The following is a 115,343-nucleotide window of genomic DNA, read 5'->3' as shown; positions in this document are numbered from 1 at the left end:
CACCATATCTTGCTTTAGCGTTTCCGGAAACTGCAGCAACACAAGGGATTATTGAATCGCCAGTTGTTGAAATTGCCAATATGAAAAAAGCAATGGAAGAGCGTTATAAAACCAATTTTGCCGGTCAGCTATTTTTAAAGAAAGACAGCCATTTACCTATTTCGGGGTCGATTAAAGCACGAGGGGGCATTTATGAAGTGTTAACCCATGCTGAAAAATTGGCAATTGAAAATGGTTTACTCACTAAAAACGATGACTATAGCAAGTTGTTCTCTGATGATTTCAAACAGTTTTTTAGTCAATACAGTATTGCAGTCGGTTCAACCGGTAATCTTGGCTTATCTATTGGTATTATGAGTGCCAAATTAGGGTTTAAAGTCAGTGTTCATATGTCAGCCGATGCCCGTGAATGGAAAAAACAGAAATTACGTTCACACGGGGTTAACGTTGTCGAATATGAACAAGATTATGGCGTAGCTGTTGAACAAGGGCGAAAAGCGGCACAATCCGATCCTAAATGTTTCTTTATTGATGATGAAAATTCAACAACACTATTTTTAGGCTATTCGGTTGCCGGAGAACGATTAAAACAACAGTTCGATCATATGGGTATTAAAGTCGATAAACAGCATCCGTTATTTGTCTATCTGCCTTGTGGCGTTGGGGGTGGACCGGGCGGTGTTGCTTTTGGGCTAAAAATGGCATTTGGTGATAATGTTCATTGTATTTTTGCCGAACCAACCCACTCGCCTTGTATGCTATTAGGTGTCTATACCGGTCTGCACGATGAAATCGCGGTACAAGATATCGGCATTGATAATCTTACAGCAGCGGACGGCTTAGCAGTTGGACGAGCTTCAGGATTTGTCGGTAGAGCGATGGAACGTCTGTTAGACGGCTATTATACGCTGTCAGATCAGGACATGTATGATCTATTGGCATTACTTGATAAAACTGAACATATTCAACTTGAACCTTCAGCACTGGCCGGAATGTTAGGGCCAATTGTGGTAACAAGCGATGCGCCATACTTAGAGCGTATGCAATTTACCGCTGAACAGTTGCAAAATGCAACCCACCTTGTTTGGGCAACCGGCGGTGGAATGGTACCAAGTGAAGAGATGCAAAAATATTTGCAAGCGGGAAGAAGTTAAAACTTCCCTTACTGACAAATATCACCTTGATATTTGTCAGTAAATCACAAATCTAAAACAAAAAATTAAAGTGCGCCGACAATTGGATGCGCTACATAAAGCTCTTCAAGATAGGTTATCTCGTCATCGGATAATGATACCGACAAAGCTCCGACAGCATCATCAAGATATTGTGTTTTTGTGGCACCAACAATTGGTGACGTCACTCCTTTGGCAAATTGCCATGCTAAAGCAATTTGCGTCATAGTGACATGATGTTTTTCGGCAAGTTCCTGCACTCTTTGCACAATTTTTATATCGGCGCTCTCCATTCCGTCATATTTGGCGATAGCGGTTTGATCTGTTTGGCTACGTAACGTATCGGTATGCCATTGCGAGCGTGCCAACCTACCCGCAGCTAAAGGACTATACGGCGTTAATGAAACATTAAATTGTTTACAAATCGGAATCAATTCACGCTCGTCTTCACGATATAATAAATTATAGTGATTTTGCATCGACACAAACTTGGTCCAGCCGTTTTTTTCAGCGGCAAGTTGCAGATTAAAAAATTGATAGCCATACATAGCGGATGCGCCTAAAGCTCTTACTTTCCCGGCTTTAACCAGCTTGTGCAATGCTTCCATGGTCTCTTCAATTGGCGTACTATAGTCAAAACGGTGAATAATATACAAATCAATATAATCGGTACCTAGTCTTTTTAACGAGCCTTCAATCTCTTTTTCAATCGCGCCCTTAGATAAATGACCTTCATTAAAATAGACTTTAGTGGCTAAAACCACCTTATCTCGCTGAATATTTCTCTTAATTGCTCGACCTACATATTCTTCACTGGTGCCGGCCGAGTAGGTATTTGCGGTATCAAAAAAATTAATGCCTAAATCAAGTGCATGCTTAATAATTGTTTCACTCTCATCCGGATTGAGCGTCCAAGCGTGCATTTTACTGGCTGGATCGCCAAAACTCATGCAACCCAAACAAAAACGTGAAACTTTAATATCGGTATTGCCTAGTTTTACATAATCCATAATATCCTCTCTTTAACTGCGACTTGATGATCTAAAGACCTATTTTGCGATCGGCACATAGCCCTTAGCTGATAAAATCATTGTAATCACAATATTGATTGAGATAAATAAGTGATTGATTTATAGTATCATGAATAATATTCATCAATATACTGCATATGTATAACTTTAATGAGTTAAATTACTTTATCACAATCGCCAAAGCCGGGAGCTTTGTCAAAGCGGCAAAATCCCTAGGCGTCTCTTCCTCCGCCCTCTCCCATAGTATGCAGAGTCTTGAAAGTCGTTTAAATCTTCGTTTATTTAATCGAACAACAAGAAGCATGTCGTTAACCGAAGCAGGTGATCAACTCTATAAGCAAATCGCCCCATTATTTCATTCCATTAATAACGAAGTTAACGCCTTATCTGACTTTCTAAGTACACCTTCGGGAACAATTAAAATTAATGCGTCCAGTCTGGCAACGCAAACAATTCTTTACCCCAAACTGCGCCATATATTAAAACGTTATCCACAAGTTAAAATTGAAATTCAATCTGATAATAATTGGGCGGATATTGTTAAACAAGGATATGATATGGGGTGTCGGATCGGCAATGATCTGCCTAAAGAGATGATAGCAGTAAAAATCTCTGATCCATTAAAAATGGCACTGGTAGCAAGCCCGAGTTACCTCAAAAATAAAACATTACCGGAAAAAATAAGCGATTTAGATCAACACCAGCTAATCGGATTAAGAATCTCAGCCCAGCATGCCAGCGAATTAACCTGGGAATTTATCTAAAATGGTAAAATCGTCAATTATCAGCCAACCTCTCAATTCACCACCAATAATCATATACGCAAACAAGCAGCCTTAGATGCGCTAGGCATCACGTGGATCGGCCGCCTTGAAGTTGAAGAAGAACTCGCTAATGGAACCTTAATCGAACTTTTACCCAAATTTGCCATAACCTATGAACCTTTTTATATTTACTACCCAAGCCGTAAAGGTCACTCAAACGTTTTCAAATTGGTGGTAGAGGCATTAAAATCTTCCTGACAGGTAACCAATTTCAATCATTCTTCCAGTCTTTATTTTGGATAAAATTTTATTAAATCTAAAGAATATTTAACAATTACTCCCTATTCGCTTTTGAGATAAGTACTTAAGATTGGGGTGTAAAAACTGAGTATTTGCTATTAGGTTTAATTATTAAGAAGTACGTTGTTTGGCGGTTCGATAAAAGAGAGATAATTTATTACATCGGTTTATTTGATGTTTAAGTGGTGATTAGGGCGATCCCACTCCCCCTGCCTCAACAATGCATTAAACATCCCGCTAAGATAAGAACGGTCAATCTGTTTTTTATGGGGGCTTAATCGTGATTTTTGTCAATTACGTGATACAATCTTAACCGTTAAATATTAGGAAGACGATAACCCACCCAGTTTTTTGAAATACGCTCACTAGCAGAGTGATCATACCAAGAACAGGGAGTTAATACACAATTATTGCTGGGACACAAATATCGTAGCACGACTAAATTATACAATGATGTGAGAGTAGAGAATGGCAGCACCTGAGAATTTAAAAACATATAGAGTTTATGTGTTAAAACAACGCCGTGGCGGAAGTGAGGTATTACTCGACACACGAACAAATACAACTAATTTTGAAATTGCCAAAATCGCATTTTGGCAATTATATAATGAAAATTTTGATAATAAACATTTGTTATTAATGACATGTAACAGTAAAAAAATTAATGTGTACCGCTTTCAATCAAAAGTCGGTGACGATTGCTATATCGATAAAAATTCCGAGTTAAATTATGAATAGAGAAAGACAACGCAAAAATGAACAAGCATACAGAGCAAGAAATGCCGGACGTCCTCGCTTTCCGGGCGCGTATTTAACAGAAGATGAGAGCGCTTTACTAAAGGAAATGGGTGCAATTTGCGGCACTCAGAGAGAAGCAATATTTGCAGGGCTAAAACTTTTAAAAGAAAAATTAAAAAAAGAAGAATAATTGCTACTAATAACGCAAAAATTCGTGGCACTGATATTGTTGAATTAATAGCAAATGAATACGAAGACTTGCCAACTAATCCGTACAACTCTACTACAAGATTTTTTATATATCGCTTCGATGTGGAATATTAAATCTCATTGAACAAAAAACTCGATTACGAGCTTTTTTGCATACAATAAATAAAATCAACCGCCATTAATTTTTTTTGATGATTTTATAAAAATGAAATTATTAGGAAAATTATTGTTTTTATTGGTGCCAGTGGTCGGACTCGAACCGACACGCTTTTAAGGGCGGCGGATTTTGAATCCGCTGCGTCTACCAATTTCGCCACACTGGCATTAAGAAGTGTAAATAAGTAAACGTTGGCATTATACTAAGCTTTGCGATATCTGCAACAGATATTATCGTTAAGCCTTCTGGTTGCCTAAAATTTCAGCTACCATTTGCGTTTCCATGCCGGTAATTTTTTAAGAATGACATAAGCGGTCTGTTTTGCCACCGGATAAATAATATTGTGCTCTTTTGCATAACGTAATGTGACTTCCTGCCATTTTTCATCAAACGTTTTCATCGTCCCGTCTTGATGAGCGCAATGTTTACAATAATTTTTGGAGATATCGTGTAAAGGATAATCGCCGATTGATGTCATTGGCATACCGCAGGCAATACACATTTTCATAATTTAATCCCAATTCACCAAGTGAAAAAACACATACGGATAACAAAATCCTACTCCGAGTTTAATAGGATTACAAGATGAGTTTAGCAGGATGATAACAGTTTAAAAGTTCAGCTCCATTTGTGGCGTCGTAGATGTGGATTGTTGCTGGCGTTGTTGCTGTATCAGCAAATAGCGACGCCTTAATGCTCGCTGTTTGCATAAACGTAACACGTCTTGTTTTTGACTATTAGATAGCTTTAACCAGTTAAAACGCTCTGCTCTTGATCGATAGCAGGTTAAACAATAGCCTTGCTTATCGGTCTCACAAACACGCTTACAAGGGCTTTGAATATCAAAAAACTCAATCTGATCCAATTTTTACCATATCCTTTTAGGGTGCTGTATAGATGCTTAATGCGCCTTTAACCCTAAAGCTTTACTGAGTACTTTAAAACAATCATCACAATCATGCGCAGCTGCGTGTAATAACGTTTGAGTTGGCGCATGAATCAGTTTATTGGTTAATCGATGCGAAAATTCGGCAAATACCTCATCGATATTCGCACCCTGTTTGATAGCGTTACGAGCCTTGAGTTCTAACTCTCGCTTAATATTTTCGGCATTACGTCGATACTGTACGATATAATCAACCGCTTCTCTGGCTTTTAACCATTCAAGAAAAACCTCCGCTTGCTGTTGAATAATAGCGTGGGCTTCTTGAGCGGCAATTGCACGTTGTTCAAGATTATTCTCAACCGTTTGTTGCAAATCATCAATAGTATAAAGATGGATAGGTTTGAGTTGATTGACTGTCGCTTCTATATCACGAGGCACCGCCAAATCGATAAATAGCATCTGCCGATAATCTCGAGCCTGTAATGCTTGTTTAACCATTGTTTGACTAATAATAGGTGATAAGCTCGCTGTCGAACTAATAACAATATCAACCTCGCTTAGCCGAGCTGCAATATCCGATAAAGCAATCATCTCAGCATCAACAATTGTGGTGAGTTTTAATGCATTTTCAACCGTGCGATTAGCAACAATGATATGATTGAAGTTATGAGGTTTTAAATAACGGGCAATAAGCTCAATAGTTTCCCCTGCTCCAACCAGCATAATATTTAAGCTTGAGGTATCAGTAAATAACTGGCGAGCAACTAAACAGGCAGCATAAGCAACCGATGCGGTATTGGCTCCAATATTGGTTTGACTACGCACAATTTTGGCAACATGAAATATCGATTGAAACAGTTTAGTTAATTTGACCGATAAGCAATTTTGTTGCTGCGAATAGTGATAAGCTTGCTTAACCTGACCTAAAATCTGCGGCTCACCAATAATCATCGAATCGATACCACAGGCAACTGACATTAAATGTTCAACGGCTTGTTGCCCTTCATGCCAATAAAATGAATCTCGATAATGGCTGATATCAAAATGATGAAATTGCGCTAACCAGTTTTCAACAGACTGTTTAAGCCGTAAATAGTCAGTTTGATGCGCATAACTTAAGTAGATTTCAGTTCGGTTACAAGTCGATAAAATAACACAGCCTTCCACTAAAGGATGTTGGTAAAGACTAGATAACGCTTGTTCGACTAATTCATTAGGAAAAGCCAATTTTTCCCTTAAAGCTAGTGGCGCTGTTTTATGATTAACACCTAATATTGTAATTGACATTGCAATGCTTCTTATTTTAAATTTTTTATTAGAAATAATTATTTTATTAAGCGTTCTTTGGGTTGGTATTATACATAAAAAAAATATAAAGGTTAATTTACAGTTAGATTTTCTTATTCGCTCATTTATCAGTTATAATCATCCTACCCTAGCCTAAACTAACTAAAGAGCTGACTTATGTTTAATAAAATAAAATATGTGCTTGTTATAAGCTTGCCATTGCTAATTACAGCTTGTCAAACGACCAAATATCAAACTACGGCATCATCACAGCAACAATGGCAGATGCATCAACAAGAACTTAAACAAATTACCGCTTTTCAAGTTAAAGGTAGCATAGCCCATATCGGCGAAAAAAACCGCAGCTATGGACGTTTCTTAATCACACAACAATCACCTAATCGTTACGAAATTAGATTAACCACACCGATTGGTACCAATATTTTAACGCTCAGAGCCGAGCCTGATTATGCTCAACTGACTGATAGTGACGGTGGACGTTATGATGATAGAAACGTTGAAAGTTTAATGAGAAGAGTGACCAACGTGAACATTCCGCTTGAGTCATTACACAATTGGTTGAAAGGTTATTCTGATGATCCAAATGCCGATAAATTAGATAATTTGGGTAGATTAGCCGCCACTTCATTTATGCAAAACAATAATAAATGGGCGCTTAAAATTACCAATTATGATACCTATACCTATCACAACAAAAAGATTGATTTACCGGCAACAATTGAACTTACCCATAAAGATGATCTTGTTCGCCTAAAAATCAGCAACTGGACTTTACAATAACGGATAAACCTAATGAAACACTGGTTGTCACCTGCTAAATTGAATTTATTTTTATATATCACTGGTCGTCGTGCTGATAATTACCATAATTTACAAACGCTGTTTCAATTTATTGATTATTGCGACAGCTTAACATTTAACGTTACGGCATGTGATGAGATCAAATTATTAACACCATTTGATCACGTCCCTGCCGATAAAAATTTAATTACCATTGCCGCACAGCGATTAAAAAATTATAGCAATCGGCAGGAATTAGGTGTCGAGATAAGTATTGATAAAAAAATACCAATGGGTGGCGGCCTTGGCGGTGCATCATCCAATGCAGCCACCGTGCTAGTTGCATTAAATCATTTATGGCAACTTAATCTATCAACACAAACATTAATGGAAATCGGGGGTCAAATTGGCGCTGATGTACCGATTTTTATTTATGGACATGCCGCTTTTGCCGAAGGAATTGGCGATCAGTTCCAACGTGTTGATATTGCCGAACATTGGTATTTAGTCAGTTACCCAAATATTGAAGTGTCAACGATAGAGGTATTCAACGATCCTAAGCTGACTCGTGATACACCTTGTCGAACGATTGATGAGCTTCTTTCAATACCCTTTGATAAACTCAGTAATGATTGTGAAAAAGTGGTACGTCAACGTTATCCCAACATTGATGAGTTAATCCATTACCTTTCACAATTTGCCCCTACCCGACTAACCGGCACAGGCGCATGTGTTTTTAGTCAATGCCAATCAAAAGATCATGCTTTGGCATTACAGGCTAAACTTAATAACACTATGTCGGTGAGTAGTTTTATTGCAAGGTCATTAAATCATTCGCCTTTGTACCAATCATGAAATCTAACCTTAAGGTGCTCAGTTAAAGCGACTTAAGGTTTATCAAAATTTTTTGCAATTACTATGATTGATTAATTAACCGCATCGCTAGGAATTATAAATAGATGCCCATTATAGTATTCAACACAGTATAGCCCTTCATAACTGTGATAACCTTGCTCAGCTAATTTTGCTTTTAGCCAATCTTCATCTTTTCCTAAATCTTTAAGTACATCATCTAACGGCTCTTCGTTTTCCAGCACGATTGATGCTATCCCTTTATCGCCTTTTTTAATGACCGACAGTTGCCCATTAGGCTCTAAAATCGCCTTTTCAACTTCGTGTATGGTAAATATGTTTTTCATCCTTAATAAAACGGCAAAACTCGACATGTCTAAATTGACCGCCGCAAATTCATTTAATTTAATTTTGCCTTTATCCATTAATACTATGGGATTACCGACAATAAAGGCTTTGGCATTTTGACTTTTCTTTTTTAAATAGTTGGAAACATACATAATCGTTGTCCACATCAGTAGCACAACCAAAAAATCAAATATGGTTAATTTAGGGTTGTAGATGATGCCGCCAGCAATACCACCCAAAATCATATTACCGATAAAATCAATGCTGGACATTTGAGATAACGATGTTTTACCGGTGATTTTAAGAAATAAAATGATACAGATAAACACGACAAATAATTTCACTGCAATAATTAAAAAATCGTAATAATTCATTTTAGTCTTACTCCAATAGTATTGATAAAACATCAAACAAGTTATAGGGTTATAAAAACAAATGAATAGAACTAAAAACAGCACAGCAGCGAAAGTGACGCTTTTAAGAAAAAATTGACACGATTAATGGTTTAAATGTATTTCGCCCATTTGCGAAATGCCAATCTTGAACACATCTAAAATACCAGATAAACTATTTAATCAATACCACCCGTATTCGGCTGGATCTATTACAGATGATAGTTTAAAGCCAGCAGACTACAGTAACGAACAGCAACGAACCGCAACGCTTAAAAAGCGTGACAAATCTAATCCGATCAAAACCGTTATCGCCTAGTATCGATAACCCAGTCCATGTGCGGTTTTGATTAAAGTTGGATTGAGTGGATCGATTTCTATTTGCTTACGTAACTTAGAAATATGTTGATCTAACGTTCGGCTATTGGGTGAATAATCATAGCCCCATACATAATCAAACAACATATCGCGAGTGACAACCTGATTTTTATGTTGATATAAGCACTCTAAGATTTTTACTTCACGCAATGAAAGCTCAATAACTTGATCATTTCGTTTGGCACAAAGTTCGGTTGGGTAAACCCATAAATCACCAAAAATAAAAAATGGGCTGGATGTTTGATTAGAAGAGAGTTGAGATTTAAGATAGCGTTTGGCAATGGCTTTGATTCTTGCTCTGAGTTCGTGGATACCAAAAGGCTTACTCATGTAATCATCGGCACCCAATTCTAGACCAATCACCCGATCAATCTCTTCATCTTTGGCCGATAAAAATAAAATGGGGACATCATCATTAGCTTTGCGAATCTCACGGCAAACAGAGTAACCGTCTAAGTCCGGCATCATAATATCTAAAATAACAAAATCGGGCGGGTTTTTACTAAATAGCTCAAGAGCGATTGTACCATTGGAAGCCTCAATAACGGTGTAGCCTTCCTGCTCTAAAAGATCGGTCATCCCCTTTCGGATATATTGATCATCTTCGACAATTAAAATTTTCATTTTGACTCCATTAAGATTAATGAAAACGCAACGCCTGGTTTCTCATTAGTCACTTTGATACTACCATTGAGCTGTTGGGCTAATTGATTTGCAATAGTTAAACCAATACCAGTGCCCGAAACGCCTTCGGTAATTGAAGAGTTAATTCGATAAAAAGGCTTAAAAATCTTTTTTAATTGATTATTAGCAATACCATTACCATAATCTCGAACGGTAATAATGGCTTTGTGATTTTGTTCAGTCAGAATTAAATCAACTTTTTGGCCATTTGAAGCATATTTCTCAGCGTTACTTAAAAAGTTGCTGATGATCTGTATCACGCTGTCTTGATCCGTATTCATCATAAAATCATAATGAACATCACAAATTAAATTCAGTTCTAAAGACTTGGTTTCCAAAACCGGCCTAAAGGTGAAATAAATTTGCTTTACAAGTTGAGTGATATTGACGGGTTTAATATTGAGTTTAGCTGGCTTATTAAAATTGAGCACATTTTGTACTAATCTTGTCAGCCGATTACTTTCACTGGTGATCACATCCAAATAATCCGGTACCGGTTGGGCTTCATCAATTAATCGCTCTTTGAGCATTTCAGAATAGAGAGAGATATTGGTTAATGGTGTTTTAAATTCGTGAGACACTTGCCCGACAAAGCTAACTTGTTGTTTTGCCAAACGTAATGTTTGGGTATATTCGCGATAACAATAGAGAGCAAGTCCTAAAATTATCAGAATAAATAAAACAATAACACTGACACCAAAAATATAGATATTGGTTAAATTTGCTGATTGATAATAATAAGTTAATTGCCAATTTTGTAACGGATAATCTAATGAGATCACAATTTCATTAGGGTACTTTTCCCCGTTATTATAAATCTGCTTTTCATCATTAGATAAATTAAAGCTATCGTTCATTGCCTTTTCATCTAACAGATTGATCACATCTAATGATAATTTAATATTAGAAAGTTCAAAACCGATAATGGTATCTGACTGGATTGACCAATAAACTAGGTAATTATAGGCTTGATACCAACCTGTGCTCGAACGGTGCTGTTCATTTTGAGTATTATGGTTAAATAAAATCGAGTTATCATATCCAATAGATTCAACTAATTGAGACCATTGTTTATCTGTATCATTGCTTAAATATTTAATAACACCATGGTCAATCACAAAAATATTTTTTACATCAGTTTGGATTTGTAACAATTTATCTATATTTGATTCATCATATAATAATATATCAGACAGACTATTAAAATAGGTCGATCGCTGGGTTAACAGCGATCCAATTAAAGACTTTATATTTTCTGCACGGCTTTGTGCTAACAACTTCTCCTGATTTTCGCGTTTTATTACTTCGTGTTCTAGCGTGCGCCAACCAAGATAGCTAAAAGCCATAATAAATATACAAAGAGATAGGATCGCTGTTAATTTTTTCATAAGTTATTTTTCGATTTTATTTTGTCTCGATTGAAATTGTTTTTCGACCATTTTCTTACGAGCAACTTTTGCATCATCCTTTTCGATTGCATCAGCTAAAGCCTGATTAATACCCATTTGTGCTTTCATCTTTTCGCTAGCTTCGGGAGCGATACCCATGTATCGCATTGATTCTTCTGAAAGCTTCTCTGCAGAAACAGTTAATAGTGATTTAGCTTCTTCCGCTTTTCCTTGATTATACAGTGCCACCGCTTCGTCATTTGCCAGAATAACTTTTTGTATTTCACTTTCAGCAATAATATTTGGATCAACCGCTTTATCTACCACATCTTGCTTATTGGTATAAGCAATATTGACGGTCTGATTTTCTTTTTCTACTTTCTTATTAAGTAAGTCATTATACGAAAATTCGATATTTGCTAAAGTTTTATTTTCGCCAGCTTTTCCTTTTGGTGGAATAACTTCTAATAATACATACCTTTCTTGATTTGCATATAGCTGGTTCATTTTAATAATCACTTTATTACCTTTAATGATACCATCTCGACCCATTAAACGAACAGGTTTTGTGCCATCTTTAAGATTAATGGTAATAACAATATCTTGCGCTACAGTGGACATGACATCTTTAAATTCCCGAACAAATACATTTTCAAGTTTGGAAGTATCATCAACAAATACATGATTACCGTCGCTGTAACTGGCAATTGAAGACATCAGTTGTTCATTATAGTCATCGCCAATACCAAAAGTACTAATGGCAATATTCTTTTTAGCCGCCACAATCGCCAATTCGGATAATTCCGATACAGAAGATGGCCCTATATTAGCTTGTCCGTCCGAAAGGAGGATGATACGGTTAACATTATCCCGTGAAAGTTGTTTAGAAACCTGATTTATCCCTTTACTTACACCAGCAAATAAGGCTGTACCGCCATTTGCAACCAGATTTTTTTCAATTAAACTTATTATTTTTTGTTTATTTTTGACTTTGGTCGAAGACAGAATAACTTCAGCATTAGTATTATAAGCAATAATTGATAAAGTATCGTCCTCATTTAACATATTGACAGCTAAAATAGCGGCTTCTTTCGCTTTTTTGATACGTTCGCCTGACATCGAGCCTGAACGATCAATAACAATTGCCAAATTGATAGGTACACGTCCAGTCGGTTCATTTTTTTCACCAATTAACGATATTCTCAGATAATTCTTTTCTTCACCATTTTCCAGAATAATTGGCTGAGCAAGTTCAGACTGAACTTGAATTCGAGGTTTAACCAAATCGGTAGCCTGACTCATAAAGCTCAATAGGGTAAATCCTACAGCAGTTATTAGTTTAATCATTTTCATTGTTTCATCCCTTTGTGAAAAGTTTATTTAATTATCCAACTTTTGCCAATCAAAATGTCTAATGCATGTATTTATATGTAAAAGTATGTAAAAACAATTACGAGTTTGAAAATAGACCTTTAAACAGGATTGAGGAATAGAATTCCTTTAAAATTTACAGGTTAATATAACAGCAATTGCCTTATTTAACCAACATGTCATTTTTTGTTTATTGCCAGCTTAAAGAGCAAAGGTATATAATAAAAAATTAGCAACTCTTATAGAGAACATATAGAGAATCTTGAATATGACTCAGTTACAAGAAAAACTTGAACTTATCAGAAACAGCATCATCACTATTCCCGATTATCCTAAACCAGGGATTTTATTTCGTGATATTACCAGCTTACTTGAAGACCCTATTGCATTTAAAACCGCTGTTGAATTACTGATTGACCACTATCGAGATAAAAAAATCGATAAAGTTGTCGGCACCGAAGCCCGTGGATTTATCTTTGCCGCCCCTATCGCCTTAGCATTAGGCGTAGGATTTGTACCAGTTAGAAAACCGCATAAGTTACCGCGTCACGTATTTAGCGAAGCGTACCAACTGGAATACGGCACTGATACCCTCGAAATGCATTGCGATGCTATCAAACCTAACGAACGAGTATTAATCATTGATGATCTGCTAGCAACCGGTGGTACTGTTGCCGCAACCGCCAAACTGATTGAAAAAGCAGGTGGCATTGCTCAGGATGCGGCTTTTGTGATTAATTTACCGGATCTGCATGGTAAAACAAAATTAACCGATTTAGGTATTAACTGTTTTACTCTCATCGACTTTCATGGTGAATAACCGACTAAACGGGGGTGAAGCTATCGCCCTCGCACCACCAAAATCAGCATAAAAGCCATGGATAAGGCTTTACTCATAACTAACGAAATTACTACCATTTTTTAACAGTTCATTAACATATTGCCCTTTCCTTTTCTTTTTTCAAAAGATATTCATCACTTTATCGCTGACTCCAAATCATACATACGCAATCCCCGCATCACAATATAAATGCATAAAAAAGCATATTAATGCTTGATTAAGCCAATAAACTGAATTATTATGCAAAATCTAAGCATAATTATTTATACAGAAAGGAATGTAAATAGATGAAAAAATTTAGTCATATTATTGCCCGAACACCTGCTAAATCATTGGTTGACGGATTAACTTCAGCAAATTTAGGTAAGCCCGATTATCAAAAAGCCTTAGATCAACATAACAACTATATTCGAGCCTTACAGCAATGTGATGTTGATATTACCATTTTACCCGCCGATGAGCGCTTCCCCGATTCAGTGTTTGTCGAAGATGTCACGCTGTGCACACCGCATTGCGCAATTATCACTCGCCCCGGCGCACCTAGCCGCCGTGAAGAGACTGAAATTATGATCGACACGATTGAACGATTCTACCCAAATAAAGTAGAACGCATTACCGCACCGGGAACGGTTGAAGCTGGTGATATTATGATGGTTGGTGATCATTACTACATTGGTTTATCTGCCCGCACTAATCAAGAAGGTGCAGATCAAATGATCGCAATTTTGCAAAAATATGGCTTAAGTGGTTCGGTTGTCACTTTAGAAAAAGTGCTACATCTAAAAACCGGCCTTGCTTACCTTGAAAACAATAACTTACTTGCTGCCGGCGAGTTTATTACTAAACCGGAATTTCAACATCTTAATATTATTACCATACCGGAACAAGAAAGTTATGCCGCCAACTGTATATGGGTTAATGGGCGGGTCATTATGCCTTCAGGTTACCCGATAACTAAAGCAAAAATTGAAGCATTAGGTTATATCGTTCTTGAAGTCGATACATCGGAATACCGTAAAATTGACGGTGGTGTAAGTTGTATGTCATTACGATTCTAAACCATAGTTAAACGAAAAATAATAGTTAGACGAGAAACAATAATTATACGAGCCTATTTCAATTTAATTGACCAAAAAGAAAACACAATGAATACACCAGTAAGAAAAAAACTCGGCATCCTACCGCTTACCCTTTTGGTGGTAGGTAGTATTGTTGGCAGCGGGATTTTTAGTTTACCGCAAAATATGGCTGAAGGCGCTGGCGCCGGCGCTATTTTAATTGCATGGGTCATTACCCTATTTGGCATGTTAATGCTAACGAGAATATTTCAATATCTCTCAATCCGTTTTTATAAAATTAACGACGGTTTATACGGCTATGTACGTGAAGGCTTTGGCGATTACATCGGCTTTAATGCTGCATGGGGATACTGGATATCAGCATGGATGGCCTGTGCCAGCTATTTAGTGATTCTTTTTAGTGCGATAGGCTCGTTTGATTGTTTTAATTATTTTGGCGACGGAACGACCTTGCCGTCAGTAATTGCCGGACTGATTTTTTTATGGATAGTCCATTTTTTTGTCTTAAAAGGCATCTATCGGGCATTTTTACTTAACTGTTTAGTCACTCTGGCTAAAATCATCCCCATTGGGCTATTTATTATTTGTGTCATTTTGGCATTTAAGGTAAATACCTTTAAGATCGATTTTTGGGGCTCACCACAGCTTGGCACAATCATCGAGCAGATCGAGCACACCATGCTTTACACGGTTTGGGTCTATTTAGGTATTGAAAGTGCGACCGTCTATGCTGCTCGAGCCAAAAATATGATCAGCATTAGTCGAGCAACATTTTTTGGCTTTGCCATCACCAGTCTGTTATTGGTTTGTGTTTCGGTCTTATCGTTGGGCGTTGTGCCACAAAATGAACTTGCCGAAATGAAAAACCCGTCTATGGCGTTAGTGATTGAGCGAGTCGTCGGCAGTTGGGGCGCGACCTTTATTAATCTGGGTTTGATTGTTTCAGTCAGTGGCGGCTTATTATCATGGCTGATGTTAGCGGCTGAAATGCTCTTTCTCACCGGACAAGGTGAAAAGCATACCGTACCAAAATGCTTTGGTAAACTTAATAAAAACGGCACCCCGGCCAATGCGTTATGGTTAACCACATGTTTGGTTACCATTTTAATTATTCTGGCGCACTTTCATCAATCCGGTTACAACACCTTGATTCAGTTATCGACATCAATGGTACTTATCCCCTATTTATTAGCGGCGCTGTTTGTGTTTAAACTCGCTTTAAATCGTGGTAAAGCTTATCTGATATTGATTGGCTCAGCCGGATCTATCTACGGATTTTGGCTGATTTATGCAGGTGGCATGTCCTATTTACTGTTATCGATGATTTTATATAGTGTGGGGCTGGTTTTTTATCTTTATGCCCGCAAACAGCGAAACTTACCTGCATTTAGCTATCTGCATGATAAACTTTATGCGATAGCAATCATTACACTGGCAATCATTGCTATCATCTATTTTTATATCCTGCCAAGTTAATATCAGTAAATGGCGTTATTTTCTGAACAGATAAAAGTCAGTTAATAGCGCTCTGAACGCTTTTGAGTAACACCCGTCAACATCACGCATACAAAGTTGCTGGGTTAAGACATTGTGCGTTGGCTCAAAAGCAAACGCCATTAGTGACAACGAATAGTCTTTATCTGCACTATAGTTAACATTCATCTGCTGGTGTAAATAGAGCTGATTTGACTCACATAACATCTTAAACTGATCGGCTAAGTGATAAGGCAGGACTAAACAAAAAAGCCCGTTTAACGACAACAGTCGTTTAACTGAGGCAATAAGCTCTGTAAAGCTTAACGTTTCAGTATAACGCGCAAACTGCCGCCTTGTAGTTCGGCAGGCAACGGCTGAGGCAAAATAAGGCGGATTGGTCACAATCAGATCATAACAATGGGCTTGATTTAATTGAAACTGATTAAGATCGGCAATCATCGCATTAATCGATTGAAAATCGGCTTGCAAACTATTTTGCTGGCACTGTTTAACCGCTTGCTCATCAATATCAATCGCATCGATTTGACAATCGGTACCTGCTAAACGTTGTGCTAGCATTAACGCAATAACACCACAACCGCAACCAATATCCAACACCTTTTTGGGCATCGGTTCCAGTGGCGTCCAAGCACCTAATAAGCAGCTATCGGTCGTCACTTTCATTGGGCTGTTATCGTGGGCGACAAAAAAGCGCTTAAAGGTAAATCCGCCTTTTTTTAATGCTGTTTGATCAGTTGTCATGGCAAAATTTCTTAAATAAAGGTTTATTGGACGCAACCGCATCCGCCCAGCGTGTCGGCTCCGGTAAGCGATATCCCCGTAAACATAAGTTCACCCATTTGAGTGCACTATCGAAACTAACACGATGACCGGGTGAGATAAATAACGGATTACAGTTATTTTTGCTTTGTAGAACCCAACCAATTTGCGCCTGTTTATCAATTAACGCAGTGACATTACCGGCGACTTTGGCAATCGGCTGAAATTGACCGCAAAGACGCTTTTTAGCTACACCGATAGTTGGCATATCCAATAACAACCCAAGATGGCTGGCGATACCTAAGCGGCGAGGATGGGCAATGCCTTGACCGTCGACAAAAAGCAAATCCGGTTTATGTTCAACTTGTTGCCAGGCGGCAAGTAAAGCCGGATACTCACGGAAAGAGAGATAGCCGGGAATATAGGGAAAGGTCGTCTCTATACGAGCGATATGATGCTCAACCAGCACCAATTGCGGGTAAGTTAAAATCACAATGGCTGCTCGGGTAATTCGACCGTCATCTTCAAAACCCACATCGGTACCACCAATTAATTTCACCGATGAGCTAAACTCATCAGTTAGTTTAACCTGCCCGGCTAATTGTTGTTGTGATTGTTTTAATTGTTCTAAATTGATAGACATTTTTATTTCGCTGAGTATGATCTATGGCAATAAATCGATTTTACCAGAATTAGTATGCCATATACATTAGCAAAACCGACCCAATTCATCGAAGAGATCAAAAAAAGCCGCTTTATTGTTAATGCGGCGCCGGTGGTAAATCCCCAGCAAGCCGGAGAGTTTATTGACCAAATCAGTGATCCAAATGCCACCCACAACTGCTGGGCGTGGAAGATTGGGCAACAGTATCGCTTTAATGATGACGGTGAACCGACCAGCACCGCCGGGCGCCCTATTTTATCGGCCATTGAAGGGCAAGATTGTGATCAAGTCGTGGTGGTGGTTACCCGTTATTTTGGTGGTATAAAACTGGGTACCGGTGGCTTGATACGAGCCTATGGCGGTAGTGCCAGCCACTGTTTACAACAAGCCGAACTGATTGAGCTTATCACACGCATACCGGTCGAATTTCACTGCTATTACAGTGAATGGCCTATCATTGAAAATCGACTTAAAGAGCTTGATGCGATTATTGAAAATCAAGATTTTGATGCACAAGGCGTCAATGTTAGGTTGGCAATCACTGAAGATAAAACCGCAATACTACAAAAAAACATCAGCGACATAACCCGTGGGCGAGTGATTATCCAATTACCCTAACAACGTGAGTAAGACAATAATACCGTTACTCAACAAGCTGTATAACAAATCAAAACGAAATTGACTTAAATGACTTGACAAGAAGTTTCAGAAAACACCTATGTTTTAGTAAAAAACGTTTTTAAAAAGATGAATCAATGATGTGCTTAAAACCATTTCTGCCAGATTTAATACCCTACCCCTAACGTTAGTTTGAAACAGATACAAACAATTAGATAAATCAGATTAACATTTAATCTCCCCAAAATAGTTTGTCAAAAACTTTCAGAAAATACCCATGTTTCAGTATAAAAGCTTATATAAAAAAATAAATCAATGATGTGCTTAAAACCATTTCTGCCAGATTAAATACCCTATCCTTAGCGTTACTTTGAAACAGATACAAACAATTAGATAAATCAGATTAACATTTAATCTCCCCAAAATAGTTTGTCAAAAACTTTCAGAAAATACCTATATTTCAGTATAAATGCTTATATAAAAAAATAAATCAACGTTGTGCTTAAAACCATTTCTGCCAGATTAAATACCCTATCCTTAGCGTTACTTTGAAACAGATACAGGCATTTAGAAAATCAGATTAATACTTAATCGTATCAAAATAGCTTGTCAAAAACTTTCAGAAAATACCTATGTTTTAGTAAAAAACGTTTTTAAAAAGATGAATCAATGATGTGCCTAAAACCATTTCTGCCAGATTAAATACCCTATCCTTAGCGTTACTTTGAAACAGATATAGGCATTTAGAAAATCAGATTAACACTTAATTTCCCCAAAATTGCTTGTCAAAAACTTTCAGAAAATACCTATGTTTTAGTAAAAACGTTTTTTAAAAGATGAATCAATGATGTGCTTAAAACCATTTCTGTCGGATTAAATACCCTATCCTTAGCGTTACTTTGAAACAGATACAGGCATTTAGAAAATCAGATTAACACTTAATCTCCCCAAAATAGCTTGTAAAGAACTTTCAGAAAATACCCATGTTTCAGTATAAAACCGTTTTTAAAATAACAATTGATATTTCAATGCAAGTTTATGGCTTTGGGTCGAGTAACGAGATTTGTCCCGGGCGTTTAATACACTCAATATCACTTACCTAAAGTTGTTAAAGCCAATCAGACAAATTCGGCAAGTAGATTGCTTTATATTCTCGGTTGCTTGCCTGTGATAATCAAATTACAATAAATCACACTGTCCAAATTTTAGATTCATTATGATTACATACTGTGATGCCACTTTAGATGATTTAGCCTTTATTGTTGATGTGTATAATTCAACCATTGCCAGTCGTTCGGTAACGGCTGATATCAATCCGGTTACTGTTGAAAGTCGGCTCGATTGGTTTAACCAGCACAATCCTCAACATCGCCCCCTTTGGCTAATCAAATATCACAACCAACCTTGTGGCTGGGTGAGTTTGTCATCATTTTATGGTCGGCCGGCTTATGATAAAACTGTTGAGATCAGCCTCTATCTTCATCAGGATTTTAGAGGTAAAAAAATCGGACAAATAATGGTGGCAAAGATTGAAGCATTTGCTCAGCAAGCAGGCATAAACACTATTCTTAGCTTTGTTTTTGGACACAACACCGCCAGTGTCAATTTATTTAAAAAAATGCACTATCAACAATGGGGATTATTGCCAAATGTTGCCGAACTTGACGGTGTTTCACGTGATTTAGTCATTTTTGGTAAACCGCTAAATTAACCGTTTATTGACTGACAATGATATCGCTTTATTCTACTGATTTATCTGAAAGGATTATTTCGTTATGAGTTTATTAAAACAGACACTTTTTTTAGCCAAACAAACCAAAATTACTAGCTCACTTGTGGTAATAAATGTTGCCTATTTTATTATCTCCCGAATGCTTGATAGTCGAGGACTTACCACTCATGATAACGCGTTTTTGATTGATTGGGGGGCGGATGTTGCGCAATTGACTTTCTCCGGTCAATATTGGCGCATGTTTACCAACCTTTTTGTACATATTAGCGTTACCCACTTAGCGATGAATATGCTTGCCTTATGGAGTGTCGGCAGCATTTTAGAAAGAGTCATCCCACCTTTTGCTTTTTTAGGTATCTATTTTCTGTCCGGACTTTATGGCAGTTTAGCCAGTGATATTACCACAATAAATGTGGTTGTGATTAGCTGTGGGGCATCGGGAGCGATTTTAGGTATTATTACGGCTTTCCTGGCGTTTTCACTTGTTAATCACGTTGATATGGAGCAGCTGCCAATAAAATCAATTATTGTCAGTTTAGTGCTTACCGCCGCAATCGGCTTGCTACCGTCTATCGATAATATGGCGCATATTGGCGGTGCCGTAACCGGATTTATTCTCGGTGGGATAGTTTCGGCATGTCTACGAAAGTTTAAATACTCTAGCAGTTTATTAAATATCATTATTGGGATAATTTTTATAATAGCGGCCGTAGGTTTATATCTAGCTTATCTAGATTATCAATTTCCTGCTAACTATCGCTACTATTATTAAACTAAAAAAAGGCGTTATATACATCAATAATAACGCCTTTTTTTAAAATCAATCAGACGATTAAAAGCTATTTAAAATACGTGCCGGATCGATTTTACACGCTCGTCGGGCTGGATAATAACTGGCAATCAAACTTAACAGCATCGCGGTGATAAAGACAATTAACACATCAAGAAAATGAATTTCGGACGGTAAAAAATCGATAAAGTAGATATTACTGTTCAAAATTTTATGCCCCATTAATGACTCAACCCCTTTCATTATGTTTGAAAGTTGCCATGACATTAGCACCCCTAAAATCACCCCAATGATACTGCCGATCAAGCCTGAGATAACCCCATACCAAATAAAGATATGTCTAATTAGGCGGTTGGTTGCACCGAGGGTTTTTAAAATCGCAATATCTCGTTGTTTATCTTTTACCGCAATAACTAAGGTTGAGACAATATTAAAACAGGCAACGCCAATCACGACAATCATTGCCAGATACATAATTTGCCTGATCATTTGGATATCACGATACATAAAACCGAAACTGTTTTCCCAACTGTTGAAGGTCATATTTTCGTTAAGATTTAATGCCGCCAGGCCGATGATCTGATTGGCTTGATAAAGATTATTCACATTGATCATTAAACCCGTGACACTGTCACCCATATCCAGCAGATTTTGCGCATCACTCAACGGCACTAAAGCGATATTATTACTTAAACTACCACTTAATTCTAAAATACCTTGCACTTGTAAACGTACCCTTCTCGGGGATTTAAGCTGATTCGGTTCGCTTGATACCGGAATTAATAACGATACCCAATCTCCTTCGCTCACCGCTAAACTTTTGGCTAACCCAGATCCAAGGATAATTTGTTGCTGGTCTGCCTTAAACGATGACCATTTATCATTTAAAACATAATTAGGTAAAGCGCTGATTTGTTGCTCTTGCACCGGATCAACCCCTTGCACCTCGACCGCCCCCAGCTTACTCCCGTTTTCAACCAAACCGGTAAAACTGACAAAAGGAGCGCTTGAAACTATGTTTGGGCTATTATCTTTTAGCTCTTGTTGGATATCTCGCCAATTATCTAAGTTACCGATTTCCGGATATAATTGACCGTGCGGCACGACCGATAAAACCCGATTATGCAGTTCACGCTCAAAGCCATTCATGGCACTCAAACCAATAATTAGCGCCGCTATACCTATAGCAATACTGAAGGTTGAAACAATTGAAATTAACGACACCATGCCACTTTTACGGCGCCCTCGGCGAAATCTAATGGCGGTAAAGAGAGATAAAATCATATTAATTACCCATTAAACTTGTGTTGGCTGCACTGCTTTCAGTTAATCGCCCGTCACTCATAATTAACTGTTTATCAAGTTTGTTTGCTAATGCTAAATCATGGGTGACCACTAAAAAGGCGGTACCATGTTCACGGTTTAACTTGATAAGCAGATCAAAAATCGCATCGGCTGTTGATTTATCGAGATTACCGGTTGGCTCATCAGCCATAACTAAAGCCGGATTATTAATTAACGCGCGCCCAATTGCCACTCGCTGACGCTCACCGCCAGAGAGCTCAGACGGGCGATGATTGGCTCGTTTAACTAAATTAACCGATTCAAGCATCGCCATAGCCCGTTGTTTGGCTTCGTTTGGTTTTACTCCGCCAATTAGAAGCGGCATAGCGACATTTTCCAGCGCCGTAAAATCAGGTAAAAGGTGATGAAATTGATAAACAAATCCAATTTGTTGATTACGCAGTTGCGCCTTTTCCTGCTCGGATAACCGATTAAGTTGTTGCGACTTAAACAAAATTTCACCCGATGTCGGTTGATCTAATCCGCCAAGCAGATGCAACAAGGTACTTTTACCTGAGCCGGAACTACCAATAATTGCCATTAATGATTTTGGATAGATATCAAACGTGACATCTTTTAACACCTCTGTCACCATTTTGCCTTCTTGATAGGTTTTACACAGATTTTTAGCTGACAGTAGTTTTTCTGAATTATTCATAACGTAAAGCCTCGGCAGGTTGAATATTAGCGGCACGGTAGGCAGGATAAATAGTTGAAATTAACGATAACATAAGCAATCCAAAAATAATTAATATAATTTGTGTCGGTTCAATCAAAGACGGCAACAAAATACCGGCGAACGATAAGCCTAAAACTTGCATGATTTCATTGAGATAAAGCGCAATCAACAATCCTATCGTACTGCCTAACAAGGTACCAATGATGCCCGATGTCGCACCTTGAATAATAAAAATGAGCATGATTTTTAATCGTGACAGCCCTTGCGTTTTCAAAATGGCAACTTCGCCTTGTTTTTCCATAACTAACAAGCTCAGCGAGGTGATAATATTAAATGCCGCCACAATAACAATTAAGCTAATGAGTAACCCCATAACATTTTTTTCCATTTTAACCGCTTGAAATAGCTCGCCTCGCTTAGCTCGCCAATCATTAAAGACTAATCCGTCCGGTAATGGTGCGCTGACCACTGAAGCAATATCTAATGGTTTATCTAAAAACAGCCGCCAACTGGTAATGTCGTTGCCACGATAACGTAATAAATTTTTGGCATCGGTTTGATTAACATAAATTAATGCTTGATTGATATCATGATTGACGGCAAACAGCCCAACAACATTAAATAACCGCTGTGAAGGAATACGACCGATTGGCGTAATTTGGCTGGCGTCAGTCACCATTAAGCGAATTTTATCACCCAATCCCACGCCTAGTTGATTAGCTAAGCTCTGTCCTAAAATCACATTATATTGTCCGGCTTTAAGTGCGGAAATCTCGCCCATGTAAATATAGTGAGTAATCGGATCGTTATCTTCAGCATTAATCCCCATTAAGGTACTAACCGTGATGCTATGCTCACTTTGTAAAATCACATCACCGGTGACTAAGGGCGTAATGCGGTTAACGCCGGGAATTTTTTCAAATTGTGATGAAGGAAAGGCAACCGGATCGAGTCGACCTTGTTGTGTGGTAATTTGCGCTTGCGGAAAAAACTTTAAAATACTGTTTTGCATCTGTTCTTCAAGGCCATTCATAACCGATAATACAACAATCAGACCGATAGAACCTAGCATAATGCCGATCATCGACAGCCATGATACAAACCTGCCAAAGCCGTCGGTCTTTTGACCGTAGACATAACGCAAGCCAATAAAAAACACTAATGGGCGAAATATTTTTGACATAAACGTATACAATACCTGAAACTTTGTGATAAAGCTTAACGAGTTGAATGTAAAGTGCTTATCATACAGGATTAAACAGATATAGAAAACAACCACGTAATTACGTTATAATCCTGCGATAACTATCGCAACGATATCAATTAACCTTATCATGCCTAATATAATGAATATTTCGACAATCATTCCTAAAAAATCCGGTGATATCAAGCAAGTGGGTGAACTTGTTGGCTCATCATTATCTCAACTGTGTGCGCAAGTAATTGAAGCGCATAATGGCTTAGTTGTGATTATTACCGATGATATGCAACAAACTACCCGAATTAATGAGGAGCTGAAACAGTTTTCTCGCTTTCCGTCAATATTCTTTCCCGATTGGGAAACCTTACCTTATGACAGTTTTTCACCGCATCAAGATATTGTATCGGAACGTTTATCGTGTCTTTATCATTTAGGACATTTGACTAAAGGTGCACTCATCTTACCGATTAATACCTTAATGCAAAAAGTCTGCCCACAAAGCTATTTAGGCGGGCATGTCTTTATGATGAAAAAAGGCTTAAGTATTAGCCGTGAAAATCTACGTTTACAGCTGGAAAATGCCGGTTATCGATCTGTCAGCCAGGTTATGGAACACGGCGAATATGCAACCCGTGGCGCCCTGTTTGATATTTTCCCTATGGGGAGTGATAATCCGTATCGGATTGACTTTTTTGATGATGAAATTGATAGCATTCGAACCTTTGATGTCGAAACACAGCGCACGCAAGATGAAATAACCGAAATACAATTACTTCCGGCTCACGAGTTTCCTTTTGATAAATCGGCTATTGAGCTATTTCGCAGCCAGTGGCGTGAACAATTTGAAGTCAGACTTGAGCCAGAAAGCATCTATCAGCAAGTGAGTAAAAATATTTTGCCCACCGGCATTGAGTATTGGCAAGCACTGTTTTTTAGTGAGCCGTTAACACCACTATTTTCCTATTTTTTAGATAATACGTTGATTATCAATACGGCAAACATTGAACAATTCGCCAATAAGTATTGGCAAGATATTTTGCAACGATATGAAAGCCGCCGTGTCGATCCTATGCGGCCGTTATTAGCGCCAACGACGATTTGGTCTAAAACCGACGAAATATTTGCTTATTTAAAAAATTATCCCCGCATTGTGGTTTCTCATACCGCCTTTAAACAATCGGCGAAAAGTATCAATCTGCCTTATCGCACTTTGCCCGATATTGCCATTGCGATGCAACAGAAAGATCCTTATTTACACTTTCAACAATTTATTGACGATTTTAACGGTAAAATTGTCTTTTCGGTCGAGTCGCAAGGCCGCAAAGAGGCGTTGCAAGAAGTGCTTGGTCGTATTCGGATTCACCCAACAACAATCGATCAACTCACTGAATTAAACCAGACTGAAAACCGATTTTGTTTGATGATTGGCGCCAGCGAGCAAGGCTTTATTGATGAACAACAAAACTATGCCTTTATTACCGAAAACGAGTTATTAGGTCGGCGGATTATCCGTCGTAAAAAAGAGCATAAACAAGCGATTAATACTGATAGCTTGATTCGAAGTTTAGCCGAATTAACGCCCGGTAAACCGGTTGTGCATATTGAGCATGGGGTTGGACGATATGCCGGACTCACCACGTTAGAAACCGGTGGCATTAGTGCCGAATACCTTATCTTACTTTATGCAAATGACACTAAGCTTTATGTTCCGGTATCTTCATTAAATTTAATTAGCCGCTACTCAGGTGGTGATGAAGAAAATGCCCCACTAAACAAACTGGGCACCGATGCATGGAGTAAAGCCAGACAAAAAGCCGCCGAAAAAGTTCGGGATGTTGCCGCCGAATTGCTGGATATTTATGCTGAGCGGGAGAGCAAACCCGGATTTGAATTTAAACAAGACCGTGAACAGTATGAACTATTTTGCAGTGCATTTCCCTATCAAGAAACGGAAGATCAGCAAAATGCCATTGGTGCCGTTATTGGCGATATGTGTTCACCATATGCCATGGATCGCTTAGTGTGTGGCGATGTTGGCTTTGGTAAAACCGAAGTGGCTATTCGAGCCGCATTTTTAGCGGTGATAAACCAAAAACAAGCAGCAGTACTAGTCCCAACTACCCTACTTGCTGAGCAACATTATGAGAGTTTTTGTGACCGTTTTGCTAATTGGCCAATTCGAATTGAAAGCTTATCTCGCTTCAAAACCGCCAAACAACAACAAGCAATTATTAAAGCGTTAGGCGAAGGTAAAGTCGATATTGTTATTGGCACTCATAAATTACTGCAAGAAGATGTGAAATGGAAAGATCTTGGATTACTTATTGTCGATGAAGAGCACCGTTTTGGTGTTCGGCAAAAAGAACGAATTAAAGCCATGCGTGCCAATATCGATATTTTAACGCTAACGGCCACCCCTATTCCACGTACGCTTAATATGGCAATGAGTGGTATGCGTGATTTGTCAATCATCGCAACGCCACCAGCACGTCGACTCGCTGTGAAAACATTTGTTCGGGAATACGATGATTTAGTGATTCGTGAAGCGATATTACGTGAAATTTTACGTGGTGGTCAGATCTACTATTTACATAATGATATATCAGACATTGAAAGCGTAAGTGAAAAACTGGCACAACTGGTACCGGAAGCTCGAATTACCATTGGTCATGGCCAAATGCATGAACGGGATTTAGAGCGGGTGATGAATGATTTTCATCATCAACGTTTTAACATACTGGTTTGTACAACCATTGTCGAAACCGGTATTGATATTCCCAATGCCAATACAATAATTATTGACCGTGCCGATAAATTTGGTTTAGCACAATTGCATCAATTACGAGGTCGTGTTGGGCGCTCTTATCATCAAGCTTACGCTTATTTATTAACGCCTCACCCTAAATTACTGACTAAAGATGCAAAAAAACGCCTTGATGCTATTGCCACCTTAGAAGATTTAGGCGCCGGTTTTGCACTTGCCACCCATGATCTTGAAATTCGTGGCGCTGGTGAACTACTGGGTAGCGATCAAAGCGGGCAAATCGAAACTATCGGTTTTAACCTTTACATTGAATTGCTTGAAGATGCGGTCAAATCCCTAAAAGAAGGCAAAGAGCCGACGCTTGAATCCTTGCTTAATAGCCAACAGACTGAAGTAGAGTTAAGATTGCCAACCTTAATTCCTGATGATTTCATCCCCGATGTCAATACCCGTTTGTCACTCTACAAGCGAATTGCGAGTATTGAAAATCTTGATGAGTTAACCGACATTCAAGTTGAAATGCGTGATCGCTTTGGTCAATTACCCGATGCAACAGTGTTTTTATTAGCCACAACCAAAATCCGTTATTATGCCAACCAATTAGGTATCACAAAAATTGAATTTAGCGATAAAGGTGGTTATATAGAATTTGGTAATAATAACCAAGTTTCGGTCGATTATTTAATTGAACTAATTCAAAAAGAGCCTAAAAACTATCGTCTCGAAGGAACAAATCGATTAAAATTACAACAAAAAGAGTTACAACAAAATCAACGTATTGATTATATTAATAATTTACTAAGTGATTTTGCAAAGCACCGTGAAAATTCATAATGAAATTTAACAACAAATAAGGAATTATGATAATGAAGAAGGCATCAGTCGCGATTGGGATAGTTGCTGTATTAGGCATAGCTTATGTTGGCTCAACTTGGTACTCGGGAAACCTTATTGAAGATAATATCGATGAGCAGATAACCGCTATTACAAAGCATCTTAACAGCAATAAACGTTCGGTTAGATTTAACCTGATTAAGAGTGATTACGAAAAAAATCTGTTTTCGAGCAAATTTCACTTAAAAGTGACGCTATCTCAAAAACCTAAATACCAATCGGAGGCTAGCGATGATGATCAACTTACCCTATTTGAAGATGATATAACTATTCACCACGGACCTTTTCCACTTGCCGCCTTAGCTAAAGGTAATTTTACCCCTCAACTCGCTTTGATTGAATATCAAATGTCCGAAAAAAAGAACCCTGATCTTTGGAAGAAAGCGGGTAATCAGCCTCCACTTACTGGTTATATAACTATCGACTATAACAGCAATAACCAGATTAATTTAATCACCAAAGGGGGAGAACTAACACATAATGAAATCCCGTCACTTAGCCCTGATGTAACAATAGAATATGGTGAAAGTAGCATCAATTTATTTAGCAAAAATCATGGTCATGATATGGGTGGTAACATAAAAAGTGATAATTTCAGCATTTATGCCAACAATGAAAACAAACTATCAATTTCTCAGTTTGAAGCTTCTCTCTCCTCGCCTAATGGTCTGGGTTTACAGGATTTTGAGATAAATATTGGCAAGCTATTTCAACGTGATCTTACTGAATTTCCTCTAGATGCATTATCCGTAGATGTTGAGCTTTATGATATTTTGAAATTAGAAAATTTTAAAGCCAAAGGCCGTGTTAATGGCATAACTAAGGATATAGAGATACATAACACTTTGGATAAATTAGTCTCGTTATCTGAGGAGGAGCCGGATTTAGTGTTATCTAATATCGACCTGAAGCAAATTTACCGCGCAGCTAACGATAATCAACTGCCAAATGGTTCCCTGCAAATGAAAATTGAGTCAATCAATTATGGACAACAACACCTCGGTAAATTGATATTCGATATCGATTTTTCAGATTCGAATGATTTGTTTGTCAGGAAACTTGTTTCATTAGGACTTGGAGCTATTGAATCTAATCATGCTAGTGTCCCTAACAATCCGAACATTGCATTGAATATATTCAATTTTCATTCCGATGCAGGGGATTTAAATTTTTCTTTCAAAATTAAACAATTAAGTCTGGGGAGCATCAAGACGTTTTTAAACGATACTGTTCTAACAAAAATCAAACTTGAAGCACCATTTGCCGTTTTAGATCGCTTTGTTGCTCAAGTGTCAAATCCTGATTCGAGTGATGTCACTGATGAACAATTATTTGAGACAAACAAAATAATAGACTCACTGTTACATGAGCTTGAAGATAGTCCGATTGTCGATATCAAACAAGGAAGTAACCCGGGCATTTATAGCGATATTGAAATTCATGGCAATAAAGATAAAATAAGGCTAAATAATCATTTCATATCAAAAGAAGAGTTTTTACAATTTTTCGAATCAAATGTGTATGATTAAAAAAACAGTCATCCTTAACCTATTGCGCCAATATTATTGGCGTAATATCGCTGAAAATCAGCAAAAATGGTAAAAAATACCCCTATACAGCCAATAATCTCCCCCCTACTCAATTATTTTCCGATCGCACTATTCACCTCTCTATAACGATAAAAATGTAAAAGTAATAGGGCTAACCCATTGTCAAAGGTTTAAAAAGTTATCGCTTCATAGGCTTAAATCGTTTAGAATTGCCAACGATCAGCTTTAACAAATTGAATGCGTTATAAATTTGTTCGTTGATTTTGGATTTTGCTAAGAAACAAGAACAATAATTTACAATTTTATAAATGAAAGAGATTTGACATGAAAAAAAGTACACTAGCTATTGGTATTATTGCAGTATTAGGCATTGGATATGTCGGCACATCATGGTATACAGGAAATGTAATTGAAAATAACTTCGACAACTACATTGCTGAAATCACGAAAAATTTCAACAACTCTCAAGAAATGTTCAATGTCGTTATCACCCATAATCAACCGGAAAAAGGCCTCTTTTCAACTAAGATGCATATGAATGTAATGCTAACGTCATTAGATGATGGCAGTAGCGTTAAATTATATGATGATAATATCACGATTCATCATGGACCTTTCCCTGTTGCTGCGTTAAGCAAAGGTACTTTTTTACCTCAAATGGCTTGGGTAGAATTTGAACCTACTGAACAAACATCGCCAGAAGTTTGGAAGATTGCTGGTAATAAGCCTTTTTACAAAGGTCATTTGGGTATTACTTATGGCGAATTTTTAACATTACAATTGGTCTCTAGCGCAATCAATCTATCTTCAGATGTCATTCCAGCAATCCCTAGTGGAAACTCACTGGCATTTAGTAGCGGTGAAATAACGGTTAAAGGTAATTCTGATTTATCTGATTTGCAAGTCAATACAAAGTTAGATGACCTGGATGTCACCATTAGTGACAGTAATGGTAAAAATAACATTAAAATCGACGGTTGGAATTTATCTCTACAGCAAGGAGAAAACCATCAAGATTTTCTATATGAATTTAAAGTTGATGACGTAAAACTCACTGCATTTAATAGCATCCCTTTACTGAAAATCCATAATATAACTCAAAAAGGTACGTTAAACTTTCTTGAAATGCAACAAGATATAACAGCAAGTATTGATAAAATTGAAGTCGATCCGCGTCCATTAACGATGGGACAAATCGCAAACTTTTCTATCAGTGATTTACAATTCAAGCAAAAAACACAAATTGATGATAAGGAAAGAGTCAATGGCTCATTGTTATTGAAAGTAGGTTCTTCAACATATGGAAAACAAAACTTAGGTGATCTTACTTTTGACTTCAGTGTTAAAAATCTATCTAAAGAATTTGATAGAAATCGTTATTCTACTGCCATTGGTTCAGAAATTACTGTCAATGAGATTAGTTTGCACAATGAAGCAGGTGTTGCAAAAATAAGTGGCTTATTTAAAGCAGCTGATGAAGTGGATGAAGAAGATCTAGATATTAATAACATACTAAATTGGGATACAGTTAAAGGACAACTTGAAATCCCTTTCAGTGTAATAGCATTAGTGAAAACACAAATAGAATCGCCTAATGATGAGAAAATATCACAAAATAAAGTTGATATGAACCGAATGCAGGTAGCAACTATGGCTAAAATGGCTTTCGCTGATAATCCTATGTTTAAAGTTGATGACAATGGTATTTCAAGTAATATATCAATTATAAAAGATCAAGAGTATAAGTTGAATGGTAAAACATTTACTAAAGAAGAATTAGAAGCATTAACGAGTCAATGACTCCATTAAACGCCGTACCTCAATTTATTCACTCGTCAATTCCACTAGCTTAGCTAGTGGAATATTATTTTTAATTTATCAACATTGAAACATCCCTATGAATACTCAACCTTCGTCGTTAGATCAAAATCAATTTAAACGGACCATGAAGACAAGGCATCTGATAATGCTGTCACTAGGTGGGGTCATTGGTACAGGACTCTTTTTTAATACGGGTTATATCATTGCCACTGCCGGCGCAATAGGGGCAATTATTGCTTATTTAATTGGCGCTTTAGTGGTCTATTTAGTCATGTTATGTTTAGGTGAACTTGCCGTTGCCATGCCTGAAACGGGTGCTTTTCATACTTACGCTTCACGCTTTATCAGTCCCGCTACGGGATATACAGTTGCTTGGCTTTATTGGCTCACTTGGACAGTTGCGCTAGGCTCGAGTCTGACTGCTGCCGGCTTATGTATGCAATATTGGTTCCCGCAGGTTTCGGTATGGATCTGGTGCTTAATTTTTTGTATCGTTATATTTACGTTAAATATTATTAGCTCACAATTTTTTGCCGAAAGTGAATTTTGGTTTTCAATCATTAAAGTTATCACCATTATTGTTTTTATTATCGCAGGTAGCGCTGCAATCTTTGGTTTTATTCCAATGAAGAACAACATGCCAGCCCCATTTTTACATCATATTACTGAAAATGGTTGGTTCCCTAACGGTATCACCCCAATTATTATGACAATGGTCACCGTTAACTTTGCTTTTTCTGGAACAGAACTTATTGGCATTGCCGCCGGTGAGACACATCATCCGGAAAAAACGATTCCATTAGCGATAAAAACAACGATTTTACGACTGATAATTTTCTTTGTTGGCACCATTTTTGTGCTGGCCGCTTTACTCCCGATGAATCAAGCAGGAGTAATAAAAAGCCCTTTTGTTGAGGTATTTGAAAATATTGGTTTACCTTATGCCGCAGATATCTATAACTTTGTTATTATCACCGCTATTTTATCCGCCGCTAATTCGGGACTTTATGCCTCTGGTCGAATGTTATGGTCTCTGTCAAATCAAGGGACTTTACCTAAGTGTTTTAGCCGACTCACTGGCAACGGTATTCCAACTATGGCAATTATAGTCAGTATGTTAGGGGGATTATTAGCACTCTTTTCCAGTGTGATTGCGCCCGACACGGTATTTGTTGCGCTAACGGCGATCTCTGGATTTGCGGTCGTTGCTGTTTGGCTGAGTATCTGCGCTTCTCATTACTTTTTTAGGAAGCAACTCACTGATGCTCAAGTTAAATCGTTAAAATATAAAGCACCATTTTATCCATTCGTTCCCATTTTGGGCTTTATACTTTGTTTAGTTGCTTGTGTCGGATTAGCGTTCGATCCGAATCAGCGCATCGCGTTATATTGTGGTATTCCTTTTGTCATTTTCTGCTTTATTGCGCACCATTTTACTCAAGTCTATCAAAAACGAGCAGTTAAAAATGAAATGTAATAACCTAATTGACCAACTATTAAAACAGAAAAAATATATTATCATCGACGGCGCTTTAGCAAGTGAGCTACAACGCCGAGGATGCGATCTTAATGATAGCCTTTGGTCAGCCAAAGTGCTCATTGAACAACCGGAACTTATCAGCCAAGTCCATTATGATTACTTTAAAGCCGGCGCCGATTGTGCCATTACAGCCAGTTATCAAGCTTCACCGCAAGGCTTTGCACTAAAAGGTATTGATTTAACAACATCCACTGCCTTAATTAAAAAAAGCGTTGAGCTTGCTAAACAAGCAAAACAACGCTATTTAAATGAAACGGGGCTCAATAAACCACTCATTATCGCCGGCTCTGTCGGCCCTTATGGTGCCTATTTGGCAAATGGTTCCGAATATACTGGCGATTATCAACTTAGCGAAGCGGCTTTTATTGATTTTCATATTGAGCGAATAACCGCCTTAATTGAAGCGCAGGTTGATATGTTGGCATGTGAAACACTGCCTTCATTTGCTGAAATTAAAGCTTTAGCCAAACTTATCACTAATTTTCCGGCGATTAGCTGTTGGTTTTCTCTAACGTTAAAAGATGAACATCATCTCAGTGACGGCACCCCATTAACTGAGGTTATCGAATTTTTAAATGGTTGTGATCAAATTGTCAGTATTGGTATTAACTGTATTGCGCTGGAAAAAGTCACCCCTGCCCTTGAAGTATTAAGCACACTGACTCAAAAACCATTAATTATCTACCCTAATTCGGGTGAACAGTATGATCCAACAACTAAACAATGGCATGCAAACCATAGCCATAATTGCACTTTTAGCAATCAATTACCCCGCTGGATAGAATTGGGTGCCAAATTGATCGGTGGCTGCTGTCAAACAACGCCGGATGATATTGCCCAAATAGCCCGGTTATTAAAAGATAAAATGTAACCGTTTTTTGACAAGAAGTTTCAGAAAATGTATATGTTTAAGTATAAAGCTTTTTTATATAGTAAACCGATTAAGAATCTATTTCAGTACCAGACATAAACACTCATAGCTTCTTGTCAAAAACTTTCAGAAAATGTATATGTTTAAGTATAAAGCTTTTTTATATAGCAGACCGATTAAGAATCTATTTCAGTACCAGACATAAACACTCATAGCTTCTTGTCAAAAACTTTCAGAAAATGTATATGTTTAAGTATAAAGCTTTTTATATAGTAGACCTATTAAGAATCTATCCCAGTACCTTGTATAAACACCAATATTTCTTGTCAAAAACTTTCAGAAAATGTATATGTTTGAGTATAAAGCTTTTTTAATATGGTAAACCGATTAAGAATCTATTCAAATACCTTGCATAAACACCAATATTTTCTCGTCAAGAACTTTCAGAAAATGTATGTATTTGATTATAAAGCTTTTTTAATATGGTAAACCGATTAAGAATCTATCCCCTTACCTTGCATAAACACCAATATTTCTTGTCAAAAACTTTCAGAAAATGTATATGTTTCAGTATAAAACATATCAAATACTGACTAATACACTATTTGATATGTTTTTATTATGTGACATTATTCAATATTGGCATGCCTTGACTTCATCAGTTCAGGCGATTGATGTAACTGCCCCATTAATCGATAAATCACGCTATCATAAATCAGTAATGCTAGTTGTTCAAAAGTACTGCCCATGGGTTGTGTAAAATGGGATAATTCAATCTTGACAGTCACACAGCTATCGGCCAGCTTCGCCAATGTTGAGTCGGCATTGCCGGTTAGAATAATGACTTTCACTCCCAGCTTTTGCGCCTGTTTGGCATAAGCAATTAAACTTGCGGTTTCACCGGAATGGGAACCCAGTATCAGCACATCATCCCCATTGGCTTTGGGCTTACTGATTTCGTTAATCACACTTACTGACAATCCTAAATGCATTAAGCGATTGGCAAAAGCACTAATTATTAGACCCGATCGCCCCGTTCCGGCTAAAAAAATGTGATTGGCAGCAATAATAGCATCACAAAATTGATTTAACTGATTTTGCTCAATATGATCAATCTGTGCAGTAATTTCATCTAATATATTGTTAAGTATGGTTTTAATTTGCATATTTTATCCTTGTGCCATGATTGCGGTTAACTTAGCAATATTGTTTTGGATATCATTGTTTTTGAAAATAAAGCCACCGGATACAATGTTTGTCGCACCGGCTTGTAAACAGTCTGATAAATTTGCATCGGTAATATTACCGTCGACTTGAATATCGTAATGGTAATTATGCTTAATCTTTTCCGATTGCAATTGAGCCATTTTCGCCAGCGTGAAGGGTAAAAAACGCTCTCCCTTTTGTCCCGGATTAACGCTCATCACTAATACACGATCAACAATCGGCAATAACAGTTTTAGTGCGGCGACCGGTGTTGACGGATTGATCGCAATACCAACTTTAATCCCATAACTGATAATTTTGTCGATTACAAAAGCGTGGTGAACAGTTGATTCCAAATGAAAGGTCAAAATATCAGGTTTAACGGCAATAAAATCCATAATCGATAGTTCCGGTTTTTCAATCATCAAATGACAATCGACCTTAAAGTGAGTATGTTTTTTTAAACTTGCTATAAATTCGCTATTAAAACCTAAGTTTGGCACATAGTGATTATCCATAATATCTATATGCACATCACTTATCCCACAGCTTTGTAAGGTGGATAAGGTGTCTTTAATCAGATAGAGATCGGAATTAAATAATGAGGGTGACAACAACATAATGACTCCTTATTTAAAGCCCCATAAGCATAAAATTTACTGTCCGTTGCCTTGCTCGCAACGTATCCCAATCGACAAAGTAAATTCGTCCAAGTGAGCCAAGTAACGGCTTGCCATTTTTGACGATAATAACCAGTGAACAGCTACCAAATAATGAGGATTTTATATGGGCATCGGTATTTAGCATTACCCATTTTTCGGCAGGATAATGGGGGTTATTTAAACTTAAACCAAACGCAATATGTTTTGGTCCCGGGCTGTTATACTGGTTTTCACTGGTCATTTTGGGCACTATTTTTTCTAAAATATTATTAATGTCTACTTGTAAAAGCTCGTCCCCATAAAAGTTGGTGTCATGCATTGACTCTTCAAAAAATAAAGAACAAGTGGTGTGCGTTGTGGCAATGGTTAATTGCCCGTTTTGGATATTAGCGTGTTGCATAAACTGATCGAGTGCATCACTAATATCATGATAAGAGTGCCGACCAGCTACTGTACTGATCGTTAAAGTATGATGATAGATTTTCATTTTTGACGCTCTGCTCTCTCCTCCCCCGTTTTTAATCACTCTGCGTTATATGCCGCAAGTTGAGTTAACCAAAACAGAGTAATATTAACGAGGGAATTAATCTGATAAATAGTGCTAAACCGCTAAACGTTTGCTTAACTCTGCAAAAAACTCATCTAGCCCGACACCAGTTAATAGAGGTAACCCATTTAGCACTTTATCTTTTATCGACTCAGGAACAATGGTTGTGCTGACAACGACATCATAAGCGTCAATTTTGTTAAGTTCATCGGCAATTTTGGATTGATAAATAGTGACATCATTTAAGCGGTTTTCATCCGCCAACCACTTGTTTACCTTACTGACTGCTATCGTTGATGTGGCATGCCCTGCTCCGCACATTATTAATAGTTTTTTCATCGTTTGTTTTCCTTTTAATACATTTCAATTTTTTTGATTTTGTTGATATAGATAAGTAGACATAAGATCACAAGCGCTAAGCCTATTAATCCTAAATAACCCAAATAATTTAGTAACAGTACAAATAAGGTAACTGGCCATAATCCACATAAGATAACGCTAACGGTGCCAGCCATACCCACATCGTAATTAGCTAAATGAAAAACGTCGGTAATAATCGGCGCTAACCAAGTTGACATATACAGGCATATCACTAAATAGATTGTTCCGCCCAAAATTGAACGGACAATATTGCCTTTGAAAAAAGGGACCATTAGGCAGATGCCAAAAGCGTAAAAAGCTAAATCACCAAAGGGTAATACTTTGTTGCCCGGTAAAATTAACGCCAGCAGTAATGAGACCGGCACCATAATTAAAGCGGTTGCCATAACGGCAGGATGACCGACTGTTAATGCGGCGTCCATACCGATGTTAACCTGTTTTCCATTGAGTTTTTTTCGGGTAAATTCACGAGCGGCATCGGCAACCGGTAGTAAGCCTTCCATAAACATGGCAACCATTTTGGGCATGATTTTCATAATGGCTGCCGTTGAGATCCCTAATTGACCAATTTTAGGGACATCATAGCCTGCCAATATACCGACGACTAAGCCGATGATTAACCCAATTACAACCGTATCACCAAAAATACCAAATTTTTTGGTTAACGTTTCTGAATCGGCATTGAGCTGATTTAATCCAGGGATGCGGTCAAATAACCAATTGAGTGGAATGGCGACAATTGCGCCGGATAATGCCATTAAATGGGTGATTGCAATGCCGGGATAACCAAAAAACGAGCTAATCGGTTTTTGCAGTAAATCAGCTAACAACCATTGCAACATCACCGCAGTAACAGCGCCGATTATCCCGATCCAATACTCACCTGTGACCGCATAAGCAACCAACCCTAAGAAAATAGCAAACCAGAAGTTCCAGATATCAACATTTAATGTCCGTGTCCAGCCTAAGGATATAAATAAGAAATTGATCACAAGTGAGGCCGGTATAAGTAATAATCCCAGTGTGGTTGAAAACGCCAATGGTCCGCCAACACCACAGCCAATATCCATTATGCTTAATGATGTGCCATATTGTTCACCCATTTTTTGAATGGCGATCCCTAAGGTATCTGACAATAATGAAATCACTAAACCTAATCCAACAATACCAATACCGACCGTGATGCCCGACATTAACGCTTTGGAAAAACTGACCCGAAAAAAAAGACCAATGACAAAAATAATGATAGGTAAAAAAACTACCCCACCAAGATTAATTAACCATTGAAAAATGCTAGTTACACTCTCCATTTGTACCTCCTTGAATAAAAGTAAAGGCGCATTAGTTCACGCCTGCTTGATCTAAAATAGCGATAAATTCGTTAACGCAATGACATGTTGTTAAGCGGGCTATTTGTTGTTCATTTTGGAATAAAGCGATTAAGTTCTGTAAGTTTTCAACTTGTTCATGGGGTTGTTTCATTGCCAGCATAAAAATAAATTTGACGGCAACTTTCTCCTGCTCATTTGTCATGGCTGAAAACATAATCGGGTGTTTTAATGATGCAAAACAGATTTGCGATTGATTAACTTTTGATGAATCGGTATGCGGCAGAGCAAAACCAGTTGAGTTAACCAATAATCCGGTAGGGTATTGTTGCTCTCTTTGTAAAATTCCGGCTAAAAAATCCTGTTTTACCATGCCGTGCACGTATAACATTTGTGCCATGGTAGTTAAGATCTCTTGCTGATTTGTTGCCTCAATATCAAATAGGCATAACTGTTTATCAAAGTACATCTTTCATTCCTCTTTGATTATCCAAAAATTGTTTTAGTTGTTTAAAATTCGTGATATTTTTTAGCCTCGATATCGCCGCTTTATTTGACACAATCTGATAAATCTCAGTAAAAACATCATTGATATTACTAATATTTTGCTCGCAAAGGCTGACCATAATAATGACGCTTATATCGATCATTCCCCACTTAATTGGTTTACTTAAGGTCATAATTGCGATGCTCGAACGGCAAACAAACATCGGGGAGCCATGGGGTAAAGCAATACCCTTTTCAATAGAGGTATCGCCAATCTGTTCACGCTGGAGTACTGATTGCCGATAACGATCTGTGACATAGCCGTTATCTTCAAGCAGGGTGATTAATTGATTAAGGCAATCGCTTTTGTGATGAATATCAACTTGAAGTTGTATTAAATCCGGCATAATAAATTTTGCTATTGCGGGATAGTGACCTGTCTGATCGGCAAAATTGTTGGGGCGATTAAGCACATAATCCGCATAAGCTTGCATTATCTTTTGATAATCATGAGTATTTAATAGTGATGATATTTTCACTATCGGTTTATTAACATTATGAATATCGAGCGTAGTAATAATTAAATCGACATTGGTTAAATCGGTCGAGGCTAACTTTGACACGGAAAAAACTTCGATATTATCCTTTGACGGCAATAATTTACGCACTTTGCTCAGCACTAAATTAGACGAAGCGCAACCATATTGGCAGATAATCACAATATTGTTAGCGTCAGCGGCTTTGTCTAAGGCAATTTGAAAATGGATCAATAAAAAAGATATTTCATGATCATTAAGGCGAATATCAAATTTGCGCTCTAAGTCCGATAACGCATACCAAAGCACACTAAATAGCGTTGAGTACTCTTGTTTTATCTCATTTAGCAATGGGTTATTTACTCTGATCTGTCTTTGCATACGGGTGATCATGGGTGGAAAGTGAGATAACAATGAGTGAAATAATTTGCTATCCTTGCTCAGATCAACCCCCTCAATATCGCTAATTTTTTTGATAATTTGCCTAACGGTTTGTTCATAAAAGCTGTTATCAACTTTGAGTGATTCATCAAAAATACGGTGCGCAAAAAAGAGTTTACTTAGATATTTGATATCATTGGTTGCAAACTTAACGGCAAAAGTCGTTTCGAACTGTTTAGTCAGATCAACTGCAATCAAATAAGATTGCATATAGCGGATGTGGTTAAATAAGAAATCTTCTTGCTCATCAATGGTAAAACCTAATTTAAGCCTTTTTAATAAAATGGTTATCGCAATAAGCAAAGAGGATAGATAGTATTCTGATGTTTGTTGAACTAACGATTCATCGTGGTTAAGTAGTATCTGGCTAATTTGCTCAAAGGACTTATCGCCAAATAGTGACATCATCAACTGATTGATATAAACACTGTCTTGTTTATTAACATAGCCGGAGAGAAAATATTTGATAGCTCGCTGTATTTGGCTCTCTTTACCTTGAACAATAATGCGCTTGTGGGTCACTTTAATGGTTACCCCTTCTTGTTCTAGTAAGCGATTAATAGACTCGATATCTTTATGTAACGAAGTTTTACTGACGATATAATCATTCGATAACTGCTCAAGCGAGAGGGTTTCATGATTTAAACAGCAACGTTTTACAATATCCAACCGTCGATACTCAGGCGTTAACCGGCGAGCTTTTTTATTAAAATACCCATGGGTATTGTGTTGCTCAAGGTAACAGATTATTGGTTCAATTGGCTGTTTTTTACCGACTAAAATAAGCCCTTTGCGTGGTGATTTTTCAATAAAAATTTCAGTATTAAAGGCTTTTGCTAACTGCTGATTTAGCTTTTCAACATCTGCATAAATGGTTTTGGTTGAAATTGATAATTTTGCGCTAAAATAGATTGCGGGTTTAAATGCCGATTCATTAAAAAGTAGCTTAAGTAAATCGATTTGCCTGTCCATTCCCCCACTCCCTTTTATCTCTGTTGTTGCAATATTTTTTCTGACTGATTAGTAAAAAGTATAATGAGTTGAATAAATAAGACGATGACATTTTTTTCCGCATTAATATGGAAGCAAATGTCATAATTAGAAGGCGGGAGCAGCTTTATGATGAGATGTGTCATCATAGGTTGGCTATAACGTAATGGGTTTAAAATGGGCAGGAAATGTGTGCCAGCTTGCTTTGTTTGATCCAATAAAAAACCGCCGTAAAGCGGTTAATCATAGTATTACAGCGCGGTCGATGTTTGTTATCATCAAACAAAATAGATAAAAACCGTTAAGCTTTGCGCTAGTATTGGCTGATCATAATAGTGTATTACCCGCAAAGCGCCATTAGCTTTAAGTTTTTAAATTTGTCTATTTTTTGGTTGCCAGCACTCTTTCAACAGTATCGACTATGGCTTGTGTTTGCGAATCAATTTCGATATTGACCTTATCATCAACTTGTTTATTGCCTAGCGTTGTTATTGCTAAAGTTTCCGGAATAAGATGAATATCAAACCCATTTTGCGTCACTTCGCCAATGGTTAAACTGGCTCCGTCGATGCCGATAAAGCCTTTGTATAACACATATTTCATAAACTGTTCTGGCAAGGTTAAATGCATGGTGCAGTTGGTCGGTGTTTTTTCAATCCGTTCAATTGTTGCAGTGCAAGAGATATGCCCGGACATAATATGCCCCCCCACTTCATCACCAAATTTGGCACTACGTTCAATATTAACGTAATCATTAATCTGTTTACTGCCTAACGTGGTTAAGGCGAGCGTTTCTTGCATGATATCAAACCAAACCGTATCATTTTCAAATTTGGTTACCGTTAAACAACAACCGTCATTAGCAATTGAAGCGCCAATTTCAATCTTAGCGGTTAACGATTTAGGTAACTTGACTTTATAAGTTCTTAATTTATCACGATCGACAATATCAATAATTTGTCCAACGCCTTGTACAATACCGGTAAACATATCTTTTATATCCTGTTTATATTGACTCTTGGCGGTTATTCTAGCCTAATGTCATGTCGATTTCCTGTTAATTCATCGGATATTTGCGATAACCAATTTAACTTGTTAATTCTTAATCAAAAATAATTCAATCGATTGAAAAGCGTGGCGACCTTGGATTAAAAGATATTCATTTTATGATGCAACTGTTATGATCATCATTTTACAATTATCTATTGAAATCAGGCTGGTTAATGATTGCCATTTAAATGCTATTGCCAATATCATTACGCCTTAAATGATTAGGAATTAATTATGCTAAAACTTATTTTAGCCATTTCAGTCGGATCAGTCGCTGGTGGTTTGTTGCGTTGGTTTTTATCGCTTAAATTTAATCTTATTGCCTTTGCGATACCTTTAGGCACGCTACTGTCAAACCTGATCGCCGGTTATATTATTGGCTTTGCCATTGCCTTTTTTAATCACGCCAATCTTTCCGCCGAATGGCGATTATTGGTCATAACCGGTTTTTGTGGCGGTTTATCCACCTTTTCTACTTTTTCTGCCGAAATTGTTAACTTTTTGCAAGAAGGCCGTTATACCTTAGGGCTGACAATGATTGCCGTTCATGTGATTGGGTCAGTTTTGATGACGTTTTTAGGGATATTGTCCTATCAATTTTTACGAACATGCTAATGACTTAATCAAAAATATTTCAAAAAATCGACATCAAGAGAGTTTACAACCTTAAAATACTGTATTAATATACACTGTATACAAATACAGTATCGAGGTTATTATGCTTATTGAACATTCAACGCCCCAATTAACGGCGATAGATTTTGAATCTCCTTTTCAACAAATTTTACAACAACAACGCCCGTTATTACGATCGTTCAATAAAGCCAAAAAATGGCAATTATGGTTATCTGATCGCCCAATGTTAAAACGGTCATGGATTAATACTGCCGGCCTTGATAAGCAAAAAGTGGTGCATTTAAGCAATTTAAAAGACGAAAGTTTAGTTGCCACTATCGAAAAAGCACTGCAAAGCAAAACTTGCAGTTATGTGGTTGCTTGCATCAACCAACTCAACGATCAAGATAAACAGCGTCTTGAACAAGCGGTACTGTCGAGCGATACATGCTTACTTTTAGTTCACGATCAGTTGAGTGAACAACCTGTCGCCTACCATTAATTTGATCATGATAAGACAATACGCCTACTTTCATGCAGGCGTATTTGAGTCCACGGCTGAATTAATCATGCTAAGACAATACGTCAGTAGAATAATAAATAGCGTTATTACTCTACTGATCGCTTAACCTTAATTCAACCAATCAAGCCTAAAATAGATAATGCCTCTACGGCGTTATCATTATTTCAAATATAACATTAGCCACCGCACGCTTTTTTTGTTTGACGTTCAATTTGTAAACACGATGAAACGATCACACTTATCGAAAAAGTGCAGTTAACAACAGCAAAACTTCGCTTGCAATTGTATGGCTAATGAACGATCGACTATCAATTGTTTTGTATTTTAAACTTTACTAATGATTGACTAAAATAACGGTTATCGTTTTGTTAAGTCATTTAAAGTAGATAAAAAATGTATGCAATAAGGTGCTTATTGCTTATTTAATGCATCTTGTCGGGCTTGATTTATGATTGCTTTAGACATCCATTGGGCAATAGATATCAGTTGTTGATTATTTAAGTTCCAAATATCTTTTAATACCATAAAGATTTCTGAACCGTAGACTACCGAAATAGCATAAACGACCTTTTGGTATAACTCTTCAGGTAATTCAAACTTTAACGGTTGCAATATAGACGGTAGTATCTCTTTACGATTACCCCGTACAAACTTTTTCTTTTGAGGTTCAACATTGCGCCGTTGATTTGCCCACTGTTGTAAAGATATTCTCAAAGCAGCACGCAAAGCGCCTTCATGTTTTAACATCTGCGGAAAGGCAAAAGCCAGAAAATCATTGACTCTTTCCTGACAATCGGATTTATCCGACTTCCAATAAAAGATAGGACCTAATGAGCATTCAACCACCGCCGCAATCAAATCACTTTGCGTCGGAAAATAACGGTAAGCTGTCGCTCTTGATATACCTGATTTATCAGCAAGTTCGGTAATGGTTAATTCACCGCCCTCCTCGAGTGCTTCCAATGCTGTGTTAATTAAACGATGAAAAGTTCGCTTTTTTGCTCCAGTATATTGTTGAAACAAAGCCATAAGATATATTCGCCTAAGAATTTTTTTTGAAGGTTTAATGTAGGTGGCGCCTATAATACTGCATTTTTTTTAAATTTTTAAAGCATATTTTTTGAAAAAAAATGAGACTTTAGTCTCATTTTATATATAATGTACCACTAACCTGGATTCGTTTGGTTAATGTTTTGAGTTCGACTTTATATCCAACAAGGAGAAATAAATGGCATTACAGGACACGATTTATTTGGTAACAACCCTTGACACCAAAGGTGAAGAGGCCGTTTTTATAAAGAATTTACTTGTACAAAAGAATCTCGTTTGTAAGTTAGTCGATATTTCAACTCTTTCACATCAATACAATCACTTCGCAGATATTTCATCCGAAACCGTCGCAAATTTTCATCCCAATGGAAAAGAAGCAATCTTTAATGCCGATAGAGGCAATGCCATTGTAGCTATGGCAAGTGCATTTAAATCATTTTTAATGGCGCAAAAGGATGTTGCTGCAATTTTAGGTCTGGGTGGTTCAGGTGGAACAGCATTAATTACCCCAGCAATGCAATCATTACCGGTCGGTGTACCAAAATTAATGGTATCAACCATGGCATCGGGTGATATTTCCGGCTACATTGGCGCCAGTGATATTGCCATGATGTACTCCGTCACCGATATTGCCGGCATAAATGTTATTTCACGTAAAGTTTTAACAAACGCCGCTAATTTTATTGCCGGCGCAGTATTATTTAAATCTCAAGAAGCCGTTGAGGATAAACCGGCTATTGGTTTGACCATGTTTGGGGTTACCACCACTTGCGTACAGTCTGTCACAGCAAAACTTCATGACAACTATGACTGTCTGGTTTTTCATGCAACCGGCAGTGGCGGTAAAGCAATGGAAAAATTGGCTGATAGCCATTTATTGCAAGGTGTGCTTGATATCACCACAACTGAAGTATGCGACCATTTATTCGACGGCGTACTCGCTTGTGACGAAGATCGCTTTGGTGCGATTGAAAGAAGCCAAGTTCCTTATATCGGATCGACCGGTGCGCTTGATATGGTCAATTTTTCAAGCCCGGATACGATACCGCAAAAATATCAAGATCGCTTATTTTATCCGCATAACCCACAAGTAACCTTGATGAGAACAACGCCGGAAGAAAACCGAAAAATGGCGAATTGGATAGCAACCAAACTCAACAAATGTCAAGGCAAAGTAACATTTATTATTCCTGAAGGTGGATTTTCAGCTTTAGATATTCAAGGTGGTGCTTTTTGGTCACCGGAAGCAAATAAGGCATTTATTGATGAATTTGAGAAGGTTTTTAATCAAACCGAAAATAGAAAATTAATTAAAGTGCCTTATCACATCAACTCACCAGAGTTTTGTGATCTTGTTATCAATGAATTTACCAATATTATGAAATAACATTTGGAGAATATATGAGTAGTAAACGTGCGCAATTGCTTAAAAAATTCCATGACATGATTTCAAAAGGTCAACCTATTATTGGTGGTGGAGCAGGTACAGGATTATCAGCTAAATGTGAAGAAGCAGGTGGCATAGATCTCATCGTTATTTATAACTCCGGTCGTTATCGTATGGCTGGACGTGGTTCGTTAGCAGGGCTTTTAGCTTATGGTAATGCTAACGAAATTGTCATGGATATGGCAAAAGAAGTTTTACCCGTAGTGAAAAACACACCGGTGCTTGCTGGTGTTAATGGTACTGATCCATTTTGTATGTTTGATCAGTTTTTAGATAAATTAAAAGAAACAGGTTTTGCCGGTGTGCAAAATTTCCCAACCGTTGGACTTATCGACGGTAATTTTAGAGCTAACTTAGAAGAAACCGGCATGGGTTATGCGTTAGAAGTTGAAATGATTCGTAAAGCCCACGAAAAAGATCTTCTCACAACACCTTATGTCTTTAGTGAGCAAAATGCCATTGATATGGCAAAAGCTGGCGCTGATATTTTAGTACCTCATATGGGATTAACCACCGGTGGTAGTATTGGTGCTGAAACAGCACTTAAGCTTGCTGATTGTGTACCATTAATTAATCAATGGGCAAAAGCAGCTAAAGCGATTCGCCCGGATATTATTATCCTTTGTCATGGTGGTCCAATTGCTACCCCTGAAGATGCTCAGTATATTTTACAAAACTGTCCGGACTGTAACGGCTTTTATGGTGCTAGTTCCATGGAACGACTACCTACAGAAGTTGCTTTAAAGCAAACTACAGAACAATTTAAACTTATTCGTCGCTAACAATAATGAAGAAAGCAATAACGGCTACAGCAATGTAGCCCGTTATTTATTCCAACCTCTCCCCTACTAATCTAACGCTTATCATCTTGAATTATCCTCGGTTTGCCAAAACGATTAATCTTCATTTTATTGATCGAATAAATTTAATGATTACTGACGAGAGAGTGTTTAAATAATGCATGCTGAATTTTTTTGCTTGGTTGCCATTTAAGTTTATCTAGCATCGGTATGATTTTCTATGACTTATCACAATGATTATGGCGATTAAATTCACGTATAACTTTACAAGTTGTCATAATTTATGAAACAATCACTTCGTATTATCCTATTTTGACCGAGTAATAGCCATTAGTATCATTTTATACCATTATCAATTGATGTTATTTTGCTAACTTAAATATAGGAAAAATAAAGATGAAACAATATCAAACTGATCTAGCAGCACTTTTTTTACGAATTGCTTTAGGTGTTATGTTTTTGGTTCATGGTTTCACAAAATTACTGGTTTTTACCCCGTCCGGCACTTCACAATATTTTGAATCTCTTGGCTTCCCTGGCTTTACAGCCTACATTGCAATCGTGTTTGAAATTGGTGGCGGTGCGTTGTTACTGCTAGGTATTTTTACCCGTGTTATCGCTATTATCGCTGTGATTGAAATGTTGGTTATTACCTTTATCCATTATGGCAATGGTTGGCAATTTTCCAATACTGGCGGCGGCTGGGAATATCCGGCATTTATGACTATTACCGCCCTCAGCCTTGCGCTATTAGGCAATGGGCGTTATAGCGTATTAAGACATAAATACCCGCAATTGGCAGAGTAAAATCTGGTAACCAATTTTATTGATACCCTCAAATTCAATCGATAATGCTACTTAGAAGGTATATGTTTTAGGTCAAAACATATACCTTCCGCATTTTATAAATTCTGTTGTTACAATCTAAATAATTTTCAGTCAGTTTTGTTATATTTATTTCAATAATCTATCTAAATGAGTTTGCTCAGTTTTCGCAATCTCATTCAAGTATCGACCATAAGCTAGTCATACCTCAAATAAGATTACCGTGCTTTGAATAATCATGAATCTTATCAGCATCAAACTCACCCAATATCACCTCATTAACAATCGCTCTAGGCTGACTATACGACTATTACGGCAATTTGTGCAGATATTTATAAATCCGCTTTTTAGCTATCCAACGCCATACTCTCTTACTGAACAAAGTAGTATGGTAGGTAACTATTTTTTATTAAATTAAAAAAAATAGTTGCGAGTAAATAATTTCTGTTATATTTTATTCACTAATTGACACAGTAAATCAAATTAATGGTTTTAATTTTATGAATTGTTTTTGCGTTTTAGTTATTAAACATCATCATCACCATCATTCCTGAATAGTCTTCGGGCGATTGGTGCTGGAAGACATTTGGTCTTCCGGTGATATCGCGAAAGCAAATAGAAAACCCTCGGAAGATCAAACTTCCGAGGGTTTTTTGTTTGTGGTTTAAAATTTTTTTGGATAAGTTGGAGAATAATATGTTGGATAATTCACGTTTACGTATAGCAATGCAAAAATCTGGGCGCTTAAGTGACGAATCGAAAAAGTTACTGGCACAATGTGGCATTAAGATTAATCTACAAGAGCAACGCTTGATTGCCTTTGCCGAAAATATGCCAATTGATATCTTGCGTGTTCGCGATGATGATATCCCCGGTTTAGTCATTGACGGCGTGGTTGATATCGGTATTGTCGGTGAAAATGTGCTTGAAGAAGAAGTACTTGATAGACAAGCTGAAGGCGAAGATCCTAAATATAAAAAATTACGTCGGTTAGATTTTGGTGGATGCCGACTATCGATTGCAGCGCCAAGAGATTTTAACTATACCGGTCCTGAATGTTTAAATAACCTACGAATCGCCACCACTTATCCTCACCTAATCCGTCGTTACCTCGCTCAATATAATGTTACCTTCAAAACCTGTTTGCTTAATGGATCAGTTGAAGTCGCACCTCGTGCCGGACTGGCGGATGTGATTTGTGATTTAGTCTCAAGTGGTGCAACGCTTGAAGCAAATGGTCTACAAGAGATCGAAATAATCTATAAATCCAAAGCATGCTTAATTCAACGTGACGGCGAGATGTCAGCGACTAAACAGGCATTAATCGACAAAGTAATGACCCGTATGCAAGGGGTGATACAGGCTCGTGAATCTAAATATATTATGCTACATGCCCCAACCGAAGTATTAGATGAGGTGGTTGCATTATTGCCGGGCGCAGAAAATCCAACAATATTGCCATTAACCGGTGAACAAAATCGAGTTGCCCTCCATATGGTAAGCTCCGAATCGCTGTTCTGGGAGACCATGGAAAAGTTAAAAGCATTAGGCGCAAGCTCAATCCTTGTGTTACCAATTGAAAAAATGATGGAGTAAAACAACTATGAAACTCTCTTACTGGCAACAATGTACAGAGCAACAACAAGCGCAGCTATTAACTCGCCCCGCTATGGCGGCTTCTGATAGCATTAGTCAAGCGGTTAGCTCCATTTTAGATCAGGTAAAACAAACTGGCGATGTCGCTTTAAAAGCGTTAAGTCAGCAGTTTGATAAAGTTGAAATCAATCATCTTAAGCTATCTCAAGATGAGATTAAAACCGCAACCGCTCAAGTTGATCCGGCATTAAAACAAGCGATGCAATTAGCGGTGAGCAATATTAAAAAATTTCACCAAGCACAAGTTAAACCGTCGATAACGGTTGAAACGATGCCCGGCATCACCTGTCAATTAGTCACAAGACCTATCGACTCGGTGGGGCTTTACATTCCCGGTGGCTCCGCCCCACTACTCTCAACAGTATTAATGCTGGCAACCCCGGCAAGCATTGCTGGTTGCCGCAAAGTGATACTCTGCTCACCGCCACCAATTGCTAACGAAATTCTTTATGCGGCTGAGCTGTGTGGTGTGACAGAAATCTATCAATTAGGTGGCGCGCAAGCGATTGCAGCAATGGCATTTGGTACCGAAACCGTTCCGAAAGTGGACAAAATATTTGGGCCCGGCAATGCCTACGTTACCGAAGCAAAACGCCAAATTAGCCAGCGGCTTGACGGTGCGGCAATCGACATGCCGGCAGGTCCTTCAGAAGTTCTGGTTATCGCTGATAGCTCAGCTAACCCAGCATTTATTGCCGCTGATTTATTATCTCAAGCAGAACATGGCCCCGATTCGCAAGTGGTACTGCTGACGCCGGATGAAAAAATCGCACAAGCGGTATCAATCGAAGTCGACAAACAGCTAGCACAATTATCACGCCAGGCGATTGCCGAAAAAGCGTTACAAGAAAGCCGACTTATTGTCACTAAAGATTTACAGCAATGTGTTGCAATCAGTAACCGTTATGGACCTGAACATTTAATCATTCAAACCCAAAATGCCGACGAGCTTGTCGAGCAGATAACCAGTGCCGGATCGATTTTTCTAGGTGACTGGTCGCCTGAATCAGCCGGCGATTATGCATCGGGCACCAACCATGTATTACCGACTTATGGTTACACCGCTACCTACTCAAGTTTAGGATTAGCTGACTTCCAAAAACGCATGACCGTTCAAAAATTAACGCCGAAAGGCTTGCAAGCAATTGGTAATGCGGTTGAACTTATGGCACAAGCTGAACAACTCACCGCGCATAAACAAGCGGTCACCCTTCGTTTAGCGGCATTAAATGCAACCAATCAAAAGTAGGTAAATAACATGGATATTAATCAATTAGTCAGAAAAAATGTACAAAAATTGACGCCGTATCAATCTGCTCGCCGCATTGGTGGTCAAGGCGATGTATGGCTTAATGCCAACGAATACCCTGTTGCACCTCACTTTGAATTAACGGAGCAAACATTAAACCGCTACCCGGAGCCGCAACCGGAGCAAGTGATAAAGCGTTATGCGCAATATGCTGGCGTACAGTGTGAACAATTAATTGTTAGCCGTGGCGCCGATGAGGCAATAGAGTTACTGATGCGAGCGTTTTGCGAACCGGAGCAAGACAGTATTTTATACTGCCCACCAACTTACGGTATGTATCAAGTCAGTGCTGAAACGCTAGGCATTAAAATTAAAACGGTACCAACGACTTCAGACTGGCAGCTTGATTTACAAGCCATTGCGCAAAATCTTGATACCGTTAAATTAATTTACGTTTGTTCGCCAAATAATCCAACCGGTAACTTGATAAAACCGGAAGATATTAAAAGCTTGCTCAAGCTGGCAAATGATCGTGCTTTAGTGGTGATTGATGAAGCCTATATTGAGTTTACTCCTCAATCATCTGTGGTGAGTTGGCTCAACGAGCACCCAAACCTCGTGATTTTACGAACATTATCCAAAGCCTTTGCTTTAGCTGGATTGCGCTGTGGCTTTGCTATTGCTAACAAACCGGTGATCGACGCCTTACAAAAGGTGATTGCGCCTTATCCATTAGCCACGCCGGTCGCTGATATTGCCAGTCAAGCACTGAGTAAAGAAGGGATTGAGACGATGAGACAAAATGTCGAAAAGCTTAATAACCAAAAACAGACATTTATCGAGGCGCTCAATAAATTATCAATAGTTGAAAAAGTTTACCCTAGCTGGTCTAACTATTTATGTGTTAAATTTCAAGAAGGTAAAGACGTATTTAAAACCTTATGGGATCAAGGCATTATTCTGCGTGATCAAAGTAAATCCACCGGACAAAAAAATATGATTCGCATCTCTATTGGTACTCAAAGCGAATGTGAAGCGGTGATCACTGCACTTAAAGCGATAAACTAGGAGCAATCATGTTACAAAAATATTTATTTATCGATCGTGACGGAACCTTAATTACTGAACCGCCAATTGATTTTCAAGTTGATAGTTTCGAAAAACTAGCATTTGAACCGAATGTCATTCCGGCACTACTTAAATTACAAGCAGCGGGTTATAAGTTGGTCATGGTGACCAACCAAGACGGTCTGGGTACTGACAGTTACCCGCAAGCGAGTTTTGACGGTCCACACAATTTGATGATGCAAATTTTTGCATCTCAAGGGGTGAATTTTGAAGAAGTGTTAATCTGCCCACACTTTCCGCAAGATAATTGCCAATGTCGAAAACCTAAGATTGAATTAGTCTTACCTTACTTAACCAGTGGAAAGCTCGACAAAGCAAAAAGTTATGTAATTGGTGACAGGGTCACAGATATTCAACTTGCTGAAAATATGCAGATCAACGGATTACGTTATGACCCAATTACCCTTAACTGGAATGAAATAGCCCAACGATTAACCACCGCTGATCGCTATGCAAAAGTGCAACGTAATACTAAAGAAACCAAAATACTTGTTGAAGTTTGGCTAGACCGGCAAGGTGGTAGCCAAATCAATACCGGTATTGGCTTTTTTGACCATATGCTTGACCAAATTGCGACACACGGTGGTATTAAACTCAATATTCAAGTTGAAGGTGATTTACATGTTGATGATCATCACACGATTGAAGATACCGGTTTAGCTTTAGGTGAAGCCTTAAAATTGGCGCTAGGTGATAAACGAGGCATTACACGTTATGCTTCTGTCATCCCTATGGATGAGTGTTTAGCTACATGTGCAATGGATATATCTGGCCGTCCTTATCTGGTCTTTAAAGCGCAGTTTACCCATCAAAAAGTGGGCGATATGAGCACGCAAATGGTTGAACACTTTTTTTACTCAATCAGTTATGCAATGGGTATTACGCTCCATATTGAAACGCAAGGCGATAATGATCATCACAAAATTGAAAGCCTATTTAAAGCCTTTGCCAGAACGCTTAAACAAGCAATTAAAATCGAAGGTGATAGACTACCTAGTTCAAAAGGAGTTTTGTAATGAATATCGTCATTTTAGATACGGGTTGTGCCAATCTGGCCTCAGTAAAATATGCGATTGAAAGGCTTGGCTATCAACCCATTATTAGCCTTGACCCCGATGTCGTTATCAACGCTGATAAGCTGTTTTTACCGGGCGTTGGCTCAGCTTCGGCGGCAATGGAAAAATTAAAACAACGCAATTTAATCGACCTTATTAAAGTCTGTACTCAGCCAGTGCTTGGTATCTGTCTTGGCATGCAACTGTTAGCTGAGTATAGTAGTGAAGGACATGTTCACACGTTAGGTATTATTGATGAAAAAGTAGCGAAAATTCCGGATACCGGATTACCGCTACCTCATATGGGGTGGAATCAAGTATACCCTAAAGCCGGTCATCATCTATTTAGAGATATTCCTGATGGTGCTTATTTTTACTTCGTACATGGATACGCCTTACCATTATGCTCATCAACTATCGCAGAAACCAATTACGGCGAAAGCTTTACAGCTGCCGTACAAAAAGACAACTTTTACGGTGTTCAGTTTCATCCCGAGCGTTCTGGCTCGGCCGGTGCAAAATTGCTGAAAAACTTTTTGGAGATGTAACAATGACGGCTAACCCAATTATCATTCCTGCGCTCGATTTAATTGACGGCTCAGTTGTTCGCTTGCATCAAGGCGACTATGAAAAAAAACGCGATTATGGTAACGATCCATTAACTCGCTTGCAAGCCTATGCCAATGAAGGCGCAAAGCTATTGCATCTGGTTGATTTAACCGGTGCCAAAGATCCTAAAGCCCGCCAAATATCACTAATAAAAACGCTGATTAATGGTGTACAAGTACCGGTACAAATTGGTGGTGGAATTCGTCATGAAGACGATGTTAAAGCCCTACTTGCCGCCGGTGCTAGTCGGGTTGTCATTGGCTCAACGGCAATTAAAGAGCCTTCATTGGTTAAGCAGTGGTTTAAAACTTATGGCGCCGATGCGTTAGTTTTGGCATTAGATGTCCGCATTGACCAACAAGGCAATAAATATGTTGCTATTCACGGCTGGCAAGAGGATTCTAAAAAGACGCTTGAGCAAGTGATTGAAGATTATCTCCCTTTTGGTCTTAAACATGTACTATGTACCGATATCTCTAAAGACGGTACACTCAGCGGGAGCAATATTGAATTATATCAACAAATCAGCCAACAATACCCTCAAATTGCTTTTCAAGCTTCCGGAGGCATCGGTCAATTAGCCGATGTGCAAGCTTTAAAAGACAGTGGTGTTGCAGGGGTCATTGTAGGTCGAGCATTGCTCGAAGGTAAATTTACAGTTCAGGAGGCAATTTCATGCTGGCAAAAAGGATAATCCCTTGTTTAGATGTGCGTAACGGGCAAGTGGTTAAAGGCGTACAGTTTCGCAATCATGAGATTATTGGTGATATCGTACCACTGGCAAAAAGATATGCTCAAGAAGGTGCTGACGAACTGGTTTTTTATGATATTACTGCGTCATCAGACGGCCGGGTAGTAGATAAAAGCTGGGTTGCCAAAGTTGCCGAAGTGATTGATATCCCCTTTTGTGTCGCCGGCGGCATAAAAACAGTTGAAGATGCCGGGCAGATTTTGGCTTATGGCGCAGATAAAATTTCAATCAACTCGCCGGCATTAGCAAACCCCAAATTAATCACTCAGTTGGCAGATTGTTATGGTGTGCAATGTATTGTTGTGGGCATCGATACTTGGTATGACAAACAGACGAATAACTATCACGTTTATCAATTTACCGGCGATGAAAAACGCACTGTGGCAACTAAGTGGAATACTATTGACTGGCTGCAAGAGGTACAACAGCGCGGCGCCGGTGAAATTGTTCTTAATATGATGAATCAAGACGGCGTTCGTCATGGTTATGATCTTGAGCAATTAAAAACCATGCGTGAAGTGTGCCACGTGCCGCTGATTGCCTCCGGCGGTGCAGGTGAGATGAAACATTTTTTAGAAGCATTTAAAGACGCTCATGTCGACGGTGCATTAGCCGCTTCAGTCTTTCATAAACAAATTATTAATATTGGCGAACTTAAACAATATTTAGCTAACCACGGAGTAGAGATACGATTATGCTAGTTTCAAATTCTAATGACCCATTTGATCCAAATCAGCTTGATTGGCAAAAAGTTGACAATTTAATGCCGGTTATTATTCAACACTATGTTTCAGGCGATGTATTGATGCTTGGTTACATGAATCAATCAGCACTTAGCCAAACGCTCGCTAGTGGTAAAGTCACCTTTTATTCACGCACTAAAGCCCGTTTATGGACAAAAGGCGAAACATCAGGGAATTTTTTAAATGTGGTCAGCATTTCAACCGATTGTGATAACGACACTTTGCTTATTTTAGTCGATCCGGTTGGCGCAACTTGCCATACCGGCTCAAATAGTTGCTTTGCCAACGCACAAACACAGTGGGGATTTTTATATCAGCTCGAACAGCTGATTGCTTCGCGCAAAAATGCCGATCCTAAGTCATCTTACACCGCTAAACTCTATCATGACGGTACGAAGCGTATTGCGCAGAAAGTGGGAGAAGAAGGGGTTGAAACAGCTCTTGCCGCAACGGTACGTGATACTTTTGAACTTAAAAATGAATCTGCCGATCTAATTTATCATCTGTTGGTGTTATTGCAAGATCAGAATCTATCTTTACAAGATGTGATTGAGATATTAAAAGCAAGACACAAATAGTTTTACTTAATCAAAGTGTGATCCGTTTCGCACTTTGATTTTTTACAAACCTCACTGGGCAAATCATTTAACGGATCGGCAGTTTTACCCCATTAAACATTGCCTGAACTTGAACATTATTTTCACACAAAATCAACTTATCAACCGTCTGTTTATTTAAATGCGGCGAAAATTGACTGATAAACTCATACATATAATTACGTAAAAATAGTGAACGTGCAAAAGCGATATAAGTTGTGCTATAAGGAAAGATATGCCCGGCATTGAGCACAACAAAATCACTATCGGCTGATTCATTAACGGCCATTTTCGCCACTATCCCTACCCCAACCCCTAACTTAACATAGGTTTTAATCAAGTCAGCATCGGTAGTACTAAAGACAATATTAGGCAACTGATTGGCTTTGATAAAAGCTTGATTTAAATCTGAACCGTCGTTAGAAAAATCGTAACTGACCAGCGGGTATTTCGATAACTCTTCAATGCTGATCAAACTGCTTTTTGCCAGCGGATGATCTTTCATCACAATTACCGCTTGATTCCAATGATAGCAAGGTAAGGCTATCATATCATCGTTAAGCTGTGCCAGATCGGTAATAATGGCAAAATCGGCTTGTCCACTTTGCGCCTGCAATAAGCATTGTGAAGATGAGCCCTGCTCCATGTGTAAAGTAATGCTTGGGTATTGTTTCATAAACTGTTGAATGACAACGGGCAAGGTATAACGGGCTTGAGTATAGGTGGTTGTGATTGTTAGCGTCCCTTGGTTTGGTTGGCTAAACTCTTTAGCGATAATTTTTATATCGTGTGATTTGTTTAAGATTTCCCGGGCTAAACTAACAATTTTTTCGCCAACCGGCGTGACTTCTGAAAGGTGTTTTCCCACTCGGGTAAAGATTTGAACACCTAATTCATCTTCAAGTAATTTAATCTGCTTGCTAATGCCAGGCTGTGAGGTATAAAGCTTTTCCGATGTTAACGATACATTGAGATCATTATTGACGACTTCAACAATATATCGTAGTTGTTGCAATTTCATGATAAAGGCTCCTTTAACTTTACCGGCTTTGCTCTTTTTCGAAACAAGCAAAAAAGAGAACAACCATAAAGTTATTCCTTTTACACTATAGCACAAACCTAAACTGCATTTTTATACTAAAACGTAGACAAAACCCGAAACAGTGTAATGACTGTTTCGGGCACTCTTAGCTATTTTTTACCGCTAATCCATTTGCCATCAACATATTGCATTACCCAGCCGGTCGATTTTCCGTTAACTTCAGAAGTCACATATTGTTGTTTACTTTTTCGGCTAAAACGAACGATAGCAGGGTTACCGTCAGGATCTTTACTTGGTGCTTTAGTAAGATAGAGAAACTTTTCCGGTAAACGATCTTTAAATCGTTGCAATTCCTCAATCAATGGCGCACGTGTTTCTCTGGATTTAGGGAAATTATGGGCAGCTAAAAAGATCCCCGATGCACCGTCACGTAACACAAAATGCGCATCTGACTTAACGCATTTTAATTCAGGCAAATCAACAGGATCTTCTTTCGGTGGTGCCACATCACCATTTTTTAATATTTTACGGGTATTTTTACAATCCGGGTTAGTACATCCCATATATAACCCAAAACGACCCGATTTTAAGTGCATTTCAGAACCACATTTTTCACACTCAATAATCGGACCTTCGTAGCTTTTTACTTTAAAGTTTCCTTTTTCAACAATAGAGCCATCACAAATTGGGTTATTACCACAAATATGTAATTTACGCTCATTATCCAGTAAGTAGCTATCCATTGCAGTGTGACATTTTGGGCATCGTTTACGTGCACGTAAAGCATCGGTTTCAGCCGTGTCGGCCTCTTCTAAGATGTTTAGCGTTTCGTGTTCAGGTATCAGGTTTATCGTTTGTTTGCAGCGCTCTTTAGGCGGTAAAGCATAACCCGAACAGGCTAAAAATACGCCCGTTCCCGCAGTTTTAATTCCCATTTCACGCCCACAATTTGGGCATTTAATTTCAGGTGTTAAAACTAAAGGATTAAGTTGCATACCACCTTTATCTGGCGCTTGCTCTGCAACTTCTAAATGCTGACTAAAATCACTAAAGAACTGATCGAGCACTTCCCGCCACTCTTGTTTTTTGTGAGCAATCTCATCGAGCGCATGCTCCATACGGGCAGTAAAATCATAGCTCATTAAATCATTGAAGTTTTCATTCAATCGGTCAGTAACAATCTCACCAATCTTTTCAGCGTAAAAACGGCGATTATCTAAACGAACATAACCCCGGTCTTGAATAGTCGAAATGATCGTTGCATAAGTCGACGGACGGCCAATCTCACGTTTTTCAAGCTCTTTAACCAATGACGCCTCGTTATAGCGTGCTGGCGGTTTAGTAAAGTGCTGATTTGGGTTTAGGCTGATTAAATCCAACTTATCATTAACCGCAACGGTCGGTAAGATTTTATCTTCACTGTTTTTGGTCAACTGTGGTTGTACTTTTGTCCAACCGTCAAATCGTAAAGTACGCCCTTTGGCTTTTAAAATAAAATCGCCGGATTTGACCGTAATAGTTGTCGAATTATATTCGGCTGATGTCATTTGACACGCCACAAATTGGCGCCAAATTAATTGATATAACTTACACGCATCTGCTTCAACATCACTGATATTGTCGGCCAAAATGGTAACATCAGAAGGACGAATAGCTTCATGGGCTTCTTGCGAGTTCTTTTTACTGGTGTAAACATTAGCGGTTTTAGGTAAGTACTTATCACCAAAATGCTGTCCAATATAATCTCGCACCATGGTTAACGCATCTTGACTTAGATTGGTCGAATCGGTACGCATATAGGTAATATAACCGGCTTCGTAAAGGCGCTGTGCCAACATCATCGTCTTTTTAACGCCAAAACCTAAACGGGTGCTAGCAGCTTGCTGCAATGTCGAGGTTATAAAAGGGGCAGTTGGATTACTTTTGGTCGGCTTTTGCTCAATATTTGTTACATGATACTGACTATTATTAAGCTCAGCTAATGCCATATCAATGGCAACTTTATCTTTAGGCTCAAATGCTTCATCTTTGTAATGCGTCACTTGTAGCGTTAATGGCTCTTGTTTGGCAGTACTTAAGTCGGCATAGAGATCCCAATACTCTTCAGGAATAAATGCATGAATTTCACGCTCACGCTCAACCACAAGGCGCACAGCAACAGACTGAACACGACCAGCCGATAGCCCCCTTGCGACTTTTTTCCAAAGTAGTGGTGATAACATAAAGCCCACAACACGGTCCATAAATCGGCGTGCTTGTTGAGCATTGACCCGATCCATATCAATCATCGCGGGATGATTAAAGGCATTTTTTATAGCGGTTTTGGTGATCTCATTAAATACCACCCGACGATATTTGCTATCATCGCCACCTATCACATCTTTAAGATGCCAAGCAATGGCTTCCCCTTCTCTATCCAAGTCGGTTGCCAGATAGATCATATCGGCATCTTTGGCTAATTTTTTAAGTTCGGCAACCACACGTTCTTTGCCGGGTAAGATCTCATAGTGTGCTTTCCAACCGTTATAAGGATCAACACTCATGCGATCTACTAGCGCCTGTTTTTCAGAACGCTTAACTTTTTTCTCTGTTTTATCTTTGGCGGTTTTTTCTGTGCGCTGGCTACTGCCACTTACCGGAAGATCTCGAATGTGCCCCACGCTTGATTTAACCACGAAATCTTTGCCAAGATATTTATTTATCGTTTTTGCTTTGGCTGGTGATTCCACAATAACAAGGGATTTTCCCATAATTAAACCTATATTATCCTGTTGTTTACGTTATTTACTCTCAACTTCGTTAAGAAGAAGCGAAAGTAAATCATCTTTAATTGTCGATACTTTATTGACGTATTGCTCTTTTTGCTCAGCATCTTCAATCAGTTGTGTAATTGTTTGTGACAACGTGCAACCTCGGCGCTTAGCTAAACTTGCCAATCGTTGCCAGACTAGAAACTCTAAATCAATTGATTTTTTTCGGGTATTTTGTTGTTCAGCATTAAAATGTCGTTTACGTCTTGCCCGAATGGTTTGCTTCATGCGATTGTCTAAATCGGGATTTAAATGCGCTTTTATCCAATCAACGACACGTGTTGGATTATGCTCTAATAACAGTAATTCATTGACGGCATGATTTGCAGCGCTTTTTTCTAAATAACGCGTAATAGCTTCGCCTTCTAAATGCCTTTTTACTAGATAGTGCCACTTCCAACCACATTCAAGGTTTTCTAATTGCTGATATTTCATAGGTTCACCTTGTGACGCTGTAACTATTTCGCCTATTTGTAGCATAAACTTAAAACACAATAAAGAAAATTATTGCATTTGACAAATTTTTTATAAATCTGCTATCGTTCACCTTTCACTTTGTTCTTCATTTAAGGAATCGCAAATAATGGCTAAAGCCGATGTTATTTATATTAATGGTTACATTTATACCGCAGATAGACAAGATACTGTCTGTGAAGCTATAGCAATTAAAAATGGTTATATCATTGCCACTGGTAGCACGCAAGAGATAAATAACAGTCATTATGTAGATAATCATACTACAGTTTACGATCTGCACGGCAAAACAATGATGCCAGGCATTATTGATTCACATTTGCACACCTTCTGGGGTGGTATGCAACTGTCATCTTGCAATCTCAACTATCAAAGTTTAACGGTCGAACAAACGCTAGCCATTATTCAAGATTATTTAGATAAAGATAAAACTAATCATGATTCACACTGGCTACAAGTTCGTGGTTGGCTAAGACAAGAAGTCCTGCCGATTGGTACTGACATCACTCGTTTTGACCTTGATAAGCTAAATACCAAGCGCCCGGTTATTTTGTTTTCTAATGACTGTCATACTTTGGTTGCTAACACAACGGCTTTGGAAAAATTCGGCATCGATAAAAATACCCCGGAACCGACTGACGGTAAAATCGGTCGCACCGATGACGGTGAACCTAATGGCATTTTAGAAGATGCGCCGGCCATGCGTGCTTTTGATAGTATTTCGAAACTGACCGAAGAACAAGCCGCACATATTGCTAAATTAGCACAAGCGGAACTAAACAAACAAGGCGTAACAGCGGTTATGGATGCTCGGATAACCGAAACCCAAGCCGATGCCTTTTTAAAGCTACAACAGCAAGATCAACTTACTATACGCTTATTTGGCGCACGTGAGTTACCGCCCGATGATGTCACCTCGATCGAAGCTATCCCGGCTTTACTGGAAAAAGTTAAACAGTTTGCCAGCCGTTACGACGATAAAAACTGGCAACCTAAGCCCGGTATTAAAATTTCACATACTAAACTGTTTGTTGACGGGGTAATGCAAGCGCCATTAATGACAGCAAGACTGTTGCAACCTTATCAACTTGAGCATGAAAAAGATCGTTATGGTGATTTATACTACTCAACTGAGATGCTAAATGCTTTAATTTTAGAGTCATCTCGTGCCGGTTTTCATCCACATATGCATACAGTTGGCGAAGGCGCCATTGAAGTGGTGCTTGATGCCATCGAAAAAATGCGCCAAGCATTACCCGATGCCGATATCCGCCCTAGCACGGCACATAATGAACTCAGTGCAGCACATCAATATGCAAGGTATAAGCAATTAAATGCTTGTGTCGTGTTTTCATTCCAATGGGCTGGCTGTAGCGATGCCATGGTTGAACAATATCAAACACTATTTGGCGAAAAGCGCTATAACGGTTTAGAATCCCACGGGCAATATATTGATGCAGGCGTCAACTGCGCCTTTGGTAGCGATTGGCCAATCGACCCATTAAATGAGTGGTATGATTTTCAAGTAGCCATGACCCGACAAATTGATGCACAGCATCCACGATTAAACAGTGACCGTAATTTAACCGCTACCGAAGTTTTACGCTGTGCAACCATTGGTGCCGCTTATGTGCTCAAACAAGACGAGTATATTGGCTCAATTGAAAAAGGTAAATTTGCTGATTTGATTATTTTAGATCGCAATCCATTTACCATTCCGGCAACCGATATGCAAAATGTCAAAGTGTTAACCACAATTATCGGTGGTAAAACAGTTTATCAGCAAGATTAAAGTAAAAAAGCGTTTTTATTACTATAAAAATTTAAGTTGACTATCTCCAATCGTGTGGCGAGATAGTCAATTTGAGCTGATAATGCAGCCTCAACTAGATAGTATTACACCGTCAGCATTGACGGTGTAATATCATTGATTACTGATCTTCAATGACCTCTTCAGTCTGATCGGCATTTTTTCGGGTAAAGTGTAAAATGGCGGCAATAATAAAAGCGCCAATAAACATATCGATCACATACCAAACTGCACCTTTCGTTACGCCACCTAAAGCAACTAGTCCACCAAATGCTACCAGCGAATCGATACCATTAATCATACCTAACATACCGGCAATGGCTGTACCAACCACAATAGCAATAATCACTCGTTTAGGATCTTTGGCGGCAAATGGGATTGCACCTTCGGTAATGCCAGCCAGTGACAGAAAGAAAGCTGTGATACCAAACTCTTTTTCTTCTTTGGTATATTTAGCTCGAGACACGATTAACGAAGACAACGCTAACCCTAATGGCGGAATGGCACAGCACATACGAAATACGCCATTAGGACCATATACCCCTTCTGCCATTGCGGCTAACGTAAAGGCCGTGGCGGCTTTACTACAAGGTCCACCCATATCTAATGCCGCTAATATGCCAATACCGATACCTAAAAATGCGGCGTTGACTTCTGACATACCTTTTAGTGTTTCCACCATGGCTTTGACAAACCAATCAAGTGGATAAGATAAGCCATAGATATAGATCGGAGCCATAACCAATAATGTCACCGTTGGAATGATCATAACAGGCATTACTGAGGCAATAACCGGATGAACTTTAACCTTTTTAAACCACTTAACAAAATAGCCGATTAAAATACCAAAAATCATTGCACCAATAAAACCAGTGCTGACTTGATTAACACCAATAGGATTATTAACCACATACCCCATAATAAACGCCGGTGCGAGCGCAGCATTACCGCCAATAGAATAAGCCATATAAGCGGCCAAAACCGGCACCATCATCGCAAAGCCATAAAAAGCGACTTGCTGAAGATCGGCAAAGAATTGATTACGAGGCAATATGGTATCGTTAGTCACCTCACCTGTCATTAACACTATGGAAAAGAGTATGCCTGAGGCAATAATAACCGGCAGAAATTTACTGATACCGGTATTAAGTGCTCTGAAAATCTCTTTGCCAATGCTGTCTTTAACCACGTGAGTTGCAATCTTATCGGCATTATCAAAAATGTTAACCGTGTTTTTCACCGCTTCGCCGGTGCTCACTTTAATGATATTGTTAAATGGCTCTAATCTATCTGCATTTTCAATTGAAATATCCGTTGCTAATAAAATCACATCAGCACTTTTTAAATCTTGTTCCGTCAAAGCATTATCAATGCCTGCTGCACCTTGCGTTTCTACTTTACAATCCCAGCCACGTTTTTTGGCTTCATTTTCAATCTTCCCTTTAGCAATATAAGTATGTGCCATACCGGCTGTACAAGCACAAATTGCGACGATCTTTTTGCTTTTCACTGACGCTTTATTCATACAAACCTCGAATCTTATCGGCAAGTAGTTGGGTATTACAATTGAGTAAATCTTGGGCAAATTCATCATTTGCCAAATTGGAGGCTAATTTGGCAATAATGGTGAGATGTTCTTGATTAGCGTGTTGCGGAGCACCAATCATAATAACTAATTTGACTTTGTTATCATTATTCCAAACTACCCCTTTAAGATATCGACCAATGACAATAAACGGTGTTTTGACCGCTCCACTTTTAGCATGAGGCAAGGCAATATCTGTCAGTACATCTGTTTCCATTTCTTGCTCATGAGTAATAACATCCTGAAAAAACTGCGTGATATCCGTTAAATACGCTTTACTACTTTCTGCCATTAATTGGATCACTAATGATTTATCTTGAGCAATATCATCAGTTAATTCGACAGGAATAACAGGAATTGAAGCCATAAATAAATCCTCTTAATTATTATTCTGTATAAAATTTCAATAAAATAAACATATACAAAACAAATATATAACGATTCTTTTTTATTGACACTCAATTTTTGGCTTAAATAATTAGACTTTGATCACAAATCTGAAAGAATTAAAATTTATCAATTTGAAAATAAGCATTGCGTTTATTAGCAAATTCTCACACCGAATAAAACTCGTCGCTAAGCATTATCAGCTGAGGAGCAACCCAATCCGCTTGCTTCAATTTGTTATCAGCATAATAACGATTCTTAAACGTTTAACAGAAAAAACTTCAGGTTTATTAAGCTTTGTATCTAACGCTGATAAAGCAAAAATTTTAATAGGAAAGAAGCAAGCTAGTAAGAAAAAAGCTTGAAATAATGACAGTTAGAGATCAATACAATAATTTCAAGTTTCTTAAGGAAGGTCTGTTTTTTATTTAGATATAAACTTTAAAATCAACTTATTTTAAAAAACATTAACTTGTTGACTGATTGAATGTTTACCTTATACTATGCGCAATTGTTTACCGGCAGTACAAAAATGTTCAACTCCTCAAATCTTCTCAATTGTGTACTCTTTCCAATCGTTAAGCCTAATTATTCAAAATTAAATCGCCAATTAGAAAATAAAGTGATTGTCATTACCGGCGCTAGCTATGGAATTGGTGAAAGTCTGGTTAATCTTTTAGCTAATATTCAATGTCATCTTATTTTAGTTGCTAGAACACATGATAAATTGATAAATATACAGCAGTCATTTGCTCACAAAAAAGCTAAGATTGATATATTTTCGGTTGATTTGCGCGAATCGGAACAATTGGATAATTTAATGACTAATTTACAGCGATACTCTGTTGATATCTTAATCAATAATGCTGGCAAATCAATTTGTCGGCCAATACTGCAATCATTATCACGTATGCATGATTTTGATAGAACGATGAAGTTAAATTATTATGCACCGGTCAAACTCTGCTTGGCGTTAATTCCCCATTTACAGCGTAATCAAGGGCAAATTATTAATGTTTCCGCCATAAACGTACTTTTAGCCCCAACGGCTAATTGGGCTGCTTATCAAGCCTCAAAAACGGCCTTTGACCAATGGTTAAGCTGTGCAAGGCCAGAATTGGAAAATCAGAAAATCAAGGTTTCAACAGCTTATTTACCTCTTGTTAAAACACGAATGCTTGAACCTACTAAGATTTATAATAGATTTCCTGCCTTACAAGTTGATGAAGCTGCAGCCATAATCTGTCGTTTATTACAAACAAAAAAACATCAATATAAACCCTGGTGGACCATTATTGTTCAACTTGCCTCATTAATTTTTAATAATATTTGGGTTAAATTGAACCGTTATTATTTGAAGAAAAAGCTATGATAAAACTTATTAAAGCGCTATATAAAAAGAAATTATTAACTTTATTAGGTATTTGGCACTTATTAAATAGCATTCATATTGTTGGTATCAATTTAATGGCGTTGCTTTATGTTCGTCAAAAACTTTCTCCTAACCAAATTGCTATCGATGAGAACGGCACTGGCACCGATTATCGTACCCTTTTTAACCAATCTCAGCACCTTGCCAAACAATTAGCAATTAATTTTAAAATAAAGCGTCATCAAAAAGTCGCTATTATAGCGCACAACCACCTACTCTTAGTTCACACTTTATTTGCTATGACAAGATTAGGCGTTGATGTTTATCTTATCAATACTGAACTGTCGACAAATCAACTTAAGTCCATTCACGAAAATGTCGGTTTTGACTGGATAATTCACGATCCAGAAATAGCGTGTTTATCAAATGTAAAAAGCTTACCCATTTATCATGAAAGCCTTATGTCAATTCACTCTCTATTAGTTTCAACCTCGACAATTGATGTAAAAATTAAAACGACCCACTTCTCAAAAATTACTGTTTTAACGAGTGGCACAACAGGCCGTTTTAAATTAGCAGCACGCGATAGTAAGGCACAAAATTTTATTAGTCCATTTTGTCAACTACTGGTGAAACTAAATCTTTTCCGTTATCAAAAAATCTATATTGCAACGCCTATTTATCATGGGTTTGGCATGGCAAGTTTATGTATCGCTGTGTTATTAGGTGCAACAATGTTTTTAACAAAAAAATTTGATAGTCAAAAAGCATGTGGGTTAATTGCGAGTAACCAAATAGAGGTGGTTACACTTGTTCCTTTAATGTTAAATAGGATGTTGAAATGTTCTAAACATCAACTCACTAGTTTAAAATGTATTATTACCGGAGGAGCGCCAATTACAGCAATATTAGTTGATCAAGTCATTACTACGCTTGGAAAGATATTATTCAATTTGTATGGCACATCAGAAGCAGGTATTTGCATGATTGCCTCGCCCGATGATCTCTCTATTAAGCCAGAAACCATTGGTAAACCGCTGAGAGGATTATCAACTAAATTACTGAAGCAAAACAATGAATCACAAAAACACCATGAGCTGTTTATTAAATGTGCTTGGTCAACTGTAGGCAACCATTGGGTTTCAACAGGAGATTTAGTCTATCAAGATGCTGACGGTTATTACTTTTTAGCAGGTCGAGTTGATGATATGATTGTTTCAGGTGGTGAAAATGTTTATCCATATGAACTTGAGCACTGCTTATCAACTCATCCGGAAATTAATGATATAACAGTGATAAGTGTGCCGGATGAAGAATTCGGGCAAAGATTGGTCGCCTTTATTGTTTTAAATCCTAATACCGAACAATCCGAAACTAAAATACAGGATTGGCTTAAATCAAAAATAGCCCGTTATCAGATGCCAAAAAAAATCATTTTTATCGACGAACTACCGATGACAAGCATTGGAAAAATAGACCGTAAAAAATTACAACAGCTGTTTTTCACTCATTTAAGTAATGTATAACATTTAGTTAGCAATAAATGAACTGTTGTCCATTATTATATTCTAATAAAAAATTTTCTTAGAAAGGTATTATGAATTTGTAGGCGGCGCTATTTAGCCTCTACTTTAGGTTACTCTTCTTGAAAAATAAGCCTGAAAAGTTGACTGGTTTATTTCTAGTTTTCAGTATTTATTTATGGTTAACGTCCTAAAAAAATATCTTTACTGGATCTAGAACTCTCATCTTTAATTTGTTTCTTCTTTTCTATTAAATAGTTATTTGCTTTGATATATATATCTTTATCGCATTCAATGTTTAAGATTAATTTATTATTACTCTTATTTATGATGAGAAAATGATTATCCTTATAATCAAAAATAATATTTTCTACCGATGTAGCGCCTTTATTAAAATTAGATAAATTATAATAATATCTGAAAGTTACATATTGTTTTGAGATATGAATATAACCATACTCTTTTTCATCAACTTTAGCAAAAATTTTTAATGTTAAAGAATCCTCATCTTCAATTTTATCATATTGATAGGATTTTATATAAAACTTAGGGCTAGTAAATGAGCACGTAAATAACAAAGATATTATTAAAAAAGTGATTACTGAAATTACCTTAAAGATTTTCATTTCATTATACCTGCTGCTTGAGATGCACTATACATAGAACTTACACATTGTCTTTTGAGCAAATTATACCCTTTTGTTACATTTACCACATCTTAATTATCAACATACTTTTTTAAAATTAGACATTTGCATATCATCTACATCAAAACTTGTTCCTTTGGGACTAGCGAATGAGAAAAACAAAACTTGAATTAAAAGAAAAATTTTTCCATTATGCCTATCCCTCTATTTTTAAATTGAAATCTTTTTGTGCAATGAAGATAGTTTCTTTGAAACCAACGTCTTTAGATGTTCCAACCATAACTTTCTTTATTATCTTTTTCAACTCACCAATACCCATACCTAATCTAATTAATATATCCATCGCTTTTCTAGATATTAAAAGACCGTCCCCGAAGGGATTTACGAGAGTATTATAATTATGCGTATAAGCATAAACTTTGGGTAGCTTCCTTTTAGTTCTATGGGATCTTGGCTTATATTGGTTCCGGTATTACTGTCGTAATATCGGAACCGATTAGATAAGCTGAAGCGTTGAAACTTTAAACGGATTATGCATTACCATTCTAACACGAGCTGTTTTACTCAGTCCGTCAGTTTAGAAAACAGTGTTGACGAGATATCAACACCATAGATCTCCTTATATAGAAATAATATTTATCTCATTCCTTTATGAAGGATTACATAACTTTCTTTAAATTTTAGCTCACAAGCTTGTTCAAAATACTCTTTAGCTAACTCGCTATTTTCTACACTGTCATCTTTACAATACATAACACCTTAATTATGCGTTGCTTCAGTAACACCCTGATCGGCTGCTTTTTTATACCAATATAGCGCTTTTTCTTTATCGACTTCGATACCATCCCCGTTGTCATACATAAGTGCTGTATCATATTGTGCATCACCAAGCCCTTGTTCTGCTGCTTTTGTGTACCAATAGAGTGCTTTTTCTTTATCTATGCCGATACCGTGCCCCCAGGTATACAAATTTGCTAAATCATATTGCGCCTTAACAAGTCCTTGTTTCGCTGTTTTTTTGTACCAAAAGAGTGCTTTTTCTGCATTTCTGTGACCTACACGCCCGTCATATATGTGTGCTAAATTATACTGAGCATCTTTATCTCCCTGCACAGCCTCAGTGTTACAAGCAATGAAAGCTTGTTCAGAATCGTTTTGTTCAAAATAGGTCGCGCAATTATTAGCGTAAGCCGTCGTCGATAATAATGCTGTTAATACAACAAATAGTACTTTTTTCATTAGTTTTCCTTAAATTCCTTAAATATAATAATTTTTTTATTTTGCCTGCTGGCAAGAAAAGATCAAAAATGGGCTTGCTATCTATTACTTCTTGACAATGTACTTTTAAATTGCTTATCGGTATCGGGTTAAAGAGTTGATAAAATGACTAACACGCTAACCAAATATATTGAGCCGTATTAAAATGTCACTGTTAAGCTAATTTATATCAAAAAAGTGATTGTGTTAATAGAATAAATAACATTTTTAGGCTGTATAAAAAAAGAACTGCCTTAATATGTAAGACAATCCTTTTAACAGATTTCTGATATGTGTGACTTGTGAATAATGGCTATTTCATTCCTTTATGAAGGATATCGCAACTATCTTTAAATTTTAGCTCACAAGCTTTTTCAAAATACTTTTTAGCTAACTCGCTATTTTCTACACTGTCATCTTTATAATACATAACACCTTAATCAAGCCTTGCTTCAGTAACACCCTGATCGGCTGCTTGTTTATACCAATACAGCGCTTTTTCTTTATCGACTGCGATACCATCTCCTTTGTCATACATAAGTGCTAAATCATATTGTGCATCACCATGCCCTTGTTCAGCAGCTTTTGTGTACCAATATAATGCTTTCCTTTTATCAACTTTGACTTCATCACCTAGAGCATACTTCCTTGCCAAATAATATTCTCTATCAGCAAGTTCTTCTTCTACCGCTTTTTTAACTTCAGAGTACCAATATGCTGCTATTTCATTATTGACTTCGACACCATCTCCTTGGTCATACATATAGGCTAACTCTAATTGCGCAGAAAAATAACCTCGTTCCGCTACTTGAGTGTACAAATCGAGCGCTTTTTCTTTATCGACTTCGACACCCTGACCTTGGTCATACATATGTGCTAACGTTAATTGCGCAGGAATATACCCTTCTTCCGCTGCTTTTGTGTACCAATAGAGTGCTTTTTCTTTATTGATTACGACATTTTCACCTTTGTCATACATACTAGCTAAGCCATATTCTATATAAGCAACTTCTTCTACCACATCTTGAACTTGAGAGTACCAATATGCTGCTTTTTCTTTATTGACTTCGACACCATCTCCTTGGTCATACATATATGCTAACTCTAATCGCGCATAAAAATAACCTTGTTCCGCTGCTTGAGTGTACAAATCGAGCGCTTTTTCTTTATCGACTTCGACACCCTCTCCTACTTCATACATGTGTGCTAACTCTAATTGCGCCCAACCATCCCCTTGTTCCGCAGCTTTTGTATACCAATACACCGCTTTTTCTTTATTTTTTTCGACACCGTCACCTCTGTAATAAAGAAACCCTAAATAATTTTCCGCCAAATCAAACCCTTGTTCTACTGCTTTTGTTAACCAATAGAGTGCTTTATCTTTATCTATGCCGACACCGTACCCTTCGTTATACGTCAGTGCTAAATCATATTGCGCATTAACAAGCCCTTGCTCCGCTGCTTTTGTGTACCAATAGAGTGCTTTTTCTTTATTGTCGACGCCTTGTCCGTCATATGTAAGTGCTAAATTATACTGAGCTTCCCTATCTCCCTTCTCTGCCTCAGTGCTACAAGCAATAAAAGCTTGATGATAATACTTTTCAGCTAACTCGCTATTAACTTCAATACCATCACCTTTATAATACATAAAGCCTAAACTAAGCATTGCGTTAGTGTTACCATTATCTGCTGCTTTTTTATACCAAAATAGTGCTTTCTCTTTATCGACTTCGATCTCGTCTCCTTTGTCATACATTTTTGCTAAACGATATTGTGTTTGACTAAGCTTTTTTTTCATTGCGTTACTGAGCCAATATACCGTTTTATCTTTATTAACTTCGAGACCGTCACCTTTGTCATACAGTTCTGCTAAACGATATTGCGCTTGATCAATTCCATATTCCGGTTCAGTGATTTTTCTACCTAACCTTTCACGTAGTTCTGCTATAACATCGTCACCTTCATTATTCAAAACTGCTAAATAATATTGCGCCTTAACAAATCCTTTTTTTGCTGCTTTCGTGTACCAATATACTGCTTTCTCTTTATTGACCTCAACACCGTCTCCTTTGTCATATCTCTTTGCTAACTCTAATTGCGCCCAACCATCCCCTTGTTCCGCAGCTTTTGTATACCAATACACCGCTTTTTCTTGATTGACTTCGACACCGAGCCCATAGTTATAAATGTTTGCTAATCCATATTGTGCAGAAATAAGCCCTTGTTGCTCAGCTTTAGTATACCAATATAGCGCTTTTTCTTTATTACCATATTGCCCTAAATCATATTGCGCAACAACAAATCCTTGCTCTGCTGCTTTAGTGAGCCATTTTTCACGTTCAAACCTTTCGGATAAATCATATTGTGCTTGAACAGATCCGGCTTCCGCTGCTTGAGTGAGCCAATAGAGTGCTTGTTCTTTATCGACTTCGACTCCCTCACCTTCTTCATACATGCGTGATAAACCATATTGCGCAACAGAAACCCCTTGTTCCGCTGCCTGAGTAAGCCAATATAGCGCTTTTTCAGTATTTTCTTCGACACCGTCGCCGTTGTAATACATAAATGCTAAATTAAACTGAGCATTTTTATCTCCCTGCTCTGCCTCAGTGTTACAAGCAATAAAAGCTTGATCAAAAGCTTTTTGTTCGAAATAGGTCGCGCAATTATTAGCGTAAGCCGTCGTCGATAATAATGCTGTTAATACAACAAATAGTACTTTTTTCATTAGTTTTCCTTAAATTCCTTAAATATAATAATTTTTTTTATTTTGCCTGCTGGCAAGAAAAGATCAAAAATGGGCTTACTATCTATTACTTCTTGACAATGCACTTTTAAATCGCTTATCGGTATCGGGTTATGGAGTTGATAAAATGACTAACACGCTAACCAAATATATTGAGCCGTATTAAAATGTCACTGTTAAGCTAATTTATATCAAAAAAGTGATTGTGTTAATAGAATAAATAATATTTTTAGGCTGTATAAAAAAAGAACTGCCTTAATATATAAGACAATCCTTTTAACAGATTTCTGATATGTGTGACTTGTGAATAATGGCTATTTCATTCCTTTATGAAGGATATCGCAACTTTCTTTAAATTTTTGCTCACAAGCTTGTTCAAAATACTCTTTAGCTAACTCGCTATTTTTTTCAATACCATCACCTTTATAATACATAACGCCCAAATCATGCATTGCTTCAGTGTTACCATTATCTACAGATTTTTTATACCAAAATAGTGCTTTTTCTTTATCGACTTCGATCTCTTCACCTTTGTCATACATATGTGCTAAACGATATTGTGTTTGACTAAGCTTTTTTTTCATTGCGTTACTGAGCCAATATACCGTTTTATCTTTATTAACTTCGAGACCGTCACCTTTGTCATACAGTTCTGCTAAACGATATTGCGCTTGATCAATTCCATATTCCGGTTCAGTGATTTTTCTACCTAACCTTTCACGTAGTTCTGCTATAACATCGTCACCTTCATTATTCAAAACTGCTAAATAATATTGCGCCTTAACAAATCCTTTTTTTGCTGCTTTCGTGTACCAATATACTGCTTTCTCTTTATTGACCTCAACACCGTCTCCTTTGTCATATCTCTTTGCTAACTCTAATTGCGCCCAACCATCCCCTTGTTCCGCAGCTTTTGTATACCAATACACCGCTTTTTCTTGATTGACTTCGACACCGAGCCCATAGTTATAAATGTTTGCTAATCCATATTGTGCAGAAATAAGCCCTTGTTGCTCAGCTTTAGTATACCAATATAGCGCTTTTTCTTTATTACCATATTGCCCTAAATCATATTGCGCAACAACAAATCCTTGCTCTGCTGCTTTAGTGAGCCATTTTTCACGTTCAAACCTTTCGGATAAATCATATTGTGCTTGAACAGATCCGGCTTCCGCTGCTTGAGTGAGCCAATAGAGTGCTTGTTCTTTATCGACTTCGACTCCCTCACCTTCTTCATACATGCGTGATAAACCATATTGCGCAACAGAAACCCCTTGTTCCGCTGCCTGAGTAAGCCAATATAGTGCTTTTTCAGTATTTTCTTCGACACCGTCGCCGTTGTAATACATAAATGCTAAATTAAACTGAGCATCTTTATCTCCCTGCTCAGCCTCAGTGTTACAAGCAATAAAAGCTTTATCAAAAGCTTTTTGTTCAAAATAGGTCGCGCAATTATTAGCGTAAGCCGTCGTCGATAATAATGCTGCTAATACAACAAATAGTGTTTTTTTCATGGTTTTCCTTAGATTCCTAAAATATAGTATTTTTTACTTTGCCTACTAATAATAAAAGAACAAAATAGGCTTGCTTTCTTTTACTCGTTAACAATGTACTTTTAAAGGTTTATGGATATATAGAGTTGAAAAAAATGTTAACACACCACTTATTGGGTCACATAAAAATGTCTCTGTTATTAGAAAAGTATTTAACCACACTATTCCCTTTCCTTCAGCAATTAAAAAAGGAATTTATTTTATGAGTAAATAACCTTAGCATATTCTATTTTCATCCTTTTATACTTATTCATCACTGAACGCTTACCTAAATATCAGTCACTTTCAATGCATTTAAACCATCTATTTTGATTAAGATTTGTTTAGAAATAATTCATCCTAAATGGTCAAATTCGCCGTTTGCATAATTTAATGTCAATATAATAAAAATTAGCTTGCATAATTATAATAATGTGGGAGAATTCCCTGCCGCTTTTAGCGGGTAAAAAGGCAAAACTATACTTAGTAGTTTTTTATTGTTTTTTGGGACAGAGGAGCAAAGTTAGTCATGTCCGCAATAAAAATGAAACGAGTTTTAACCACACCTGCATTGATTGCATTTGGTTTAGCTTATATGGTTCCTTTAGGGATCTTTACCACTTATGGGGAAGTTACCGTTGCCAGTAATGGGCACTTACCTGTAGCTTACATTATCACCTTAGCCATGATCTTTTTTACAGCACTGAGCTATTGCCGTATGGCAAATAAGCTACCGATTGCTGGATCTGCCTACTCTTATGTACAACATACCTTTGGAGGCAAAATTGGATTTTTGGTTGGTTGGGCGCAAATCCTTGATTACCTGTTTTTACCGATATTAAATTATTTGGTTTTGGGTATCTATCTTAATGAAGCATTTCCTGATATACCCGCATGGGTTTTTGTGTTAGGTTCTTTAATTAGCGTAAGCTTTTTAAATTACTTAGGTATTAAGTTAATTAATTCGGTTAATTTTACTTTGATTATTGTTCAAATGATTTTTATCGGGTTATTTATCTTTTTAACACTGACCAATGTTAATTTAACGCCTGAAGCAATGATGAAACCGTTGTTAGTGAATGCGGGCGATTTTAGCGGGCTACTTTCCGGGGCAGCAATATTATGCTTAGCATTTTTAGGATTTGATGCTATTGCAACGTTAGCTGAAGAGTCAAATGATGCGCAAAAATCGTTACCTAGAGCGATTATATGTACCGTACTTATTGCCGGTTGTATCTTTTTGGTGGTCTCTTATTGTGCTCATTTAGCTTATCCTAACTGGATCGATTTTGCTAATAACAAAGATACTGCAAGTTTAGAAGTTGTGCGCCGTGTAGGTGATATTAGCCATTTAGGTGGTGATTTTATGTATAACTTTTTCCAAGCTGCATATTTAACCGGTGTGTTTGCCTCTGCAATGACTGCACAAACCAGTGTTTCACGCATTTTTTATGCTATGGGGCGTGAAGGTGTGTTACCGAAGCAGATCTTCTATAAAATTCATCCACGCTTTAGAACGCCTTATTTATCGATTATCTTTGTAGCTTGTTTTTCATTGCTATCATTAGTATTAGATCTTAGTCTGGTCGTTTCGATGATAAGCTTTGGCGCCTTAGTTGCTTTTACTTTTGTTAACTTATGTGTTATCAAAAGTTATCTTAGCGGTAAAAACACTAAAACGTTAGCAATCCTGTTTAAATATGGATTATTGCCGGCGATTGGCGTGCTACTTTCTTTGTGGTTGTGGACAAGTTTGGATGAAACAGCGATGGTTGTTGGATTGGTCTGGTTAGCAATTGGCTTTTTATATTTGGTCTATTTAACCAAAGGCTTTAGATCTGCATTACCTTCGATCGATCATAAAGAATTAAGTTCGATTATTAAAGATTAAATTATCTGGTCTACTTGCAAGTTTTAGTTACTGTCCTTTTAAAACAATTCCGTCGACATGATGTCGACGGAATAATGAAATTTTTTGGTTATGAATAAGTATCGTTAATTACTCACCAAAACCAGTAGCAAATAATTCACGGATTTCATCCATCGCTGCTTGCTCGTCTTCACCGTCACAAATAATTTCGACAGTTGAACCACCTTTAATACCAGCACCAAGCAAACCCATCATACTTTTTAATTTGATCGTTTTATCATTATAAACAAGCTCAATAGATGATTTATAACGACCCGCTAATTTTACCAGTGTCGTTACAGGGCGTGCATGTAAACCAGTTGAATTTTTTACTACCATTTGCTCTTTTAACATATTACAGTCCTTATTTATATCTTAACGTTAATACAATGGCAGTATTTATATCATAAATTGAATAATATTGCTCTTTTTTTGCATGCAAATTTTTGCAAAATAATACGCATCAATGATTTGAAGGATTTTTCAATCTCAGTTTACTTTTATCCCCAGAAATATCGTACAACATGGAAAAAAACCGGCGCAGCAAAACAGATTGAATCAAACCGATCAAGCACACCGCCATGCCCCCCGATTAGCCGTCCCCAATCTTTTACGCCCCGATCTCGCTTAATGGCAGACATAACCAATCCACCAAAAAAACCAAGCAAGGTGATCATTAACGAAATGAGCCCGGCTTGCACAAAGCTAAATGGCGTTATCCAAAACAGGCAAGCACCAATAAAGCTTGCCGATAATACCCCACCGACAAAACCTTCAATGGTTTTTGACGGGGATAAATTTGGACTGATTTTATGCTTGCCCCATAATTTTCCAAACACATATTGTAAAACATCGGATAACTGCACAACCAAGACTAAAAAAGCAATAAGCAGTAAGTTTCGGCCTTGATAATTATCGATTTGTAACGCTAATAATGCCGGCACACAAGAGATGCTGTAAACGGTGATTGTCAGCCCCCATTGTACTTCGGCAGTGCGTTCAAGAAAATTTTGGCTTGAACCGGTAATTGACGACAAAATAGCTAACAATAAAAAACCATAAATCGGTATAAAGATACTGAACATTCCATACCACGAAATGGCAACGAAAATATATTGCAGTGGTAAGGCAACGCCAAAGGCAAAAATTAGCGCATAAAAGTCATAGCGGTTAACGGGGGTTAAGACCAAAAATTCACGCAATGCTAAGCCGGATATAACAAAAAATAGAAAAATGACCGCCAGTTTTCCGATGAAAAATGCCAAACCAATAATTAGCACCATAATCCACCAAGCATTAATGCGGGTGTTTAAATTATCAATCACCGGATTAGGACTTTGCACTCGTCGTTTTAATAACAGACCAATAGTCGATGCGATGACTAAAAACAGACCGATACCCAAAAATAAAAGCAGTGTATCACGTTGGTAATCTGTCATGTCTTTCTCCTGATTGTCTGTTATTGCTCAATGTAGCATTAAGCATTAATGCAGGGTGTGCTTAATTAAAAAAATAACACACCTAACGCCAGAGCTATTAGTAATCCAAGTTGTAAAATAATACAAGCGATCTGTTTTTTGAATAACTTCATTGTGCCGTTTTCACGTTCATGGATTGATCGCTCGTTTTGTTGATTCGCTTTAATCAGATTTAATTGCCCTAAAGCATCGTCTAATTCCGTGATTGCTTCGGGCAGACGGTCGCTTTGGCTGGCAAGATATTCAAATAACTTTCTATCAAAGGCGATACGTAGCGCATAATATTTACTGATTAATCCGATAAAAAAAGTGATCAAACACAATATGATTACATATAGATTGCCGATTGACCAACTTGCCAGTAGCCAGAAAAACAGTGCCATTAAGCTCAATGATAACGACAAAATATCTAATCGCTGGCTGATAAGTAAAAAGCTACTGAATGTCACTAACCTCGTTTTCGTTATATTATCGGTTTGAGTCATCTAATCTTTACCCCTTTTTTAATTGTAAAAACCACTCAGTTAAAATTACACGTTGCGCTTTAGAGATCACAATACTGCTACGACAAGCTTTTACTTTGGCAATGGCGTCATCAAGATTTTGCGCTCGATGCGTCCATAATAACCAAGCAATAACCGCCGTAGCGCTACGGGAATAACCTAATGCACAACACACCAGTAATTTGCCCTTTTGATAATACTGATTAATCACTTCTGCGCTCTGCTGGCACTGCGCCGCGGTTAGCGGGGTCATATCTAAGACCGGTATTAAAGTATAATTGCCCTTAAAAGGCGCTATGGGTAATTCAGCGCATAAGTCCAGCACCGAAACAAACTGATAGGCTTTGAGCGTTTTAGTTTCCGCTATGCGACCAAGATAAAGCTTATCTTCGATCATATCGGGGGATGCATGGTTAATGGTCCATAAACGGGAATTGAGCCACATAACAACCCAATAAGGTAAATAAAGTATGGCGATAGCCAACTTAAACCGTCCGTTAGGCTGTTTTTGAAAACCTTTAGCACCTAATAGCAAATAATTAATGGCAACTAATAGCAGTGCGCCGGCTAACCATAATAACCAAAGTGCCTCATGCTTAAAGTAAACAGCCAAACCATAGGTTATAAGCGCAAAAACACTATAGAGCGTCACCCATTTGCCGTTTTTCAAGCGTGATGCATTTTTGAATAGTGATTGCCCATTATCCGGCCATAACCAGATACATAAGCAACCAACCCATAATCCGGTCGGTATATCAAAAAAGTGGTGTTGCCATGTGGTTAATACGGAAAGCGCAATCAGTAAACACCAAATATTAAGCAGATACTTTGTTGCCACAGATTTAAAATAGCCGGCATAAAATTGCCACAAAATAACCAGTAAGGTGATATGCAGTGACGGGGCTTGATTAAATGGCTTATCAAAGCCCATTAATACCTCAAACAGCCATCCCAAAAAGCCGTCTAAAGCCGGACGTTCATAGCTGAATTTAAGCGGGAAAAGCAAAAAACAGCCGATACAAATTATTTGAGCGGTCAGTAGTCGTAAACAAAGTGTTTTAACCGATTGCTTACTGGTGGCTAATAAGATTGCCAGACCATACATCAAATCGATTGACCAATAGGGCACAATAGTCCAAGACCAAAGCGGAATTAAGCTTTCCCAGCCAAAAACAATGCTTGTGACATTAGCACGGCTAGCGGTAAATGAGTTGGTTAAATTATAACTGCTAAAGAAAAACAGGCACAATCCAACTAACCATAAGCATTTATAAATGCTTAAATGAGTTGAAGGTGCGGTTGCTGATGTTTTCATCATCGATTAGTGAATGCGCTGTGCTAATGAAACGGTAAAGATGCCCCACTGATCAATGCGCATGGTAATTTTTTTGAAGCCGGCTTGAGCGACAAGCTGATCCATTTCAAGTTGTGTTCGTCTACGCATTATCCAGGGTTGACCGTCTCGATGAGAAGTTAATGCTCTGGCAATAAAGGTTAACTGAGGATGCCAAGGCTGGTTGGTATAAATCAAATAACCGCCAACCGGTATCGCATCGGCTAATCCGGCTAACGAGTTATGGATTAATTGATTATCGCCAAACAGCTCGTAAAGCCCTGAGACAATGGCAAGATTAGGTTTTGGTGATAATTGCGCTAATTGTTGTCGATCAAACGCATCACCCTTTTCAAAACGAACGATATCACTTAAGCCTTTTTGTTCAATTAATTTTTGCCCGTCACGGACATTAATATCGCTATAATCCCTCAATAGCACGTAATCGGGTTTGTGAGCGATTTGAGTAATGGTATCTAAAATATAGCGTCCATGGCCGGCTGCAATATCGACAATATTGACCTTGTCATTTTGTTGCTGTAAACGACTAATCGCCTCTTTTAATAGCTCTTCAAGATTGAGCTTACGTTGTCTAATGCCACGCCAACCAATAGATTGTAAATAGAGATAATCAAAAAATTGCCCTAATTTAGAATTTCCCGCAGGTTCATTCCGATAGACATAATCAAGGGTACTGCCGGAATCAAAGCCAGTTTCTAAACCGAGTTTAATGCCATGAGATATTTTGCCGGCGTACTTTAAGCTTGCCTTAATAAATTTCCAATATAACGGCTTAACTAAACCGGAAGGCGGTAAGGTTAAATTATCGGTTTCTAATCGAGTATAACCTACCCGATCGGCGTTAAGTCGTGACGGCGTATAAGCTGGGCTGGCAAAGCAGCCGAGAATAAAACGCCTTGCTCGTTCAAGAGCGATATGGCGATCTTTTTCACCCAACGTATCATGAAAAAAGCCCGGCAAAATATGACACTCTTTTTGCGGCGTGCCTAGATTGTCATAAAACTGTTGTTGGGGTTTACGCCTAACCACATAATCCGATCCGGAAACCAGTAATTGAGTCGGTACGGTAATTGCGTTAGCATCTTTTATAATTCTGTCTGATACCGAATAGAGATCGAGCAGTAAACGCACTGAAATCGGTCGGGTAATAAGTGGGTCTTGCGTGAATGAGCGGGCACGTTCAGCATCATGAGTTAATAAATTGGGTTTGACATAACTATTAACAAAGAAATTGCCTTTAAAGTTATACAGCAATTTTAGTCCGGGAACGGCAAGCGGCACATAGAGTTTAACGCTAAAAGCGGGTGATGCTAAGACTAAAGCACGAATATTGGGCACATAATCATGCACCCAAGCGCTGGCAATAACTGCGCCTACACTTTGGGCGATAATAGCGATATCTTGTTGGTTAAGTCCGTACTCTTGGGTGATATGTTCAATAAAACATTGCGCATCTTTGACTAAAGTGGCAAAGTTTGGGGCATCTCCTCGCTCCCCTTCTGATTGTCCGTTTCCTCTTGCATCCCATGCAAAGATTTGGAAATCGGGCAGCGCAAGTTCATCAGCCAGATGCGCAACACGTCCGGAATGTTCATGCCCTCGATGAAACAGCACCAACGCTTGATTTGATTGTTGGTCGCTATCCACAGCCGGCCAATAGCGATAAAAAATTTGGCAGCCATCATGACTTATAAAAGATTTTTCTTGTTGTTGTCGCATAAACTGATCCTTAATTCTTTGGACTCATTCAATCCCTTTTTGATCCGATTTACAATGGTATAGATAAGTAAAGCACTTATCAGCCACAGTAAAGGATTAATCCAATCCAGTGGGAGTAAATAGCTTGCAATACCTAAACTGATAACACTGAAAACAAATGCGCGATCACTTTTGCCCATAGGTCCGTCATAACGGCGAGTAGCGCCAATCATCAGTCCCAACACGCCACTATATTCAGTCAGAAACGAAAGCAATACCACAAACATAACTAAACTATAGCTAACAGTAGCAACTTGCGTAAATACAGCGATCAGTGCGCAATCAGATATCACATCACAAATCTCATTTAAGTAAGCGCCTAGATTAGATTTTTGGTTAAACTCTCTTGCCAACATACCGTCAATGGCATTGAGCGCCATACGAATAAACATCCATAGCGGGATGAGATAAAAAACCCATTGATATTGCGCTAATAGCCCAACAATTAATGACACAAAAATCGATCCTATACAAGCAGCGATCGTGACCTGATTAGCCGTGATATCGGCATGGTAAATTTTATTCGCATAAGGGCGAAGTAGAGATTGGAACCGTGATTTTAATTGATATATTGACAACACTTGCAATCCTTTTTAGCCATAAATGAGAGTGTTAACCAACAGATTAAGCAACCATTATAGCGCTTTACATATATTAAACAATGCGTTGTAACTGACTATACTTTAAAGCACTTATCATAAAATGCAAACGATTAAGTACATTTACTTCCCCTGCTCCGTCATCAAAATCAAGATATAGTAGATTAAGTTTAGGATTCAGATCTCGCATCCGCTTTTCAACGCCTTTTGATACCACATGATTGGCGATACAACCAAATGGCTGTAAGCTGATAACATTATCTATCCCTTGCTGGGCAAAAGTCATAATACCGGCTGGAATTAACCAACCTTCACCAAATTGGTTGGCTAAATTTAAGATCTCTTGCGCTTTTTGCGCCATATTGCGCAGGTTATGGAAAGGTTGATAGTATTTAAAGTCCGCTAATATCTGGTTGGTTTTATCGATATAAACCTGCGCTATTTTTTCTAGGAATTTAAGTACATAAGACAGGTAACTTTTAGCAATCAGATGATTTTTGATATTGCTGTCATAGTTAACAAAACATTGCGCAAAAAATTCAATCATTGGTGGCATCACCGGCTCAATGCCTTGTTCTATCAGCCACTCTACACTATGCTGATTACCAAAATTATTATATTTGACATAGATTTCACCCACAATACCAATCTGCGGGCAGGCTCTATTGTGCGTTTCAATCTGATTAAACTGTGCCACGGCTTGACTTAATAAAGTAAAAATCGCTTTTTTACCCTTATGTTGGCTAATAAGCTGTTTTAGTTTGTCGGTGTAAAACTGTTTAAGCTCATCAGCTTGCTGTTTCACTTTTGCCCTCGGCGCAATGGCGTAATACATTTTAGCCAGCGAATCGGCAAACAGCATGGCAAAGAAAGTCGTCGGTAGAGTTTTAAGCCAGTTCATTTTAAAGCCCGGTTGCTCAATTTCATTGATATTACCGGTACTAAGCGAAATAATCGGTACATCGGCAAAACCATTACTTATCATCGCTTTTTTAATTAATGATAGATAGCTACTGGCACGACATTGCCCACCGGTTTGGGTAATGCCAATAGCGACTTGATCACGCTGATATTTCCCCGAACGCAGTGCTTTAATAATGTCGCCGACAATGATTGTTGCCGGATAACAGATCTCGTTATTACAATATTTTAAGCCCCACTCAACCGAACGCTTATCCGGCTTAGGCAAAATTTCCAATTTATAACCGGATAAAGCAAAAATCGGCGGTAACAAAGGCGAATAAAAGTCAGAAATAAACGGCGCTAATATCGTTTTTCGCTGTTTATCGGGTAGCGTAAAAATCGCTGTTTTTTGGCGCTCTTGCAATGTCAATGGTTGGTGATGATTCATCCGGATTGATTCAATAATTGAGCGTAACCGTAATCTAACTGAGCCGGTAGCAGTGATCTCATCTACCCGAATCACAGTGCAGGTTTTGCCTTGCGACGCTAAGATCGCTTTACACTCATCAGTGACAATTGCATCGGGTCCACAACCAAAAGAGTTTAACTGAACAAATTGAATATTATTTGGCTGCTGAGCTACAAACGATGCTGCGGCGTACAGGCGGTTTGGGTAACTCCACTGCGAGCAGATTTGCAGTTCCGGCGAAAGCGCATCAGTGGCGCCTAATACTGAATCTTCGCAAATCACATCACAACCTAAAGCGTTTAAAATCTCAGGGGTTTTATGGTTGATTAAGCTGTCGCTATGATAAGGACGACCAGCTAAAATAAAGACATAACGCCCAGTTTGCTTAGCCTTATCCAACACGTCAACTGCTTTATCATAGAGCGCTTTTTTGTAGTCACTTTGCGCAATCAAGGCTTGTTTAAACGCCTTATTGGCAACTTGTTTAGTAATGCCTAATGATGTTAGATATGCTATGCAGCCTTTTTTAAGCAATTTACTATCGCTAAAATTGATGACCGGATAATCAAGCGCAATACCATATTTGCTAGCCGGATTGATAGCGCTATTTATCACTTCGGCATAACTACTGACAATCGGACAGTTATAGCTATTGACCGCATTATTAAACTGTGCCGATTCAAATATCACCATAGGCATAAAAATACGATCAACATTGGCGTTAATCAGCGCCATAATATGCCCGTGCACCAGTTTAGCGGGAAAGCAGATGCTGTCTGACATTACAGTGCCGGCGCCTTTTTCATAAATTTCATGGGTCGAAAATGGTGAAAGGGTCACATTGATACCGCTGGCGGTGAGCAGTGTATGCCAAAACGGGAAATTTTCATACTGGCCTAAAACACGAGGAATACCAATATTGATTGTGGCATTTGGCACTTCACCGTTACAGCGATCAAATAAAAGCGAGTTTTTGAAATCAAACATGTTAAATGCATGTTTATCTTGATAAGGATTATTGCTTAAAAAGCGTTCGCATTTATTGCCCGAATAATAGCGCTGCCCATTGGCAAAACGGTAAATCATAATATCACAATGATTTTCGCATCCTTTACAGCGTGAAGGCTTAGCTTTGTTATCTAGCGCCTTATCCAAATTATCTAAACCGATAAAAGTTGATAAGCTCGGATGCTCAGTGTAATGATGTTTAGCAAACAGCGCTGAGCCATAAGCGCCCATTAGTTCCGGAATATTGGAGCTGGCGATCTGTGCCCCGGTTAACTGTTCCAGCGCCCGAAATACCGCCGGATTTTTAAACGTTCCCCCTTGCACCACAATATGATCGCCTAGTTTTTTTATATCATGCAACTTCAGCACTTTATGAATGGCATTTTTAATTACCGAAAACGCAAGCCCGGCTGATATATCGCCCATGGTGGCGTTTTCACGCAGTGCTTGTTTCACTTTAGAATTCATAAATACCGTACAACGAGTCCCTAAATCGCAGGGGCTGGTGGATTGACAAGCGGCATTGGCAAACTCGATCGTATTGGAATTAAGCGATTTTGCAAAGGTTTCAATAAATGAACCACAACCCGATGAACACGCTTCATTTAACTCGATATGATTCACCACACCATTAGCGATAAAAATGGCTTTCATATCTTGCCCGCCAATATCCATAATAAAACTGACTTTGGGATCAATATGTTTGGCTGCGGCAAAATGCGCCATGGTTTCAACTAATCCATCATCAATAGCAAATGCCGCCTTTAACAGCTCTTCCCCATAACCAGTCACACCGGTGCGAGCAATATTGATGGTTTTGCCGGATGCGGTAATCTCTTGTTTTAACTGGGTTAAGCCTTTAATTAAGGCACTAATGGAGTGTCCATTATTGGGCGCATAATAGCTAAAAAGTAGCTGGTTATCTTCACCAATTAAAGTAATTTTGGTGGTGGTTGAACCACTATCAATACCTAAAAAAGCATTTTGCTTTGAATAATCCGATAGGCTTACGCTGGGGATTTGAATATAGTGACGCTGCTTTTGCCAATCTGCAAAAGATAACGACTGACTAAATAGCGGCTTTAAGCGAGTGGGAGAAGCGAGCTGAATTTTATTTGAAGCAGTTAATCTTTGGGTAAAATCATCAATCGAAAGCACTGTTCGGCAACAGCTATCAATAGCGGCGCCCCATGCCGATAATAGCGTCGGGTGCGCCGTTTGCACAACCTCATCAGCGTTCAACTTTAAAATATCGCAAGCAGCTTGTTTTAAGGTTGGAATAAATGAAAACGGCCCGCCAATAAACATCACCTTTGGCACAATATCATAGCCTCGAGCAAGGCTGTTTACCAACTGAATACAAACGGCATGTAATACTGAATAAGCGATATTTTCTTTCGATACATTACGGCTGATAAGATTTTGCACATCGGTTTTGGCAAAAACACCACAGCGGGAGGCAATTGGAAAAATGTTGTCATGATGCTTAGCGAGTTGATCGAATTGTTGTACGGGAGTATTGAGCAAAGTAGCCATTTGATCGATAAAGGCGCCTGTTCCACCGGCACAACTGCCATTCATTCGAATATCTGGCGGACGGTCGGGAAAAAAGAAGATCATCTTACTATCTTCACCGCCGATATCAATTAAAGTGCTAACTTGCGGATATTGGCGCTGAACCACTTCAGAAGCCGCAACCACTTCTTGAATAAAGGCAATATTAGCTTTTTCGCATATTCCCATACCGGCCGATCCGGTCACTTTTACCGACAGCTCGATATCATTGCCAATTTTTTGTTTGATTTCGCTTAAAAGGTCAAGCACGGTGGCGATGATATGGGTATTATGACGAACATAATTGCTATAGACAAAATGGTCTTGCTCATCTAACAAGACACATTTCGCAGTAGTCGAACCGACATCCAATCCAAGCCTATATATTTTTGACATAACAAACTCACATTTTGCAAAAAAGGACTTAAAGTATTTAAAGATGCTTATCACAAACTTAGTTTTATCATAATATTTTTAAATAACTTAAGATAGTGTAATTTTTGCAGTTTTTATTTGATGCGTTCAAAATGCACACACTTTATAAGGTGTGTGCTAGCGAAAATATTCAGATATCACTTCACTTTGTGTGGGTTTATCCTTCCCCCAAAAATTAATCTTTTTGGTGTTCAGCTAACCCTTGTTTTGCAGTTGCAATGACATTTTTTAAATCGATGCCCTGCGCTTTGGCGGCAAAAATACAGCCGCAATAACATTGACGATAGACATCGTACTCTTTGCAAATTTCAATCGATCGTTTATAGCCATTATTCTTCTTAAAATCGGAAGGAAGATAGTTAACAGAGAAGATCTCTTGAATTTCAAAACCTAATTGATTGATCTTCTGACTGTTCTTTTTCGGGCTTAAGGTTAAGGCGCTGGCAAAATAGTCATAGCCCAGCTCTTGTGCTTTAATTGCCGCTAAATCTAACCGCATTTTATAACACAGATGACAACGTTCCCCCCCTTCCGGTGCATCACGCAGATGTTCAACTTGTTTAATAAATTCAGCCGGTTGATATGGCGCTTGTAAAAATTGCACATGGTGACCGGTTTTTTGATTAAAATCGGCAATAAATTTTTGCTGAACAACGCTACGATACTCATATTCAACCCGAGGATGAATATTAGAATTAGCAAAATATATGGTGATATCAGCATATTGCGCTAAATACTCTAAAACATAAGTACTGCAAGGGGCACAACAGCTATGGATCAGTAATTTCGGGCGAATCGATTCGCTTTGCCAATCAGCAATGACCTCTTTTAGCACTGAATCGTAATTGACTTTATTATGGGGATTTAATTTATCAAGAATATCTTTGGCATTAATTAACATGTGAGCTCTTTTATTTTTGTTATTTTGCTAACTGAAATTTTTAAGCCGACTATGATATAGCGATAATCGGTGTCCTTCAAGTTATCGCTATAAATTTTATGGCTAAAAAGGCCGACTTAAAGAGTCAGTTAAGCTTTTAATATTTAACTTAGCTCAAAGCGCTATATTAATATCACACCCTATTAACAAAAACCTTGTTAACAAAACACCGTGTTAATAATAAACCACGTTAATAAAGCATGATATTAACTAAACGATTAACCTTATTCACTTAGATTAATAACCCAACCGCACCGATAATCAGGCATATAACCGGCAAGATAATAAAAATATTGCTGATAATTTTCTTGATACGATCATTGACTAAAAATGTGATAGTGCCAACGGTCATCAGCGTTAAACTCGGATCCATGGCTAACATATCATCAATCGCAACGGCACTAATGCCAATCGTTGCTAAAATGATGCTAAAAAACTCTCGATGTCGGTTTTGAGTGACAAAGAGAATTAGCATCAAACCCACGCAGATCAAAACAACGGAATAAATGGTATAGTTAGGATTTAATAGCGGATCATGATATTTGATTGAATACGTCGTTCGAATTAACAAGCCAATCATCACCATAAAAACACTGATGCTTTTGACAACATTATCACTCGCAAAACGCAGAGTGATGCCCAAAATAAATAAACCTAAATAGACCCACCAACAGGTAGTGAGCGTCAATAAAAGTAAGTTCATTGGGGTATTTTCTAAAACCATTTGTCGTTGCCTTACATTTTAACGATAAGCTTAATAGGATTAACTTTAATCGATTATCTTGTGTCAGACAAATTAATCTTGTCATTTAAATGAAAAATAATATTATCAATAAGATAATAGCCAACTCATCCGCTAAATCATCGTCCAATTTTTTTGACTATTTTTGATCGCTTTTTTAAAACAGCCATTCATTTTTATTTCATAATGGAGTTATAATTGTGTTTATCTTTTCCTGATGTCAATTAGGCCTGAAATTGGATGTTCAACTCCTTAAACGATTAAAGAATCTGCAATTATATAAAAAAAGACACTCGAATAATGTCTTATTGTGGAAAGAGATCTACCCGCTAGCCATTCCAATTTTCATCGAAAATCTATCGGTTATATTAATGGGCATTTTCAGCACTTTTCTGGTCAGTTGGATCGGTAAAGCTGAAATGGCAGCGGTTGGGCTTGCTGAAAGTTTTAATATGATCGTAATGTCCTTTTTTATGGCGGTCGCCCTGGGTACGTCGGTGGTGGTGGCGTTTAGCTTAGGTCGCCATAATCGTAAAAAAGCAGTGGTTGCTGCCCGGCAATCGATTACGCTGTTAGTGATTATATCAATCTTACTATTTCTATTTGTCGAGTTTTCCGGTTATTGGATAGTTGAGATTATTGCCGGAAAAGCCGAAGCAGACGTAAAAGAACTCACGTTAACTTTTCTGCGATTAACGGTGTTAGGCTACCCTGCTTTAGCCTTTATATTGGTTGGTTGTGGGGCATTGCGAGGTGCCGGTAACACCAAACTGCCGATGTACTTAAATATTATTATGAATATCCTCAACTTATCGATAAGTTATATCTTAATTTATGGTATTTTTGGTTGGGGTGGTTTAGGTTTTATTGGTGCCGGAATTGGCTTAACCATTTCACGTTATTGCGGAATGTTCTTTATTTTACTGGTGCTGACCATAAAACCTAGTCGAGCGCTATTTATTCCTTTTCGAAGTTATTTCCATTCATTTAATAGTAAAATCTTGATTGATATTCTTAGCATTGGTATTCCCGCCAGTGTGGAATCGGTGATGTTTAATATCGGTAAGCTGCTTACTCAAACATTTGTTGCCGGAATGGGCACATCGACTATTGCCGCAAACTTTATTGCTTTTTCAATAGCTGGCTTGCTCAACTTACCCGGTGGCACACTTGGCGCAACCTCAACGATCATTGTCGGTAAACGTATCGGCATGGGGCAGATCTATCAACCGACCAGACAACTGAAATTTATCTTTCACTTAACTAACTTTTTACTCTGCTTTTTAGCGTTTTTATCCATACCTTTTGCCGGCTTTTTAAGTTCGTTATATACCAATGATCAGGAAGTGATCGACATTGCTAAACATCTCCTGTGGTTTAATGCCCTATTTACGCCATTTTGGGCTTCATCGTTTGTTCTACCTTATGGCTTTAAAGGCGCTAAAGATGCCAGTTATACCATGTGGGTCGCTATCGGCAGTATGTGGATGTGCCGAATTGTTGTCGGTTATATCTTTGGCGTATACTTTGGCTTTGGCGTGATTGGTGTCTGGTTTGGTATGTTCCTAGATTGGGTGATAAGAAGCCTGTTTTTCTACCACCGATTAGTCAGTGGCAAATGGTTATGGCGACATCGAAAGCGAAACTAATAGTTTAACGTTTATAATAGCGCAATATTAAAATGTTCCATACAACATAGCCGGTAAGATCTTGTCAAAAAGTTTCAGAAAACACCTATGTTTTAGTAAAAACAGATTATCTTTAAGATGTTAAAAAGATATTAATCCTAAATATTATTTAGCCAATATTAACCAACCTAAACCACCTGTCGCTTGTTAAATAAAAAATCATTGGTAATTCTTACTTAAATAAAAACCCGTAAACGCTTGTCAAGAAGTTTCAGAAAATACCTATGTTTTAGTAAAAAATCAGATTATCTTCAAGATATAAAAAATATTAATCCTGAATATTATTTAGCTAATATTAATCAATCTAGACCGCCGGTCGTTTATTAAATAAAAAATCATTGGTTATCTTTACATAAATCAAAGCCGGTAAACTCTTGTCAAGAAGTTTCAGAAAATACCTATGTTTTAGTAAAAACATTAGATTATCTTTAATATATTAAAAAATATTATCCTGAATATTATTTAGCTAATATTAACCAACCTAAACCGCAGTCGCTTGTTAAATAAAAAATCATTGGTAATTCTTACTTAAATAAAAACCCGTAAACGCTTGTCAAGAAGTTTCAGAAAATGCCTATGTTTTAGTAAAAACATTAGATTATCTTTAAGATATTAAAAAAATATTAATCCTGAATGTTTTTTAGCTAATATTAACCAATCTAAACCACCAGTCGCTTATTAAATAGAAAATCATTAGTAATCCTTACGTAAATCAAAGCCGGTAAGATATTGTCAAGAAGTTTCAGAAAACACCTATGTTTAAGCAAAAAAAATCAGATTATCTTTAAGATGTTAAAAAGATATTAATCCTAAATATTATTTAGCCAATATTAACCAACCTAAACCACCTGTCGCTTGTTAAATAAAAAATCTTTGGTCATTCTTACGTAAATCCAAACCAATAAACTCTTGTCAAGAAGTTTCAGAAAATACCCATGTTTTAATATAAAAGCCGAATTTTAACTTTTAAATCGTTTTTCTCTGCAAAACCAAACAGCAAATCTAACCAAATCCCCTTAGTCTTTGCACGATAAAACTGTGATATCAATCACATTAACCATATAACGTAATTACGCTACGTAAAATCGTAATACTGTTTTGAAAACTTATTTTATAAACTCAACTTATGGTTATTGTTTAGCAATAAGTTATCAGCAGTAAACCGTTAATTTATAACGGCTTAATATCGATTGTCATTAGGGTTATAAGGAGATTGTAATGGATAACAAGAAATTATCAGTCATGGAAAAAATAGGATTTGGCATGGGGGATGCGGCATGTGGCATTGTTTACTCGTCGGTCACGATGTTTTTAACCTATTTTTATACTGACATTTATGGTCTTTCAGCTGCGGCGGTTGGGATCATGTTTTTAGCGACACGCATTTTTGATGCAATTATCGACCCAATAACCGGTATGGTAGCTGACCGCACCAAAACCCGTTTTGGTCGATTTCGGCCTTGGCTTGTATGGTTCGCAATTCCCTATGCCGTGCTTGCCGTGATGACCTATACCACGCCGGATTTTGGTTATTCCGGTAAATTGTTATATGCCTATATCACCTATGCGCTATTAATGCTTTGTTATACTTTTATAAACATTCCTTATTGTGCACTTGGTGGGGTGATTACTCGGGATGAAAAAGATCGTCTGAGCGCCCAATCCTATCGTTTTACCATTTCATCAGCGTCGGGGTTAATGGTATCAGTCGGCACATTATTTTTAGTCGATTGGCTGGGCAAGGAGGATAAGCAACTGGGCTTTCAACTGACCATGGCGATTATGGGCATTATCGCTATTGGCATGTTACTGCTCTGTTTTTTTACCACCAAAGAGCGTGTGACGCCGATTAAAGATGAGCAAGTCAGCGTTAAAAAAGATCTTAAATGCCTACTCGCCAATGACCAGTGGTGCATTGTTGCTATTATTACTTTTTTCTCGAGTATGGCAGGCGTGATGCGAAGTTCCGCTACGCTTTATTATGCCACCTATTTAATGTTGGGTGGCATCAGTTCAACAGCCGGCACGGCGATGAAATCGGCCTTTGTTTCTACCTCAGTTGTTGGCACCATACTCGGTGCCATGGCAGCAGGATATTTTGCTAAGCGCTTTAGTGCGATTTCACTGTTTAAAAATATTAACTTAATTCTGTTTGCCATTGGTGTGCTGATGTTTTTTGTGCCGCCGGTTTGGTTACCGGTTGTATTTCCTCTCTACTTTTTAATTGGATTTTTTCATCAAATGTATCAACCGTTTAAATGGAATATGATGGCAAACGCCGCTGACTATGGCGAATGGAAATTTGGCCGACGTGCAACCGGGCTATCATTTTCCGGCAATCTGTTTGCATTAAAATTAGGTATGGCGGTAGCTGGTGCTTTGGTTGGGGTCTGTTTAGGTCTTTTAGGCTATCAAGCTGGCGTCGATGAGCAAACACCACTAGCCACCATGGGCATCATCGGGCTGTTAACCATTGGACCGGGATTTTCCTATCTGTTACTTTGGTGGTTAATGCGCTTTTATAAATTAGATGACAGCATGATGAAAAAAATTCAAGATGATCTGCTTGCCAGACAAAAGCAAGCTGATAATCATCAGTAAGATAGTGTTTCGGTGATAAATGGACAAACCAGAAAGGTATTAATATGAGCAGTAACTATTATCATAATCCGATTATTTGCGCCGACTATTCTGATCCGGATATTATCCGAGTTGGCGATGACTTTTTTATGGTCGCATCAAGCTTTAATCATTTACCTGCACTACCTGTTTTACATTCTAAGGATTTAATCAACTGGCAGATTATTAATCATGTTTTTTCGTCGTTTGAGTTTGGTGATTATGATCAGGTGCAGCCGGGTAAAGGCGTCTGGGCACCGTCTATCACTTATCATGATGATAAGTTTTGGGTCTTTTTCAGCACTCCCGATGAAGGTATCTTTATGTGTCATAGCACCGATCCTTGGGGCGAATGGAGCAAACCGCATTGTGTTCAGCCAGCGCTAGGTTGGATTGATCCTTGCCCGTTTTGGGATGATGACGGGCGGGCATGGTTAGTACATGCCTTTGCCCAGAGCCGTTGTGGTCTAAAGCATCAATTACAACTGTTTGAGATGAAAACTGACGGTAGCGCATTAATCGGTGAAGGCAAAATCATTTATGACGGCACCGCCGATTTGCCTACGCTTGAAGGTCCCAAACTGTATAAAAGAAACGGTTGGTACTATATTTTTGCGCCAGCCGGCGGCGTCGAAACCGGTTGGCAAACGGTTTTACGATCCGATAAGCTAACCGGCAATTGGACAGCGCGAAATGTGCTTTTTCAAGGTAACAGCCCCATTAATGGCCCACATCAAGGCGGTTGGGTGGAGTTAGCCAATTCGCAGTGCTGGTTTGTACACTTTCAAGATGCCAATGTATATGGGCGAATTGTGCACTTACAGCCAATGTATTGGGACGATGATAACTGGCCAAGGATCGGCCAAACGTTAGATGATCATGGTGCCGGACAACCGGTTTCATCTTACCCGAAACCGCTTGTTAACGGTGAGTCTACAGGCGATAAAATACAAACCAGTGATGATTTTGAGCAGGGAAAATTTGGCTTACAGTGGCAATGGCCAGCCAATCCACAACCACACTGGCTGGCTGATAGTGAGGCGGGATTGGTGTTAAATTGTTGCCCGTTACCGATACGTAATGGGCAAGATACACTCTATTTTGCGCCAAATTTACTGTTACAAAAATTTGCGGCATTTCAGTTTTCAGCGCAAACAGAAATGACCTTTAACCCAACCCAATCGGGCGATTTTGCCGGAATGATTATTTATGGTGAACGCTATGCAGCTTTAGTTGTTTGTTATGATAACGGCGAATATCGTCTTATGTATCGTTATGGTTGGGTTAAAGATTCGGGTGTTGTTGATGAGTATCATCAGCCGATTGCAAAACTCGACTTCGCCTCCTGTCAACTTAAGGTAGAAGTCGGATTAAATGGTATCTGCCAATTTTATTATCGCCAATCGCAAGATAGTTGGATTGCACTACCCCGTCAATTTGCTGCCGGTAAAGGTAAATGGGTTGGAGCTAAAATCGGTATGGTGGCAGCAACTGATGCTGGACAAAATATGGGTGGCAATTGTCATTTTAAATATTTTAGCGTTATCGCTAAGTGATAAAAAAACGCCCACGGTTATCGTGGGCGGTTTAGATTGTTTGTTATAGGCTTTTAATCGCTAGGTATTACGCTTGCAAATAAGATTGCACTACCCCGTCAATTTGCCGCCGGTAAAGGTAAATGGGTTGGAGCTAAAATCGGTATGGTGGCAGCAACTGATGCTGGACAAAATATGGGTGGCAATTGTCATTTTAAATATTTTAGCGTTATCGCTAAGTGATAAAAAAACGCCCACGGTTATCGTGGGCGGTTTAGATTGTTTGTTATAGGCTTTTAATCGCTTGGTATTGCTCTTGCAATTTAGCTTTATCATTAATATAGCCTTGTTGTTTTTCTTTCTCTTTCGCCACAACAGCCGCTGGCGCTTTATCGACAAAACTGCTATTGCTCAGTTTTCCGTCGATACGAGCAATTTCGTTATCGATGCGTGCCATCTCTTTTTCCAGTCGAGCTAATTCATCTTCTTTGTTAATTAACCCAGCCATTGGAATAAGTAGTTCAGCACCGTCAACTAACTTAGTGACCGATAATGGCCCGGTTTCACCTTCATCTAACAGCACAATTTCTGATAATCTTGCCAGCGATTCAATAAAGGTTATATTATCACTGATAATACGATGAACAGCAGGTGAAGCTTGACGAATCAACAATTGTAATGGTTTGCTCGGTGCAATATTCATTTCAGCTCGAATATTACGCACGGCAATCACCGCCTCTTTGATCCAGTTAATATCGGCAACAGCTTGATCGTCAATATATTTACTATCAAAAGTCGGCATCGGTTGTAACATAATAGTATCAGCCTTGATACGCATTAGTGGTTTAACACTTTGCCAAATTGCTTCAGTAATAAATGGAATAATTGGATGTGCTAAGCGTAACAATGCTTCCAATACAGTCACTAAAGTATGACGAGCGGCACGTTGTTCAGATTGTTCACCATTTGCCAGTACTGATTTGGTTAACTCTAAATACCAGTCACAAAACTGATTCCAAGTAAATTCATATAAAATATTAGCGGCTAAATCAAATCGATAAGTATCGAAGGCTTCTCGATAGGTTTTCACGGTATGATTAAATTCAGCTAATATCCATTTATCGGCTAATGAATAGGCTAAATCACCACCGGTAAAACCACAATCGTGATCTTGCGTGTTCATAAGGACATAACGGCTAGCATTCCAAAGTTTATTACAGAAGTTGCGGTAACCTTCCAAACGTTTGAGATCCCAATTGATATCACGTCCGGTTGAGGCTAGTGCCGCTAAGGTGAAGCGTAATGCATCGGTACCGTGCGCTTCAATGCCGTTAGGGAACTGTTTTTCAGTACGTTTGGCAATTTTTTCCGCCAGTTGTGGTTGCATCATATTGCCGGTACGTTTTTCCAGTAAATCAGCAAGTGAGATGCCGTCAATCATGTCTAAAGGATCGATAACATTCCCTTTAGATTTCGACATTTTTTGCCCTTCTTCATCACGAATTAAGCCAGTAACATAGACTGTTTTAAACGGAATCTGCGGCTTACCGTCTTTATCTTTGATAAAGTGCATGGTCATCATAATCATTCTAGCGACCCAGAAGAAGATGATATCAAAACCAGTTACAAGTACATTGGTTGGGTGGAAAGTTGCCAAATCATCGGTATTTTCTGGCCAACCCAATGTAGAGAAAGTCCAAAGTGCAGATGAGAACCAGGTATCAAGCACATCTTCATCTTGTGATAACACCACATCATCGGCGATATTGTTTTCCCGACGGACTTCGGCTTCGTCTCGTCCAACATAGACATTGCCTTGCGCATCATACCATGCCGGAATACGGTGACCCCACCATAATTGGCGTGAAATACACCAATCTTGAATATCATTCATCCACGAGAAGTACATGTTCTCGTACTGTTTTGGCACAAATTGGATATCGCCATTTTTAACGGCATCAATAGCAGGCTCGGCCAATACTTTCGCTCGCACATACCATTGGTCAGTTAACATTGGCTCAATCACCACGCCGCCACGATCGCCATACGGTATGGTTAAATCATGTGGTTCAATCTTTTCTAAAATGCCTTGCGCTTCACAGGCGGCAACAACCGCTTTACGGGCGGCAAATCGTTCTAAATTTTGCAATTCAGTCGGAATATCTCCCCCATAAACATCACTCGGTTCGCCGTTTGTGTCAAACACTTCGGCTTGTGAGCGGATCTCACCGTCAAAGGTGAAGATGTTGATCATCGGTAATTGATGACGGCGACCCACTTCGTAATCATTAAAGTCATGTGCCGGAGTAATTTTTACGCAACCGGTACCTTTTGTCATGTCAGCATGTTCATCACCAATAATCGGAATACGACGATTAACCAAAGGTAAAATAACAAATTTGCCGATCAGATCTTGATAGCGAGGATCAGCCGGATTGACCGCTACCCCGGTATCACCTAATAATGTTTCCGGACGCGTTGTGGCGACAACTAAATAATCTTTACCGTCAGCCGTTTTGGCGCCGTCAGCAAGTGGATAACGTAAATGCCACATTGAGCCTTTTACTTCACGATTTTCAACTTCTAAATCAGAAATCGCGGTACGTAATTTTGGATCCCAGTTGACCAAACGTTTACCACGGTAGATCAAATCTTCCTGATAAAGTCTGACAAATACCTCTTTTACCGCATTTGATAGCCCTTCGTCCATAGTGAAGCGCTCACGATCCCAATCCACCGAATCGCCTAAACGACGCATCTGTTTGGTAATGCTACCGCCTGATTGCGCTTTCCACTCCCAGATTTTTTCGATAAACATTTCACGACCATAATCGTGACGGGTTTTGCCCTCTTCGGCAGCAATTTTACGTTCAACCACCATTTGTGTTGCAATACCGGCATGGTCGGTACCCGATTGCCATAACGTATTGTTACCTTGCATACGATGATAACGTATTAATGCATCCATAATGGTTTGTTGGAATGCGTGCCCCATGTGTAAACTTCCGGTCACATTCGGCGGTGGGATAGCGATGCAGTAGCTTGGCTGTGATTTGTCGCCATTAGGCTTAAAATAGCCACTTTGTTCCCAATGTTGATAAATTGGTTGTTCGATTTCTTGTGGATTATAAGTTGTATTTTTCATAATAAATGCATAAATCCTGATTCAAGGCATAAAAATGCTAACTATTCTACAGTAAAATAGCCAAACAATAAATTGGCTAAGTGAGAAACTCGTTGATTAAATCTCTTATCAATCTCGCTTTTATTGGAATGATTGGCATTAAAAAACCGCTGTGTCATAAGCGGCCTTTTATACAGTTAAATTTCGATATGTTAAAAGCTAACTGGGTTGATAGATAAAATTATCAATTAATCGTGTTTTACCAATATAAACGGCAAGTGCACATAAGCTATCTTGCTTAAGGGAATCAATCGCATTGAATGATGCCATATCGACAAATTCGATATAATCAATTTTAGCAAGCGGCTCAGCGTTAATTATTGCTTGCATAGCACCGGCAATGACATCAACCGATCTTTCACCCTGTGCAATCATTTCGCCAGCGCATTGAATGGCTCGATAAAGGCAAGTTGCCGCTTCTCTTTCAGTTGCAGATAAATAGCTATTGCGTGAACTTTTTGCCAGTCCGTCTGCTTCTCGCACAATCGGGCAACCAATAATTTCAATATCGACGTTAAGATCGCAAACCATTCGTTTAATCACAGCAAGCTGCTGAGCATCTTTTTGTCCAAAATAGGCTCGATCCGGTTGGGTGATGTTAAATAATTTAGTGACCACCGTGCAGACACCCTTAAAATGTCCCGGTCGCTTTTTACCACATAACGCTTCTGTTAGCCCATTAACATCGACACAACTGTTAAAGTGAGCATCGTACATTTCACTGGCTGTTGGGCAAAAGATAAGATCGACTCCCATTTGCTGGCAGGCAATTTTATCTCGCTCAAGATCACGAGGGTAACTTGCCAAATCCTCGTTAGGGGCGAACTGGATAGGATTAACAAAAATGGTCACAATCACTTTTTGATTCTGCTCTTTGGCCGCCGCCATTAAACTTTGGTACCCTTCATGCAAAAAGCCCATAGTGGGAACTAAACCAATACTTGCGCCGGACTGTCGCCAAGCTTTAACTTGCTGGCGAACTTGATCAATTGAGGTCACAACTTTCACGGTATTATCCTTGATGACTGATGAAAAATTCAGATTTAATTTTTGCCATTACATCGCTATCGATAGCAAATTCATGATTTGCAGACGGAAACTGTTGCTGCTTCACTTCTGCGCAATAATCTTTAAAAGCCTGCTTCATTTGCTCGCCAATTGGCGCAAATGATTTTACAAATTTAGACGATACACCTTCATACATCGACAACATATCTTGATAGACTAAAACCTGACCGTCACAACCAACACCGGCACCAATGCCAATAGTTGGAATGCTAACCAGTTCAGATATCAGTTTTGCCAACTCCGCCGGCACACATTCGAGTAAAATAGCCGCCGCACCTGCTTGCTCAACCGCCAATGCATCAAGCACTATCTTTTTAGCGTCGTTATAGTCTTTGCCTTGAACTTTATATCCGCCTAATGCCAGTACCGATTGTGGCATCAAGCCAATATGCGCAATGACCGGAATCGATGCTTGTGTAATCAATTGAATATGTTCACAAAACGCCTGCCCGCCTTCAAGCTTGACCGCTTGTGCTTGACCTTCTTGGATTAAACGACCGGCATTATACACCGCATCATAGGCCGAAGTATGGTAGGACATAAAAGGCAGATCAGTCACAACAAAAGCCGTTTTAGCCGCTCTGGCAACCGCTTTGGAGTGGTGAATCATATCTTCCATTGTCACCGATACGGTACTTTGGTAACCCAGCATCACCATTCCCAATGAGTCACCAACCAATAAACAGTCAACGCCACTCTCATCCATTAATCTAGCGGTGGTGTAATCATAGGCGGTTAACATCGTGATTTTTTCTTGATTCAGTTTTCGTTGTTGTAGGGTGAGTATTGTGTTTTTCAAAGCTACAGCTCCAGTTCTAATTGTTTGTAGTCCCTGTTTGGATGTTTTTTTCGACTGATATTAAGCAATATGGTCGATAGTTGCTGGTAAATGGGCTTTAGCTCATCGGGCATGGCCATAATATGTTGTTTGATTGTTTCAACATCGCCACGTTCAACCGGTCCGGTCAACGCATCAATGATACCCGCCCGGCAAGCATTATTGGCATTGCCTAAAAATAGTGGATGCCACGCCTGTTCACTAAACTCTTGATCCAATCCACACTGCTCGTTGAGCAGATCAACACCAATTTGCACCAAAGCCAAAACTTGATTGCTAAGCATGACACAAGCGGCATGGTAAAGCGGCTTTTTAATGGCGGGCAAAATGGCGATAGGGTTGGGGAGTTTTGCAAAAAATTCAGTTAAGGTTGGAATGATATCGGCATTGGCTTCCAGCGTGAAAGACACATTAACCATATCAGAAAAACAATCAAAGCGATCGTAAATTGCATAGAGTGGATGTAATGAAAAAGCGAAGGGATGAACAACTTTATTTTGGCTAAAGATATGAGACGTTAACAGCCCGCTACAATGGCCAATCCATTTATTGCCAATTGGCAGTTGACACAAATCATACCAAACTTCGGCAATTTGACTATCTGAGACGGTGACCAACAAACAATCACACTTAGCAACTATCTCAGCTAGCGTTAAAAATGCATGACTTTGAGTAAATTCGCTTGCTTGTTTTGCATGCTCATACGAGCGGCTATAAAATCCTGCGACTTCGATTCCACAAGAACTAAAATACTTCCCTAAGGTGCAACCAACCTTCCCAGCACCAATAAAACCAACGATCATAACAGATACAAATAGTCAAAAATTAACGCATTATAGCGTAATTTGCTGTTTATTCAATTGAATTAGTTTTATATAAACAATATCACAGCATAACAAAGGCTAGCGTTTAAAAAGTGATAAAGGTGTTTGTCAAAAAGTTTCAGAAAATATATACGTTTCAGTATAAAACAGTGTTGATTATTGTAAATCTATTAAAAATTTATCTGATTACCTTACATTAATGGCAACAAATTTTCGTCAAAAACTTTCAGAAAATGCATACGTTTTAGTATAAAACTGTTTTAATTACTGTAAATGTCTAAAAAAATCTATCTCACTACCCTATAGAAACGGCAGCGGATTCTTGCCAAGAAGTTTCAGAAAATATATACGTTTTAGTATAAAACGGTGTTGATTATAATAAATCTATTAAAAATCTATCTGATTACCCTACATTAATGACAACAAATTCTTGTCAAAAACTTTCAGAAAATGCATACGTTTAAGTAGAAAACTCTTTGAATTATAGTAAATCTATTAAAAATCTAGCTTACTTCCTTACATAAACGACAACATATTCTTGTCAAAAACTTTCAGAAAACACATACGTTTCAGTATAAAACTGATTTTTAATTGTGCTTAGAATTCGACTGTTACTTTACAAAATTAAAAATACAACTTTACGCCTTAATAAAGTTTGCATAATTAGGTAGTCAAACATGCTAAAAGCGATGGTGGGATAAGCGTTGGTATATAGACTTTTTGCAAAAAGCAAAGCGGGAGAAATACAAATTCAATAAGGCTGAGTTTGTGAGAAGATTAATCGTTATACCAAGAAAATAGACTGTTAAATTATCTATAAAAAAACCTTATAACAGAAATTGCTATAAGGTTTTTTCTCAACAACGATAATTACCAAGCCACACAACTGCTTAAGAAATTACCATAATTATCGGTTCTGAAACCAACAACGCCGGTTCCTGATTCAACTACGTAATGATTTTCGGGACTATGGACGGTCGCAGTCCAATAATAAGCGTCACCATAATCACTATCATAAACTATCCAATCACTATCCGGATAATATTCCCTGGTTACCTTACCCCATTCAGAGAATATACCCCCCATCCATTCGGTAGTCGCACTGTTTCGGTAGCTAATCTTCCTACGGTAAATTTCGCCAACGCCTGGTACACCTTCTTCCCAGTTAATTTGGTTGCCGGATGAGTCGACTTTACGATTAGAGTTTGTAAAATCCCATACTGCCGGTAGATGGTATGTACCATTTAAGGTGTTACAACGATCAGAACTAGCAGCCCAATTTTCGGAAGGACCATCCGGGAAGGCGATCATCCAGCGCTGGATAAAAAATGAATAAAATACATTAGTTTTACTGCGATCGGCGTACAATTTGAAAACTGAAGGTACAAATTTACCGCCATTGGTTGCAGCTGAAGGGCCTTTTAAGGTCACTCGCAATTTTCCGTTATGCTCACTTAAGACTAAATGTACCCCTGTTCCGCCGAGAGATGAAACGTTAGTACCGTTGATATCAATAACTTCAGCAACACTTAAGCCGGCAAGTTTAAGGTCGAAAAATAAGTTGTTAGATCCAATCGTAGGAAAATTGTTTCCCGGATTATTGGTATCATTCATCGTAAAGCCCTTACCTCTAACCCAAGTGTTATCTACATCACCTTCATTGTTAAGATTCGGTTGTGCATAACAAAATTTAACCACAGAAGGGACTTTAGGGTACATATAATAAGCGTGTTGTTCGCCGATAAAAGAACTTTGGTTAGGAATACCATATTGCGTGCTGATCGTGCCATTGTCAGAAGATACCAATAACTTCAAAGGTGCATCACAAGGCTCTAATACAGCATTTTCATTATTTTTAACAAAATTTGTAAGATCGTTACCGTCACCGTCAGTCCAGTTTACCTGTAAATCGCCGGTTATTACCGGGTTATAATCGCCGTCATCATCACCCCAAAAATTGGCATTAAGGATGACATCTTGAATAGGTAGTCGAGGGTAATTCGCGTTTTGTGAAGGCAATGTGACGATAGTTTTTATATCGGAGAACTTGACATTTTCGTTATCAAATTTTATCGGATTTGCTGCCGTTGAGGTATCAGAATGGGCAGTGATTTCTTCGCCATTTGGTAATGTGATTGACAACAAAGGGGATAGATACTCCGTTTTGGTTTGTCCATTATCAAATGTTACATAAGGGGCGTAACCTTCGATACTTCGTAAAGTAGATATCGAGATTGACGTAGCTGGATTGGATAAAGCAAGCAAGCCTAAAGTTAAGAGTAATGTCTTTTTCTTATGAAGAAGACAATTGCATTTCAACATATTTTAGTCCTTTTTAGTTATAATTTATTATTATTGATTTTTTTTATTGTTTTTTGATCTTTCCTGACCTTTTCGGCAAGTATAAATTAAACATATTCGTTAATCAATAAGTTATACCTATCGTAATAGTCAGGAAAAATTGATCTAAGGTATCTTTCGAACAAAATCTGGAGGATTTGGATTTAACGCAACAGTGATGAAGAGATACTACATAAATATTGCGGGTATAATCGTCACAACTACTCGAATTCCCTAACTTTTTTACCGATATACTTAGCAATATTAGCTAATTAAGATCGGAATAGTTTTAAGATTAAAACCTGCTTGTTTATAGGTTTTATACCTTTCCCGGGCTAACACTTTCAAGTGTTCATCTACCGGCACAAAGTCAATCACATCTCGGTATACGCCGGAAAATTCCGGGAACTGCTCTTGCAGATTGATCAGTATCTGCCGACTACCGCTACTACGTCTTTGCGGCCAACAAATTTCAACCGGTGAACCGCCTCTCATGCCTTCACCGGCTAAATTGTGCGGCACAAAATGTTGCGTATCTTGTTGCCACAGGTATTCATCTATGCGTTCAGCTTGCGCTTGATCTTGACAGGCTACCAGTATCCGTTGCTTCGTTTGCCAAGCTTCGGTAATTTTTTGACAAGCCAATTTTTCATGAAACAAAACACCCGCCTCATCCGCCGGTGCCTTGTTTTCTAAGAGATAAAATATGACTTTTTTCATAAACCCCTATCTTTATATTATTGCGCTAATAGATATTCGATTAACATCGCCACCGGTCTACCGGTTGCACCTTTGTTGGCGCCTGACTGCCAAGCAGTACCGGCGATATCTAAGTGTGCCCATTGATATTTTTCGGTAAAACGAGATAAAAAACATGCAGCCGTTATTGTGCCACCGTCACGCCCACCGGCATTAACTATATCGGCGCAAGTGGAGTTTATCTGATCTTGAAAATCATCGTCAATAGGTAACGCCCATGCTTTATCCCCTGCGCTGTTTGATGCGGTTATTAACTGTTCAACTAATTTATCATTATTGCCCATTACGCCGGTATAGTGATGACCTAAAGCCACAATACAAGCGCCAGTTAAGGTGGCAATATCAATAACCGTTTTAGGTTGATAACGATCAACGTAGGTTAAGGCATCGCATAACACTAAACGGCCTTCCGCATCGGTATTGATGACTTCAACGGTGATGCCGGACATCGTGGTTAAGATATCACCCGGTCGATAAGCATTGCCGTCCGGCATGTTTTCGCATCCTGCCATAATACCAACCACATTTATCGGTAAGTTTAATTGAGCAACAGCCTGCATAACTCCATAAACGGTTGCCGCACCACACATGTCATATTTCATCTCATCCATACCGGCTGATGGTTTAATCGAAATACCGCCCGAATCAAAAGTTAAACCTTTACCGACTAAGACATAAGGCTGCGCTTTTTTATCTTTGGCGCCATGATACTCAATAACGGTCATGATTGATTCGTTTTGTGAACCACGCCCTACCGCTAAATAAGCATTCATATTTAATTTGGCCAGCTCTTTTTCACCTAAACAAGTGACTTTTAACGAAGCATGCTGCTTACCGAGTTTTTTACCTTGTTCTGCTAAGTAGCTAGCATTACAAACATTAGACGGCATATTGGCAATCGTTTTAGTTGCACTAATAGCTTGCGCAATAATGTTACCTTGTGATAAAGCTTCGTTTGCCTGTTTAACCAGTTTTTTATCGCCACAAAGTAAAGTGATTTTGGTTAAACTTGCTAACGGTGATTTTTTTGATTTGTAGTCATCAAAGCGATAAGTTAATTGAGCAACAATTTGGGGCAACTGTTTAGCGATCTGTAATGTGATAGATGAATTAATGTTTAAGATATCCCAGCTGATCTCTTTTACTTTTTTCGCTAATAATTCTTTAACCGCTGCTTGAATTACTTTTTTCGATTGCTTTAAATCAAACGCTTTTAATTTGCCACAACCGACAAAAAGCAGTTTTTGTTTTAATTGAGTTGAGCAGGAATATAAAAAGGTTGTGTGCCCTATTTCGCCACTAATTTCACCTGACTTAATCATTTGGCTAATTAAGCCGTTGGTTGTGAGGTCTAATTCTTTTACTGAATCTATTTGATTTTTATCTAGAAATATTGGCAGCACGAAACATTCGGATTTTTGTTTTGTGATAGTTGCGCTGTTTTTTATTTGAAATTCCATTAGCTTTCTCTTTAGTGTTTGATTTAAAGTGAATGATAACATTTTATCGGTTCATAAAGCGATAGCAACAAAAAGATAACGAAACCTTGCAAATCAGATTATAATAGCCAAATTTGGTTGAACTAGTAGATAGGTAAAATGTGATTATTCGTCGATATTTAGTAAGAGAAACATTGAAAACGCAAGGTGCAATACTATTTATATTATTGCTGATCTTTTTTTCTCAAAAATTAATCAGAATTTTATCCAGCGCCATTGATGGAAACATTCCACGTGATTTAATCATGCCTTTATTAGTGTTAGGCATTTCCAATATGGCTGATCTTATTTTACCGCTTAGCCTGTTTCTCGGTGTGCTTGTGACTTTCGGCCGATTATATGCAGATAGTGAAATGGTTGCAATGCACGCTTGTGGCGTAAAAAAATCGATCAACTATCAAGTTGTGTTCTTTCTTTGCATTTTAACGTGTGGCTTAACTGCCCTCAATAGTCTGTGCTTTGGTCCTTGGTCGAGTTCAAAGCAAGATCAGTTAGTTGAAAATGCGAAAATTAATCCTAGTTTAGCCGGTTTGTTAGCCGGTCAATTCCAGCAAACCCCGGACGGTAATTCGGTTATCTATATTGGTAATGTGAACAATAATAATTTAGACAATGTCTTTATTGCGCAAATTAATCCTAAAAACAATCAACGTCCGTCAATTATTATTGCCAATAAAGGTAAAACCGGGCAAGATGAGCAAGGCAATCAAATTATTACCCTGCAAGATGCTAATCGCTATGAAGGCACCGCTCAATTAAAAGATTTTCGTATTTCAAACTTCCATAACTATTTAGGCATCATCAAACCTAAAGAGTTAGATATGAATAATGAGGATGAAAAGATCGACGTGCAACAGTTGAGTATGACTGAACTGTATCACAGCAATACCGCGAAAGCTAACGCTGAGTTTTATTGGCGATTAACCCTTATTATTTCTGTACCGCTTATGGCCTTTATGGTGATTCCGTTAAGTGTCTCAAGTCCACGGCAAGGGCGATTGGCGCAAATATTGCCGGCATTGTTGCTCTATTTAATCTATTTTCTTTTAGCCAGTTCATTTAAAGCGAACGCCGGCAAAGAACGGCTCGATCCGGCATTTTGGTTTTATGTTATCAATTTAGGCTATCTGGTTATTGCCTTAATTTTGAATTGTTGGGATAACTTATTTATGCGTAAACTTCGTTTAAAATATATTGCATCGTAAAGGAGAAAAGGGATGTTTTCGATTTTAGATCGCTATATTGGTAAAACTATAATAAGTACAATCGGACTTTGCCTGTTTTTATTAATCAGCCTATCGGGCATTATCCGTTTTATCGATCAGCTTAGAAAAATTAAAGTTGATTATGATGCTTTTTCTGTCGGTATGTATACATTGTTAATGGTGCCTAAAGATTTGGAAATATTTTTCCCTATGGCGGCACTGTTAGGCGCGTTAATCGGCTTAGGTATTTTGGCGTCCCGTAGCGAACTTATCGTTATGGAAACATCGGGATTTAGTCGTTTTAAAATTGCTTTGGCGGTAATGAAAACCGCACTACCCTTAGTTATTTTAACCATGGCTATCGGTGAATGGGTCGCACCCATTAGCGAACAAACCGCACGCAATATGCGTTCAGAAAAGCTTTATGGCAATTCGTTAATGGCTGAACAAGGCAGTTTATGGGCTAAAGATGGTAATGATTATGTGTATATCGGTCATGTTAATAATGACAGTTCGATAGCCAATATTGATATTTATTCAGTGGGTAACAATAAGTTGCTCTCGATAACCCATGCGGTTAGCGGTGTGTTTAAAGACGGTGTTTGGACGTTAAATCAACTTGAAAAGAATGATTTAACTAATCCAAATCAGATCACCAATGTCAATATGCTCTCTATGGAGTGGAAAACCAATATTACGCCCGATAAATTGAGCATTGTGGCTTTCGATCCCGATTCTTTGTCGGCTTCCGGTCTTTATCAATATTCCCAATATTTAAAAAGCTCCGGTCAAGACACCAAATATTATGATCTGCTGTTTTGGAAAAAGATGATTAAACCCGTTTCTGTAGCCGTTATGATGCTGTTGGCTTTATCGTTTATATTTGGTCCTTTACGTAGTGTATCTATGGGGATTAGGGTGATTATTGGGATTAGTTTTGGATTCTTGTTCTATATTGCCGACAATCTTTTTGCGCAAATTAGTATTGTTTGGGGCGTCTATCCGGTGGTTGGCTCGCTTCTAACCAGTTTGATCTTCCTGATAATCAGTTACATCTTATTTAAGCGCAAAAACTAAGTTAAATTTTACTATTGGAAGAATTTAAGGTTAGTTTGCTTATTACGCTAATTTTGGTATTTCCCCCTCCTATCACCCAATGAGAGCATGATAGGAGGCGGGTTGGCTAGCTATTTAAATAGATGCAGATATTCGCCATAACCTTTTGCTTCTAACTCATCTTTCGGAATAAACCGCAACGCAGCAGAGTTAATGCAATAGCGTAAACCACCTAACGTTTTCGGACCGTCGTTAAAGACATGCCCCAGATGCGAATCGGCTTGCTGTGATCTCACCTCTATGCGGCGCATACCGTAGCTGTTATCCTCTTTTTCGATGATACTGTCATTGTTGATTGGCTTAGCAAAACTTGGCCAACCACAGCCAGAATCAAATTTATCTGTCGAGGTAAACAGTGGTTCACCCGATACCACATCAACGTAAAGCCCTTCTTGATGATTGTCATTAAACTCGTTTTCAAATGGCGGCTCTGTCCCATTTTGTTGAGTGACATGATATTGCATAGGACTTAGCGCTGAAACGGCTTTTTCTTTCAATAATTTATTCATAACCCACCTATCTTACGCAACTTAATTAATATGAATTAACTTAGGATCGTTAATCGCCCTATAACATCGATTGCAAAGCTTTATCTTTAACCCAAAAATAGTGATATAAAGCCCCGGCAATGTGTAACATCACTAATATGGCTAACAAATACGATCCCACTATATGAACAGAGTGAAAAAATCCATATAACCCATTGGGCATAGGTATAGCCGGTATGGAGATGAGGCCAAACACATTCAAAGCACGGCTACTCATAAGATACCCGGATAAGGGTAATATAAATAATAGAATATAAAGAAATCCTTGAGTTGATTTGGCTAAAATGCGTTGTAATTTCTTATTTTTAGGTAAGACATCCGGCACGCCGTCTTTACTAATGACAATCACACGCCATACGGTAAATAGGAAAACCACTACTCCTAGCGATTTATGCCATAAATAGATATTAGCCATGCCACCTAAAATAGGTGACAATGTCACTTTGAAGATTAATAACGCAACGACAATGACCACCAGTAACGCTGATAACCAATGGATCGTTTTTTGTTTACTGCTATATTGTGGATATTTCTGCATTGTTTTTTTCACTCTCATTTATTTTTATCAGCCCAATTTTTCGAGATAAAGGGTGCTCGACCCGATAACTGGTAATAACGATTATAATGTTCCGGTCGCTTTTTATAGTAATCTTGATGATATTCTTCTGCCGGATAGAATGCAACAGCCGGTTCGATTGCGACATTGATTGGTTGGGAAAAACGTTTGCTGGCAATTAATTTTTGTTTAGACTCTAAAGCCAGTTTATGTTGTGAAGGTGTATGATAAAAGATAACCGGGCGATAAGAATCCCCCCGATCAGCAAACTGCCCATTGGCATCGGTTGGGTCAATTTGTTGCCAAAATATATCAAGCAAGGCTTGATAGGTGATTTTGTTCGGATCAAATGTGATTTCTACCGCTTCAGTATGGCCGGTTGTTCCTTGACAAACTTGCTCATAAGTCGGATTAGGCACATGCCCGCCGGTATAACCAGAGACAACACTTATTACCCCCTCATATTTGTCAAACGGCTTAACCATACACCAAAAACAGCCGCCGGCAAATGTTGCTTTTTCATATTTTTGCATAAAGACCTCCGATAAAATAACCCATACCTTTTGAAATTAACGTTATCAGACTACTTTTATCATTCTAACTTTTCTTTTAAGCAATAATCCCCACTTGAAATTGTATAAATTATCACCATATTGATATTCAATATTCCTACACGGGAGGATTTGAATATGGCTAGTGGTTGGGCATCTGATGATGCTGTAAATCAACAAATTGAAGGTACCATTGCTGATGCTATCGAAAATGTTAGACGTCATTTAAACCAAAATACAAAGAGTGCCGATTTTTGTATTGAATGTGGTGAGCCTATTCCCGAAGCTCGCAAACAAGCGCTACCGGGTGTTCAATATTGCTTATCTTGTCAGCAAGAAATCGATAAACAAATTAGCAAAACCGCTACATTATATAATCGACGTGGCAGTAAAGATAGCCAATTGCGTTAGTATCAATGGATAGCAAGGTGGTTAACAATCCAAATCACCTTGCTACTTCATCTTATTGTACCAGTGATGTTATTTATTCGCCTCGCCATTACGCACTGAATCGTATGGATAAATCAGAAATTTGTTATCAAACCATTCTGCACAAAAGATGTCTTCAATCTTATCATAACCCTGTTTTTTGATTTCACTTTTCACCCAATCTTCAGATTTTTTTAGCTGTTCCAGATTATCATGACTGATTCCACCATTTTCGATAATCAATACCGCTATATCTTTTTCACCTTTCTTGATAATGGTTAATGAGCCATTTAATTCATACCAAACTTGTTTTAGCTGATCAAAAGAGGAGATACCTTGAATATTGACTAATGTCTCAAAGTCTCTGACCGGTAAATTAGCTTTTATAAAGTTATCACTCAATAGATTGCCGTTTTTCACCAATTGAATTGGCTCACCGTCAATGGCATCACGCAAACGGGAATTTTTTGATTTAATAAAGCGAATCAATATTAATAATCCCGCCCATATGGCAACTAATCCTGCCGATTCCCATGCAGAAACTGTTGGACTTAATAACGCTCCCCCGACTAACGCACCGATAACCATGCTACCGACCTGATCTAACTGAGACATTGGCGCTATTTGGCTTTTTCCGGATAATTTGACATAGATAAGTAATATTATTAAAGCTAACAAAAATTTTGGCGCCATTGATAATAAATACATGTCCTACCTCCAAGCTAAGATTTTATTATTCATTCCCGATAAATATGTTTTTAGAAAGATATGTACTGATATATGGAACAATAAAAATATGTGCAAATTGGAATATATTTAGTCACGATAAAATCAAACTATTTTTGCTGACGATTTTAAGCGCTGTAAGATCAGTTAGAACAGAAAACTTCTTTATTTTACACGAATTTGGATATTTTAAAATATCCTACTTACAATTGATATTGATTATATTGATGATAAATGCAGGTCAGTTGGGATTTTAATTAGATAAGTAAAATGATTTTATCGACGGTTAAAAATCATCAATTTATCGCTTTAATGGTTAAATAATTCCTGTCACAAGTTTTTTGTCGAAATCAACGTTAAAAATATAGCGAGCGGTCATAACGGGGTAAAAACTAGCTATTACGATTAGAAACAGGCATAATAGCTTTATCCTTATGGTAGTAAATCAGCTACTACATACCCGCAAGGGTGTATTAATAATTATCCTATCAACATCTGTCTTATTGAATTTTAATCTTTTTTGACACATTTAATTAATCGTTTTTTAATATTCTTTGTATGATTTTAATAAGGGGTACAGATTATGAAAAACAAGCAATTAGTTGAAAACTTCTTTAAAGATGTATTTATCAATGGCGATGTAGAGAAAATTAAACATTACGTCGCTGAAAACTATATTCAACACAATCCTCAAGTTAAAAATGGTTTAGACGGTTTTACTGAATTTTTTAAGTCTTATATTAAAAGTAAACCGAAATTTGACGTGATTAATATAAGTTGTGAAGCCGATATGGTTTATGTTTTTTATAAAACCACCATGCCCGATGGCTCGATTAGTAAAGTTTGTGATATTTACCGTGTTGAAAATAATAAAATTGCGGAACATTGGGATGTGATTGAATCGCATGTCGAAAAAATTAAATCGGTCAATCATAACAGTGTATTTTAGAAACAGGATTGCTAAAACAGATTTTTAAATCTCGCCTTTCGTGGAAGTTTACTTTGACATAAGCTTCCACGAAACCATGCGCAATTAGCTAACTATCAGTAAATTTTATCGGTGTTTCTAAAGTACTTTAAGCTTCTGTCAAAACAAAGGCTTAGCAAGCAATAAACCAGATATTTTAATAATACTTGCAGCCTAATAAAGCCAAATACCTCAATCAATTCCTGTATTTTTATTTAACATCTAAACGAATTTCAAGTTTCACTGCTTGTTTAGCAAATCATTTAATTTACTAGCTAATGGATCTCGAACTAAGTGTTACGGTAAAAAATAGCAATTTATTTCAGGTATTTAACCTAACTCATGGTAAACAACACACCTTAAAGGTACTGTTTGAAAACTAATTAAGGTTGATTGATACGGTCGTTATAACATTCGACTGCTTGATTATAATGTTCGACCATATACGTTGTTACCGCACGCGGATTATTTCTGATAGCGCGATAATCACCAATAAAATCTTCTAAATATCTTATCATCGAGCTAAATCCTACAATATTTCTACCGTTTTTTTCAGCAATTTGTAGCTCATTTTGTAGCTTGTCGAGTCTGTCCTCTAACAGCGCTAAATATTCATTGGCTTTAGTGATTTTTTCTTTATCCTGAAAATCTTCAAGATAGTCAAATTGCGCTAAAATTTGTTCGCCATAATTTAAACACTCTTCAGCATAAAGTTCTAAGGTTCGACCCTGCTTTTTAAATAACTCTAGACTTAATTTACTTTGCTCATATGCCAACTGTTGGACAGAGGCAGAAAATTGATTATAAAGTTGGTTTGCTTTTAAATAATCTGGCGTAAAAGTCGCCATTAACTCTTTTCCTTTTGCCCCATTATCATCTTCAAAACGTCTGGTGGAGTTATATTTTTCCAGTTCAGCCCAAATCGGTAAAAGCTCATCTAGCGTTGCGATTAGATTACGAGCATGAGTATCTACCGGTTCAATCGGAATCGGATTTTTAGTTAAAGTGGCAATCAAGCTTTGGCGTAACCTTTCGTAACCTCTGGAGTTTAAAAGCAGTGAGGATTCAATAACGCGATAGTTCTTATTTTCAATCCCCTGCTTTATTTTCTCTACCCTATCAGACCAAACCGATAAACCAGCACTTAGGCGTCTACTGTGCTGGTTTGTCGCATCGATATAGTTAGATACTTTCTGAGTTATTTGATACGCTTTTTGTTCTTCAGTTAAATTAGCTGTTGCTGTTGCCGTTGTTTGAGCTGGCTCCACAATCTTTTGAGTATCAAGTTTAACAATATTAGTAATGTTGTCCTGTTGTTTAGTATTTTCAACGTCTTGTTTAATATTTGCGTCGCTTTGTTTAGTATTTACGACATTTGGTTCGGTGTTTACGACTGCATTATCATCAAAAGAATCATCAGATAAATTGATATCATAAGAATTAATTGAAGTTGACACATTAGATTTTTCCGAAACATCATTATTATCACCTTCATCACAACCAGTCAAAGCCAGCACATTAATCACTAATGCTAATAATAATTTTTTTTCCAAAATCTTATCCTTTCAAGCGAATTAAAACTTAAGTTTTGCGTAAAGCATTTATTGTTTATTAGAATTATTGAAAATTCAAGTAGATTATTTTATAAACACTAATTATTTGTGATCCAGATCAGTAATCGGTGTTTTTTGTCGTGCATAAATTTGGATTTTCTCGAATGTTTTGAGAAAACTAGTACAACTGGCAGTTAGCTCGGTTAACGTTTAGGAGATTAAGTAAGGCTTGTTAATTGGAGCGGGAAACGAGGTTCGAACTCGCGACCTCAACCTTGGCAAGGTTGCGCTCTACCAACTGAGCTATTCCCGCATAAGAGATGATTAATAATGGTGCCCGGGGCGAGACTTGAACTCGCACGGCCAAAAAGGCCGAGGGATTTTAAATCCCTTGTGTCTACCGATTTCACCACCCGGGCTCAAAACTGGTTACGTAAGGTAATTCGCTTTGAATGCTGTGCATTTTACCTATCTAAATTTCAACGTCAATAAAAAAATGAAAATAATTGATTAACTGCTCAATGTTTGTCTGATTTGGCCTCTATTCGACCTTGTTTTGATTTAATATCGTTTTTTGAGCATATCATTATTCGGCGAAGCCCCAAACTGGCGTTTGTATTCTCGACTAAACTGTGACTGGCTTTCGTAGCCGACTTGAAAGGCGACCGATTTCACATCTTTGCCTTCTTGAAGCATAAGGCGTTCAGCTTCATATAAACGTAACTGTTTTTGAAATTGTAAGGGACTTAGAGTTGTGACTTGACGAAAATGGCGATGAAAGGTTGAGCTCGACATATTCACTAACTTTAATAAGGTATCAACATCAAGTGGCTGAGTGTAGTTATTGCGTAGCCAGTTAATCGCTTTGGCTATCTGCTTAAGGTTTGCCCCTTTTAGATTGGAAAATCGTAGACTTTGACCCAATGGACTGTTAAGCAAATAATAATGAAGTTCTTTGATAAGCAGTGGCGCAATAAAGCCTATACTTTGGGGCTGTTCGAGCAACTCAATTAGGCGCAAAAACGTATCAATAATTTGATGTGTTGCTGTAGAGACGACCACCGCTGATGTGGGTTTATTTGTCGCTAAGTCAGGTTTTATTGCCATTTCGCTAAGTAATTGACTGATGATGTGCTTATCAAGTTTTATTGATATTGAAATAAAAGGATCTTTTGGCGTAGCGCCCGAAATATGAAATACTCCCGGCAGATCGACCCCAACAACCATACATTGGCCTTGACCATAATTGAATGTTTGATTTCCTATCATAGACCGCTTATGCCCCTGCACGACCATGGCAATCATTGGATGATAAAAACAGCTTTCAGGTGGTCTGTCATGGTCATAACGAGATATCATTAATCCCGGAATATCTGTGGAGAGTCGAGCTTGTTGCGGTAGTAGTTGCAAAATCTTCTGTTTTAAATAAGCATGCGTTTGTACCAACCGATCGTTATGCATTTCCCCCCCTTTGCCTCTCAGCTTTATGTTTTAGATCTTATTATCAAGCCAATTAAACGTTTAGTTGCCATAATTAATTTATTGATGACGTTAAGCAGCAACTATTTGTTGTTGCCATTGGTTAATCTATTTAATAGCAGGTAGTGAACAAAAGATAACATGATAAAGCATGCATTCGAAGATCTGATCTTTTCAAATCTATGCACAAAACAATCATTCAATTTGAGTATGTCACAGCTTGATTAATTTCAATCGGATAAGATCAACCTATTTAAAGATACAAATGAATAAACCTAATAGATTAATTTAAATCAATAATAATCTTTCAGCGTTAACTTAATTAATATGGATAAATCAGCTACAGAAACACATGGTTTCTGAGCCTTTAGTAAGATAAGAAGAGAAAAAGAATACTACACGCTAAAAGATGATCCACAGCCACAAGTTGTTGTTGCATTGGGATTATCAACAACAAAACGCGATCCTTGTAGACCTTCAACATAATCAATCGTTCCACCAACTAAGTATTGTAAACTCATTGGGTCAATAACTAGTGAAACGCCATTTTTTTCGATTGACAGATCATCTTCGTTTACTTTTTCATCAAAAGTAAAGCCATACTGAAACCCACTACAACCACCGCCAGTGATGTAGACACGTAATTTTAGATTAGGGTTTTCTTCTTCTGTGACTAGTGATTTAACTTTATTTGCAGCAGCATCAGTAAAGTTAATCGGTAAAGCATCGCTCATTTGATTCTCCTAATAGTTATACTGTCATATTATATACTGTTGGCAAATGAAAATACAAAATGAAAACTTCTATCAGATAAATTTATTAAAGCTTGCTTGAATTAAATTCAATTTTATGAATAAATACATCAACCTTTTCTTTAGAGAATGCCAATATCATGCAAAATACTTTAAAATCTGAAAAGCTTTATCATCAAGCATTATCCTTTATGCCGGGCGGTGTAAATTCGCCAGTTCGGGCTTTTAACGGTGTTGGTGGTACGCCAATATTTATTGAGCGGGCTAACGGTGCTTATATTTATGATGTCGATGAAAAAGCCTATATTGATTATGTCGGCTCTTGGGGTCCAATGATTTTAGGTCACAATGATCCGGATGTGGCTAACGCAGTTATTAAGGCTGTTCATCAAGGTCTGAGCTATGGCGCCCCCACGGAAATTGAAACAAAGGTTGCTGATCTTGTCACCCAGTTAATGCCGTCAATTGAGATGTTACGTATGGTCAACTCCGGTACAGAAGCCACCATGAGCGCAATTCGCGTTGCTCGTGGTTTTACCGGTCGAGATAAAATTATCAAATTTGAAGGCTGCTATCATGGTCATGCGGATTATTTATTAGTTAAAGCCGGTTCCGGCGCCCTTACCTTTGGTCATCCAACATCGCCAGGTGTTCCGCATGATTTTGTTAAACATACTTTAGTTTGTGATTATAATGACTTAGCCTCCGTCGAGCGCCAATTTGAACAATATCCGGATGATATTGCAGCCATCATTATTGAGCCAGTAGCCGGTAATATGAACTGCGTACCGGCCAAAAAAGAATTTTTACATGGTTTGCGATCGTTATGTGATAAATATGGCGCTTTGTTAATTATTGATGAAGTGATGACAGGATTTAGAGTTGCATTAGGCGGAGCGCAAGAGTATTACGATATCACCCCGGATTTAACCTGTTTAGGCAAAATTATTGGTGGAGGAATGCCAGTTGGCGCATTTGGTGGTCGAGCGGAAATAATGCAACAATTAGCGCCGACAGGTCCAATCTATCAAGCCGGCACCCTTTCCGGCAATCCGGTAGCAATGGCTGCGGGATATGCAACTTTAAACAAATTGAACGATGTGGGGATTTATCAACAATTAGCGGATAAAACAGCATCACTGGTTAACGGGCTGTCAGATGTCGCCCGGAAACATAATATACCATTAGTAACCAATCATGTGGGCGGTATGTTTGGCTTATTCTTTACAACTGCTTTAGAAGTAACCTGTTATCAAGATGTTATGCAATGTAATGTTGAAATATTCAAAAAATTCTATCATCATATGCTATCTGAGGGTGTTTATTTTGCTCCTTCAGCATTTGAAGCAGGTTTCATGTCACTTATGCATACAGATAGAGAAATTAATCACACCATTGATGCGGCAAGTCGTTTTTTTAGTAATATTAAATGAATTAATGACACAGAGTTTTTAATACCAAATAGAGATTAAAATTTTAAACTATTAACATAGGTAATAATTTATGGTTAATCCACTAAAAGAAGGTGAAAAAGCACCTCAATTTTCTTTACCAGATCAAGATGGGGAGCTAATAAGTTCTAAAGATTTTAAAGGTCAACGTATTTTAATCTATTTTTATCCCAAAGCTATGACGCCTGGTTGTACTATTCAGGCTTGTAATTTACGTGACAGTTCTGATGAATTGAAAAAATATGATGTCGTTGTTATTGGCATTAGTACCGATAAACCGGAAAAGTTGTCACGTTTTGCAGATAAAGAGTTATTAAACTTTACCCTTCTTTCAGATGAAAATCATGAAGTCTGTCAAGCATTTGGTACTTGGGGGGAAAAGGAATTCATGGGGAAAACCTATGACGGTATTCATCGAATCAGTTTTTTAATTGGTAAAGACGGTAAAATAGAAAAAGTCTTCGACAATTTTAAAACCGCTGATCATCATACCGTTGTGTTAGATTATCTTAAATCGCACGCAAAATAGCATCTTATTGCATCACGAATGATAAAGCAGATTAGCCCACTAATCTGCTTTTATTTTTTGATTAATCTTATGGATTTCTTCAGGATTTGGCCAAGCATTAATAATGGCTTTTACTAATGTCGCTAACGGTATTGCAAAAAAGACCCCCCAAAATCCCCACAAACCACCAAAAATAATTACCGCTAAAATGATCACTAATGGGTGCAAGTTAAGTTTTTCCGAGAAGAGATAAGGCACTAATAAATTACCGTCTAATGCTTGAATAAGCACATAGAAGAACATTAAATAGCCAAATTGAGCAGTCAGCCCCCATTGGAACAAGGCGATTAAAACGACCGGAATACTGGAAATAATAATTCCAATATAAGGGATTAAAACTGATAAACCAACGCCTACAGCCAATAACAAGCCATAATCCAGCCCAAAATACCAAAACGGAATATAAACGCTAATGGTTAAAATAAGGATATGTAAAACATTACCGACTATATAATTTGATATTTGCATATCCATTTCAGAAGCAACTTTATTTAAAACTGTTCTATTTTTGGGCAATATCACTGAGCAGTAACCCCAAATTTTAGTTTTATCTTTCAGTAAGAAAAACATAATAATTGGGATTAAAACAGCATTAATCGCGACTGAAACTAAGCTAAACAAAGAAACAATTGAAAATTGTAAAAGCGAATTACCGGTTTGGACAAATTTACTGGTGATACCTTGAATAATTGAATCAAACAATCCTACATCAATCAGTTCCGGATAGTGTTCCGGTAGCGAGGTCAGTAAGTTATTAACAAAATTAAGCATGTTAGGGATATTGGTGATTAAGCTGATACTTTGTTGCCAAATTAAGGGAACTAAAATCATAAATCCAGCTAACACCAGCATCACAAATACTAATAAAACAATGATGACTGCAAACGTGCGTGGTATATTCTTTTTATGTAAATAATTGACCGGTCTATCAAGTAGATATGACAACACGATAGCAATTAGAACGGGCAAAAGAATTTTATGAAAGAAGTAGATTATAAAAAATAAAATCAGGATAACAAACATTAACGATACAACATGGGGATCGCTAAATCGTTTTTTATACCATTGCATAAACATTTTAAACATCTACAAACTCCTATTTTGTAAATAATTTTTATTATTATTTAATTATATTTATTTTTTTATGCCGCCTAATATACCACGACTAATTTGCCGACCAACATTATTTATTATCTGTCTGGTTGCGCTTTTGGCTACTTGTTGAACAACGCCGTCATGTTGCCCACCTTTTGGGCCATTCCAACCAAAAAATAGCGAACGAAGAAAATCGACCACACCACCATGATTGTTCTGTTGATCGGTGTTAGCCTCATCAGCATTGGTATTTGGCTCATTAGTATTCGCGTTAGCAACTCCGTTAACGTTAAATCCATCCCTAATTTTTTCGTAAGCGGATTGACGATCAATCGTTTGCGAATATTTATTATAAAATGGCGATTGATGAATAATAGATAATTGGTCATCTAAAGGCATTGGTCCCATTTTTGAGCCAGGGGCAATAATAAATCCACGTTCAACCATATTGGGGCGCCCTTTTTCATCGAGAAACGAGATTAAAGCTTCACCTACACCTAAGTCCATTATGGCTTTTTCGGTATCGAAATTTGGATTAGCCCGCATAGTTTGCGCTGCAACTTTAACTATTTTTTGATCTTTAGGGGTGAAGGCACGTAAGGCGTGTTGTACTCGATTGCCTAACTGCCCAAGTACAGTATCGGGGATATCGGTCGGATTTTGGGTAGCAAAATAGACGCCAACGCCTTTTGAACGAATTAAACGAACAACTTGTTCAATTTTTTCTAATAAAGCCGGTGAAATATCATTAAATAGCAGGTGGGCTTCATCAAAAAAGAATACCAATTTCGGTTTATCCAAATCGCCCACTTCTGGCAGATGTTCAAACAGTTCGGAAAGTAACCATAGTAAGAACACCGAATATAATTTTGGTGAATTATATAACTTGTCAGCTGCCAGTATATTGATAACACCATGACCTTGTGCATCTACTTGCAGCAGATCGGCGATATCTAACATAGGTTCGCCTAAGAAATATTCTGCGCCCTCTTGTTCAAGGGTCAATAAGCCCCGTTGGATAGCACCAATTGATGATGAGGAGATATTACCGTATTGAGTTATGAATTTTTTAGCATTAT

Annotated in this window: 100 protein-coding genes, 3 tRNA genes, 1 pseudogene and 1 other annotated feature (2 of these 105 only partly in view); of the genes and pseudogenes, 44 read left to right on the top strand and 60 right to left on the bottom strand. The window is 38.0% G+C overall.

What is annotated here, in order from left to right:
• Positions 1-1,154: the 3' portion of a D-serine ammonia-lyase gene (gene dsdA / locus GYM74_RS05855; protein WP_220219548.1), read on the top strand. The gene continues 178 nt to the left of window position 1, outside the view; 1,154 of the gene's 1,332 nt are visible here — the last part of the coding sequence; its start codon lies off the left edge, out of view; its stop codon occupies positions 1,152-1,154.
• A gap of 65 nt (positions 1,155-1,219) precedes the next feature.
• On the opposite strand, the gene GYM74_RS05850 is transcribed toward dsdA, so the two are convergent.
• On the bottom strand, positions 1,220-2,182 hold the full coding sequence (locus tag GYM74_RS05850) for an aldo/keto reductase (RefSeq protein ID WP_220219547.1): 963 nt from the start codon (positions 2,180-2,182) through the stop codon (positions 1,220-1,222).
• A 158-nt stretch (positions 2,183-2,340) separates the two neighbouring features.
• Between GYM74_RS05850 and GYM74_RS05845 the strand changes: the two are divergent.
• From GYM74_RS05845 to GYM74_RS05830, 3 genes and pseudogenes are all read left to right on the top strand, one after another.
• Positions 2,341-3,225 (top strand): annotated as a pseudogene (locus GYM74_RS05845) (LysR family transcriptional regulator).
• Between the two features lie 510 nt (positions 3,226-3,735).
• Positions 3,736-4,005, top strand: coding sequence for a hypothetical protein (locus GYM74_RS05835; RefSeq protein ID WP_220219545.1), 270 nt, complete (start codon positions 3,736-3,738; stop codon positions 4,003-4,005).
• Positions 3,998-4,195: a hypothetical protein gene (locus GYM74_RS05830; RefSeq protein ID WP_220219544.1), complete on the top strand. Its 198-nt coding sequence runs from the start codon at positions 3,998-4,000 to the stop codon at positions 4,193-4,195. The genes GYM74_RS05835 and GYM74_RS05830 overlap by 8 nt, the downstream gene beginning before the upstream one ends.
• 256 nt (positions 4,196-4,451) lie before the next feature.
• Here GYM74_RS05830 and GYM74_RS05825 read toward each other — a convergent pair.
• The 4 genes from GYM74_RS05825 to hemA form a co-directional block, all read right to left on the bottom strand.
• Positions 4,452-4,538: transfer RNA gene (locus tag GYM74_RS05825), tRNA-Leu, on the bottom strand.
• Between the two features lie 99 nt (positions 4,539-4,637).
• Complete coding sequence (locus tag GYM74_RS05820) at positions 4,638-4,880, bottom strand: zinc ribbon domain-containing protein (RefSeq protein ID WP_220219543.1); 243 nt, start codon at positions 4,878-4,880, stop codon at positions 4,638-4,640.
• Between the two features lie 102 nt (positions 4,881-4,982).
• Positions 4,983-5,237 (bottom strand): DUF1289 domain-containing protein, encoded by a 255-nt coding sequence (locus GYM74_RS05815; RefSeq protein ID WP_220219542.1) that lies wholly within the window; start codon positions 5,235-5,237, stop codon positions 4,983-4,985.
• 36 nt (positions 5,238-5,273) lie between these two features.
• On the bottom strand, positions 5,274-6,545 hold the full coding sequence (gene hemA, locus GYM74_RS05810; protein WP_220219541.1) for a glutamyl-tRNA reductase: 1,272 nt from the start codon (positions 6,543-6,545) through the stop codon (positions 5,274-5,276).
• Between the two features lie 177 nt (positions 6,546-6,722).
• Here hemA and lolB point away from each other — a divergent pair, with 177 nt between their 5' ends.
• On the top strand, positions 6,723-7,346 hold the full coding sequence (gene lolB / locus GYM74_RS05805; RefSeq protein ID WP_220219540.1) for a lipoprotein insertase outer membrane protein LolB: 624 nt from the start codon (positions 6,723-6,725) through the stop codon (positions 7,344-7,346).
• 12 nt (positions 7,347-7,358) lie between these two features.
• Entirely contained in the window at positions 7,359-8,201 is an 843-nt protein-coding gene (ispE, locus tag GYM74_RS05800; protein WP_220219539.1) for a 4-(cytidine 5'-diphospho)-2-C-methyl-D-erythritol kinase, read from the top strand.
• Positions 8,202-8,272: 71 nt separating this feature from the next.
• On the opposite strand, the gene GYM74_RS05795 is transcribed toward ispE, so the two are convergent.
• From GYM74_RS05795 to GYM74_RS05780, 4 genes are all read right to left on the bottom strand, one after another.
• Positions 8,273-8,920 (bottom strand): DUF421 domain-containing protein, encoded by a 648-nt coding sequence (locus tag GYM74_RS05795; RefSeq protein WP_220219538.1) that lies wholly within the window; start codon positions 8,918-8,920, stop codon positions 8,273-8,275.
• A 333-nt stretch (positions 8,921-9,253) separates the two neighbouring features.
• Entirely contained in the window at positions 9,254-9,940 is a 687-nt protein-coding gene (locus GYM74_RS05790) for a response regulator transcription factor (protein WP_220219537.1), read from the bottom strand.
• Complete coding sequence (locus GYM74_RS05785; protein ID WP_220219536.1) at positions 9,937-11,388, bottom strand: cell wall metabolism sensor histidine kinase WalK; 1,452 nt, start codon at positions 11,386-11,388, stop codon at positions 9,937-9,939. Before GYM74_RS05785 ends, GYM74_RS05790 begins: the two co-directional genes overlap by 4 nt.
• A 3-nt stretch (positions 11,389-11,391) precedes the next feature.
• Complete coding sequence (locus GYM74_RS05780) at positions 11,392-12,741, bottom strand: VWA domain-containing protein (RefSeq protein WP_220219535.1); 1,350 nt, start codon at positions 12,739-12,741, stop codon at positions 11,392-11,394.
• A 286-nt stretch (positions 12,742-13,027) separates the two neighbouring features.
• Between GYM74_RS05780 and apt the strand changes: the two genes are divergently transcribed.
• The 3 genes from apt to GYM74_RS05765 all read left to right on the top strand — a co-directional run bounded on the left by apt (position 13,028) and on the right by GYM74_RS05765 (position 16,155).
• The gene (gene apt / locus GYM74_RS05775; RefSeq protein ID WP_220219534.1) at positions 13,028-13,579 is read left to right on the top strand and encodes an adenine phosphoribosyltransferase; all 552 of its coding nucleotides are present in this window, start codon (positions 13,028-13,030) and stop codon (positions 13,577-13,579) included.
• 308 nt (positions 13,580-13,887) lie between these two features.
• Entirely contained in the window at positions 13,888-14,658 is a 771-nt protein-coding gene (ddaH, locus tag GYM74_RS05770) for a dimethylargininase (RefSeq protein ID WP_220219533.1), read from the top strand.
• An 87-nt stretch (positions 14,659-14,745) separates the two neighbouring features.
• Positions 14,746-16,155, top strand: a complete 1,410-nt coding sequence (locus tag GYM74_RS05765) for a basic amino acid/polyamine antiporter (protein WP_220219532.1) — start codon at positions 14,746-14,748, stop codon at positions 16,153-16,155.
• A gap of 15 nt (positions 16,156-16,170) precedes the next feature.
• Here the strand turns inward: GYM74_RS05765 and GYM74_RS05760 are convergent, their stop codons facing one another.
• Both GYM74_RS05760 and nfi read right to left on the bottom strand, forming a co-directional pair.
• Positions 16,171-16,917: a tRNA1(Val) (adenine(37)-N6)-methyltransferase gene (locus tag GYM74_RS05760; RefSeq protein WP_220219531.1), complete on the bottom strand. Its 747-nt coding sequence runs from the start codon at positions 16,915-16,917 to the stop codon at positions 16,171-16,173.
• On the bottom strand, positions 16,907-17,578 hold the full coding sequence (gene nfi / locus GYM74_RS05755) for a deoxyribonuclease V (protein ID WP_255556219.1): 672 nt from the start codon (positions 17,576-17,578) through the stop codon (positions 16,907-16,909). Before nfi ends, GYM74_RS05760 begins: the two co-directional genes overlap by 11 nt.
• Positions 17,579-17,632: 54 nt before the next feature.
• Here nfi and GYM74_RS05750 point away from each other — a divergent pair, with 54 nt between their 5' ends.
• The 3 genes from GYM74_RS05750 (at position 17,633) to GYM74_RS05740 (ending at position 20,721) form a co-directional block, all read left to right on the top strand.
• Positions 17,633-18,217: a YigZ family protein gene (locus GYM74_RS05750; RefSeq protein WP_220219530.1), complete on the top strand. Its 585-nt coding sequence runs from the start codon at positions 17,633-17,635 to the stop codon at positions 18,215-18,217.
• Positions 18,218-19,430: 1,213 nt separating this feature from the next.
• Positions 19,431-19,928 carry an N-acetyltransferase family protein gene (locus GYM74_RS05745; protein WP_370634054.1) on the top strand — a complete coding sequence of 166 codons (498 nt, stop codon included), beginning with the start codon at positions 19,431-19,433 and terminating at the stop codon, positions 19,926-19,928.
• Positions 19,929-19,992: 64 nt separating this feature from the next.
• The gene (locus GYM74_RS05740) at positions 19,993-20,721 is read left to right on the top strand and encodes a rhomboid family intramembrane serine protease (protein WP_220219528.1); all 729 of its coding nucleotides are present in this window, start codon (positions 19,993-19,995) and stop codon (positions 20,719-20,721) included.
• A 60-nt stretch (positions 20,722-20,781) separates the two neighbouring features.
• Here the strand turns inward: GYM74_RS05740 and lolE are convergent, their stop codons facing one another.
• The 3 genes from lolE to lolC are packed head-to-tail and all read right to left on the bottom strand — an operon-like array spanning position 20,782 to position 23,936.
• Complete coding sequence (lolE, locus tag GYM74_RS05735; RefSeq protein ID WP_220219527.1) at positions 20,782-22,023, bottom strand: lipoprotein-releasing ABC transporter permease subunit LolE; 1,242 nt, start codon at positions 22,021-22,023, stop codon at positions 20,782-20,784.
• 1 nt (position 22,024) lies between these two features.
• Positions 22,025-22,741 (bottom strand): lipoprotein-releasing ABC transporter ATP-binding protein LolD, encoded by a 717-nt coding sequence (lolD, locus tag GYM74_RS05730; protein ID WP_220219526.1) that lies wholly within the window; start codon positions 22,739-22,741, stop codon positions 22,025-22,027.
• A complete protein-coding gene (gene lolC / locus GYM74_RS05725) occupies positions 22,734-23,936 on the bottom strand; it encodes a lipoprotein-releasing ABC transporter permease subunit LolC (protein ID WP_366518661.1) in 1,203 nt (400 codons plus the stop codon). Before lolC ends, lolD begins: the two co-directional genes overlap by 8 nt.
• A gap of 160 nt (positions 23,937-24,096) precedes the next feature.
• On the opposite strand from lolC, the gene mfd reads away from it, so the two are divergent.
• The 5 genes from mfd to mmuM all read left to right on the top strand — a co-directional run bounded on the left by mfd (position 24,097) and on the right by mmuM (position 33,403).
• A complete protein-coding gene (gene mfd / locus GYM74_RS05720; RefSeq protein WP_220219524.1) occupies positions 24,097-27,561 on the top strand; it encodes a transcription-repair coupling factor in 3,465 nt (1,154 codons plus the stop codon).
• A gap of 32 nt (positions 27,562-27,593) precedes the next feature.
• Positions 27,594-29,150, top strand: a complete 1,557-nt coding sequence (locus GYM74_RS05715) for a DUF945 family protein (protein WP_220219523.1) — start codon at positions 27,594-27,596, stop codon at positions 29,148-29,150.
• 345 nt (positions 29,151-29,495) lie between these two features.
• Entirely contained in the window at positions 29,496-30,971 is a 1,476-nt protein-coding gene (locus tag GYM74_RS05710) for a YdgA family protein (protein ID WP_220219522.1), read from the top strand.
• Between the two features lie 97 nt (positions 30,972-31,068).
• Entirely contained in the window at positions 31,069-32,469 is a 1,401-nt protein-coding gene (gene mmuP / locus GYM74_RS05705; RefSeq protein ID WP_220219521.1) for an S-methylmethionine permease, read from the top strand.
• Complete coding sequence (mmuM, locus tag GYM74_RS05700) at positions 32,459-33,403, top strand: homocysteine S-methyltransferase (RefSeq protein ID WP_220219520.1); 945 nt, start codon at positions 32,459-32,461, stop codon at positions 33,401-33,403. Before mmuP ends, mmuM begins: the two co-directional genes overlap by 11 nt.
• A 629-nt stretch (positions 33,404-34,032) precedes the next feature.
• Here the strand turns inward: mmuM and hxlB are convergent.
• The 8 genes from hxlB to GYM74_RS05660 form a co-directional block, all read right to left on the bottom strand.
• Positions 34,033-34,569, bottom strand: a complete 537-nt coding sequence (gene hxlB / locus GYM74_RS05695) for a 6-phospho-3-hexuloisomerase (protein WP_220219519.1) — start codon at positions 34,567-34,569, stop codon at positions 34,033-34,035.
• A 3-nt stretch (positions 34,570-34,572) separates the two neighbouring features.
• On the bottom strand, positions 34,573-35,229 hold the full coding sequence (locus GYM74_RS05690) for a ribulose-phosphate 3-epimerase (RefSeq protein WP_220219518.1): 657 nt from the start codon (positions 35,227-35,229) through the stop codon (positions 34,573-34,575).
• A gap of 13 nt (positions 35,230-35,242) precedes the next feature.
• Positions 35,243-35,758, bottom strand: a complete 516-nt coding sequence (locus tag GYM74_RS05685) for a YjbQ family protein (protein ID WP_220219517.1) — start codon at positions 35,756-35,758, stop codon at positions 35,243-35,245.
• Between the two features lie 114 nt (positions 35,759-35,872).
• Positions 35,873-36,157, bottom strand: a complete 285-nt coding sequence (locus tag GYM74_RS05680) for a PTS sugar transporter subunit IIB (RefSeq protein WP_220219516.1) — start codon at positions 36,155-36,157, stop codon at positions 35,873-35,875.
• A 14-nt stretch (positions 36,158-36,171) separates the two neighbouring features.
• Positions 36,172-37,509, bottom strand: coding sequence for a PTS galactitol transporter subunit IIC (locus GYM74_RS05675; protein ID WP_220219515.1), 1,338 nt, complete (start codon positions 37,507-37,509; stop codon positions 36,172-36,174).
• Positions 37,510-37,540: 31 nt separating this feature from the next.
• Complete coding sequence (locus tag GYM74_RS05670; RefSeq protein WP_220219514.1) at positions 37,541-37,996, bottom strand: PTS sugar transporter subunit IIA; 456 nt, start codon at positions 37,994-37,996, stop codon at positions 37,541-37,543.
• Entirely contained in the window at positions 37,986-39,962 is a 1,977-nt protein-coding gene (locus GYM74_RS05665) for a transcription antiterminator (protein ID WP_220219513.1), read from the bottom strand. Before GYM74_RS05665 ends, GYM74_RS05670 begins: the two co-directional genes overlap by 11 nt.
• A gap of 399 nt (positions 39,963-40,361) precedes the next feature.
• Positions 40,362-40,970, bottom strand: a complete 609-nt coding sequence (locus GYM74_RS05660; RefSeq protein WP_220219512.1) for a riboflavin synthase subunit alpha — start codon at positions 40,968-40,970, stop codon at positions 40,362-40,364.
• Positions 40,971-41,264: 294 nt separating this feature from the next.
• On the opposite strand from GYM74_RS05660, the gene crcB reads away from it, so the two are divergent.
• On the top strand, positions 41,265-41,645 hold the full coding sequence (crcB, locus tag GYM74_RS05655) for a fluoride efflux transporter CrcB (protein WP_220219511.1): 381 nt from the start codon (positions 41,265-41,267) through the stop codon (positions 41,643-41,645).
• Between the two features lie 103 nt (positions 41,646-41,748).
• A complete protein-coding gene (locus GYM74_RS05650; protein ID WP_220219510.1) occupies positions 41,749-42,147 on the top strand; it encodes a cell division inhibitor SulA in 399 nt (132 codons plus the stop codon).
• A 432-nt stretch (positions 42,148-42,579) separates the two neighbouring features.
• Here GYM74_RS05650 and GYM74_RS05645 read toward each other — a convergent pair whose 3' ends face one another.
• On the bottom strand, positions 42,580-43,197 hold the full coding sequence (locus GYM74_RS05645; protein WP_220219509.1) for a TetR/AcrR family transcriptional regulator: 618 nt from the start codon (positions 43,195-43,197) through the stop codon (positions 42,580-42,582).
• A gap of 199 nt (positions 43,198-43,396) precedes the next feature.
• On the opposite strand from GYM74_RS05645, the gene GYM74_RS05640 reads away from it, so the two are divergent.
• The 11 genes from GYM74_RS05640 to hisIE all read left to right on the top strand — a co-directional run bounded on the left by GYM74_RS05640 (position 43,397) and on the right by hisIE (position 54,059).
• The gene (locus GYM74_RS05640; RefSeq protein WP_220219508.1) at positions 43,397-44,605 is read left to right on the top strand and encodes a Tm-1-like ATP-binding domain-containing protein; all 1,209 of its coding nucleotides are present in this window, start codon (positions 43,397-43,399) and stop codon (positions 44,603-44,605) included.
• 14 nt (positions 44,606-44,619) lie between these two features.
• On the top strand, positions 44,620-45,447 hold the full coding sequence (locus tag GYM74_RS05635; protein ID WP_220219507.1) for a phosphoenolpyruvate hydrolase family protein: 828 nt from the start codon (positions 44,620-44,622) through the stop codon (positions 45,445-45,447).
• 414 nt (positions 45,448-45,861) lie between these two features.
• A complete protein-coding gene (locus GYM74_RS05630) occupies positions 45,862-46,272 on the top strand; it encodes a DoxX family protein (protein WP_220219506.1) in 411 nt (136 codons plus the stop codon).
• Between the two features lie 550 nt (positions 46,273-46,822).
• Positions 46,823-46,948 (top strand) — a sequence feature (His leader region).
• A gap of 38 nt (positions 46,949-46,986) precedes the next feature.
• Positions 46,987-47,886, top strand: coding sequence for an ATP phosphoribosyltransferase (gene hisG, locus GYM74_RS05625; RefSeq protein WP_220219505.1), 900 nt, complete (start codon positions 46,987-46,989; stop codon positions 47,884-47,886).
• Between the two features lie 7 nt (positions 47,887-47,893).
• Positions 47,894-49,195 carry a histidinol dehydrogenase gene (gene hisD / locus GYM74_RS05620; RefSeq protein ID WP_220219504.1) on the top strand — a complete coding sequence of 434 codons (1,302 nt, stop codon included), beginning with the start codon at positions 47,894-47,896 and terminating at the stop codon, positions 49,193-49,195.
• 9 nt (positions 49,196-49,204) lie between these two features.
• On the top strand, positions 49,205-50,263 hold the full coding sequence (gene hisC / locus GYM74_RS05615; RefSeq protein ID WP_220219503.1) for a histidinol-phosphate transaminase: 1,059 nt from the start codon (positions 49,205-49,207) through the stop codon (positions 50,261-50,263).
• An 8-nt stretch (positions 50,264-50,271) separates the two neighbouring features.
• On the top strand, positions 50,272-51,339 hold the full coding sequence (gene hisB / locus GYM74_RS05610; RefSeq protein ID WP_220219502.1) for a bifunctional histidinol-phosphatase/imidazoleglycerol-phosphate dehydratase HisB: 1,068 nt from the start codon (positions 50,272-50,274) through the stop codon (positions 51,337-51,339).
• A complete protein-coding gene (hisH, locus tag GYM74_RS05605; protein WP_220219501.1) occupies positions 51,339-51,926 on the top strand; it encodes an imidazole glycerol phosphate synthase subunit HisH in 588 nt (195 codons plus the stop codon). Before hisB ends, hisH begins: the two co-directional genes overlap by 1 nt.
• Before the next feature lie 17 nt (positions 51,927-51,943).
• Complete coding sequence (gene hisA / locus GYM74_RS05600; protein ID WP_366518662.1) at positions 51,944-52,681, top strand: 1-(5-phosphoribosyl)-5-[(5-phosphoribosylamino)methylideneamino]imidazole-4-carboxamide isomerase; 738 nt, start codon at positions 51,944-51,946, stop codon at positions 52,679-52,681.
• On the top strand, positions 52,663-53,439 hold the full coding sequence (hisF, locus tag GYM74_RS05595) for an imidazole glycerol phosphate synthase subunit HisF (protein WP_220219499.1): 777 nt from the start codon (positions 52,663-52,665) through the stop codon (positions 53,437-53,439). The genes hisA and hisF overlap by 19 nt, the downstream gene beginning before the upstream one ends.
• Positions 53,433-54,059, top strand: coding sequence for a bifunctional phosphoribosyl-AMP cyclohydrolase/phosphoribosyl-ATP diphosphatase HisIE (gene hisIE, locus GYM74_RS05590; RefSeq protein ID WP_220219498.1), 627 nt, complete (start codon positions 53,433-53,435; stop codon positions 54,057-54,059). Before hisF ends, hisIE begins: the two co-directional genes overlap by 7 nt.
• 67 nt (positions 54,060-54,126) lie before the next feature.
• Here the strand turns inward: hisIE and cysB are convergent, their stop codons facing one another.
• The 3 genes from cysB to matP form a co-directional block, all read right to left on the bottom strand.
• Positions 54,127-55,098 (bottom strand): HTH-type transcriptional regulator CysB, encoded by a 972-nt coding sequence (cysB, locus tag GYM74_RS05585; protein ID WP_220219497.1) that lies wholly within the window; start codon positions 55,096-55,098, stop codon positions 54,127-54,129.
• Between the two features lie 170 nt (positions 55,099-55,268).
• Positions 55,269-57,869, bottom strand: coding sequence for a type I DNA topoisomerase (topA, locus tag GYM74_RS05580; RefSeq protein WP_220219496.1), 2,601 nt, complete (start codon positions 57,867-57,869; stop codon positions 55,269-55,271).
• A gap of 30 nt (positions 57,870-57,899) precedes the next feature.
• A complete protein-coding gene (gene matP / locus GYM74_RS05575) occupies positions 57,900-58,364 on the bottom strand; it encodes a macrodomain Ter protein MatP (RefSeq protein WP_220219495.1) in 465 nt (154 codons plus the stop codon).
• A gap of 148 nt (positions 58,365-58,512) precedes the next feature.
• Between matP and GYM74_RS05570 the strand changes: the two genes are divergently transcribed.
• On the top strand, positions 58,513-60,195 hold the full coding sequence (locus GYM74_RS05570) for an amidohydrolase (RefSeq protein ID WP_220219494.1): 1,683 nt from the start codon (positions 58,513-58,515) through the stop codon (positions 60,193-60,195).
• Positions 60,196-60,334: 139 nt separating this feature from the next.
• Here the strand turns inward: GYM74_RS05570 and GYM74_RS05565 are convergent, their stop codons facing one another.
• Both GYM74_RS05565 and GYM74_RS05560 read right to left on the bottom strand, forming a co-directional pair.
• Positions 60,335-61,738 carry a PTS fructose transporter subunit IIC gene (locus GYM74_RS05565; RefSeq protein WP_220219493.1) on the bottom strand — a complete coding sequence of 468 codons (1,404 nt, stop codon included), beginning with the start codon at positions 61,736-61,738 and terminating at the stop codon, positions 60,335-60,337.
• Complete coding sequence (locus tag GYM74_RS05560) at positions 61,731-62,165, bottom strand: PTS sugar transporter subunit IIA (protein WP_220219492.1); 435 nt, start codon at positions 62,163-62,165, stop codon at positions 61,731-61,733. The genes GYM74_RS05565 and GYM74_RS05560 overlap by 8 nt, the downstream gene beginning before the upstream one ends.
• A gap of 507 nt (positions 62,166-62,672) precedes the next feature.
• Here GYM74_RS05560 and GYM74_RS05555 point away from each other — a divergent pair.
• Both GYM74_RS05555 and GYM74_RS05550 read left to right on the top strand, forming a co-directional pair.
• Positions 62,673-63,557 (top strand): SDR family NAD(P)-dependent oxidoreductase, encoded by an 885-nt coding sequence (locus tag GYM74_RS05555; protein ID WP_220219491.1) that lies wholly within the window; start codon positions 62,673-62,675, stop codon positions 63,555-63,557.
• On the top strand, positions 63,554-65,083 hold the full coding sequence (locus GYM74_RS05550; RefSeq protein ID WP_220219490.1) for an AMP-binding protein: 1,530 nt from the start codon (positions 63,554-63,556) through the stop codon (positions 65,081-65,083). Before GYM74_RS05555 ends, GYM74_RS05550 begins: the two co-directional genes overlap by 4 nt.
• A 179-nt stretch (positions 65,084-65,262) precedes the next feature.
• On the opposite strand, the gene GYM74_RS05545 is transcribed toward GYM74_RS05550, so the two are convergent.
• The 5 genes from GYM74_RS05545 to GYM74_RS05525 all read right to left on the bottom strand — a co-directional run bounded on the left by GYM74_RS05545 (position 65,263) and on the right by GYM74_RS05525 (position 71,244).
• Complete coding sequence (locus GYM74_RS05545) at positions 65,263-65,706, bottom strand: hypothetical protein (RefSeq protein WP_220219489.1); 444 nt, start codon at positions 65,704-65,706, stop codon at positions 65,263-65,265.
• Between the two features lie 217 nt (positions 65,707-65,923).
• Positions 65,924-66,070 carry a hypothetical protein gene (locus GYM74_RS05540; protein WP_220219488.1) on the bottom strand — a complete coding sequence of 49 codons (147 nt, stop codon included), beginning with the start codon at positions 66,068-66,070 and terminating at the stop codon, positions 65,924-65,926.
• A 416-nt stretch (positions 66,071-66,486) separates the two neighbouring features.
• Positions 66,487-66,966 carry a tetratricopeptide repeat protein gene (locus GYM74_RS05535; protein ID WP_220219487.1) on the bottom strand — a complete coding sequence of 160 codons (480 nt, stop codon included), beginning with the start codon at positions 66,964-66,966 and terminating at the stop codon, positions 66,487-66,489.
• 454 nt (positions 66,967-67,420) lie between these two features.
• A complete protein-coding gene (locus GYM74_RS05530; protein WP_220219486.1) occupies positions 67,421-69,712 on the bottom strand; it encodes a tetratricopeptide repeat protein in 2,292 nt (763 codons plus the stop codon).
• 332 nt (positions 69,713-70,044) lie between these two features.
• A complete protein-coding gene (locus tag GYM74_RS05525) occupies positions 70,045-71,244 on the bottom strand; it encodes a tetratricopeptide repeat protein (RefSeq protein WP_220219485.1) in 1,200 nt (399 codons plus the stop codon).
• A 547-nt stretch (positions 71,245-71,791) separates the two neighbouring features.
• On the opposite strand from GYM74_RS05525, the gene GYM74_RS05520 reads away from it, so the two are divergent.
• Positions 71,792-73,153 (top strand): APC family permease, encoded by a 1,362-nt coding sequence (locus GYM74_RS05520; protein ID WP_220219484.1) that lies wholly within the window; start codon positions 71,792-71,794, stop codon positions 73,151-73,153.
• A gap of 108 nt (positions 73,154-73,261) precedes the next feature.
• Here the strand turns inward: GYM74_RS05520 and GYM74_RS05515 are convergent, their stop codons facing one another.
• The 9 genes from GYM74_RS05515 to GYM74_RS05475 form a co-directional block, all read right to left on the bottom strand.
• Positions 73,262-73,525: an HPr family phosphocarrier protein gene (locus GYM74_RS05515; RefSeq protein ID WP_220219483.1), complete on the bottom strand. Its 264-nt coding sequence runs from the start codon at positions 73,523-73,525 to the stop codon at positions 73,262-73,264.
• A gap of 146 nt (positions 73,526-73,671) precedes the next feature.
• Positions 73,672-74,610, bottom strand: a complete 939-nt coding sequence (locus GYM74_RS05510) for a phosphatidate cytidylyltransferase (RefSeq protein ID WP_220219482.1) — start codon at positions 74,608-74,610, stop codon at positions 73,672-73,674.
• Positions 74,611-74,675: 65 nt separating this feature from the next.
• Entirely contained in the window at positions 74,676-75,134 is a 459-nt protein-coding gene (locus GYM74_RS05505) for a hypothetical protein (protein ID WP_220219481.1), read from the bottom strand.
• A 7-nt stretch (positions 75,135-75,141) separates the two neighbouring features.
• A complete protein-coding gene (locus GYM74_RS05500) occupies positions 75,142-76,470 on the bottom strand; it encodes a phosphatase PAP2/dual specificity phosphatase family protein (protein ID WP_220219480.1) in 1,329 nt (442 codons plus the stop codon).
• A 3-nt stretch (positions 76,471-76,473) separates the two neighbouring features.
• Complete coding sequence (locus GYM74_RS05495) at positions 76,474-78,225, bottom strand: bifunctional alpha/beta hydrolase/class I SAM-dependent methyltransferase (protein ID WP_220219479.1); 1,752 nt, start codon at positions 78,223-78,225, stop codon at positions 76,474-76,476.
• On the bottom strand, positions 78,195-78,845 hold the full coding sequence (locus GYM74_RS05490) for a CDP-alcohol phosphatidyltransferase family protein (protein WP_255556215.1): 651 nt from the start codon (positions 78,843-78,845) through the stop codon (positions 78,195-78,197). The genes GYM74_RS05495 and GYM74_RS05490 overlap by 31 nt, the downstream gene beginning before the upstream one ends.
• A 73-nt stretch (positions 78,846-78,918) precedes the next feature.
• A complete protein-coding gene (locus tag GYM74_RS05485; protein WP_220219477.1) occupies positions 78,919-83,193 on the bottom strand; it encodes an acyl-CoA dehydratase activase-related protein in 4,275 nt (1,424 codons plus the stop codon).
• 214 nt (positions 83,194-83,407) lie between these two features.
• Positions 83,408-84,133, bottom strand: a complete 726-nt coding sequence (locus tag GYM74_RS05480; protein WP_220219476.1) for an epoxyqueuosine reductase QueH — start codon at positions 84,131-84,133, stop codon at positions 83,408-83,410.
• Positions 84,134-84,404: 271 nt separating this feature from the next.
• Positions 84,405-84,896, bottom strand: a complete 492-nt coding sequence (locus GYM74_RS05475) for a hypothetical protein (protein ID WP_220219475.1) — start codon at positions 84,894-84,896, stop codon at positions 84,405-84,407.
• A 254-nt stretch (positions 84,897-85,150) separates the two neighbouring features.
• Between GYM74_RS05475 and GYM74_RS05470 the strand changes: the two genes are divergently transcribed.
• The 4 genes from GYM74_RS05470 (at position 85,151) to GYM74_RS12380 (ending at position 90,999) form a co-directional block, all read left to right on the top strand.
• Positions 85,151-86,563, top strand: a complete 1,413-nt coding sequence (locus tag GYM74_RS05470) for an EmmdR/YeeO family multidrug/toxin efflux MATE transporter (RefSeq protein WP_255556214.1) — start codon at positions 85,151-85,153, stop codon at positions 86,561-86,563.
• 1,257 nt (positions 86,564-87,820) lie between these two features.
• Positions 87,821-89,203, top strand: a complete 1,383-nt coding sequence (locus GYM74_RS05465) for a glycoside-pentoside-hexuronide (GPH):cation symporter (protein ID WP_220219474.1) — start codon at positions 87,821-87,823, stop codon at positions 89,201-89,203.
• 44 nt (positions 89,204-89,247) lie between these two features.
• Positions 89,248-90,777 carry a glycoside hydrolase 43 family protein gene (locus GYM74_RS05460; RefSeq protein WP_220219473.1) on the top strand — a complete coding sequence of 510 codons (1,530 nt, stop codon included), beginning with the start codon at positions 89,248-89,250 and terminating at the stop codon, positions 90,775-90,777.
• A 144-nt stretch (positions 90,778-90,921) separates the two neighbouring features.
• On the top strand, positions 90,922-90,999 hold the full coding sequence (locus GYM74_RS12380) for a hypothetical protein (RefSeq protein WP_370634053.1): 78 nt from the start codon (positions 90,922-90,924) through the stop codon (positions 90,997-90,999).
• A gap of 43 nt (positions 91,000-91,042) precedes the next feature.
• Here the strand turns inward: GYM74_RS12380 and GYM74_RS05450 are convergent, their stop codons facing one another.
• The 7 genes from GYM74_RS05450 to GYM74_RS05420 form a co-directional block, all read right to left on the bottom strand.
• A complete protein-coding gene (locus tag GYM74_RS05450; protein ID WP_220219472.1) occupies positions 91,043-93,901 on the bottom strand; it encodes a valine--tRNA ligase in 2,859 nt (952 codons plus the stop codon).
• Positions 93,902-94,099: 198 nt separating this feature from the next.
• Positions 94,100-94,948 (bottom strand): pantoate--beta-alanine ligase, encoded by an 849-nt coding sequence (panC, locus tag GYM74_RS05445; protein ID WP_220219471.1) that lies wholly within the window; start codon positions 94,946-94,948, stop codon positions 94,100-94,102.
• 4 nt (positions 94,949-94,952) lie between these two features.
• On the bottom strand, positions 94,953-95,807 hold the full coding sequence (gene panB / locus GYM74_RS05440) for a 3-methyl-2-oxobutanoate hydroxymethyltransferase (protein WP_220219470.1): 855 nt from the start codon (positions 95,805-95,807) through the stop codon (positions 94,953-94,955).
• Positions 95,808-95,809: 2 nt separating this feature from the next.
• On the bottom strand, positions 95,810-96,649 hold the full coding sequence (locus GYM74_RS05435; protein WP_220219469.1) for a Rossmann-like and DUF2520 domain-containing protein: 840 nt from the start codon (positions 96,647-96,649) through the stop codon (positions 95,810-95,812).
• An 891-nt stretch (positions 96,650-97,540) separates the two neighbouring features.
• Positions 97,541-98,992: a hypothetical protein gene (locus tag GYM74_RS05430; RefSeq protein WP_220219468.1), complete on the bottom strand. Its 1,452-nt coding sequence runs from the start codon at positions 98,990-98,992 to the stop codon at positions 97,541-97,543.
• A gap of 282 nt (positions 98,993-99,274) precedes the next feature.
• Positions 99,275-99,730 (bottom strand): DNA polymerase III subunit chi, encoded by a 456-nt coding sequence (locus tag GYM74_RS05425; RefSeq protein ID WP_220219467.1) that lies wholly within the window; start codon positions 99,728-99,730, stop codon positions 99,275-99,277.
• Positions 99,731-99,747: 17 nt separating this feature from the next.
• Complete coding sequence (locus tag GYM74_RS05420; protein WP_220219466.1) at positions 99,748-101,229, bottom strand: leucyl aminopeptidase; 1,482 nt, start codon at positions 101,227-101,229, stop codon at positions 99,748-99,750.
• A gap of 140 nt (positions 101,230-101,369) precedes the next feature.
• Here GYM74_RS05420 and lptF point away from each other — a divergent pair, with 140 nt between their 5' ends.
• Together lptF and lptG are read left to right on the top strand one after the other, a co-directional pair.
• A complete protein-coding gene (gene lptF, locus GYM74_RS05415; protein ID WP_220219465.1) occupies positions 101,370-102,473 on the top strand; it encodes an LPS export ABC transporter permease LptF in 1,104 nt (367 codons plus the stop codon).
• A gap of 12 nt (positions 102,474-102,485) precedes the next feature.
• Entirely contained in the window at positions 102,486-103,550 is a 1,065-nt protein-coding gene (gene lptG / locus GYM74_RS05410) for an LPS export ABC transporter permease LptG (protein ID WP_220219464.1), read from the top strand.
• 110 nt (positions 103,551-103,660) lie between these two features.
• Here lptG and msrB read toward each other — a convergent pair whose 3' ends face one another.
• From msrB to msrA, 3 genes are read right to left on the bottom strand one after another with little or no spacing between them, the layout of a single operon-like run.
• Complete coding sequence (gene msrB, locus GYM74_RS05405) at positions 103,661-104,098, bottom strand: peptide-methionine (R)-S-oxide reductase MsrB (RefSeq protein ID WP_220219463.1); 438 nt, start codon at positions 104,096-104,098, stop codon at positions 103,661-103,663.
• Positions 104,099-104,156: 58 nt separating this feature from the next.
• The gene (locus GYM74_RS05400; RefSeq protein ID WP_220219462.1) at positions 104,157-104,675 is read right to left on the bottom strand and encodes a cytochrome b; all 519 of its coding nucleotides are present in this window, start codon (positions 104,673-104,675) and stop codon (positions 104,157-104,159) included.
• 14 nt (positions 104,676-104,689) lie between these two features.
• Positions 104,690-105,226 carry a peptide-methionine (S)-S-oxide reductase MsrA gene (msrA, locus tag GYM74_RS05395; RefSeq protein WP_220219461.1) on the bottom strand — a complete coding sequence of 179 codons (537 nt, stop codon included), beginning with the start codon at positions 105,224-105,226 and terminating at the stop codon, positions 104,690-104,692.
• A gap of 156 nt (positions 105,227-105,382) precedes the next feature.
• On the opposite strand from msrA, the gene GYM74_RS05390 reads away from it, so the two are divergent.
• On the top strand, positions 105,383-105,655 hold the full coding sequence (locus tag GYM74_RS05390) for a DksA/TraR family C4-type zinc finger protein (RefSeq protein WP_220219460.1): 273 nt from the start codon (positions 105,383-105,385) through the stop codon (positions 105,653-105,655).
• Between the two features lie 69 nt (positions 105,656-105,724).
• Here the strand turns inward: GYM74_RS05390 and GYM74_RS05385 are convergent, their stop codons facing one another.
• On the bottom strand, positions 105,725-106,381 hold the full coding sequence (locus GYM74_RS05385) for a DUF421 domain-containing protein (RefSeq protein WP_220219459.1): 657 nt from the start codon (positions 106,379-106,381) through the stop codon (positions 105,725-105,727).
• 601 nt (positions 106,382-106,982) lie between these two features.
• Here GYM74_RS05385 and GYM74_RS05380 point away from each other — a divergent pair.
• Complete coding sequence (locus GYM74_RS05380; RefSeq protein WP_220219458.1) at positions 106,983-107,348, top strand: ester cyclase; 366 nt, start codon at positions 106,983-106,985, stop codon at positions 107,346-107,348.
• Positions 107,349-107,749: 401 nt separating this feature from the next.
• Here GYM74_RS05380 and GYM74_RS05375 read toward each other — a convergent pair whose 3' ends face one another.
• From GYM74_RS05375 to erpA, 5 genes are all read right to left on the bottom strand, one after another.
• A complete protein-coding gene (locus GYM74_RS05375; RefSeq protein WP_220219457.1) occupies positions 107,750-108,919 on the bottom strand; it encodes a DUF3829 domain-containing protein in 1,170 nt (389 codons plus the stop codon).
• Between the two features lie 237 nt (positions 108,920-109,156).
• Positions 109,157-109,232, bottom strand: a tRNA-Gly gene (locus tag GYM74_RS05370).
• Between the two features lie 18 nt (positions 109,233-109,250).
• Positions 109,251-109,338, bottom strand: a tRNA-Leu gene (locus tag GYM74_RS05365).
• Between the two features lie 142 nt (positions 109,339-109,480).
• Positions 109,481-110,380, bottom strand: a complete 900-nt coding sequence (locus tag GYM74_RS05360) for an AraC family transcriptional regulator (RefSeq protein WP_220219456.1) — start codon at positions 110,378-110,380, stop codon at positions 109,481-109,483.
• A 413-nt stretch (positions 110,381-110,793) separates the two neighbouring features.
• Positions 110,794-111,132 carry an iron-sulfur cluster insertion protein ErpA gene (erpA, locus tag GYM74_RS05355; protein ID WP_220219455.1) on the bottom strand — a complete coding sequence of 113 codons (339 nt, stop codon included), beginning with the start codon at positions 111,130-111,132 and terminating at the stop codon, positions 110,794-110,796.
• Between the two features lie 158 nt (positions 111,133-111,290).
• Between erpA and hemL the strand changes: the two genes are divergently transcribed.
• Both hemL and bcp read left to right on the top strand, forming a co-directional pair.
• Entirely contained in the window at positions 111,291-112,583 is a 1,293-nt protein-coding gene (gene hemL, locus GYM74_RS05350) for a glutamate-1-semialdehyde 2,1-aminomutase (RefSeq protein WP_220219454.1), read from the top strand.
• A gap of 70 nt (positions 112,584-112,653) precedes the next feature.
• Entirely contained in the window at positions 112,654-113,130 is a 477-nt protein-coding gene (gene bcp, locus GYM74_RS05345; RefSeq protein ID WP_220219453.1) for a thioredoxin-dependent thiol peroxidase, read from the top strand.
• A gap of 39 nt (positions 113,131-113,169) precedes the next feature.
• Here bcp and GYM74_RS05340 read toward each other — a convergent pair whose 3' ends face one another.
• Both GYM74_RS05340 and GYM74_RS05335 read right to left on the bottom strand, forming a co-directional pair.
• Positions 113,170-114,255: an AI-2E family transporter gene (locus tag GYM74_RS05340; protein ID WP_220219452.1), complete on the bottom strand. Its 1,086-nt coding sequence runs from the start codon at positions 114,253-114,255 to the stop codon at positions 113,170-113,172.
• Between the two features lie 48 nt (positions 114,256-114,303).
• Positions 114,304-115,343: the 3' portion of a helicase HerA-like C-terminal domain-containing protein gene (locus tag GYM74_RS05335; protein ID WP_220219451.1), read on the bottom strand. The gene runs 487 nt beyond the window's last position; the window shows 1,040 of its 1,527 coding nt (coding positions 488-1,527); its start codon lies off the right edge, out of view; the stop codon is at positions 114,304-114,306.

The sequence above is a fragment of the Gilliamella sp. ESL0405 genome, from assembly GCF_019469205.1.
Taxonomy (GTDB): Bacteria; Pseudomonadota; Gammaproteobacteria; order Enterobacterales; family Orbaceae; genus Gilliamella.
This window is presented reverse-complemented; position numbering and strand designations above follow the sequence as displayed.

Coding starts and splice junctions, on each gene's coding strand:
- GYM74_RS05850 (WP_220219547.1), bottom strand. CDS start 2,182: ATGGATTATGTAAAACTAGGCAATACCGATATTAAAGTTTCACGTTTT.
- GYM74_RS05835 (WP_220219545.1), top strand. CDS start 3,736: ATGGCAGCACCTGAGAATTTAAAAACATATAGAGTTTATGTGTTAAAA.
- GYM74_RS05830 (WP_220219544.1), top strand. CDS start 3,998: ATGAATAGAGAAAGACAACGCAAAAATGAACAAGCATACAGAGCAAGA.
- GYM74_RS05820 (WP_220219543.1), bottom strand. CDS start 4,880: ATGAAAATGTGTATTGCCTGCGGTATGCCAATGACATCAATCGGCGAT.
- hemA (WP_220219541.1), bottom strand. CDS start 6,545: ATGTCAATTACAATATTAGGTGTTAATCATAAAACAGCGCCACTAGCT.
- lolB (WP_220219540.1), top strand. CDS start 6,723: ATGTTTAATAAAATAAAATATGTGCTTGTTATAAGCTTGCCATTGCTA.
- ispE (WP_220219539.1), top strand. CDS start 7,359: ATGAAACACTGGTTGTCACCTGCTAAATTGAATTTATTTTTATATATC.
- GYM74_RS05795 (WP_220219538.1), bottom strand. CDS start 8,920: ATGAATTATTACGATTTTTTAATTATTGCAGTGAAATTATTTGTCGTG.
- GYM74_RS05790 (WP_220219537.1), bottom strand. CDS start 9,940: ATGAAAATTTTAATTGTCGAAGATGATCAATATATCCGAAAGGGGATG.
- GYM74_RS05785 (WP_220219536.1), bottom strand. CDS start 11,388: ATGAAAAAATTAACAGCGATCCTATCTCTTTGTATATTTATTATGGCT.
- GYM74_RS05780 (WP_220219535.1), bottom strand. CDS start 12,741: ATGAAAATGATTAAACTAATAACTGCTGTAGGATTTACCCTATTGAGC.
- apt (WP_220219534.1), top strand. CDS start 13,028: ATGACTCAGTTACAAGAAAAACTTGAACTTATCAGAAACAGCATCATC.
- ddaH (WP_220219533.1), top strand. CDS start 13,888: ATGAAAAAATTTAGTCATATTATTGCCCGAACACCTGCTAAATCATTG.
- GYM74_RS05765 (WP_220219532.1), top strand. CDS start 14,746: ATGAATACACCAGTAAGAAAAAAACTCGGCATCCTACCGCTTACCCTT.
- GYM74_RS05760 (WP_220219531.1), bottom strand. CDS start 16,917: ATGACAACTGATCAAACAGCATTAAAAAAAGGCGGATTTACCTTTAAG.
- nfi (WP_255556219.1), bottom strand. CDS start 17,578: ATGTCTATCAATTTAGAACAATTAAAACAATCACAACAACAATTAGCC.
- GYM74_RS05750 (WP_220219530.1), top strand. CDS start 17,633: ATGCCATATACATTAGCAAAACCGACCCAATTCATCGAAGAGATCAAA.
- GYM74_RS05740 (WP_220219528.1), top strand. CDS start 19,993: ATGAGTTTATTAAAACAGACACTTTTTTTAGCCAAACAAACCAAAATT.
- lolE (WP_220219527.1), bottom strand. CDS start 22,023: ATGATTTTATCTCTCTTTACCGCCATTAGATTTCGCCGAGGGCGCCGT.
- lolD (WP_220219526.1), bottom strand. CDS start 22,741: ATGAATAATTCAGAAAAACTACTGTCAGCTAAAAATCTGTGTAAAACC.
- mfd (WP_220219524.1), top strand. CDS start 24,097: ATGCCTAATATAATGAATATTTCGACAATCATTCCTAAAAAATCCGGT.
- GYM74_RS05715 (WP_220219523.1), top strand. CDS start 27,594: ATGAAGAAGGCATCAGTCGCGATTGGGATAGTTGCTGTATTAGGCATA.
- GYM74_RS05710 (WP_220219522.1), top strand. CDS start 29,496: ATGAAAAAAAGTACACTAGCTATTGGTATTATTGCAGTATTAGGCATT.
- mmuP (WP_220219521.1), top strand. CDS start 31,069: ATGAATACTCAACCTTCGTCGTTAGATCAAAATCAATTTAAACGGACC.
- mmuM (WP_220219520.1), top strand. CDS start 32,459: ATGAAATGTAATAACCTAATTGACCAACTATTAAAACAGAAAAAATAT.
- hxlB (WP_220219519.1), bottom strand. CDS start 34,569: ATGCAAATTAAAACCATACTTAACAATATATTAGATGAAATTACTGCA.
- GYM74_RS05690 (WP_220219518.1), bottom strand. CDS start 35,229: ATGTTGTTGTCACCCTCATTATTTAATTCCGATCTCTATCTGATTAAA.
- GYM74_RS05685 (WP_220219517.1), bottom strand. CDS start 35,758: ATGAAAATCTATCATCATACTTTAACGATCAGTACAGTAGCTGGTCGG.
- GYM74_RS05680 (WP_220219516.1), bottom strand. CDS start 36,157: ATGAAAAAACTATTAATAATGTGCGGAGCAGGGCATGCCACATCAACG.
- GYM74_RS05675 (WP_220219515.1), bottom strand. CDS start 37,509: ATGGAGAGTGTAACTAGCATTTTTCAATGGTTAATTAATCTTGGTGGG.
- GYM74_RS05670 (WP_220219514.1), bottom strand. CDS start 37,996: ATGTACTTTGATAAACAGTTATGCCTATTTGATATTGAGGCAACAAAT.
- GYM74_RS05665 (WP_220219513.1), bottom strand. CDS start 39,962: ATGGACAGGCAAATCGATTTACTTAAGCTACTTTTTAATGAATCGGCA.
- GYM74_RS05660 (WP_220219512.1), bottom strand. CDS start 40,970: ATGTTTACCGGTATTGTACAAGGCGTTGGACAAATTATTGATATTGTC.
- crcB (WP_220219511.1), top strand. CDS start 41,265: ATGCTAAAACTTATTTTAGCCATTTCAGTCGGATCAGTCGCTGGTGGT.
- GYM74_RS05650 (WP_220219510.1), top strand. CDS start 41,749: ATGCTTATTGAACATTCAACGCCCCAATTAACGGCGATAGATTTTGAA.
- GYM74_RS05645 (WP_220219509.1), bottom strand. CDS start 43,197: ATGGCTTTGTTTCAACAATATACTGGAGCAAAAAAGCGAACTTTTCAT.
- GYM74_RS05640 (WP_220219508.1), top strand. CDS start 43,397: ATGGCATTACAGGACACGATTTATTTGGTAACAACCCTTGACACCAAA.
- GYM74_RS05635 (WP_220219507.1), top strand. CDS start 44,620: ATGAGTAGTAAACGTGCGCAATTGCTTAAAAAATTCCATGACATGATT.
- GYM74_RS05630 (WP_220219506.1), top strand. CDS start 45,862: ATGAAACAATATCAAACTGATCTAGCAGCACTTTTTTTACGAATTGCT.
- hisG (WP_220219505.1), top strand. CDS start 46,987: ATGTTGGATAATTCACGTTTACGTATAGCAATGCAAAAATCTGGGCGC.
- hisD (WP_220219504.1), top strand. CDS start 47,894: ATGAAACTCTCTTACTGGCAACAATGTACAGAGCAACAACAAGCGCAG.
- hisC (WP_220219503.1), top strand. CDS start 49,205: ATGGATATTAATCAATTAGTCAGAAAAAATGTACAAAAATTGACGCCG.
- hisB (WP_220219502.1), top strand. CDS start 50,272: ATGTTACAAAAATATTTATTTATCGATCGTGACGGAACCTTAATTACT.
- hisH (WP_220219501.1), top strand. CDS start 51,339: ATGAATATCGTCATTTTAGATACGGGTTGTGCCAATCTGGCCTCAGTA.
- hisF (WP_220219499.1), top strand. CDS start 52,663: ATGCTGGCAAAAAGGATAATCCCTTGTTTAGATGTGCGTAACGGGCAA.
- hisIE (WP_220219498.1), top strand. CDS start 53,433: ATGCTAGTTTCAAATTCTAATGACCCATTTGATCCAAATCAGCTTGAT.
- cysB (WP_220219497.1), bottom strand. CDS start 55,098: ATGAAATTGCAACAACTACGATATATTGTTGAAGTCGTCAATAATGAT.
- topA (WP_220219496.1), bottom strand. CDS start 57,869: ATGGGAAAATCCCTTGTTATTGTGGAATCACCAGCCAAAGCAAAAACG.
- matP (WP_220219495.1), bottom strand. CDS start 58,364: ATGAAATATCAGCAATTAGAAAACCTTGAATGTGGTTGGAAGTGGCAC.
- GYM74_RS05570 (WP_220219494.1), top strand. CDS start 58,513: ATGGCTAAAGCCGATGTTATTTATATTAATGGTTACATTTATACCGCA.
- GYM74_RS05565 (WP_220219493.1), bottom strand. CDS start 61,738: ATGAATAAAGCGTCAGTGAAAAGCAAAAAGATCGTCGCAATTTGTGCT.
- GYM74_RS05560 (WP_220219492.1), bottom strand. CDS start 62,165: ATGGCTTCAATTCCTGTTATTCCTGTCGAATTAACTGATGATATTGCT.
- GYM74_RS05555 (WP_220219491.1), top strand. CDS start 62,673: ATGTTTACCTTATACTATGCGCAATTGTTTACCGGCAGTACAAAAATG.
- GYM74_RS05550 (WP_220219490.1), top strand. CDS start 63,554: ATGATAAAACTTATTAAAGCGCTATATAAAAAGAAATTATTAACTTTA.
- GYM74_RS05545 (WP_220219489.1), bottom strand. CDS start 65,706: ATGAAAATCTTTAAGGTAATTTCAGTAATCACTTTTTTAATAATATCT.
- GYM74_RS05540 (WP_220219488.1), bottom strand. CDS start 66,070: ATGGATATATTAATTAGATTAGGTATGGGTATTGGTGAGTTGAAAAAG.
- GYM74_RS05535 (WP_220219487.1), bottom strand. CDS start 66,966: ATGAAAAAAGTACTATTTGTTGTATTAACAGCATTATTATCGACGACG.
- GYM74_RS05530 (WP_220219486.1), bottom strand. CDS start 69,712: ATGAAAAAAGTACTATTTGTTGTATTAACAGCATTATTATCGACGACG.
- GYM74_RS05525 (WP_220219485.1), bottom strand. CDS start 71,244: ATGAAAAAAACACTATTTGTTGTATTAGCAGCATTATTATCGACGACG.
- GYM74_RS05520 (WP_220219484.1), top strand. CDS start 71,792: ATGTCCGCAATAAAAATGAAACGAGTTTTAACCACACCTGCATTGATT.
- GYM74_RS05515 (WP_220219483.1), bottom strand. CDS start 73,525: ATGTTAAAAGAGCAAATGGTAGTAAAAAATTCAACTGGTTTACATGCA.
- GYM74_RS05510 (WP_220219482.1), bottom strand. CDS start 74,610: ATGACAGATTACCAACGTGATACACTGCTTTTATTTTTGGGTATCGGT.
- GYM74_RS05505 (WP_220219481.1), bottom strand. CDS start 75,134: ATGACTCAAACCGATAATATAACGAAAACGAGGTTAGTGACATTCAGT.
- GYM74_RS05500 (WP_220219480.1), bottom strand. CDS start 76,470: ATGATGAAAACATCAGCAACCGCACCTTCAACTCATTTAAGCATTTAT.
- GYM74_RS05495 (WP_220219479.1), bottom strand. CDS start 78,225: ATGCGACAACAACAAGAAAAATCTTTTATAAGTCATGATGGCTGCCAA.
- GYM74_RS05485 (WP_220219477.1), bottom strand. CDS start 83,193: ATGTCAAAAATATATAGGCTTGGATTGGATGTCGGTTCGACTACTGCG.
- GYM74_RS05480 (WP_220219476.1), bottom strand. CDS start 84,133: ATGTTAATTAATGCCAAAGATATTCTTGATAAATTAAATCCCCATAAT.
- GYM74_RS05475 (WP_220219475.1), bottom strand. CDS start 84,896: ATGGTTTTAGAAAATACCCCAATGAACTTACTTTTATTGACGCTCACT.
- GYM74_RS05465 (WP_220219474.1), top strand. CDS start 87,821: ATGGATAACAAGAAATTATCAGTCATGGAAAAAATAGGATTTGGCATG.
- GYM74_RS05460 (WP_220219473.1), top strand. CDS start 89,248: ATGAGCAGTAACTATTATCATAATCCGATTATTTGCGCCGACTATTCT.
- GYM74_RS12380 (WP_370634053.1), top strand. CDS start 90,922: ATGGTGGCAGCAACTGATGCTGGACAAAATATGGGTGGCAATTGTCAT.
- GYM74_RS05450 (WP_220219472.1), bottom strand. CDS start 93,901: ATGAAAAATACAACTTATAATCCACAAGAAATCGAACAACCAATTTAT.
- GYM74_RS05435 (WP_220219469.1), bottom strand. CDS start 96,649: ATGATCGTTGGTTTTATTGGTGCTGGGAAGGTTGGTTGCACCTTAGGG.
- GYM74_RS05430 (WP_220219468.1), bottom strand. CDS start 98,992: ATGTTGAAATGCAATTGTCTTCTTCATAAGAAAAAGACATTACTCTTA.
- GYM74_RS05425 (WP_220219467.1), bottom strand. CDS start 99,730: ATGAAAAAAGTCATATTTTATCTCTTAGAAAACAAGGCACCGGCGGAT.
- GYM74_RS05420 (WP_220219466.1), bottom strand. CDS start 101,229: ATGGAATTTCAAATAAAAAACAGCGCAACTATCACAAAACAAAAATCC.
- lptG (WP_220219464.1), top strand. CDS start 102,486: ATGTTTTCGATTTTAGATCGCTATATTGGTAAAACTATAATAAGTACA.
- msrB (WP_220219463.1), bottom strand. CDS start 104,098: ATGAATAAATTATTGAAAGAAAAAGCCGTTTCAGCGCTAAGTCCTATG.
- GYM74_RS05400 (WP_220219462.1), bottom strand. CDS start 104,675: ATGCAGAAATATCCACAATATAGCAGTAAACAAAAAACGATCCATTGG.
- msrA (WP_220219461.1), bottom strand. CDS start 105,226: ATGCAAAAATATGAAAAAGCAACATTTGCCGGCGGCTGTTTTTGGTGT.
- GYM74_RS05390 (WP_220219460.1), top strand. CDS start 105,383: ATGGCTAGTGGTTGGGCATCTGATGATGCTGTAAATCAACAAATTGAA.
- GYM74_RS05385 (WP_220219459.1), bottom strand. CDS start 106,381: ATGTATTTATTATCAATGGCGCCAAAATTTTTGTTAGCTTTAATAATA.
- GYM74_RS05380 (WP_220219458.1), top strand. CDS start 106,983: ATGAAAAACAAGCAATTAGTTGAAAACTTCTTTAAAGATGTATTTATC.
- GYM74_RS05360 (WP_220219456.1), bottom strand. CDS start 110,380: ATGCATAACGATCGGTTGGTACAAACGCATGCTTATTTAAAACAGAAG.
- erpA (WP_220219455.1), bottom strand. CDS start 111,132: ATGAGCGATGCTTTACCGATTAACTTTACTGATGCTGCTGCAAATAAA.
- hemL (WP_220219454.1), top strand. CDS start 111,291: ATGCAAAATACTTTAAAATCTGAAAAGCTTTATCATCAAGCATTATCC.
- bcp (WP_220219453.1), top strand. CDS start 112,654: ATGGTTAATCCACTAAAAGAAGGTGAAAAAGCACCTCAATTTTCTTTA.
- GYM74_RS05340 (WP_220219452.1), bottom strand. CDS start 114,255: ATGTTTAAAATGTTTATGCAATGGTATAAAAAACGATTTAGCGATCCC.